The sequence below is a fragment of the Rhodothermus profundi genome, from assembly GCF_900142415.1.
GTDB lineage: Bacteria > Bacteroidota > Rhodothermia > Rhodothermales > Rhodothermaceae > Rhodothermus > Rhodothermus profundi.
In genome coordinates, this window is sequence record NZ_FRAU01000009.1 from 1 (window position 1) to 115,343 (window position 115,343).

Below are 115,343 nucleotides of genomic sequence, written 5' to 3' on the forward strand. Positions count from 1 at the left end.
GTTTTCTCCAATAGATATGTGCTTCGCATTACTCTGGTATTTATTCTCATTGCAGGAATCTATGGAATGCTTAATGGTTTATTGTATGAGGATAGAAGAGATATTATGCATATTCTAATCCGTCCATTATACACAGCAAGAATCGTTTCTTTCTTTATATCATTTGAATTATTAATTATAGCTGCACTTACAAAAAAGATTGATTTAGCTTTAAATTCAAACAAAGATGTTTTATTCTGGTCTACCATAACCACTTATTATTTTTGGAGTATTTTGTTTTTTATTATTCGAATCACACATATATTGTCTGCAGATTATACAATTATATCAATTACACTTTTTGCCATAATATTTATTATGTTTTTCTTGGCATTTTGTCTTGTTTATCGAATACAAAAACGGATGGAATCAGCACATTAAAAGAGCCTGAGGTGCAGTGCATGGGTAGAGGCGTTTGGGTCGGTGGTTCGGGCGTTATTGAACGAGGCGGGTTGTAGCGGGGGCATGGCGTGTTGGGGTATGCTGGGTGGAAGCGGTTGGCTTCGGCTGGCGCAGCAGAATGCGACGTGTGAGCTCAACAGCATGCCGCAGATTGGAGATTATCGGACCGAGGAAGGAGTGCTTGTGGCATTTGCAAAGGGTGTATTGGAGGGGTGTGGGATAGGAGGGTTATTCGGGGGTGTCGCCGGCTGTGTAGTAGGAGTACCTTACGGTGTGGTTGCATCCCTGATAATCTGGCTATTAGAAACAAAAAATGATTACAAAGTAGATCTCACCCGTTGGTGCCAACAGAATTATACAAATTGTCAGAATAATGAGTATTATTTAAGAGTTTGTGCCGAATTGATTGATGTGGAATGAAAGGTATGTGGCCCGAATGAATAGCATGATGTCCCAGATTAAGAGAAAACCTGCATTGCGGGTTATCTTTACGTGGATGGGAATGGTAATTTTTCTTCTCATCACCAGGTTTGTTTTTCATTATTATGATAGATCTGTTAGATTCTATGACATTATGTTTTCAGCTATCAATACTTCAACTTTTGTTGTTATAGGTGTGATGGCTTTGAAATCGTATCTGGAATTACTTGGAAAGCAGAAATCAAAGAATAAGCATGTTTATTTCTTTTTTGCGACCGTTTTATCATTAATAGCCTTTCTTAGGCTAATATTTAATGATCTGGACAACATATTGTCTGTTATAAACGATAAAACAGATTTTATCATTATTGCTTTTGGGATTGCAAGTATATTCATCATATCGTATGTATGGATCTATTATATGTGGAAAGTAGGATGTAAAAAAACAAAGCGCCATCATCCATTTTTTCCTGATATTGAAGCAGGTGATTCGTCACCGTCAGGATAGATCGAAAAAATGGCGCCTCATAATCTCAGAGGAGAAAGAGCCGAGACGGCCTGTCCTTTCTGAAGGCGGGGTTGCTCCTGATCCCACCGGTCGATGATCCGAAGGGGGGGCGGTGGCGCTCACCGGCTGGCCTTGTTCGGTGATCGGGTGGGCGGTGTCGGGGCGGCGGCCTGCGGGATTATGGGTACGGGTAACGCCGCTGGGCAGCATGCAACGTGTTGCGCAGGAGCAGCGCAATCGTCATCGGGCCTACGCCGCCGGGCACTGGCGTAATCCAGCTCGCTTTGTCTGCGACGGCCTCGAAGTCCACGTCGCCCACCAGGCGGTAGCCACGGGGATGCCCGGGATCGTCTACCCGGTTGATGCCCACGTCGATGACAACGGCCCCTTCGCGCACCATGTCGGCCGTAATATAGCGGGGGCGTCCGATGGCGGCGACCAGAATGTCGGCCGCCCGGGTGAGCGCGGCCAGGTTGCGTGTGCGGCTGTGGCAGACCGTAACGGTGGCATCGATCCCGCGATGCAAGAGCAGGGCGGCCAGCGGACGCCCTACAATGTTGGAGCGGCCCACCACGACAGCGTGTTTGCCGGTGGTTTCGATCCCGCTGCGCCGGAGCAGCTCCAGAATGCCGGCCGGTGTGGCGGGCACAAAACCGGGCTCCCCCAGCAGCAGGCGGCCGGCATTGACCGGGTGAAAGCCATCCACGTCCTTGTCGGGACGGATCGCGTTCAGCACGCGGCTGGGGTTAATGTGGTCGGGCAGGGGAAGCTGCACCAGAATGCCGTCCACGTTCTCGTCGGCGTTCAGGCGCGCGATTTCGGCCAGGAGGGCTGCTTCAGAGATCGACGGGTCGAAGTGGAGCGTATCGCTGGCAATGCCTACTTCAGCCGCCGCTCTGGTCTTGCCGCGTACGTAAGAGGCCGAGGCCGGATTGTCGCCCACCAGGATGACGGCCAGATAGGGCGGGCGATGGCCGGCCTGCACCCATGCCTCAACCGCTGCCTTTACTTCGGCGCGCACCTGGGCGGCAATTGCTCTGCCGTCGATAATCTGGGCCACGATACCTGCGGTTCGTTTCGCTGGATGAAATCCGGTCGCTATAAACTACGGAACAGGCCGGGTCATAAGCATGCGAAACCTTCAGGAAATGCAAAAAAGCGCCAGCAGACTTGACCTTGAAATAGATCGGTCGATAACTTTGACACAACAACAAAAGGTAACCCATTCACCTTTCGGCTCCTGCGTATCGCAACAGAGGCTACCACGTTGGTCATCTTGAAGCGGCATCCAACAGGATGCCAGAACGATGAAGGCGAGGGTGCAGACCTGGAGCAAGCGTATACGCAGGGGCGTGGCCTGTCTGCTGGCATGCGGGCTGGTGCTGGCGGTTGCAGCGCAGCCCGTCGAGATCCGTTCCCTGGATCGGGCGCCCCAGGGCGAAGTGCTGGAAGTGGTAGCGCACTGGTCGCAGCCGCTGGCTGCTGCGCTTGACTCGGCCGGCGTGCAGACGCTTTCGTGGCAGGCGGTCGTGGCAGCTACCGGCGGTGCCTGGGAGACGTCCGAAACGGTCTGGCTTCCGATACTGGCTGCCCCCCGCGTTGATCTCATCGCGGCCGACTACGAGGAAGTGCCGCTGCGTTTGGACGAGCAGGGCGCCTCGCTGGCGGCCTGGCTCAACCAGCCGCCTGTTGAAGTGGTGGGGGTGGGGATGGAACGACGCCGGCCGGCCGGTACGCTTAGCGCGCGGCTGCTGGTTTATGATGAAGCTCGACAGGTGCTCCGGCGCTATCGCCGTCTGCAGGTGCGCCTGCGCTACCCCGTAGCACAGGCTTCGGTGTTAGGCACCGGGTTGCAACCCGCCGACAACCCCCACCTGCAGGTGACGCAGAGCGTGCTGGCTGAAGGGTTAATCGTAAAATTCCCGGTTCGGGAAGAAGGCCTTTACCGCATCGACCGGGCCACGCTGGCCGAACTGCTGGCCCTGGTCGGGCGCTCAGTAGACGAGATCGATCCGCGTCGGTTGCAACTCTATGGCAACGGCGGACGGCCGCTGCCAGCCCTGAACAGCGCGCCCCGGCCGGTCGACCTGATCGAAAATCCGGTGTGGCGCGTCGGACTCGACGATGGCTCCTTTGATGAAGGCGATGCGCTGATCTTCTATGCGGCTGGCGTGCAAGGATGGCGCTACAATGCGCAACACGGGGAATGGGAGCACTACACCCATCCCTTTTCAAACGCAAACTACTACTTTCTGAAAATAGGGGCGCAGGCAGGGCGTCAGATCGCGACCCTTCCGTTCCCAGACGCTCCGGACGCCCGGCCGGTTACGCAGTTGACTGGACGCTACGTGGTTGATCCCGAAGATTTTCTCTGGAGCAAGGAAGGAATCGCAGAGGGCAAGGGAAGTGGTCTGACCTGGGTGAGCGTCCCGATTAGTCCGGCTGGCCGATTGCGCATTTTAGAAGGCGTGTTGCCGCCGGGGCTGACGGCCGGGACGGTTACCTACCGCGCTCGCGTCGCCATTCAGTCGAATCCTGCAGCGTATGTTCGTTTTATCTCACGTGGACAGGAACTTGCGCGCGTTTCTGCAGGCGTTACCTTTCCGGATCCAGAAAGTCCAGTCGCACGCGCTGCCGAGGTGACGTTCACGCAGGCACTGGCTACGGCTGCCCCGCTAGAGCTGGAAATGACCCTGACGAATCCCGGCGGCGATCCGCGGGCAGCCCTAGAGTGGCTGCGCGTCTTCTATCCCATGCGGCTGGTCGCTACCGAAGACTATCTGCGCTTTTTTACACCGCCGGGTCAGACCGGCACCTTTGCGTTCTTGCTGGAAGGCTTTAGCGAACCGCCCCAGGTGTGGGACGTGACCGATCCCGGCACCATTGTGCGGTTGGAGGTGCGACCGGCTCCCGGCGGTTACCGCGTCCAGGTCGTCTGCAACGATCCGGAACGTCCCCGCGAACTGGTGGCCTTCACACCGGCGGCCGTGCGCCCGCTGGATCCAGCAGGGGCCCGCCGCGTGCCCAACCAGAACCTGCACGGCATTGATTTCTACCCGGACCTGGCCATCATTACGGCCGACACGTTCCGCGTTTACGCCGAACAGCTGGCTGAGCACCGGCGCCGGCAGGGATTGCGGGTGGTCGTGGCGACCGTCGAGCAGATCTACAACGAATTTTCAGGTGGGGTGCCCGACATGCGGGCTGTGCGCGACTATCTGAAGTTTCTCTACGACCGCGCGCCCGACGAATCCTCGCTGCTTCGCTACGCACTGCTGTTTGGCGACGGACACTACAACTACCGCGAGCTCTGGCAAAAGCCGACGCTCAAAAACTGGGTGCCTCCTTACGAGACGGTCGACTCCTATCACCCGATTAACTCCTACACGAGTGATGATTACTTCGGGCTGCTCGATGACAACGAGGGGCTGTGGATCGACTACGGCGCAGGGGCCTACAGCACAGAACGACTGGACCTGGGCATCGGTCGCCTGCCCGTGCAGACGCCGGAAGAGGCGCAGCAGATCCTGACCAAAATCTTTCGGTATGAAAGTCCAGAAACCTACGGGCCCTGGCGGCTGCGCTACACCTTTGTCGCCGACGACGGCCCGACCGGGGTGGCCGCCCAGCAAAACGACCTGGATCTGCACGTGCAGAACATCGACGTAGTCGCTGAAGAAGTAAAGCAGTTCTTCCCGGCCATTGATGTGCAAAAGATTTACGCCGTGTCGTACCCACGTGTGTTTATGGGCATCTGGCGCATCCCGGACGCTCGGCGTGACATTCTGCGGGTGCTGGAAGAGGGCACGCTGGTGTTTAACTATAGCGGGCATGGCAGCAGTGATGTGCTGGCGCAGGAAGAGATCTTTACGAAAGAGGATGCGGCTGCGCTGTCCAACCGGGATCGCCTGGCCATTTTTATCACGGCCACCTGCACCTGGGGACGGTGGGACATGACCGAGACGCAGAGTGGAGGAGAAGTTTTGCTGCTCAATCCTAATGGGGGCGCTGTAGCGGTCTTCAGCGCCGTCCGTCTGGTCTACACCTCACCGGATACCAGCGTGCTGAACGTAGGACTGAACCGCATGCTCAACAGGTATCTGTTGCAGCCAGAACCCGATGGGCAAATGCCGCGCCTGGGGGATGCGTTGCGCCGCATGAAGAATACGCGGGCTGGATTGCAGAACAACAACCGGCGGTTTAACCTGTTGGGCGACCCGACGCTACGCATAGGCTTCCCGAGCCGCCGCCTGGTTGTCGAAAGTATCAACAATCAACCCCCTGATCCTGAGCAACCTGTGCCCATGCGGGCGCTGGAGCGCGTGACGGTACAGGGCTATGTGCAGGAGGCCACCGGGCAGCCGGACGCAAGCTTCGACGGAGTGGTGACGCTCACGGTCTTTGATGCCGAACGGCAAAAACCATTACCCTACTGGCGCTACATGCCCACGCCATACTATCTGGTACGCGAAGACCTCATCTGGCGTGGACAGGTTGACGTGCGTGGTGGGCGTTTTACTGCTACCTTTGTCGTTCCCAAAGATATCCTTTATAGCAACCGGCACGGTCGCATCTCTGCCTATGCCCACAACTTCGAAAGCCACGCGGCAGGCTTTACGGAAGGCTTTGTGGTCGGTGGCACAGCCGCCTCTATTCCGGACGACCGCGACGGCCCGGAGATCCGACTGTACTTGAATGATACGACGTTTGTCTCAGGAGGACTGGTCCCCCCGAATCCTCGCCTGATTGTGCACCTGTACGATGCGTCCGGTATCAACACGGTAGGGGCAGGACTGGGCCACGAACTGCTGCTGATCATCGACGGGGACGAAGCACGGGCGCAAAATCTGAGCAGCGCGTTTCGAAGTGAACCGAACTCCTATCAACGCGGACGGGTGGAGTGGACGCTGACAGATCTGGAGCCCGGACCGCATACGCTTACCGTACGCGCCTGGGATGTGCTGAATAATGTGAGCACTGCGTCGCTGGATTTTATCATCAGCGATGATGAGCAGCTCGAACTTCGAAACGTGTTCAACTACCCGAACCCCACGACGGGCCCCACCCGCTTCGTGTTCGAACATAACCAGCCGGCCGGTACGCCGGCCCGCGTGCAGGTGCGCATCTATACGCTGGCCGGACGACCCGTGCGCACGCTCGATGGTATAGAGACGCTCCCCACCGGCGTGCTGCCTGCCAACATGGTCATCATCCCCTGGGATGGACGGGATGAAGATGCCGATCCGCTGGCTACCGGTATTTACCTGTATCGCCTGCGCGTAGAAATTGAACGGCCAGACGGCTCGCGCCAGGTGGCCGAACATATGGACCGTCTGGCGATTATTCGCTGAACTGGTCCTGTTTTTGTTTAAACTATAGAACCTGACCGGAAAACAATGGGTTATTCCTCAAAACAGAAGAACGTTATGCGTACGATGCGACACACGCTGCGCACGTTTTGCGCACTGCTGGGGCTTGCACTGGGGCTGGGGCAAGGGCAACCCGCGCTTGCTCAGGTAGGAGGAGCGGCTGTCCTGTTTTTGCAGATAGAACCGGATAGCCGGGCGGCCGGCATGGGGAATGCCGGAGTAGCCGTAGCAGACAACGCCTACGCCTTGTTCTGGAATCCCGCAGGCCTTGCTTTCCAACCGGCAGCCGTTGAAGTGTCCCTGACGCATTCAAACTGGTTGCCGGAATTCAATGCAGGCCTGTACTATGAATACGTAGTCGGACGGTTCTCGGTGGGCAAGCTGGGAAATATGGGAGCCCATGTGACGCTGCTCAACATGGGAGAGCACGAATGGCGGGATGAAAACAACAATCCGCTCGGTACCTTCCGTTCGTATGACATCGCGGTGGGCGTCTCCTACGGCTATCCAATCAACGAGCGCCTGGCCCTGGGGGTAGGTATCCGGTACATCTACTCCAATCTGGCCTCGGGTATTGAAGTCGAAGGGCGCGAAACCAAAGCAGGAAAGTCCTTCGGCATGGATCTGGGTCTGCTGTACCGAACCGAACCATTCAGCCTGGGAGGACAGGCAAAAGGGCAGTTCTCGGTGGGCTTCAACCTGAACAACATGGGGCCCCAGATCCAGTACTCCGATGGCGCTCAGAAGGACCCCATTCCGACCAATCTGCGCTTCGGCTATGCTTTTACCATTGACCTGGATCCCTACAATCGGATCACGTTCGCCAACGACTTCACGAAGCTGCTCATTCGGGTGCGCAGCGACTCAACAGGATCCCGGGCCGATCCGTTTTACAAGGCAATCTTCACAGCCTGGCGGCCGATCAAAGTGCGCACCAATGCGCTCAACGAGGAAGATGCGCAGTACCGCACGCTGAATATCTTTGAGCAGCTTATGATCGGGATGGGGCTGGAATACTGGTATAACCAGCTCTTCGCGCTGCGGGGAGGATTCTTCTATGAGAACCCCTACAATGGGAACCGGCAGTTTCTGACGTTCGGGGCGGGGCTGCGCTACAATATCCTGGGTGTCGACTTCTCTTACGTATACGCCCTCAAGGAAAACCACCCGCTGGCCAATACCATGCGTTTTTCGCTGCTGCTGAGTTTTAAGAAGTAAGAGGGCTAGCAGTGGACCAATCAGGCGCTTGCCTTTCGGGCAAGCGCTTTTTTATTTACCTCATAGTTTTCATAGGCTTACCCGATGAAGACGATCCGATGCGCCTGCGCCTGATGACGGCGGCGCATGTGCTGGCGCCGCGCGTTTCAGTCAACTGGATCATCAATCAGCGGGCAGATCTGCTCTGGTTCATTGGAGGAGCCTTGGCCGGCTATTTGCTGTTTTTCATGCATGCCGGTCTCGGCTGGGACATGATCACGATCTGGTTTCTATGGGTTATTTTTCTTGACAGTCCGCACTTCTTTGGAACCATCAGCCGAACCTATCTGGACAAGCAGGAATTTCGCCAGCGCAAGAAGCTACTCACCTGGAGTCTGCTCTGGTTTGCCGCTGGTCCGTTCATGATCCTGGTTTCCTGGGGGTTGTACCATCTGGGCGTAGAGAACTATCAGCTTCCCTGGAAGGCCTTTCTGGTATTTTTTGGCCTGTGGGCCTACTGGCATGTGGTGCGGCAGCACTATGGGTTCATGCGACTCTACCATCGAAAAAACAATGACCTGGATCGCATAGACTATCGCATTGACAGTGCGCTGCTGTATGGAGGACTGTTGTTACCGTTTCTGGCTTTTGTGGTGCGTCATCCAGAAGCTCGGCGAGGGCTTGGGTTGCCCGAAGCCTTTCCGGATTACCCGCCGCTACCGCATGGTAGCCGGCTGGCGGCGCTGTTTGACCTGAACTACCTGCAGGCGGTTACCTGGGAGCAATGGGTGGTGGCGTTTACCGCAGCCGCTGTCGGCACACTGGCCGTTGTCTTTGGGATACGCCAGCTCGTCAGGATAATTCGCGGTGAGCCTATTAATTTGCCGAAGATCCTGTTTATGCTGGCCGTGGTACCTCTCCATGTGTACATATGCTATGCCCCGGCCGTTCTCACAGCGCCATTGCTGGCTTTTGGAGCGTTTGTGACTATCTTTCACGACATCCAGTATCATGCAATCGTCTGGTTTCACCATCGCAATCGGTATCACCGGCCCGGCGTAGATCCGCGTCAGTTTGGACTGGCGCCAAAAATTTCGCGCAGTCTGCTCACCTATTTTGGGTGCGCCATCTTTTTTGCAGCGATTTTTCGGCTGCTGGGTTGTACGCTTGACGTGCATCCGGGCTGCGCCCCGTTTGTAATTACCAGCGAAGTGCCTCTTTTTGGAGAACTGAACACCGATGCGTTGCTGAAAGGTTTTTTGATAGGTTTTCCGCTGCATCACTACTTTGTTGATCAGTACATATGGAAACCTAGTAAAAGCAAATCCCTGCGCAGGGATCTGAAGCTTGAAGCCTGAATTTGCGGGGCAGTGGGCCGGCTTCGGCGGCCAGGCTTTTTTACAGAACAATGGATGGAAGGGCTTGCAATCGTACGTGGCATTTTGGTTCTTTGGGCATCATCCGGGAAGTTAAAGTACCAGGTGCACAATGCCGTGGTATCGTAAGCTGCACTGGCAGATTCTGATTGGGTTGCTGCTGGGCCTGTTGTTTGGTCTGCTCGCGGCGGCGCAGGGCTGGAGTGGTTTTGTAACGCGCTGGATCGCTCCATTCGGAACGATTTTTATCAACCTGTTGAAGTTAATAGCCGTTCCGCTGGTGCTGGCCTCGCTGATTGTGGGGGTAACGTCACTGTTCGACCTGAAGCGCCTCTCCCGCATCGGGGGCAAGACCATTGCCATCTATATAGCTACGACTGCTGTGGCCATTACGATTGGCCTGGGGATTGTCAACGTGCTGCGTCCGGGGCATGCCGTGCCTCCTGAAATGCGGGCACGCCTTCAGCAAGCGTATGAAGCCGATGTGGAGGCGCGGACGGAGCTGGCCGAGCAGGCCCGCCAGCGAGGGCCGTTGCAGGTGTTGGTGGACATTGTGCCGGAAAACGTCTTTAGCGCCGCTTCCAACAACCGCAACATGTTGCAGGTTGTTTTTATTGCGCTGTTTGCGGGCATTGGGCTTTTGATGATTCCAACGGAAAAGGCGCAGCCGGTTATTGCCTTTTTCGATGGCATCAATGCCCTGGTTATCCGCCTGGTAGAGTTGATCATGCGCATTGCGCCCATTGGCGTTTTTGCACTGCTGGCTGACACCATCACGTCTATTGCGCGCGACAACCTGCAACAGGTTTTTGAGCTGCTGGCGGCGCTGGGCTACTACAGCCTGGCTGTTGTGCTGGGATTGCTAATTCAGATGCTCGGGACCTACCCGTTGCTGCTCAAGGTGCTGGCCGGCGTGCCGTTGAAAACGTTCTTTGCGGGTATAGTCCCGGCCCAGCTCGTAGCGTTTTCTACCTCCTCGAGTGGGGCAACGCTGCCGGTAACCATGGAGTGCGCGGAAAAGAATCTGGGGGTCTCGGAGGAAGTATCCTCGTTTGTGCTGCCGCTTGGCGCTACGATTAACATGGATGGGACGGCACTTTACCAGGCGGTAGCCGCTGTGTTTATTGCCCAGACGCTGGGCCTGGGGCTGGACCTGAGCGCGCAATTGACGATTCTGCTCACGGCCGTGTTGGCGTCGATCGGTACGGCTGCGGTCCCCAGCGCCGGGATTGTAATGCTGGTGATCATTCTGGAGTCGGTCGGGGTTCCCAGTGCAGGGATTGCGCTGATCCTGGGCGTAGATCGGGTCCTGGACATGTGCCGCACGGTAACGAATGTAACCGGTGATTTGACCGTAGCTACCGTAGTAGCCGCTACGGAAGGCCAGTTGGTGATGCCCGTAGCTGAAACGAGAAGCGCCTCCTGACCACCCAGGAAGGCGCTTCCCGGCATCGCGTGCCGTGCGGGGATGAAGTGGAGGATCAGTTGCGGGTTGTATACTGCCGGAACCGGACCCAGATGCGGCAGGCCATGTCGCTTTCGCCCAGCGGGCAGTTAAAGTGGCGGTAGGCAATCCAGCCCATCCGCTCCGAGACCACCCGAAGCCGCTTTGACAGTTCATTCAACTGGTTGGAAAGCTGCCGAAAAGCCTGGGCCATTCGTTCGTTGGGACGTTCCATAGAGCCCGCCTCCTGAACTATCCAGTCCTTAGTCAAATCCTTTCTGATAAAAAAGTGCAGGTATGTTCATGGAAAAACATGCGCTTCTGGCGCATTGATCTGCCCAGTCTCGGCGCATTTCAACGTCGCCGCAGCGGACGCACACTGATCTCTTTGAAGTAAACAACATCCTCTGGACCGTGATTTTGCAGGCCAATATAGCCTTTCAGGGGGCGCGGCCCGCGGTCTGGTTCATACCAGGCTTGTTTGGGCGGTACTGGATCGCCCTCCGTATAGTCGGTGACCAGCACACCGTTGACGTGCACCATCGTGCGGGGGCCATCCAGCGTAATTTCCATCACATTCCACTGCCCCGGACGCGCAGGACGGGCACGGGCTCTGGTAAGGGAATACAGTACACCGGTGCAGTGATACGCATCTCCGTGATCATCAATCTGCACCTCATAGCCGCGATTGACGGGCATCCAGGGCTCTGTAGGAGGCTCTGGGATCCGGATAAATACTCCTGAATTTTTACCACCAGGATTTCGATACACCACCCGAATGACAACGTTACCAAACGGCTGGCGCGTGTACCAGAGCAGCCCCATCCCCCCTTCGGTTTTGAGCAGGCCATTTTCGACGACGAAACGACCTTCACCGACGTGTTGCCAGCCGTCAAGATTTTTTCCATTAAACAAAGGAGTCCAGAGCGTGTCCTGGGCAAAAAGAGGCATTGAGGCCAGCAGCGACGGCAGCAGAAGATGGAGCAAACGCATGGAAGTATGCTGTTGTGGGTGGGTTACTGTAAGATAAAATAAAAAAGCCGGCTCGTAAGAGCCGGCTTTGGAGTGCGCCCGGCAGGATTCGAACCTGCGACACCCAGCTCCGGAGGCTGGTGCTCTATCCACTGAGCTACGGGCGCCTGAGATCAGGCCAAAATATAGGCGTGCGCTTCGGTCTTCGTCTATGCATTCATCGTGAAGAGCACTTCCTGCGCACGCGGCGAGGATACGCCTGGAGGGGGGACGGCGTTCCCGGCCCCGCTGGCTTTCCTGGCAAGACTGGCTGCCGTATCTTCGTGCCAGAGAACCGAACGGCAGAATCTATGACGCATCGCAGTGCCTGGCTAAATGGTCCCTTAGAGCGGGCCCAGTGGCCTCCCTTGCTGACGGCAATCCTGGGATTGTTGCTGGCGTTTGTGCTGTTTCAACTGGTCATCAGCCCGCTGGTGCTGGTGCTGGGAGTGCTGAGCCTTGGATATGAGCTGTCTGTGCTGATGGATCTGCCGCAGTTGATGCGCGGGCAGCCTGGATTGCTCATGCTGGCTAACACAGCCGGACAGGTACTGGGGCTGGCACTGCCGGCCTGGCTGCTGACCTTGTTGCATACCCGTGAGGCGCAGCGTTTCCTGCGGTTGCGGCCCATTCAGGCAGGCGATCTGGGATGGGCGTTGCTGGGCCTGGCCTTTTTGATGCCGGTGGTGCAATGGCTGGGACGCGTAAACGAGGCGCTGCCGCTGCCCGAGTCATGGCGGGCGCTGGACGCGATGCAGATGGAACTTATCGAAGCAGCGCTGCAGGGAGGACTTCCGGTCGTCGTCAACTTGCTTGTGCTGGCTGTAGTGCCTTCATTCTGCGAAGAAGTGTTGTTCCGGGGGTATGTGCAGCGGCAGGCCGAACGAGGATTGGGAGCCCTTGGCGGCGTGCTATTCTCTGGAATTGTCTTTGGCCTGTACCACCTGCGGCTTACCCAGGTGTTACCCTTATGCGTACTGGGCGTATACCTGGCCTATCTGGTCTGGCGTACCGGCAGTCTCTGGAGCGCCGTGGCCGTTCATCTCGCCAACAATGCATTTTCGGTGCTCCTGGCTGCGTATGCCGAGTATCATCCGAAGCTGTCCTGGCAGGATCTGGAGCACCTGACCGTGCCCTGGTATCTGGTCGGGCTGGGACTGATCGGCTTTAGCTGGGTATGCTACCGGCTTGAGCGGCGCGCTCGCTTTATGACATAACCTGAAGGGACCTTGCGATGGCTGATGCTTCTAAACACGAAGAATGGATTGTGGTCTTTCAAAGCAGCACGGACTATGAGGCCGACATGGTGCGCGACCGGCTGGACGCTGCCGGCATTCCAGCCATTGTCTTTACGCAGCGCGACCACGTTTTCAATCTAAACGTGGGAAATCTGGCGCAGGTCAGCGTGCGCGTGCCGGCTTCCTATGCGGAAGCAGCCCGTCAACTTCTGGCTGAAACGGTAGACGACGAGACCCTGCGACGGGCTGCTGAAGCCGCCCATCCTCATGCTCCACCTGCGCACGATCCGGAAACAGAAGCCCGTCTCGACTCAGGAGCGGATCATCTGGGACTGGACTTACCCGATGATGAAGCATCTCCGACGGATTGAACGGGCACGCCGCGCTGCCTCCAATCTGTGGCTCCGAATAGGGACGGCCCTGCTGGGCATTCCGTTGTTGGTAGGGGCACTGTGGCTGGGCGGCTGGGTGTTCACCGGGGTAGTTCTGATGCTGGCCGGTGCAGGCATTATGGAAAGCTATCGGCTACTACGTCTGGCAGGATTGCCGGCCTACCGGAGCGGAGGACTGGTGCTGGGACTGTTGCTGGTACTTATGCCAGTCTGGCCGCCCGCACTACCGCTGGCTATTGTCTGGGGCGTTGGCTTACTGGTGCGGGCGCCTTTCCGCCAGGTCCCGCTTTCAGAAGCGCCGGTGCGGCTGGCTGCCACGGCTTTTGGGGCGCTGTATCCGGCCGCCCTGCTAAGCAGCCTGCTTGCATTGCGTCTGCACCCGGGGCCTACAGACCAGCAGGCTTTCTGGATTACGCTGGGGCTGCTGGTAATGATCTGGGCAGCCGATACGCTGGCGTATGCTACGGGACGGCTGCTGGGAAAAAGGCCGCTAGCCCCGCGCATTTCACCGGCAAAAACCTGGGAGGGATTTGTGGGCGGACTGCTCGGCGCGTTAGGGGCAGCCATCATCCTACGGCTGAGCGCCCTCCATTTCCTTGCCTGGCCTCATGTGCTTGTGCTCGGCGTGCTCTGCGGGAGCATCGGGCCACCGGGCGATCTGGCTGAAAGCCTGCTCAAGCGAGCCGCCGGCGTCAAAGATTCTGGCAACTTGCTGCCCGGACATGGTGGCGTGCTCGACCGATTTGACGCCCTGATGGTGGTGGCCCCCCTGGCTTACTGCTACCTGCGCTGGGTGGCCGGTGTGTATGGCTGAGCAGTGGAACGGCTGGCCAGACGCCCTGTATAAACCCCGGAGGTAACAATCAGGCAGGTTATGGGCATCTTCCTTCCTGGACGTAGGGTGACGCCCCGGCGCTTTTCCTATGAGCCGCGCTATTACAATCCAGAGCGCGAAGAACGGCTGCGCCGACGCCTGCGCATCGAACGGCGGGCGCTGTCCAAGCGCCGCAATCCACTCAGCCTGGTTTATTTCATTATTCTGCTGCTGATGGCCCTCTACGTCTATAATGCCCTGGGCTGAACCTGCACCTGGAGACAGGCAAACCAATGACGCCGGAAACGGAAGCCACCGACAGCCTGATTCGGATCATGCCAGAATCCCTGGCGAACAAAATTGCCGCCGGGGAGGTGGTGCAACGTCCGGCCTCCGTGGTTAAGGAACTTGTTGAAAATGCGCTGGATGCCGGGGCTCGTCAGATCACTGTTATCCTCAAAGATGCGGGCAAAACGTTGGTGCAGGTGATCGACGATGGGTGTGGCATGAGTCCGGCTGACGCCCGGCTGTGCTTTCAGCGACATGCCACCAGTAAGATTCGAACCATTGAGGACCTTGAACGCATTCGCACGCTGGGCTTCCGGGGAGAAGCGTTGGCCTCTATTGCCGCCGTCGCTCGGGTCGAGCTGAAGACAAAACGCGCCCATGACGAAGCGGGCTACCGGGTCCAGATTGAAGGCGGCCGTCTGATAGCAGCCGAACCCTGCGCAACAGCCAATGGCACCTCCGTAGCTGTGCGCAACCTGTTTTACAACGTCCCCGCCCGCCGCAACTTCCTTAAAACGCCGGCGACAGAGTTCAAACACATTGTGGAAACGTTCCAGGTGCTGGCGCTCTCGCATCCCGAGGTGGGGTTCACGCTGATGCATGATGACGTAGAAATTTATCGGCTGGTACCGGAAACCGATCCGTCCCCTGCGGAACGTCTGCGCCGACGCATCGGCACGCTCTTTGGGCCAGAATATGCCTTGCAAACCATTCCCGTCGAAGAAACCACCAGCTATCTGTCGGTACGCGGCTTTCTCGGCCGGCCAGAACTGCATCGGAAAAGCCGCGGCGAACAGTTCTTCTTTGTCAATCGTCGCTATGTGCGTCATCGCTATCTGGAGCATGCCGTCACGAGTAGCTATGAGCAGTTGATTCCGGAAGGAACGCATCCGTTTTTTGTACTCTTCCTGGAGCTGGACCCCAGGCATGTCGACGTCAATGTGCATCCCACCAAAGCAGAGGTCAAGTTTGATGATGAGCGGGGCATTTACGGGGTGCTGCGCGCCATTGTGCGGCGGGCGCTAAGTATGGCCGACCTCATTCCCCAATTGACGGCAGCTCCTCCGGCATCGGTGCCGGCTACAACGGATGCTGCTACCGAGCGACCCAATCGGCGCGTTGACCTACCCGGGGCCACGCCGCTGCGCATTGCGCCGGGCGAGATAAGTCGCCGGCTTTATGCGGTCGAACCGGCGGAGGTTGAACCAGCGCCCCAGCCGACGGTACTGCCGTCAAGCGTGCGGCCGGAAACCGACGAGGAAGCACCCGAGCACGATACGCTGATCTGGCAGGTGCACGAGCGATACATCCTGACCCAGATCCGCTCGGGGCTGCTGCTAATCGACCAGAACGCCGCCCACGAACGCATTCTGTACGAACGGGCCCTTCGTAACCTGGAAAGTGGCTTTGGGCTATCCCAGCAATTGCTCTTTCCACAGACACTGGAATTTTCACCGGCCGATTTTGCACTCATTGAAGAGTTGTTGCCCGAGCTGCGCGCCCTGGGCTTTGATCTGGAGCTATTCAGCGGTCGCACGGTAGTGGTGCGTGGCGTGCCAGACGATATTCGACCTGGCGACGAACGCACCATGCTGGAAGACCTGCTGGCGCAATACAAGGCCAACTTGCCGCTACGCCTTTCCAGCCGAGAGAACCTGGCGCGTAGTATGGCCCGCCGCAACGCCATTCGTCCCGGCACGCGCCTGACGGAAAAGCAGATGCGGACGCTGATTGACCAGCTTTTCCTCTGTGAAACGCCCTACGTCTCGCCTACGGGTCGGCCTACGATGATACGCCTTACGCTTGAAGAGTTGGATCGGCGCTTTGGACGCGCTTGAATCAACGGATGCGTATGCTGCTTCCCGAGCGGGTGCGCCGTTTCATTCAGACCAGGGCTTTGCTGCAGCCAGGCCAGCGCGTGGTCGTGGGGGTAAGCGGCGGGGTGGACTCCATGGTTTTGCTTGAAGTGCTGCGGCGCCTGGGCTATCAACCGGTGGCTGCTCACGTTAACTACCGCCTGCGGGGTGCTGATTCCGAGGCAGATGAAGCGCTGGTGCGCCAGTTCTGCCGTCAGCATCGCCTGCCGCTCCGCGTAGCGCGCATTGATCTCAAGACGCACGCCCACGGACGATCTGTTCAGGCTGTGGCGCGCAGCGTACGCTATGCGTTCTTCAAGCGAATTGCCCAGAAGGAAGGCATCGATACTGTAGCGGTCGCCCATCATCGCGATGATCAAGCCGAAACGTTGCTGTTGAACCTGATGCGTGGCAGCGGATTGGAAGGCCTCCTGGCCATGCGACCCAAGCGTAAACTGGGCCCGCGCTGTGCCGTCTGGTTGGTGCGCCCTCTGCTGGAGCTGCCGCGTGCTGAAGTGGAAGCCTGGGCACAGGCTGAAGGCATTCCCTGGCGCGAGGATGTGAGTAACGCCAATCTGCAGTATCGACGAGCCTGGATTCGCCAGGAGCTACTACCCCTGCTGGCGCGCCGTTTAGGACCCGACGTTGCGGAGCGACTGGCCCATACGGCCGCGTTGTTGCAGGCGTACTACGACGCCACGTTTGCTCCGGACCTGCACCGGCGGTGGCAGGAGGTGGCGGACGTCTCTACCTGTACGCTTGGCCTGGACGCGCTGCGAGCTCAGCCTGTGGTCTGGCAGCATCGTTTGATCCTGGAGGCCCTGCAACGATGGCTACCGGGCGCGCCGCGACGCCGTAAAGTGGTGGTGCAGGTGATGCGACTGATGCAAGCGCAGCCAGGAAAACGGCTGGAATTACCGACAGGAACCATCTGGCGCGACCGGAACGCATTGCACTTTCGCTTGCGGCAAACCGCCCGCCATCCTGACAGAGGGCTTCTCGAACCAGATCGACCGCTCGTGCTCGCTGGCGGCACGCTCACGGCAACGCTCCTGGATACCGTACCCGAACGTCTGGACGAAGGGACGCCGCTTGTTGCTTATGCGGACGCTGCGCGTATCCGCTGGCCGCTGCAGGTGCGACGCTGGGAGCCCGGCGACCGCATGCAACCGCTCGGCATGACCGGCCACAAAAAAATCAGTGACCTGCTTACGGATCTGAAAGTACCTGTTAGCCAGCGAGACCAATGCTATGTAGTGTGCCAGGATGATGAAATTATCTGGCTGGTCGGCTACCGACTGGCTGAGCCTTTTCGCGTGCGCTCCACGACCCGTCGCGTAGTGAAACTCCACTGGCAACCTGAGGCGCCGCTGTCAAAAAAAGTCTGCAATGCTTAAATTGGGCACCATCCCCGCAGCGAGTCGTTGGAAAGCGCACTTGCAGCAGGAAGGCGAAAGTAGCGCTGCGGTACATGCCCACATGATAAACCGCTTTAACTCCGTTTAAAAATGGCCTGTGCGAATACGACCGTTGCCTTTAACGAGACACCGGAAGTCGTAGAGTGCCGGGGAGAACGCTTCCGACTTTTTCTGGATGCGGCGACGATTCAAAAACGCGTGGCCGAACTGGGACGCCAGATCAGTCGGGATTATGCAGATCGCCAACCCATCCTGATCGGGGTCCTGAACGGGGCGTTTATGTTTCTGGCCGATCTGATGCGCTATCTTACCATTGATTGTGAGGTGGACTTTTTAAAGCTTTCGTCATACGGAGCGGCGAAAGTGTCGAGTGGGCAGGTGTATGAGCTGAAGAAGATTGATGCGGATATTCAGGGACGGCATGTGCTGGTGGTGGAAGACATTGTCGATACAGGGCTTTCCATGCAGTTCATTCTGGAGCGGCTGCAAGCCTATGAGCCGGCCTCTGTGGCCACGGTCACGCTGCTGCACAAAGCGGAGGCGACCCAGGTCGACGTGCCTCTGGATTATGTAGGCTTCCAGATCCCAAACAAGTTTGTTATCGGCTATGGACTGGACTACGGCCAACTCGCCCGTAACCTGAACGCGATTTATATTTTAGAAGAGTAATTTTAGATATTTTCACCAACATAGCTGACGCCAACAACACGCTGGTGACGGTAGCCTTGTATTGAAGCAGGCGCTGACGGCTAAGCTCGTGCCAGAAGTGCGGTAGCTTCTCTTCTGCATCAATCGCACCTGGCGGGTATAAAGCATCCTTGTCGTGATAGAGCCTTCTGGTTCAGCGAAAACGTGCTAAAAATACCCGGCAGGTGCGTCGTCATGCTTGGAAGATTGCGAAGGTGGTGGCAGAGCTGGGGCTTCCGGCAGTCGGAGATAGAGGGAGAAGGCACGTCTTTGCAGGCTGAGCTGGAACAGCTGGCAGAAAAACTGGATCATCTCTGGTCGTTTCTGGCCCAACGCATGGGACAGTGGGAAGCGGAGCGGCGCCGAATTAAGGAGCTTGAGGCCCAGATAGCCTATCTGAGGCAGCGTTGTCAGGCTCTGGAGGAGCGGTTGTCCAAACGAGAAGCGCCTGTTTCAACTGGACAGCAGGCAGAACCGACCTCGCAGAAGTCTGAATCTTCGGAATCTGATCCGATCGCGTTTCAAGCTGCCACATTGCAGGATGAGGAAAGAAGGCGCCAGGAGGCAACAGAGGCAGGGGCAGTTGACGCAGCGCCCCTAACTGTTCCCTTGAAGCGCGAAGCTGAGCCGGAGGCGCAGGAGTCTGGGGCTTCTGCGGAGAATGCCGAAAGGCGGGCTGCTACCGGTCGGTCGCATAGACAACGGCGGTCACCAGAAAGACGGGGTGGGCGTCCTCGGAAGACGCTGGCCGAGAAAGTCCAGGCTAAGACGGCGCCTCGGGCGACAATTTCTGAGCGGCGCGGTGAGCGGATAGAGCTCATGTGCTGGCAGCGGGGGGGCGTGTGGGAATGCTGGCTCTTCTGGGACCAGCCATTTGCTGATAATGCCTTCGTGCAAATGCGGCAAGGGGATCAGTGGCTGGAAGGAAATGGGGATACTGGATGGCGCCTCGCATCGCTGACAGAGGTGGTCGAAATCGTGCAAGTGGATGCGAGTGGGCAAAGCCAGGCGCGGCCGATTTGGAAAGGACTCCCCGAGGATAGGGGGCTGCTGTTTCGGCTCGATCGACAGACGGGCCGGGGGCGGCGAGTAGCTCGCGTTTCACGCGGATGGTATCTGGCTATGGTGCCCGCGCACTGGGAATGTGCAGACGCGCCGCCCGTGGCTCCAGAGCCTACCGCATTTTCTGGATATCGAGCCCACTACTTTTACTTTGAGCGTCCAGAAGAGGCGCATATCCGCTTTCGTATCCATGGTCGGGAGCGAACGCTATGGCAACGTGTGGTGCTGGAACTACGAGGGGAACGCCTTCCAGACGCGGCTGTCCTGGAGGGAAGAGGGCCCCTCTTCCGCAGCCCTCCCGTAATATGGGCCGAGCCGCGGCTATGGCAGACAATCCGAACCATTGTAATCGTAGAAGAGGGAAAAGACAAGCAGCAGCGATGGCGCATGCAGTTTACTCCCAACTCCGAACCGGCGCAGCCCTTGCCGCAGGAACTGGCCGAACGCGGAGGGGGATGGTATGCCCTGCGGTTTTATGATGCCAACGAGCAGTTAATTGAAAGTCTGGACTTTCGTTTTCTAGAAGCACTGGAAGCGATTCAGATAGATCCAGAGACTGCCGTCCTGATTCCTACAGAGCAGGGGCATTCGACCGTTCGGTTGATTTTTCGGCATCAGCCAGCCTGTCGAATTGAACCGCAGCAAGCATTTCCCGAGGAACTCATCCAGCGGCTGCCAAACCAGACTCTCGTGCAGCTTCCCGCTGATAAGCCGCAGTGGGACCGTACCTATTGGCAGGCAAGCGTAGGCAGCGTAGCTGTTGAGCTGTGTGTGGACCTGCCCCGGATCTGGTGGGCGCTCGCCCGCGGATCTGAACAGAAAGGGGCGAAGCATTTGACCTGGCAGGCACAGCCTCTGCAGCTAACGCGTCAGGATTTTTCGGCCGTTTCGGATACGATCCTCTATCTGAAGTTGCCGGCTACAGTGCGCCAGGTTTGTTGCGGATTTCCAGAAGATCTTCGTCCTTTTCAACGGCCGGCTGGCGCTAAAGAGGTTAAGGTACCACTGCGAGAATTTTATGACATAGCACCACACTATCAAACAGGCACTATACCCTTTCTGATGCAGATTGATATGCTGACGCCTGTGGAAGTGGCCCGTCTGATCCTCTCTCGGCAGTGTGCCTTCTGCGAATTTACCACGGAGCAGGAGCAGGCGCTTCTGGCCCACCTTTTAGAAGAACATGGCACCCAACTATATCGAAAAGCTGAATGGCATGAGCTCCGCCAGAAAAAGTCAGAGTTACCCAGGGAGATATATCAATGTAAATACTGTGATGAATATGTTGAGGTGCGAGGAAATTATCCTACCAGTGAAATGCTCAGGCATCAGGAGCAGTACCACAAAGGAAAACAAGAGCGGTTCGAAGTGGTGAGTGATCCAGATGTGATTAGAGAGAAAATAACTAAATACAAGGATTTGCCTCGATTTTATGTCTGCAAGCTATGCGGGACGTTTCTGGATATCAGCAGGGACGAAGGGGTGCTTCGACAGCACATGAGGAGGTGTCACTGGGATGCCATAAGTCGATGGATTTAACATGATGGACGCGTTTGCTTTATCCCAGGAGATCGTAGCGCGTTATCAGCGCTACCTATGGACAACGTTTTCGTTTCGGGATGCCGCGCTGCAGGCCTCTTTTGAGCAGGCATTGAACAGGTGGCCATTGAGTCGCGGTCCGTTTGTCGAAGCTACGCCGCCTTTCCGACGGGGGCGAACGCCTCGGGAGCTTTTTTCGGCGCTACTGGATCCGCCGCCCGATGAAGGCTTTTTGCAGGCCCTCTATGGGGATCGCCCGCTTTATCAACATCAGGAGGAGGCTATCCAAAAGGTGTGGGAAGGGCAGAACGTGATCGTGGCCACCGGTACGGGCAGTGGAAAGACGGAGGCCTTTCTCTATCCGATTCTGCTTCACCTTTACCGAGAGTATCAACAGGGACAGTTAGGGCCAGGGGTGCGGGCACTGGTGCTGTATCCCATGAATGCGCTGGCCCATGACCAGCGAGAGCGTCTGGGTACGATTTGTCAACGCCTGGAGGCATTTGGATCACCCTTCCGCTTCACGTTCGGACAGTATATCGGAGAAACGCCTGAAAATGAAGGGGATGCGCATCGGAAGCTCAGGGAGCGGCTGCCTGGTGAGCTGATTTTTCGCCGAGAGATGCGTGAAACGCCCCCGCATATTCTGCTGACGAATTATTCCATGCTGGAGTATTTGTTGTTGCGGCCAGACGATAGTCCGCTCTTTGATGGAGGGCGGGCGCGCTGGTGGACGTTTCTGGTGCTGGACGAAGCGCATCAGTATCGGGGAACGCGGGGGACCGAGATGGCGCTGTTGCTGCGCCGCCTGAAACATCGTCTGCGCCAGGGAGGACGTCGGGGCGCTTTTCGCTGCGTGGCTACGAGTGCGACCCTGCTGCGGGGAGAAAAGGACCGGGAAGCGGTGGCGCGTTTTGCGACGGATCTTTTCGGGGAGCCGTTCTCTTCTGCAGGCGTGGTGCTAAGCGTGCGGGAGGCTATTCCAGAGCCTGAGAACGGATTGGCGTTAGAAGTCGCTGACTATGAGCGCCTGTTACAAGGAGTGTTGAATGCGGAGTGGTCAGAAGAGGACCGGGAGTGGCTGAATGCCCTGGGACGTCGGGCGGGGCGTCCTTGCCCGACCTGGTCGGCTGCAATGGAAAAATGGGCGCAATGGGTGGGCGGCATTCTGGAGCAGGATCGCCGAGCAGCTATGCTGCGGCGGCTGCTTGCGCAGCATGTCCAGGAAGCTCGAACGCTCGCCCGCGCCCTTTTCCCGGAGCTGGAGGCCGCTCCAGAGCAGGAAAAAGCGTTGCACACGTTGCTGCGCCTGTTAGTGCGGGCCCGTCATCCAGAAACCGGAGCGCCTCTCCTCACCGTGCGGTATCATCTTTTCCTGCGTGCTCTGGAAGGGGTTTTTCTGCGCTGGCAACAGGGATCCTGGGAAGTCACGTTGGAACGTGCCCAGGAGTCCGAAGCGGAACGTGTGTTTGAGGTGGCTTTGTGCCGGTCCTGTGGGCAGCACTATCTCGTAGGACAGGTCCGCGGATCCCGGTGGCAGGAAGCTGTGCGCGATCCTGGACGCGAGGATTTCGGCGTGCAGTATCTGCGTCCCCTGGCAGCAACCGATGAAGAGAATCAAAAAGGCCCAGAGAAGACGGGGCTGCTCTGTCTGCGCTGTGGCGCCATCAGCATGTCAGACCGGCATCAGCCGCCCTGCTCCCATGATGCTACACACTGGTTGCGGGTTGTTTTAGAAGAGGCGCCCGAAGATGCAACGCGGGCTGATCAACTGGCCCGGTGCTCCGTGTGTGGCTATACCGCCGGCGGCCGTGACCCAGTGGGCGAAGTGACGTATGGCGACGAAGGACCGCATGTAGTAATGGCTACCACGCTGCATCAGTGCCTGCCGGTCTCACGTCGGCGGGTGCTGGCGTTTGCTGACGGACGGCAGCAGGCCGCTTTTTTTGCCTGGTATTTGGAAAAGACCTATCAGGATATTCTGGAACGACAGCTTCTGCTCGAAGCGGCACGCCGCCAGGCGTTGGCCGCAACCTCTGAAGGGCTCTCGCTGAGCGACCTGGCGGCAGCATTGCTGCCCCTGCTACGAACCCATCGGATTCTACCGGAGTCGGCCAGTGCGCTGGATCGGCAGCGCCAGAGCTGGCGGATGATTTACCGAGAATTTCTGGCCGAGGGAGACCGAATTTCATTAGAAGGGGTGGGATTGATTCGGTGGCACCTCCGTTTTCCTGACTGGCTGGTGTTGCCCGAGGAGCTCCTCGAGGGACCCTGGAAGTTTTCCGCAGAAGAAATCTATCAACTGTTGCAGGTGTTGCTGGATACGCTGCGGAAAGAAGCCGCTGTCACATTGGTGGGCGATGCCTCCCTCATTACGCTGGACTGGCAGACGCTGGGGCTGCGCACTCGTCCGCTGTCGGTTCGCCTGGGTCCCCCGCGCGGTCGTTTGCAGATGCGAGACTGGGCAGGTCCTAAGGGGCGACGGGTCCAGCTTCTCCGACGGATTCTCCGGGCACGTGGCGTTGCGAAGGTCGATCTTGATCGCGCTGCCCGCCACATCTTAGAGCTAATCTGGCAAGCGCTGGATGACACCGACCGACAGGCCCGCTCCCAGGAAGATCGGCTTTTGCTACCAGCCCGGGGAGGCAAGCAGTTGAATCCGCGCTGGTGGCGTCTGCAGTTAGTAAATCCCGAGGATCAGGTATATCACTGTGAAAGCTGCGGGCGGCTCCATCCCTTTCCGGTCGTTGCGGGATGTTGTCCAGCACCCCGATGCCAGGGGCAGCTACGTCCAGTGTTGCAGCAGGCGTTGCCCGAGAACCATTATCGAAGACTCTACCAGGAGCCCTTTGTGGGACTGTTACGGGTAGAAGAACATACCGCCCAGTTGAGTTATGAGCAAGCCCGGGCGTATCAACAGGACTTCCGGAAGGGGCGCATTCATGTGCTGAGCTGCTCGACTACCTTTGAACTGGGCGTAGATCTGGGCGATCTGGACGTAGTCTTTTTACGCAATGTGCCCCCTGAACCGTTTAACTATGCGCAGCGGGTAGGTCGGGCGGGGCGTCGCCAGGAGCCCGGTTTTGCCCTGACCTATTGCCGGCGCACCTCACATGATTTGTATCACTTCCAGCAACCTGAACGCATGCTGGAAGGACATATTCGGCCTCCCGTGCTTTCGCTGACAAACGAGAAACTGCTGCTGCGCCACCTGATGGCGTGGGCCCTGGCCCGCTTCTTCCGCCGGTGTCCGGAACGCTTTGGGTCGGTAGAAGCGCTGGTGGGGGACTGGCAGCAGCCTACCTTGATGGCGCAACTGCAGATTTTCCTGGAGGATCAGGAACCCGAACTTCAGGAAGATTTTGCGCAAATGTTTCCGGAAGCCTGGCACGGGAACGCCCGGATGCTGCCAAAATGTTGGCGGCAGCAACTGCTGGATCCAGAAGGCCGGCTGGCGCTAGCGCTTGATGAGGTAGTGGCCGATTACCAGGCAGCCAGAGCGCTGCAGCGTCAGGCCGCAGAGCAAGAAGACTATGCGAGGGCCAGATGGGCAAAAAAACGGGCTGAAACCATTGCCAGCGAACCCGTGCTCTCCTTCTTGTCGCGCAAAGCGGTTATTCCTAAGTATGGGTTTCCGGTCGATGTGGTGGAATTAGATACGCACCAGACCGACCGGGCCGATGTGGTCCTGCAACGAGACCTTCAGATCGCTATCTCTGAGTTTGCGCCTACTGCTGAGGTGATCGCCAACAAGCGCCTCTGGAAGTCCTATGGATTGAAGCAGGTACCCGAGCGCGCCTGGCCGGTCTATCTGTATAAGCGATGCGACCGGCACAACACGTTTGTCCTGTGGCCCCAGGAACGCCAGGCCAGTGGAGGGGAACAGGTGCTTCCCTGCGGCTGTGAGCAGCCCGCTCGCTGTTTTGTGGTTCCCCGTTTTGGCTTTGTAACCAGACGTGGCGAACCAGAAACGCCGAAGAGACGACCCCAGCGTCTTTTTTCCAGTCGTCCCTACTTTGGAGGAGGCATCGGGACTTCTCCGGAACGCATTCCCTTACCGGAGGCCGAAAACCCCTTGATCTGGGTTACGCCAGCAACTCCGGGTCGCATGGTGGTGCTCTGCGAAGGTTATCGGCGTGGAGGGTTTTATCTCTGCGAGCAGTGTGGCATGGCTACCCGGGGATGGCAGGCGTCCCACCAGACTCCTTATGGGTCGTCCTGCTCGGGGACGTTAAAATGGGTGGCGCTAGGGCATGAATTCGTCACGGATGTGCTGCGCCTGGAGTTCGTCTTTCCCCCTGACGCTGCTATTGGGGGAAATAGTGAAGGAGCAGCGCAGGGATTTGCGTACTCCCTGGCGTATGCCCTGGTGGAAGCCGCTGCAGAACTATTGGAGGTGCCGGCGACCGACCTGAATACCGTAGTAGCCTACAAGAAGAAATCGCTGCAGATTCCCCCGATTTTGCTGTATGACGACGTGCCGGGTGGGGCCGGACTGGTCGCGCAACTTGGTAAAGAGCCCGCGATGTTGCGTAGCTGTCTGGAATTGGCCAAAGAACGGGTGCGGGGAACCTGTGGCTGTGGAGCGTTGACCAGTTGTTATGGATGTCTGCGCAGCTACCGCAACCAGTTTGTGCATGAACAGTTGCGTCGCGGACCTGTGCATGCCTATCTCCAGCAGCTGCTGAAACACTGGGCATAGACGAACGCTGCGGCCGGCCATGCATCGCGTTATTTCAGGGACATTTGTAACGCACCGGTTTAAATCGGGTGGAAACGATCCGGATCAGGCAAGGGTAAGGGCAAAAGAAAAACGGCTATAGGGGATGGTCGGGCGCAAAGGGGCACAGGCAGAGAAGAAGCCGGGCTTCTGGTGGCGTACGTACCATGTATTCCAGCGTGGGGCCCAGACGTCTGCCTGGCAGGTGCGGGCGCTGCTGAGTCGGATGCGGCTGGTACCAAAAGGCAAAGGAAGTGCCCGGCGCTGGTAAAGAGATGTGTTTGACCTGTGGCAACCGAAGAGGAAGGGCTTTTGCGTTTTACAAAACAGTGTGTGCAGGATAGAACCGCTTCGCTTATCAACGCTGCCGGTCTGGTAGCTAGCCGTGGGGTGAAAGCGGGGGCTTAATGGAGGGGCATGTTGCGGCGGCGCACTTCCTCAAGGACGCGACGTGCGATCGTGCGTGCCAGATCGGGTGCGTTGCCCCAGGCTCGGTTGTTGGCGATGACGTTTACGATAACTCCTTCCATAGCAGCTCGAAAGACAAGAGCTGTCACATCCAGCACCATCTCACGTGCCTGGCGGGTCTCGGCCAGTTCAGGTACCGGGCGGTCAAAAGGATAGGCCCGCGCGTATGCCTCGGCATAAGTCATTTCTAAAGGCGTAAGGAGGCGAACGACAGCATTGCGGTCGGCTGCGGTGAAGCGTTCGCCGCAGAGACGCCACTGGCGACGCAGCGAGGGAAGCCAGGTCCAGTGGCTGAAGACAAACCCCAGACCGCGGCGCGCCAGCCAGTCAAAGTAAACCGGGGTGAGCAAATGAGGTGAGCGCAACTCCAGGTGCGCCTGTACGTCGCTGTCCAGCCGGTCAAAAAAGGCGTCCAGGGCGGCAACGTTGGCTGCCGGATCCGGACTATCATCTACGCGCCGGTACTCCTGCTCAAAAATGACGCCCAAGAGACGCGCGCCCAGCACTTCGCGGGCGGGTTCCAGAAACTGTTGGCGGCAGGCCTCGGCATCCAGATAGTGCGGATTGGGCTCGTAGGTTACAGTGCCGCTGCGCGAGCGGCGCAGCGTAGCTGCAAAAAACTGCTGCGGTGCCTTCAGCAGAAATCGAGCATCTGGGGGGGCATGGAGCGCGTATTGCTGCAAAGTAAAGAGCGAGGCCGTCGGGCGGCCGTCTGCTTCGCGTAGGGGACGATAGAAGGTAAAGTCCAGCTCCAGCACGTCGAAGTGCGCAAAGTAGTCCCGCACAGAACTTACAGGAAGCATGCGCTCCTCGAACGTGCGGCCTTCGAGGCGGCGCGGTCTGGTTTTGATAGCACGTTGGTAATGTGCTGGATAGATCTGGCCAATCCAGCCCGCGTAGCGGTCGCTTGCGGTGCCCAGACGCAGATTAGGGTGCACGTGACGCAGCTCAAAGGCGTCAATGCGGGCGCGTTGCGCTTCGAAGGCGGTGGGCGTCATGATTCCTGAGCAGGTTCAGGCGTCGGGCGCAGCCGGCGGCGCCGTCGCAGGCTGCGCTGCATGTGGTGTCCGGTCAGGAACAGTCCGATGCCAATGAACACATAGTAACTGAGCAAACGCCAGAGCAACAACGTGGGCGCCACAAAATGGCGCGGCATCAGCGGCCCGATAAACAACACGTACAGCCCTTCTACGCCCCCGGATCCACCCGGCGTAGGCAGCACCACTGATCCTAACGTCATGGCCAGGGTGCGCAGGAAAACCAGGATGGCCTCGGCTTCGGGATAGACGCTCCATACCAGAAAAACAAGCAGGAGATGACGACTGATCCAGGCAGCCGCCGTAAGTAAGAAGCCCTTCAGGAAGAAACCCAGGGGTTGGGAGCGGATAAGCCGGGTGCGCGCTTGCAAACTGAGCAATTCCTGAATGACGCGCTCTCGAAACCGGCGCAGGCGTCGAAAGCGCAAAATGCGTCGGGCGAGCCGCTCCAGCAGTTCCGGGCGAAAGAAGGTTGTGTAGGCAAAAAACGCGACCCATCCCAGCGCAAGCCCCAGGTAAAGCAAAAAAGTTCCCCCGCCTACTGTACCCAGGGCAGACGGTAGAACCGGCAGGAAAGGAAGGGCTACTAAAATCAAGATGATGGTAAAGGCAAAGAAGAGCTGGTCCAGTAGAATGGCAAATAATAGGATGGCGGTGGCTTCCCCGATAGGCAGGCGCTGGTCGCGGGCAATGAACAGGGCAGCAAAAGGTCCGCCTCCGATGGCAGAAGGCGTAATGTTCGATGAAAAATCCCACACGAGCTGGCAGCGGACGCCTGCCCGGAGCGTCAGGTGGCGATGGGAGACATAGTGGAGGCGCCAGGCGCCAAAAAGCACCCGTAGGCCCAGCGTCCCAATGCCCAGCGTTAGCAACAGGGGATTGACTTCATGCAGCGCTTCAACGAAAGCGCGCCAGTCAAAGGTGAAGTAGGTGACCAGGGCAACGACTACGAGGCTTAAGGCTACCGAGCCCAGCAGGCGAGCCCGCCAGGGCGAGGGGGCCTGGCCATTCGGGGAAGGAACCTGTGGCGGGAGAGACATGCGATCAGGAGATCGTGGCGGGGGATTCGTGGTCGGACTCCAGGGCTTCAATGGCGGCGCGCAGCTTGCGGTACGTATCGCGGAGCGCTTCAGGGATTACCTTTGTTTCGGCCAGCGTAGGCATGAAGTTCGTATCCCCTTCCCAGCGCGGCACCACATGGAGATGCACGTGGTCCGGGATCCCGGCACCCGCCACCTTACCGATGTTCATGCCTACATTAAATCCGTCAGGTTTCAGGGCATATTTGAGCCACCGAATGCAACGAGCAAGCGTGTGCGCCATTTCACATTGCTCTTCCGGGGTGAGCGCTTCGTAATCGGCCACCTGGCGGTAGGGGACAATCATCAGGTGTCCGTTATTGTAAGGATATAAATTCATGATAACAAAAACATGCTGCCCGCGCCAGAGGATCAGATTCGCTTCGTCGCGATTCTCAGCGGCCAGGCGAACAAACAGCGAGGGCTCACCGGGTTGGCTGAGTGGCCGCTCGACCATGCGTTCAATGTGCTGGGAGCGCCAGGGACTCCATAATTGCTTCATGGGGCCATGCCGGTTGATTGGGCTTTCTTACGTGCTGATGCCAGAAAAAACCGGTTGTGCCTAAAACTAAACGGAAAGTTGCACGTTGCAAAGGGGCACTTGATGGAAATGTGGTATGTTTGACCTGCGACGCGCCGATCTGCACTTGCATACGAGCTGCTCGGACGGCCAGCTAACACCGAGCGAGCTGGTGCGACGGGCTCAGAGGGCAGGTCTCTACTGCATTGCGATTACCGATCACGATACGATCGAGGGACTGGCCGAAGCCCAGCAGACGGCTGCGCGTTGGGGTATGCAGATTGTGCCCGGGGTAGAGCTAAGCGTACAGGTAGCGGACGAAGAGGTGCATCTGCTGGGCTATTTTTTTGATCCAGCGCATCCGGTGCTCCAGGAGGCGCTGGCTGCGTATCGACGGGCTCGGGAACAGCGTCTGGCGACCATGATCGAGCGGCTGCACCGGTCGGGCGTGCCGCTTTCTATGGAACAGGTGCAGGCGGTTGTTGGTGAGGGAGTGCCCGGGCGTCCCCATGTGGCGCGCGCGCTGGTAGCTGCTGGCTATGCGGCCAGCTATGCAGAAGCATTTCAGCGGTATCTGCTGCCGCATGGCCCTGCCTACGTGCCGAAGCCTGCCTGGACGGCTGCCGAAGCAGTGGCGGTGTTGCACGAGGCAGGGGGCATTGCGGTGCTGGCCCATCCCGGAGAACACCTGCAGGACCGGACCTTTCGGGCGCTGCTGGCGGCCGGCCTGGATGGCATTGAGGTGGTGCATCCAGCGCATAGTTACTACCTCATGCAGCACTATCGCCAGGTGGCTCGCGATTTTGGCTTGATAGAGACAGGGGGCTCTGATTATCATGGGCATCGGGCTGAAGAGGAAGCGCTGCTTGGCGCGTACACGATTCCTTATCCACGCGTAGAACGGCTGCGTCAAATGCGAAGCGTTCGTTCGGGGTCGTCTCGAAAAAAGCTATGCCCACGTACATCGAAGGACACTACCGGGTAACGCAGGCGCGGCTGGCTATCGTGGTCAGCCGCTTCAATCAATTTGTTACGGAACGCCTGCTCGAAGGGGCGTTGGACACGTTACGCCGACAGGATATTGATCTGGATCAGGTTACGGTAGTGCGCTGTCCCGGAGCGTTTGAAATGCCGCTGGTGGCGCGCAAACTGGCTCGCTCGGGGCGTTACGATGCCGTCATCTGTCTGGGAGCCGTGATCCGGGGGGCCACCAGTCACTTTGAATACGTGGCTGGCGGGGTTGCTCAGGGCCTTGCCCGCACCATGCTGGATACCGAGGTGCCGGTCATTTTTGGCGTGCTGACCACCGATACCATTGAGCAGGCCATCGAGCGCGCAGGAACCAAGGCTGGTAATAAGGGAGCAGAGGCAGCGCTGACTGCACTGGAAATGATCGATCTGATGCGCAAGCTGGAGTAGGTCATGCAGGGACGATGGCTGTTGCTCTGGCTCGGGCTGGTTCATGGTGCGCTGGCACAACCGACCGGCCGGTGGCAGGCGCACACCTCTATGCGGCAGGTGACGGACCTGGCACTGGCCGCTTCGGCCATATGGGTAGCGACCGGAGGGGGCGTGTTTCGTTACCACCTGGCAGAAGGCAGCCTGCAACGCTTTACAGCGGTCGAAGGACTGCACCAGGTCGCCGTGCAGGCGTTAGCCTGGGATGCCCGGCGGCAAGTCCTCTGGATCGGCTATAGCGATGGCGTAATCGACCGCCTCGATCCAGCTACCGGTACTGTCCGCGCCTACTTTGACATTGCACGCGCCGAACGCTTTCCGGATCGACAGATCTATCGGCTACGTATGCACGGCGACTCGTTGCTGATCGCTACCGCTTTCGGCGTGGTCGTATTTGATCCGGTAGAAGGCGTCGTGCGAGACACCTATACGCAATTTGGCGCTTTTTCTGACATCGCCGTTTACGACCTGACAGTTGGTCCCGGGCCTGACGGAAAACCGACGCTCTGGTTGGCCACAGCACAGGGGGTGGCCCATGCTCCCCGCGCGCATCCCAACCTGAAGGATCCCGGAGCTTGGACGCTGGAACGACAGGGACTGGACGGCAAGCTGCCAGTGCGCTCAATCGCGTTGCATGGCCAGCGGCTGTACATTGGGCTTACGCAGGGACTCGCCCTGCGTAAGCAGGATGGCCGTTATGAACGCCTCTGGGAAGGCGCCGCCGTAACCGACCTGCAGCCTGTAGCCGATCTGTTGTTGGGCGCGGCCGGTCAGCAGGTGCTGCTGGTCGATGCAGCCGCGTCGGTTCGACTCCTGGGCAGCGAGGAAGTGCGTCGCCCCGTACGCCTGGCGGTTCAGGACGATGTGCTCTGGATCGGTGATGCGGAAGCCGGATTGCTTCGGAGCGCCCTGCCGGAAGCGGATGCGTCAGACCTGGAGCTTCAGGAGGTGATTCGCCCCGACGGGCCATACGTAAACGTTTTTGCCGATCTGGCCGTTGACCCTTCGGGTAATCTATGGGCGACGGATGCTGCCACAGGGGCGCAGGCCGGTTTTCATAAAATGAACGCAGCTGGACAGTGGACGGCCTATCTGCCCGATAGACTCGGTGGTCGCAAAGCGTTTCGTCCCGTGCACGCCGACCCGGGCGGACAGGTCTGGGTAGGTTCAGACGGCAACGGACTGGTGCAGATCGCGCCAGACGGCACCTTGCAGTTTTACGATGCCACCAACTCTACGCTGGAGCCTGCGGCGGGCACCCGCAATTTCATTATCGTACGAGGGTTGGGTTCGGATGCGGAAGGGCGGCTATGGGTCGCTAACCTGACGGCTCCTAACCCGCTGCACGTGCGCCTGCCAGACGGCACCTGGCAGCGCGCGCCCATTCCTTCCTGCATTAATTCGCTCAGCACAACTCTGGGACACCTGCTGGTAGACGACTATGGGCAGCTCTGGATTATCGCGGTGAGTCGCGGCAACCTGCGCGTTAATACCGGCCTGATCATTTACGACCCTGGCGATGATCCCACGCGGGCCGACGATGACGCCTGTCGCTACTTGAGCGAGCGAGGAGGTGGGGGCCAGGGACTGCCAGGCGTGGCTGTGCAAGCCCTGGCCGAAGATCGAGACGGGCGCATCTGGATTGGAACTGCGGAAGGACTGGCCTACGTACTCAATAACCCATTTGCAGCGTCCGATCCAAACACAGTGCCCGTCTGGCCACTGGCAGCCGAACGGCAACCCGGGGCAAACCCCTTCCTGCTTACCGGGCTTTCGGTGAACGATCTGGCTGTTGATCCTGCCAACCGTCTGTGGGTAGCAACCGATGATGGCGTATATGTGATCGAGCAGACAGGCGTTGACTTTCGCATTGCTGCGCATTTTAACGAGGAAAACAGTCCTCTGCTATCTGATGTAGTGCGTGCAATTGCGGTGGACGAGCGGAGCGGACGCGTCTTTCTGGCTACAGCTGCCGGACTGGTCAGTTACCAGGGCGATGCGATCAAACCGGCGGAACAGGCGCGGCCGCTATTTGTTTACCCGAACCCGGTGCGCGTTGGTGCGGAGGAGGACGCGATTGTGTTCATTGAAGGCCTGGTTGAAGCTACCGAATTGCGAATTGTGACGGTAGATGGCCGGCTGGTGACGCGTTTTCCCACGCGGGGCGGTCGTGTGCGCTGGGACGGAAGGGACCGCTATGGACGGCCTGTCCCCTCCGGTGTCTACCTGATCATCGCAGTCGGGCAGAACGGCGAAGGCGCTGCCTATGGGAAGGTGGCGATTCTTCGATGAAGACTCACCGTCTGTCCACCAAAAGTTTATGACAGAACAGGGCAGGATCCTTGAGAAAATAACGCCGTTCTGCTAAATTGCAGAATCTCACCACAAAGTGGTGACCGTAGCTCAGTTGGTTAGAGCGCCAGGTTGTGGCCCTGGAGGTCGGGGGTTCAAGTCCCCTCGGTCACCCTTTTATCACTGACCTGCCGCGTTCGTCTAGGGGTCTAGGACGCCGGTCTTTCAAGCCGGTAACACGGGTTCAAATCCCGTACGCGGCACAGAAAGCCCGCCTCTTCAGGTGGGCTTTTTTTTATGGCGGCGCGTAGCGGCAAGCGACGCAGCACATTACGCACCCGGACGGTAGAGGCGAGCTGCCGTGCGCACGACCAGCAACAGGGCGATGGGTTGCAGCGCAGGGTGCAACGCCTGCGGCCAGTAAAACCATCCCAGAGCCAGCAGCAACGTAAGCGAGCCGGTCCCAAGGAGGTAGAACCGCTCCCATCGGGCAGGTATTGGGTAGCGCCAGAGGCGAACTGCCACCACCAGATGAGGAGGCCAGGCCCAGAGCAGGTTCCAGTTCCAGTCCATTACCGTGTGGAGGGTAGCCACCCAGAGCAGTAGCAGTAGCAGACCGATCAGGCCAACGATGCCAAAAAGCACCGCGTCCAGGCGCGTTACCAGGCGGTGGGTGCGTTTCCAGGTAACTACGGTGACTACTGCGCCGGCAGCAAAGAGCAACCAGCCCATCAGGGTAGGCCAGGGCCAGGCAGGAGGGGGGAGCGGTCGGTGGCCAGCCGGCCAGAAAACAGTGTCAGTGCGGGCAACCAGTGGAACCCAGGCGGTGTCGTGATGCACCTGCGCCTGGTCAAAGGCGCGCTGCAGTTCCAGCGGAAGAAACATAGCCTCGCGGGCAGTGGGCTGCCGATCGATGGGCTGGCCAAGGAGTAGATAAAAGCCAAGTTGGAGCAGCGGTCGGTCTGCCACATAGGCATCAAGCAAGCGACGGAAAGTCGTGCTCGGGGCAGAGTACGTAAAGCGTAACGCAGCGCCCAGCGTGCCTTCCAGCACGTCCCGGATACGCGTTGAACAGTTGTCAAACAGAAAATGGTAGCGATAGGTGCGGTTTTCCGGACGGGCGTTCCACATCAGAAAAGCTACCAGCGTATCCCGCTGCGCAGGCGTCAGGTTCAACCACTGTTCCAGAATAGGACGGCCTTCTACGTCACGGTAAAACCGTACGGAGCGCGCATAGTCGCTTACCGACAGAAAGTAGTCAAGCTGACCATAAATGAATTTCGGAATGAACAAAGGATCGCTGAAGTCGAAAGTGCCGTAGTTGAAGAGCCAATCAATGCCCCGGGCCGGATCAACCACGCGTAAGGCACTGTGCCCAAAGGCGGCATAGAGGGCTCGTCCGGGCAGGATGGTGACCAGGGCCACGCGGGTGCTGTCGGAAAGCGACAACGGATAGGAAACGGCTGGCCTTGCACCCAGGACCAGCAGCAGCAACAGCAACGACCGGCGCATGGGTAGCGTACGTCGGGAGTCGGGTACGGCGGCTCCAACGACTGAGCCGATCAGGGGTTCATCTGATTCGAACAGTTTTTCAAAGGATTTTGATAACCCGGTTACTATTTTCCACGCGGTTCTTTACCTGGATAAAGCGCAAAACAGGTGGCACGTGCTTCCCGGGCCTGGCAGGTACTGATGCGGTTGCGGCAGGTTATCAAGCGGCCGCAGACCGAACTGCGCCATGAGAATCCCTACCAATTACTGGTAGCCGTGATGCTTTCGGCGCAGTGCACCGATGCGCGGGTGAACCAGGTAACACCGGCGTTGTTTGCAGCGTTTCCTACGGTGGAGGCGCTGGCCGCTGCCGAGCCAGAGGATGTGCTGCCGTATATTCGCTCCGTTTCATATCCAAACAGCAAAGCTCGCCATCTGGTGGCCGCAGCCCGCCGCATTCGCGACGAATTCGGGGGAGCTGTGCCTTCATCTCTCAAAGCGCTCGAGTCGCTTCCAGGCGTTGGGCCTAAAACGGCACGCGTTGTGGCTTCGGTCGCTTTTGGCGTGGCTGCGCTACCTGTCGATACGCACGTTTATCGGGTGGCGCATCGCATCGGATTGGTGCGGCGAGCTCGCACGCCCCGTGAGGTTGAGCGGCGGCTCAAACGCCAGCTTCCGTCTCACGTGTGGGGCGAAGCCCATCATTTGCTTATTCTACATGGACGCTACACCTGCACGGCCCGCCAGCCACGCTGCGCGCAATGCGTGCTCACCGACCTGTGCGACCACTACCGGCGATTGCAACGATTACCTGCGCCGCTTACAGGTCTGGATCCCCGACAGGGACGCTACTTCTGCAAACGATGCCGCCGATATTTCGATACGCCGGTGTACCGAACCGACCGTTTGGAAGTGGAACAGGTGAGCTGTCTGAACTGCGGCTCCCTGCAGGTATTTGATGCAAAGACCGGATGCTCCACAAGGCGTGTACCGGACTACCGCGTGCGCTAACGCAGACGATCAACCGATTAACCCATAATGGCCATGGATCCTCGAAAACGCCATCTGCTTGTTATTCTTGACGGGTATGGCCTGGCCGAAGACCCGTCCGTGAGTGCCATTGATCATGCCCGCAAACCGTTTCTGGATCACCTGTTTGCCACCTATCCGCATGCGACCCTGAAAGCCTCCGGACTGGCAGTAGGACTGCCGGAGGGACAAATGGGAAACTCTGAAGTGGGACATCTCAATCTGGGCGCCGGACGCGTTGTCTACCAGGAGATTACGCGCATCGACAAAGAAATTGAGGCCGGTACGTTTTTTACAAATAACGTGCTGGTGCAGGCTGCGCAGCACGCCCGTGCAAATGACAGTCGCTTACACCTGATGGGATGTTTCTCGGACGGAGGCGTGCATGCCAGCCTGAACCACCTGTTCGCCCTGCTGGAGCTAGCCCGGCGTGAAGGGCTGCGGCCGGAGCAGGTGTGCGTGCACGCGTTCACAGACGGTCGGGATACAGATCCAAAGTCTGGGATTCACTATGTGCAACAGTTTCAGGAAAAGGCGCGGGAAATCGGCGTTGGACGTATTGTCTCGATCGTAGGGCGCTACTATGCCATGGATCGGGACAAACGATGGGATCGAACAGAAAAGGCCTACCGGCTACTGGTCTATGGCGAAGGAGAAGTCTTTGGCGATCCCATCCAGGCCCTGGAGGCCAGCTATGCTGAAGGGATTACCGACGAGTTTGTCCGTCCGCGCCGCATTGACTATGGCGACGGGTATCCTACCCGCATTGCCGATGGTGATGCGGTAATTTTCTATAATTTCCGCGCCGACCGGGCCCGCCAGCTCACTCGAGCCTTTACGGAGGCAAACTTTGACGCCTTTCCGCGAGGTAACCGGCTGGATCTGCTGTTTGTTACCTTTACGCCCTATGATGAAACCTTTGATCTGCCGGTTGCCTTTGGTAAAGTTAACCTGCGCATGACGCTTGGCGAAGTGATCTCGGCTCTGGGAGGGCGGCAACTGCGCATAGCAGAAACGGAGAAGTACGCGCACGTGACGTATTTCTTTAGCGGGGGACGCGAGGAGCCTTTCGAAGGTGAAGACCGGATTCTGGTACCCTCTCCGAAGGTGCCTACCTACGATTTAAAGCCGGAGATGAGCGCTCCGGAGGTAGCCCGACGCTGCGCCGAAGCGATCGAGAAAAAGATATATAACCTGATCGTACTGAACTTTGCCAACCCCGACATGGTAGGGCACACCGGGGTGTTTGAGGCAGCCGTTCGCGCGATCGAGGCAGTTGACGCAGCTACCCGCGTCGTGGTCGAAGCTGCGCTGCAGCACGGCTATACAGTGACGATTCTGGCCGATCATGGCAATGCGGACCGCATGAAGAATCCTGATGGCTCGCCGCACACAGCCCACACGACCGCACTGGTCCCGCACCTGATCATTAAGCCTGGCTTCCATGGGCCCATCCAGGACGGTAAGCTGGGAGATGTAGCCCCCACGATCTTGCGTCTGCTGGGAGAAGACATACCGCCCGAGATGACCGGAGAAGTTCTTATCTGAATGCAGCGGGCGGAAGGCCGGTGGGGCTCCAGCGCAACACGTTCTTTTTGTGGAGTTGTCGTCAAATGTGTCCGGCACAGCCCGAAAGGGTTGCTTATAATTTAGACATGATCTAAGTTTGCATCCCGTGCATCGCGCTTAGCGTCATGAATCGGCGAACGTTCCTGCATCGGCTGGGTGGATGGATGATCGGAGGCTGGCTGGCTGGCTCGCCGTTTCGGTTGTTGGCCCGACCGGCTGAGTCCATGCCGCTGGTGCGTCTCTACCCTGTGATGGGGACGCTGGTGCGCTTTGAAGTTTATCACCCGGACCGGGCGGCGGCCCGGGACGCCGTCCGGCAGGCCAGTGCGTTGCTGTTTGAGGTGCACCGGCAGATGAGCGTGCAGGAACCCGCGTCGATGCTGAGCCGATGGAACGCGAGTCCTTCAGGAGCTGAGCTGGTGTTGCCTGCGCTGACGCGGCAGGCCGTTGCCGAAGCCCTCCGCTGGCGTGAGATTACGGCGGGGCGTTTTGATCCAACTGTTGGGGCGGCGGTAGCGGCGTGGCAGCAGGGACGCACGCCGCTCCCGCAGCCGGCGCGTCAGGTGGAAGTGGTAGGGGAGGGGCGGTTCCGCAAATGGGCCCCCGTGGCGCTTGACCTTGGAGGCAGTGCCAAAGGGTGGGCAGTGGACCAGGCGGTGGCTGTGCTGCAACAGGCAGGTTGTACGGCCGGTCTGGTCAATGCAGGAGGCGATCTGCGCGTGTTCGGCGCGCCGCCTGGAACGTCAGCCTGGCAGATTGGCATTCGCCATCCGCTGCGACCCGACGAAGTGCTGGTTACCGTAGCGTTGCGGGATGGGGCGTTGGCAACCAGCGGCGACTACGAGCCGGCTGGCTCCACGCTGGTAGATCCACGTGATCTGAGGCGGGTTCGGCTCGAGGGAAGCGTTACGGTCTGGGCTCCTACCTGTGGCGCGGCCGATGCGTTAGCTACAGCGCTGGCTGTTGATCCAGATCCACATTGGCTTCCCGATCCTGCCGGTGCGTTGGTGGCGCGGCGAAGCGCCGAAGGACTCCGCGTGCAGACCTATCGCTGGTCGTTCGCTTCATGCTGTAACCAAACGAAGAAATACCCATGATGCGTCGATACACGGGATGGCTGTTGCTGATGGCAGTTCTGGCCCTGCCAGCACGGGCTCAGGAAGCCGAAGAGCGAGCGCGCCTGGGGGGATATGGCGCAATCCGCTTTGAGGCTACCAATCTGGAGCGGCAGTACAACACGTTTACGTTCCGCCGGTTTGTGTTGACCACCGATGTCGCGATCACTTCGAATTTGCGATTTATTTCAGAGCTGGAGCTGGAGCGGTTCAGAAAGCTGGAGTTGGAGAAAGCGGTTGAAGGGGAGGGAGGCGTAACGGTGGAACAGGCGGTCGAAGGGACCGATCAGTCAGAGATTGCGATTGAGCAGGCGTGGCTGGAGTGGGCAATTGATCCGGCCTTTCGGCTGCGAGCTGGAGGACTGCTTGTCCCTGTAGGACGCTTCAACATTCACCATGATGATAACCAGTGGATGTTTCCGCGACGGTCCCTGGTTGATCGGGGGGCTCCGGTCCTTCCTTCCAAATCGGCCTGGAATGAGTTAGGGCTGGGCATTGCCGGAGACGTACCGCTTGGGCTGCAAGGACTGCTGAGCTATGAATTCTACGTCGTAAATGGCGTGCAGCTTGACGTAGAAGTTGAGCAGAAGACCATTAGCCGTCCGGAGGGGGGCAGCAATCACGTGGACCAGGAGCTTGAGTTGAAGTTTGAGCCTTTCACCGGGACGTTTGGCAACGATACCAAGCAGGCCAAGACGGTAACGGGACGCGTGGCGTTGAGCCCCTCACTGGGCGTAGAGTTGGCGCTTTCGGGCTACTATGGTCGCTATACGCCGCAGTATCTGCCAGCTGCGTACGTGGGAAGTGTAGGGATTGATTTTCTGCTAAGCCGAGGCGCGCTGGCACTGGAAGGGGAGTATGTCTACACGTCCATGGGGGATGTGGAAACGGTAGCGCGGGGCTTTGCGCAGCGCGTCTATAATCAGGAAGGTGTCTCGAATGGGTTAGCGGCAGCCGGCGTGCCCCTTGAAAGCGAAGTTAAGGTGGAGCTGGTGGGGCTAAGCCGCGTGCGCCAGGGATACTGGATTGAGATGCGCTACGCCTTCTTCCCGGAGTTTTTGCGGGCAACGTTCTTTGGGCAGGGAACCCAGCCGCTCTGGTATGCGGGCGTGCGCTGGGAACAGGTCTGGTTTCGTGATTTGCTGAAGGAGGCGGCATTTGAGGCGGGCTTGCTGGAAGCGTTCGAGACGTCGGATCGCTGGGTGAACCGTCTGACGTTTGGGCTCACGTACCGTCCTACCCCACTGGTAGGCTTCCAACTGGCCTATGAGCTGACCTGGACGAATAAGGGGCGGAGCCTGGGGGATGTGACCAACTATCTGATTGCCGACGGCAATGAGGATGTGGCGCAGGCGTTTATCTTTGGCGTTGTCTTTGGATTCTGAGCAGGGGAGGGGCTGGGCTCGCGCCCTGCGCTGGCCCGGCCCCTCCTGGCTGCGAGGCAAAACGATGCGTGGTATCGGCGTGTTGCTGATGCTGGGGATCGGGGTACCCGTCGGATGGGCCCAGGAGCAAGTTTTTCTGACGCCGGAGGAAGCGCTGGCCGAAGTGTTTCCTGAGGGACGTTACGTGCAGCGCGATACGCTTCGGTTTTCACCGGCAGCCTTGCAGCAGGCGCAGCACGCCTTGCGTCGCAGCGAGCCGCTTGATTCGGTGCTGGTCGTCATGCGCGTCTATGATGCGAGCGGTAAGTTGCTGGGGTATGCCGTGATCACTGAAGAAGTAGGCAAATATCGCCCTATCACCTTCATTGTAGGCGTACGCCCTGATTTCTCGGTCGAAAAAGTAGCTGTTATGGTTTACCGGGAATCCCATGGAGGGCAGGTTCGGCTGCCTCGCTTTCTCTATCAATACCGCGGTAAAACAATTCGGGACCCTATTCAGACCCATCGGGACATTGTCAATGTGAGTGGCGCCACCATTTCTGTTCATGCACTTAACCGAGGGGTCAAAAAGGTGTTGTATTTTGTGACCTCTTACTATCAGAAGCATCCACCGGCGTTGACCTACCATCCGAACTAATGCGATGACGTTTTCACTGCGTTCGCTGCGTGGGACGGCCCGATGGCTGGTTACGTGGTTTGTGATTGTGGTAGGGGTGGGATACATGACTGGTATTTTGTTCGTGCAGCATACAACGCACAATACGCCGACAGGCGTGGTGCATCAGTTTCGGGGTAATGAAGACGTCCCCTTAGAGGAGGTAGCAGAGATCAAATACCCCAAAAGCCCCTATGAAATGCTCAATATTCTGCATGCGCATATTACTTCCTTTGCGCTCATCTTTCTGGCTGTAGGCGGGCTGTTTCTGGGCACGTCGACTTCAGCGCGATGGAAGGCATTGCTGGTGTTGGAGCCGTTTGCGGCCACGCTGGTGCTGTTTGGTGGGATGGCAGCGGTGCGCTTCCTGCCAGAAGAATGGGCATGGCCGGCTGCCTGGATTATGCTGGTGGCGGGCATTTCCACCTTTGTCTGTCTGTATGCCATGATTGTTCGCATTCTGTGGGAGCTGTGGGGGCCCCATAGCCGGCGTGCTGTTGCATGAAACGAGGGGTTTTGTTTTTTTTAAACCTGCCTTCCTGCATTCAAGCCCCTTATCACCAAACCCCGAAGACACCATGCGGTATTGGGCGACCGTCTTGCTGGGGCTGCTTCTGCTCGTGGGGTGTGGGCAGCAGCAGCGCGAGCAGCCGGCGGCTACGGCCGAACCGCCGCTTCCGGAGGGACGCCTGGCCGTGGAGGAACCGGTTGTCTATGCCACGGCCGCTGGTGACAGTGCTGTCGTTTCGCTGCGCATCGCCAATGGTACGGCTGAGGGGGATACCCTGGTGGGCGCCGAGGCGCTGGCTGTAGCGCGCGAGGTCGTCATGCGCGAACTGGTGGGAGATACGGTGCAGACGGCCCGTGAGGTTACGGCTGTAGTGATCCCTGCGCGTTCGCGTGTGGCCATACAGTTGGTGTTGCGCGATCTGCAACAGGCCATTGAGCCGGGCCAGATGGTGCTGGTTGATTTGCGGTTGGCCCGCCAGGGGCGGCTGCGCGTTCGGGTACCCGTGCGTGAGGCGCCGATGGCAGCCGAATAAGGCCTACCTGAGGCTACTGTCCGGTGCTGGCCGGTGCGCGCCATACGTTGTTGCGCCGGTCGATATCAGGAAACCAGCGTTCGGGATCAATTTCGACCCGAGTGACGGCGGCGCCGGTCGGCACCGTCACGGTCACTCGACGTCGCCCTTCTAACCATACGTCCACCCCAATGGTATCCTGTACCTGCGACCCGTCGGCCAGCGTCAGCGTCAGATAGACCGGCATGGGGGCCAGCCCGTGGTCTTCTACGGTAATGCGCACGCCGCCCTCGGTGGGTTCGACGGCAGCGATGGCCTGATCGAGCGTCCACGTTTCCACATACCAGGCGTGCCAGAACCAGTCAAGGTCCTGGCCGCTGACGCGTTCAAAGGTGTTAAACAAGTCGTAGGGATAAGGATGTTTGAACGCCCACTCCCGGATAAATGTGCGATAGGCACGCCAGAATACGTCCTCGCCCAGCAGGCCGCGCAGGGCTTCAAGAAGAATGGCGGGTTTGCTATAGGAGGCAATGCCAAACGCAAAACTGGAATAATGGTAATCTGAGCGGCGCATGATTTCGCCTTCTGCGCCCATACGGGCCAGCATCAGGTAGCTTTCCTGTTCGATCAGACGAGGCTGCGTGCCCGGGAAAAAGTCGGTGCGTGCCTGGTTTTCTGCAAAGGTGGTGCTGCCTTCGTCCATCCAGCTATAACGTCGTTCGTTAACGCCGACGATCATCGGAATCCACATATGGGCCAGCTCGTGCGCTGTTACGTAGTAGAGGGCGCTGTCGCCTGCCGCATTGTAGTCGCCGATGAGCGTCATCATCGGGAATTCCATGCCTCCTCCGATAATGCCGCCGCCTTCAACGGCCGTCATATGGGGCCAGGGGTACGGGAAGCCGGTTAGTTGCGAAAGGTAGCGAATGGCATGTTGCTGGTAGCGCGTAACGTGAGCCCAGCGGGGAGCGGTAGGGCGCCAGAACGTGTTGATGTGCGCATAATCGATCTGACCGTCGCCATCGCGGTCACCCACCGGCGTGCGGGCGCCTTCCCAGAAGGCCTGGCGCACCAGACTGAAGGCCACGTCACGTACATTGGTAGCCTGGAAGCGCCACTGCAAACGGCCGTTCGTACCGGGTTGTGTGACCGGATCCGTGTCGGGTTCCGCAATGCGCACGGGGGTGTCGCTCTGGTAGGCCTGATGCATGCGGGCCAGCACGTTGGGGGCCAGCACCTCTTCGGGATTTTCGAGCGTACCGGTAGCCATCACGAGCCAGCCGGCGGGGGCGTCAATGGTGATGCGATAGTCTCCGTAGCCAAAGTAGAACTCAGCGCGGCTCAGAAAGGGGTCGGTGAACCAGCCGATGACGTCGTCATAAACCGCCATGTGCGGGTACCAGTAGGCCAGAAAGTATAGATTGTCATCATAGCCCATGCGGCCACCGGCGCCGCGTTTGGGGATCGTGAAGGACCAGCGGAAGTCCAGTTGGACGGAGTCGCCGGGGGCAAGGGCGCGGGGCAGAAAGATGACCAGCCGGGTGCCATTGACGGCATAGCGGGGGGCGCCTTCGGGCGCGTCGGCTGGCCAGAAGGCCTCCTGTCCATCGACGGCCACGTAGTGGAGCGTTACGCCGCCTGTTACTTCGGCAGGTTCATTGCGCACCACACCCTCGGCGTGAACGTTCAGGGGCAGTTCCAGGAAAAGCTGGTGGAGCGTGTCGGGCGAGCGATTAAGGTAAAGGATCCGCCCTTCGCCGTCGAGGCGACGCGCGGCCGTGTCGATACGGGCAGTTAGATCGTATCGGGCCTGCTGCTGCCAGTAGTTAGGTCCGGGCCGACCGTCAGGCGTGCGCGTGCCGCGTTGAATGGCAAGGGCAAACGACGGAGGAAGCGTGAGGGGCGCAGGCAATGGACGTTCCGGACGCAAAAGCGTGGGAGCTTGCGCCGAAGAAGCAGGCTCAATCGGACGCGAAGTGGTGCAACTGGCAAGCAGCAGCGCACTAAGCAGCACCGAGAAAGCGCGACGCATGGTAATGGTAGGCTGATTCAACAGATGCCTCCAATATAGGAAGGGCCCAGACATTGTTGCCACATGCTGCGGCGGGGATGTTAACGATTTGATAATCTCTGAACGTGCATGATTTACCATTCGTTGACATGGGATTTGTTAGATTACCAGCCGAAGCAGAGCCGATGATTCATCAACCATGCGGAAGACATGATAGGTAGCAGAATCCTGCTTGTGAGTGTGCTGCTCGGGGGCGTGCTGGTTGGCTGTGGCCGCGGACCGCAGCAGTCAGGGCAGCTCACCGGATCCGTGCATATTGACGGCTCCAGCACCGTCTATCCGTTAACCGAAGCGGTAGCGGAAGAGTTCATGAAGCAGTATCCTGGAGTGCGCGTGACCGTGGGCATTAGTGGGACCGGTGGCGGGTTTTCCAAGTTCTTGCGGAAAGAAACGGACATTAACGATGCGTCGCGTCCGATCCGTCCTGTAGAGGATTCGCTGGCGCGGCAAAATGGCGTGGCATACATCGAGTTGCCGGTGGCCTATGACGGAATTGCCGTGGTTGTACATCCTGAGAATGACTGGGTTGAATGCCTGACGGTGGAAGAGCTGCGCCGCATCTGGGAGCCGAACAGTACCATTACCCGCTGGCGTCAGGTGCGCGCCTCATTTCCGGATCGGCCGTTGAGCCTGTATGGCGCGGGAACGGATAGTGGCACCTACGACTACTTTACGGCGGCTATTGTGGGAGAGGAGCATGCCAGTCGCTCGGACTTTACCGCCAGTGAGGACGACAATGTGCTTGTGCAGGGCGTCAGCGGTGATCCCAATGCGCTGGGATTCATCCCGCTGGCTTACTATGAAGAGAACACGGATAAGCTCAAAGCCGTAGCGATCGACGACGGCAATCCGGATAATGGGGAGGGCTGCATTCTGCCAAGCCCTGAGACCGTCAACAACGGTACCTACCAGCCGCTTTCGCGTCCCATTTTCATCTACGTGCGTGCGGACCGAGCTGATGATCCGGCTGTAGAGGCGTTTGTCACGTTTTATCTAAAGCAGGCGGCAGCGCTGGCGCCAGAGGTGGGCTATGTGCCGCTGTCGGCCGAGGCGTATGAGCTGGCGTTAGCGCGCTTTCAAAATCGGATAACGGGCAGTATCTTTGGGGGCGAAGGATCGCAGGTGGGCGTAATGGTTGAAGATCTGCTGCGGCTCGAACGGTCGTCTACAGAAAGTACGGCGGAGTAATCGGTATCCATGGCTTCAACGTCCAACGAATGGATCCGGCGTCAGGGATTCCCAGACCTGGCGCCGGATGCCAATCTATCACGCGGACCCAAGGAACGGCTGATTCAGGCATTCCTTGGGTTCTGTGCTTTCGTGACGGTGTTGACCACCCTGGGCATTGCTGCCATCTTAATTGGCGAGTCTATCGCCTTTTTCCAGCAGGTATCGCTGGCAGAGTTTTTTGGAGATACGAAATGGACGCCGCAGTTTGCGGAGAAGCACTTTGGCATCTGGCCGCTACTGGCTGGTACGCTGATGATCACGGTCATTGCGGCGCTGGTAGCGATTCCTATTGGACTAGCTGCGGCCATTTACATTTCTCAGTATGCACCCGACCGCGTGCGTCGCTGGCTAAAACCATCGCTGGAATTGCTGGCCGGGGTGCCAACCGTTGTCTATGGCTATTTTGCGCTGACGTTTGTTACGCCCCTTTTGCAACAGGTACTTCCCCAGATGCAGGTGTACAATGCGCTCAGCGCCGGCATTGTCGTGGGCATCATGATCATTCCGATGGTAGCGTCTCTGAGCGAAGATGCGCTTCGGGCCGTGCCTCGTTCGCTGGCAGAAGGAGCCTATGCGTTAGGGGCCACCAAGTATGAAGTGGTGTTGCGGGTGGTGGTGCCGGCAGCGCTCAGTGGGATTATGGCCAGTTTCATTCTGGCGCTGAGCCGAGCGATTGGGGAGACCATGATTGTGACCCTGGCAGCCGGTGCTACGCCTCGTCTGACGCTTAACCCGCTGGAGTCAATCCAGACCATGACGGCCTATATTGTCCAAGTCAGCCTGGGCGATACCCCCCAGGGAACGGTCATCTATCAGAGCCTGTTTGCCGTGGGGCTGGTGCTGTTTGTACTGACGCTGGGGATGAACTTGCTGGCTCACCGTATCATTCTGCGTTTTAAAGAGAGCTACTGAGGCGTATGACCGAAGTGCAACAGGCGGTGGCTACCCGGTTCGATCTGCGCCTGGAGCGGCGCCGGCGGTTTGGGCAGCTCCTGGCGGTCGTGCTGTTTTTTGCCACCTTATTTGGGCTGCTGGTGCTAACGGCGCTGCTGGTAGATGTGGTGCGCAAGGGAGCTCCGTGGCTGGACTGGCAATTTCTCACCTCGTATCCATCTCGGCGTCCAGAAGCGGCAGGCATCAAGTCGGCCATTGTCGGCTCGTTCTGGCTGATGCTGCTGACAGCGCTGTTTTCGGTGCCCATCGGAGTAGGAGCGGCCGTCTATCTGGAAGAATATGCCCCGCGTGGCTGGTTGTTGCGGCTTATCCAACTGAACATTGCCAACCTGGCCGGTATTCCTTCCGTGATTTACGGGATTCTGGGACTGGGACTCTTTGTACGCTTTTTTGCGCTGGGGCGCAGCCTGCTCGCCGGGGCGTTGACCATGAGCCTGCTGGTCCTTCCGATAATCGTTATCAGTACCCAGGAAGCGCTGCGGGCCGTACCCCAGGGTATTCGGGAAAGTGCCTATGCCCTGGGAGCAACGCGTTGGCAGGTGGTCTCCAGCCATCTGCTACCCATTGCCGCACCGGGCATTCTGACCGGCATTATCCTGGCACTGAGCCGTGCCGTTGGAGAAACGGCGCCACTGGTTATGATTGGGGCGCTGACTTTTGTGGCCTTTCTTCCGAGCCATGTGCTGGATCCTTTTACCGTCTTGCCCATTCAGATCTTCAACTGGACGGCCCGCCCGCAAGAAACCTTCCGGGGACTGGCTGCCGCTGCGATTATCGTGCTCATGGTCTTCCTGTTTTTGATGAACCTGAGTGCTATCCTGCTGCGCAACTACTACGAACGTCATCGTCCGCACTGAACCTATGGCCGATCACGTTTCGTCTGCTGAAAAAGCGCCTGCGACTGCATTTGCCGGGCTGCACCGCGACAGCGCGTCGCAGCACGTGCAACCCAAGATGGAAGTGCGCAATCTGTACTTCTGGTATGGGGATAAACTGGCGCTAAAAGATATTTCCCTCCAGATTCTCCCCAATGAGGTAACGGCTTTTATCGGGCCCTCCGGCTGTGGTAAAAGTACGCTGCTGCGCTGCCTCAACCGCATGAATGAGCTGATTCCGAACACACGCATGGAGGGAACCGTGTTGCTGGACGGCCGCGATATCTACCGGGAGATGGACCCGGTCGTGGTGCGCCGCCGCGTAGGGATGGTCTTTCAGAAACCTAATCCGTTTCCCAAGTCCATCTACCAGAACGTCGCCTGGGGCGCTCGCATAAATGGCTACCGCGGTAACATGGATGAGCTGGTTGAACGATGCTTGCGAATGGCTGCCCTCTGGGATGAGGTGAAAGACCGACTCCATGAAAACGCCTACGGGTTGAGTGGGGGGCAGCAGCAGCGCCTCTGCATTGCCCGCGCGCTGGCTGTTGAGCCTGAAGTGCTGCTCATGGATGAACCTGCCAGCGCCCTTGACCCGATCGCAACCGCCAAACTGGAAGAGACAATTCTGGAACTCAAAAAATCTTATACGATCATCATCGTTACGCACAATATGCACCAGGCTTCGCGCATCAGTGATACCACCGCCTTCTTTTACATGGGCGAATTAATTGAAATGAACCGCACAGACGAACTTTTTACGCGGCCCCGCGAAAAACGTACGGAAGATTATATTACAGGACGGTTTGGCTAGGTATTCGGCGAAGATGACGGTACATCGACACATAGACGACGAACTGCTCGTGCTGCAACGCATGCTGTTCGAAATGGCCGATCTGGTCGACGAACAGCTCTCAAGCGCTATTGATGCGCTCCTCCGGCGCGATCTGGCATTGGCCGAGCGCGTGCGGGCGCGGGATGACGAAGTGGACGCCTATGAGCTCAAAATCGATCGGCAGTGCGAACGGATCCTGGCGTTGCATCATCCCGTAGCGGCTGAGCTGCGCATGATCATCACGGCGGTTAAGGTCAACACCGACCTGGAGCGCATCGGGGATCACTGTAAAAACTTAGCCAAGCATACCCCCCACGTTGTACAGGCCCCTGAAGCGCTGGCCCAGACGCGCATTGAAGAAATGGCCGATGCCTCCCGGGCTATGCTGCGCCAGGTGCAGGAGGCGTTCCTGAAACGCGACCGCCTGCTGGCGCGTCAGGTGCTGGCACAGGACCTCCAGATCGACCGATTGCATCGAGAAAACTTCGAACAACTGGTGCGTTTTGGGCAGCAGCATCCCGAACACCTCGAAGCGGTAGCTCATCTGATCACCGCAAGCAAGGCGCTGGAGCGTATTTCGGACCACGCTAAGAATATTGCGGAAAGCGTGGTCTTTCTGATTGAGGGGGTGGACATTCGGCATCGCAAGCTTCGAGAACCGCAGGCGCAGGAGGGTGAGCAACACCGCTAAACCATAAAAAACCCCGCCCTTTCAAGGCGGGGTTTTCTTTAGTCGCTGACAGGTTGCTTACGAGATCTTGATACGTACTGGCTTGCTTTCCTCCGTCTTGGGCGCTTCGATGATCAGGACGCCGTTTTCAAAGTGGGCCTTGATCTTGTCCGGGTTCACGTTCTGGCCCAGATTGAACGACCGGAAGAAGCGGCCATACCACCGCTCCATCCGATGATACTGGGCGTCCTTGTGTTCCTGCTGCGGCCGCTCGCCACTTACCTGCAGCGTGCCGTTTTCAAAAGTGATCGTGACCTGATCCCGGCTTACGCCGGGCAGGTCCATGTAGATGAGATAGGCATCGTCAGTCTCCAACAGGTCCACCGTGGGCGTCCAGACCGCCGACTCGACTTCAGGCCGCAGCCAGCTCCCGAAGAAATTCTCAAACAGCCGGTCCACTTCCCGCTGCAGCTCAGACAGCAGCGATGTCGGCGACGTATAGCGCATCACCTCGGCCATGGCTCCTCCTCCGGTTTGGTTTGAGGGGTTACGCAATACGCCAACCGACTTCGTTGGTCCGACATCCTGTCGGAACCAACCGGCCACTTTACTGAATCAACAAACGGCATGCCTGGAAGCATGCCGTCTGCCGGATCGGACACCGTGTCAGCGTGAACCTGTCAAGCTGACTAGCGACCTTTGCGTAGCGGATTGTCGGCCTTCGGAGCAAAGTACGCAGCCAGCGCCTCCGCTCGGTCCCAGTACTTCAGGGCAGCGTGCAGGACCGGATCGATCTGGTTAAACAGGCGAATAGATGCTTCCCGACCAAATAGTTGCCAGGCCAGGTAGGCTTTCAGCAACGTGCTCAGCGTCTCCCGCTGCGCTTCAGCCTGCGCTATGGTGAACCGGCGCGTGGCCGTTGAATCGGAGCCGAACAGATTCTGCGCCTGCGCATAGTCCAGGAAAGCCTGCCACATGACATCGTCCACCGTAAACGACGCCAGAAAGGCTTCCTGCCGGTTGGTCCACTGCTGTCGCAGTTCAAACTCGTGTTTGCTGAACCAGTCGCGCACGAAGTTGAACGCTAGCTGGCGGCGCGACACTTCGAGTAAGATTGAGTTGGTATCCGGAGGCACAATCACATCGGGGAGAATGCCGCCGCCTCCAAAAACCGTCCGTCCGTGAACGGTTTTGAATTTGAGCGAGTCGGGAATTTCATTGATATAGTCTTCAGGGTGAAAGACTGTGGTTTCGTAATTGGCAAACTTCTGGCGATAGTAGTCTTCCAGATCTCCGCCGTGGTAAGGTGTTTGAATGAGTCGTCCAGAGGGGGTATAGTAGCGGGCCACCGTAAGCTGAATGACGCTGCCGTCTGAGAGAGGAAATTGATTTTGCACCAGTCCTTTTCCAAACGTGCGCAGGCCGACAATCAGGGCCCGGTCGTTGTCCTGGAGGGCCCCTGCTACAATTTCGCTGGCGGAAGCCGAGTTGCGATTGACCAGAACGATCACAGGCTGGTATTCAAAGCGACCGCCTGAAGTAGAACGGCGTGTGATCTGGGCCTGGGCGATTCGTCCGCGCGTGTACACGATAGTGTAGCCTTCGGGAAGTAGCTCATCAACCAGCTCGACCGCGGTTTCCATGATGCCGCCTGGATTGTCGCGCAGGTCCAGCACCAGCCGTTGCATGCCCTGGCGTTTGAGCTGCTCCAGGTGTTCCAGGAATTCGTCATAGGTGGTCATAGCAAAACGGCTGATGCGAATATAGCCGGTCTTTTCATCCAGCATATAGGCGGCATCCACCGTGTAAAGCGGGATGCGGGCACGTGTAATGACAAATTCAAGGGGTTCTCGGACGCCCAGCCGGCGAATGGTTACCTTGACCTGCGTGCCTTCAGGACCTTTCAGGCGCTTCTGAATTTCGCGCGAAGAGAGGCCAACCGCATTGGAATCTTCAATGGCAATAATACGATCGCCCGGCATTAACCCAGCTGCTTCACTGGGACCGCCGCTGATGGTCGCCACCACGCGGGCCGTGTCGTCCACCACTTCGAACCAGATGCCCACCCCGCCAAAGGAGCCCTGATAGCTCTCACGCAACTCTTTCATTTCCTCGGCCGTGATGTACACCGAGTGCGGATCCAGTTCCGTCAGCATTGCGCGAATGGCTTCTTCAGCCAACGGCTCCGGCTTGACCGGATCGACATACCGCTGGGTGATGGTCAGAAAGGCTTCCTCCAACTTACGCAGGCTGGCCAGCGTATCGGTAGTCGACACAGCCTGCTGCAGATTCCATCCCAAGACAATACCCAGGGCCAACAGCAAAACGGCCGGGAGCGTGTAGCGCAGCGATTTTTTCATCGTAGCATAAAAGCTTGACAATCCGTAGCTCTTAAAGATACAGCAACCACCAGCAAAACGCACGCCGCTTTATCTTAATGGTGCAGGCAGTGGTTTGTTGCGGAACAGTTGCGTTTGGCTGAAACCCGAACTTTCGTGTGGGCGTAGGCCGGCCGAACGTTTGACCAACCCTGAAGCGATCTTCATGCGCAGCAAAGGACTGCTCACGCTGGTTGTGATCGTGCTGCTGCTCGGCATGGCAGGGTGCGCCGGTTGCAGCACGTATAACCGCATGGTCGAAGCAGATGAAATGGTAGCTCGGGCGTGGGCCGACCTGCAGGCGCAATATCAGCGCCGAGCCGATCTAATTCCCAATCTGGTACGTACGGTGCAGGCCTCGGCCACCTTTGAGCGGGAGACGCTGGAAGCTGTTACCAGTGCGCGCGCTCGCGCTACGGCCATTACGCTGAGCATTGAAGATCTGAGTGATCCGGAAAAGGTGCGGCAGTTTCAGGAGGCGCAGGCGCAGCTTTCAAGTGCGCTGGCCCGGTTGCTGGCCGTTGCGGAAAACTATCCGCAATTGCAGACAACAGAAGCCTTTCGAGACCTGCTCGTGCAGCTTGAAGGCACAGAAAATCGTATCGCCGTGGCGCGGCGCGACTACAACGAAGCAGTGCGTCGTTACAATACGCTGGTGCGGCGTTTTCCGACCGTGCTGGTGGCCCGCCTGACGGGGTTTATCCCCAAACAGCCGTTTGAAGCAGCCGAAAGCGCCCAGGAGGCACCCCAGGTAGAATTTAACCTTTGAATGCATGCAGCGAGCAAACGGGTGGCTGGGATGGCTGCTGGGACTGCTACTTGGGTGGGGAGCCTTTGCCCAGCAAATTGAAGTCATTTCACCCACCGGCCAGTGGGTAACGGATCTGGCCGATCTGCTAACCCCGGCCGAAGAGCAAATGCTGAGCCGGAAGCTGGCTACCTACGCGGATACAACCTCAACGCAAATCGTTATTGTAACGCTGCCTACGCTCAATGGCGTTCCGGCCGCCGACTATGCGGTGGCCCTGGGACGTCGCTGGGGAGTTGGACAAGCCGAATATGACAATGGGGTCGTTATTCTGGTAGCCCGTGAAGAACGCGAAGTGTTCATCGCGACGGGATATGGGCTCGAAGGAGCGATTCCGGATGCGCTGGCCGGAAGAATTGTGCGGGATATTATCATTCCCCGCTTCCGGCAGGGAGACTTTTACGGAGGGCTTTCGGCGGCGGTTGATGCCATCATCGCTGCCGCGCAGGGCGAGTTCCAGCCGCCTGAACGCTCAGGCAATGAACGTAGTCTGTGGGACATAGGGGTTACTTTATTTGTATTGCTGGTGCTGCTGTTGTTTATCATGTCGGCGTCGCGAGGAATGGAGGGACCACCGCGAGGACGCAAGCGGCACCGGCATCCGTACCGCGTCTATCAACGCACCTCCGACTTTCCACCGATCATTATCTGGGGAGGGAGCATGGGCAGTGGCGGTGGCTGGAGCAGCGGGGGCGGATGGGGAGGAGGTGACTGGGGCGGCTTCTCTGGAGGCGGCGGTAGCTTTGGAGGAGGCGGCGCAGGAGGTCATTGGTAAGGCATGGCAAGAACAATGGACCGACTGGAACAGTTGCTCCAGTTCTATCAGGAAGATCCTACCGATGCCTTCACGCGTTTTGCGCTGGCCCAGGAGTACTGGAAGCGAGGCGACACGGCGCAAGCGCTGCGCTTCTTCGAGGAACTGGTGCGCGACCATCCCGACTATGTGGGGACCTATTACCACCTGGCAAAACTCTACCGAACGCTAGGGCGCCTGGAAGAGGCGCGGCGCACCTACCAGCAGGGGATTGAGGTAGCTCGTCGGGTAGGCGACGCGAAAAGTCTGGCCGAATTGCAGGATGCGCTGATGGCACTAGAGCTGGGAGAGGAGTAGGCAGCGCTGTTGCGTCGTTTTTACAGGAGGATTCCTTGCTTTTGCGTAGAACCACCCCATCGTCCTGTCGTATATCTCCGCAACGTAATCTATCGAGGTGTTCAACCATCCCTGAAGGAGCTATGTCGAGCGCGCTGCGTACAGCGGCTTTAATGGCCCTGCTAATGGTGCTTTTTGTGCTCATTGGTGAGGCAATCGGTGGCGAGCAGGGCATGATCATCGCCTTCTTTTTTGCCGTGGCGATGAACTTCTTTAGCTACTGGTTCAGCGACAAAATTGTGCTGATGATGTACGGCGCCCGGGAAGTTACCCGGGAAGATGCACCTGAACTTTACGACATGGTGGATCGTCTGCGGCAGCGGGCAGGGCTGCCCATGCCGCGCGTGTATGTCATTCCGTCAGAGCAGCCGAATGCCTTTGCCACCGGCCGCAACCCGAAGCACAGCGCCGTGGCGGTTACGCAGGGCATTATGCGGCTGCTCAATCGGGAAGAGCTGGAAGGCGTTATTGCGCATGAGCTGGCCCACATCAAACACCGAGACATTCTGATTTCGTCAATCGCCGCTACGCTGGCCGCGGCCATTACGATGCTGGCGCGTTTTGCCTTCTTCTTTGGACCGGCCGGTGATCGGGATCGGGGAAATGCGCTGGCCGGATTGCTTATGCTCATTCTGGCGCCGCTGGCTGCCATGCTTATTCAAATGGCGATTTCACGAGCTCGTGAGTTTGCGGCAGACCGAGGAGGCGCGCTTATTTGTGGGCGGCCACGGGCGCTGGCTCGGGCGCTGGAGAAGCTGGAAGCCGGGGTGGCCCATATTCCCATGGATGCCAATCCGGCGACTGCCCATATGTTTATTGTGCATCCGTTTAGCGGAGGCGGCGGCATTGCCCGGCTGTTTTCAACCCATCCACCTACCGAAGAGCGCATTCGGCGGCTGCTTGAGCTAGAACAGGAACTGGCGGGGGCTCGCGCCTAATGGAACCTTCTGCAACGGCCGGCCATTTGTCTGCCGGCCGTTGTGGTTTAAAAACTAAACATTTGGCGGCTATGGCACTGACCTACTCGCAAGAAATAGCCCTCGGTACCGAAGCCATTCCGTTTGAACTGCCGGTGGTTAATCCAGAAGCAGATGGACGCGACAAGCCTACGCGGAGCCTTGAAGATTTTGCCGGAGCGCAGGCGCTCGTTATCCTGTTCACATGCAATCACTGCCCCTATGCCCAGCATATCGAAGAGGCGCTGATCCAGGTGGCGCGTGCGTATCAGCCCAGAGGTGTGCAGTTCGTTGCTATCAATGCCAACGATCCAGCTCAGTACCCCGAGGATGCGCCGGAAGAAATGGCACGGCGCGCCCGAGAAAAGGGATATCCATTTCCTTATCTGTTTGATGAAACGCAGGAAGTCGCCAAAGCATACGGAGCACGCTGCACGCCTGATCTGTACGTGTTCGACGCCAACCGACGGCTGGTTTACCACGGTCGCTTCGATGATACGCGGCCTGGCCAGGGACGTCCGGCTACCGGCGCGGATCTAAAGCGAGTCCTGGACGAGCTGCTGGAACATGGAAAGGTAACCGGGCCCCAGTATCCGTCGATGGGGTGTAATATCAAGTGGAAGCCGGGCAACGAGCCCCACTGAGTTGGCGGTATGGATGGGCTCGTCTTGCTGCCGCCGATTGTGGCCATTGCACTGGCGCTGTGGACGCGTCAGGTTTACCTGTCGCTGCTTGTAGGCCTCTGGCTGGGCACCACCTTGCTGGAAGGGGGGCATCCGCTGCTGGGCTTGCGACGACTCGGTGATGAACTGGTAGCTGTATTTGCTGATGCCGGTAATACGCGGGTCGTTCTGTTCTGTCTGTTGGTGGGAGGCTTGATCGCGCTGGTGCAAGCCTCTGGAGGAGTGCAGGGATTCATTGCGTGGGCTCAGCGGCGAGGATGGGGAACGTCGCGGCGCGGCGCCGAACTGCTGGCCTGGCTGGTAGGCTTGGTCATCTTTGTAGAGTCCAGCATCACATCCTTAGTGGTCGGAGCAGTGGGGCGGCCGTTTTTCGACCGGTTGCGCTTGCCGCGGGAAAAGCTCGCCTTCTATTGCGATGCAACGAGCGCACCGGTCTGCATGATGATTCCACTCAACGGATGGGGCGCGTATGTCCTGGGGCTGCTGGCAGCGCAGGGCCTTACGGACGGAGCTGTGCGGCTGCTGGCCGAAGGGCTGCTTTACAATGTGTTTAGTTGGCTTGCGATTCTCTTTGCACTGCTGATTGCCTGGACTGGCTGGGGGTTTGGGCCGATGCGGGCAGCCGAGCAACGGGCCGCGACCACCGGCCAACTGTTACGCCCCAATGCGCAACCGTTGGTGGCTGAGGAGGTAGCCGGCATCCAACCCGTTGAAGGAGCTCCTTGCAAGGCCGCTGATTTTCTGGTACCGCTTGGCGTCATGGTAGGGATGATCTTCGTAGGGCTCTGGATTACGGGGGAGGGTAACCTGATGGCTGGTAGCGGCTCGACAGCCGTTTTCTGGGCGGTTGCCTCTGCGGTGGGCGTAGCGATGGCGCTCTACGCATTACCTCGGCCGCTTCGGGGGGGACGCCCGCTCCTCTCGCTGGCGCGTTCGACAGCGCTGGTCCTGCGCGGGATGTCGGGATTGGTGGGCGTTACGGTGCTGGTCGTGCTGGCCTTTGCGCTGGGACAGGTATCCCGAGCGCTGGAGATGGGGCCCTACCTTGTGGGCCTGATTGATCCGGCGTGGCCTGTCTGGTGGCTGCCGGCCCTGGTATTTCTGGTGAGCTGTTTTATTTCGTTCACGCTGGGATCCTCCTGGACCACCTTTGCCATCTTGATTCCGGTTGCCATGCCGCTGGCTGAGGGGTTAGGCCTACCACTGCCGCTTATGCTGGGAGCGGTACTTTCTGGAGGTATTTTTGGCGATTATGCTTCGCCTCTGTCCGATACCACCATCATTTCGTCCATGGCGGCTGCATGCGATCACATTGATCATGTAAATACACAACTCCCCTATGCGCTGCTCCTGGCCGGGGTATCGCTAGTGATCTATGTAGGGCTGGGATTGGCTCTTTGAGGGGATCCCGGCTACCAGCTGCTCGTTGGGAGCAGAAAACACCGGCCTCATGTTTGATTCCGCCCCCTTCCGGTCCTTTCGTTTTGTGCTGCTGGGCGCAATTTTTCTAGCGCTACTCTTTGGACTGGTTGCGCTGATGGCTGAATGGGTCCTCACGGGACAGCCTCGCCTGACAGCCGATGTGGTGCGCCTGAGCGGCCTTGCCTTTGTCGGGTTCCTGCTGGTGGCTGCGCTGTTGCGACACCGTAATGAATAGCAGGCAAGCCGCTGCATAACACCGGGACTTTCTCGGCATCCAATCTGTTGCCTCAGGTAGATGCCGGTTTCGCTGCATCCGCTAACGGCTACAGGAGGGCGCGTCTACCCGACAGCAGAAATGCGCAAACCCCTTGTTGAGTCGGGGCGTTGGGGCCAATCCACAAGCTTATCGCTACCCGCCTCCTTAAAATGCAGGAGCGTAAAGGAGGGTGAAGGTAGCGGTTGTGGTCGCATTGTGTTATACTTCCTGCTGAAAAAGTAAGCCCTTTCATCAACGTATCTGAGTTTATGCGCACCATTATTTGGCTCTGGATCGGTATGCTGATGGTGGTCGGGTGTAACGTGCCGGCAGGGCAAGAAGCACCCCCGGTGCCCCCCGGAGTAGGACAGCCCGCATGGATCGCTGACGCCGTACTCTACGAGATCTATGTACCGGATTTTTCGCCAGAAGGTACCTTTCAGGGCGTGATCAAACGGCTGGACTCCCTGCAGGCGCTGGGGGTCAATACGCTGTGGCTCATGCCCATTCATCCGGTTGGAAAGAAGCGGGCCAAGACAGATATTGGTCCGCTGGGGTCGCCCTACGCCGTGCGGGACTACTACGCGGTCAATCCAGATTACGGCACGGAAGAGGATTTCCGGGCGCTGGTTGATTCGGTGCACGCTCGCGGAATGCACCTCATCATTGATCTGGTAGCGAACCACACAGCCTGGGATCATCCCTGGGTAACAGCGCATCCTGAGTGGTACACGCCGGGGCCTATTGACGGCTTTACCTATCCAGTGCTCAACGGCGATACGACCGACTGGACCGACGTGGTGGAGCTTAACTATGACAACCCCGAACTCCGGCAGGCAATGATTGATGTGATGCAGTACTGGGTACAGGAGTTCGACATTGATGGCTACCGGTGTGATGTGGCGCACGGAGTACCGTTGGATTTCTGGAGGGCAGCCATTGATTCCGTAGAAAAGATCAAGCCTGTATTGATGCTGGCCGAAGCGGCTGAGCCCGAAATGCATCTGGCAGGATTTGACCTGACGTATGCCTGGCCCTTCTACCATCAACTCAAGGAAGTCTGGCGCGGTGCTCCTTTGCACCGACTGGTACAGCAGGTGGATTCAACGTTGAAATTGTTGCCACCGGGAGCGCGTCGGCTGCGGTTTACCACCAACCATGATGAAACCATGTGGGACGCGCCCCCGCCCGTGCTCTTTGGCGGAGAGGCAGGCTCCAGGGCAGCCTTTGTGCTGGCCACATCCATGCCGGGCGTCCCGTTACTCTATAACGGACAGGAGCTGGGCGTGCGAGAACGGATTTCGTTCTTTGCGCGCACGCCTTACAACTGGGAAGCTCCTGAAAGTCCGGCGCTTTACACATTCTACCGGCGCTATCTGAATTTCTACCGCCAGAGTGAGGCGTTGCGTTATGGCGAGCTGACCGTGCTCAATCCGACAGCCGATGATGTGCTGCTGTACCTGCGCACTACGGAAACGGACACGTTGTTACTGATCGTTAACGTTCGCAACCGATGGGAAACGGTCGGGTTGCCAGAAGGTATACGCGGGCGTCGCTGGGTAGAAGTTTTTACCGCCGACACGCTGGCAACGGACACGCTGCGGCTTGGTCCGTACCACTACCGAATCTATCAGCCATGGCGGCCATGAGCGCTCTGGATGCACAGGCGCGACTTGAGGCGCGGGTTACCGGGCGGGTGCAGGGCGTGGGCTTTCGGCAGTTTGTTCGCTGGCATGCCCGGCAGTTGGGGCTAACTGGCTGGGTACGTAATGAGCCAGACGGTTCGGTTTACCTGGTGGCCGAGGGGCCCCGCGAACGTCTGGAGCAACTGCTCCGTGCCGTGCAACAGGGTCCTCCGGCCGCACGGGTTGACGACGTGCAGGCACACTGGCTGCCCGCGCAGGGAGCCTTTGAGACGTTTGAAATTCGTTGGGGGTAAAAAATGTACGGGCGGGTTGTTTTTAGAAAGCAGGCATGCTACCTTGTACCCAGGCAAGAGAACCCCTTGAACCAAGACCTGAAGCGCTCATGGACGACAAACGCGTCACTCGTCGCGACTTTCTGCTGCGCGTTGGAGCTCTTGGGCTGGCCGGGCTAGGCGCCAGTTCATTGCTGAGCGCCTGTGGAGGAGGGCAGCAGCAACAACAGACAGCTCCGCAACCAGAGGCTGCTTCAGTCGATACGGCTGCTGCCGCCAGTGCAGACTTCTCCTGCACGGATGTGTCGGGTTTGACTGCGGAAGAAATTCAAATGCGCGAAAGCCTGCAATACACCGACCATTCGCCCTACCCCGACAAAACCTGCAGCAACTGCCAGCTGTTTATTCCGGCCGAGAGTCCTAACCAGTGCGGGGCCTGCCAGCTCATCAAAGGTCCCATCCATCCAGATGGGTACTGCACGTCGTGGGTGCAGAAGGTTAGCTAACATTGCAATATGCTGCCACAAAAAAGCCCCACCGCGCGATGGGGCTTTTTTTTTTTTTGATAGGGCCATGGCAGCAAGCGGCCTACTTTCCGTTCGTTGTGGGAGTAGGGGCTGGCTCCTCTACGGGGCGATAAATTTGTTCCACGTACTCGCGCACCATACGTACGGCGTTGAACTGGGCAGGGATTGTGCGCAGCGCCTGTCGCATGCGAGCTAGCCATCGGATGGGCAGCCCTTCGCCATTGCGGTCGTAAAAAGCCGGCAGCACTTCGTATTCCAGCACCCGGTAGAGCGCTTCCCGGTCTTCCACATCCTGCGTCACGGGATCTTCGTAATAGCCAGTTGCCTCGCGGCCAAAGGCCCAGCCGTTTTGGCCGTTATAGCCTTCCGGCCACCAGCCATCCAACACCGAAAGGTTCAGCCCGCCGTGCACGGCCGTTTTCTGACCGCTGGTGCCGCTGGCCTCCAGTGGGCGACGTGGATTGTTCAGCCAGACATCGCACCCCGAGACGAGCATCCGCGCGATGTGCATGTCGTAGTCTTCCAGGAAGACGACTTTACCGCGAAAGGCTGGATGCTGGGTGATCTCGTAGATCTGCTGAATGAAACGTTTCCCGCCATCGTCGGCCGGGTGCGCCTTGCCCGCGTAGATCATCTGGATGGGCCGATCTTCCCGAGAGAAGAGCTGGATTGCTCGTTCCATATCCTCAAAGAGGAGAGGAGCCCGCTTGTAGGTCGCAAAGCGCCGCGCGAATCCGATGGTCAATACGTCAGGGTGCAGATGGGCCTCCTGGGGAAGCGACTGCTGTTTGACATATTCATTGACGAACTCAATCAACCGGCGGCGTAGCATGCAGCGGTACTGCCAGAGTTCGGCATCGGAAATCTCATCTACCTTTTTCCAGATTTCTACGTTGAAGCGACCTTCAAGCCAGTCGCCCAGGTGCTGCTCCAGAAAAGGGCGGGCATGGGCAACGATCCAGGTAGGCAGGTGCACGCCATTGGTAATGTGGCCAATAGGCACCTCGTTAACGGGGCGCTCCGGGTACAGGTGGTGCCACTGCCGGCGTGCTACCAGGCCATTGATGGCTGAAACTCCGTTGGCCTTACGCGACAGCTTGAGCCCCAGCACGGTCATATTGAAGGATTCTGTGCTGTCGCTGGGATTGACGCGGCCATAGGCCAGCAGGTCCGTTTCCGAGAGGCCAAGCTGGTGGCGAAACGTCTCCATTTGCTCCAGAAAGAGCGCCGGATCAAAGCGGTCGTGCCCGGCCATGACCGGCGTATGGGTGGTGAAGACGCAGCGCTGACGCACCCAGGCTTCGGCTGCTTCGCGTTCGTCGCCTGCAGCCAGTCGTTCCCGAAGCAATTCGAGCGCGACCAGTGCACAGTGGCCTTCGTTCAGGTGGTACACCTCAAAGTCCTGTGCCAGCGCTCGAAGCAAGCGGACGCCGCCGATTCCCAGGATAATTTCCTGTTGCAGACGAATGCGGCGGTCGCCCTGGTAGAGCCGACGCGTCAGGACGCGCAGCGGCTCAGGATTAGCGGCAAACGAGGCGTCGAGCAGATACAGCGGCACGCGGCCTACGTCCAGCTTCCAGGCGCGCAGGTACAGGGGGCGTTGTCCGAGGTGAACGGTGATCACCAGGGGGTATCCGTCTGGGCCATGCACCAGCGACATGGGATGGTCCAGCGGATCCATGGCAGGGTAGTCGGCCAGTTGCCAGCCACTGGGGTCAAAGCGCTGGCGGAAATATCCTTCCCGCAGGAAGAGCCCTACCGCTGCCATAGGCAGTCCGAGATCAGAGGCCGCTTTGATATGGTCGCCAGCCAGTACGCCCAGGCCTCCCGCGTAAAAAGGCAGGCTTTCGTGCAGGCCGTATTCCATGCAGAAGTACACCGTGCGAGGAGCGTTCGGAATCCGCGCCGGACGGTTCAGATAGGCCTGAAAGGCTTCGTAGACGCGGTCAACCTCTTGCTGAAAAGGCCGGTCGTTCAGCACGGCCGGATCGGCGGCGCGAAGGGCTGCCAGGGGATTGTGGCGCGACGCCCGAAAAGCTTCGGGATTTAATTGCGCAAATAATTGGAGCGCTTCGGGATGCCAGCTCCACCACAGGTTGGCCGCCAGAGTCTCTAATTTATCACGGGTTGTCATGGGCAATAGATGGTTTAGATTGTTTTCGGCGAACGAAGCCCAAAGATAAGAAGGTAAGCGTTTACATCAATCCCTGTTTTAACCGACGGTCGCATTTTTTCGGTGGACGGTAAAAGGAGTGGGCTCAGGCGTCATCGCGGGGACCCAGCAGTTGTTGCGTGATGGCCAGCCGCATCCGTCGGGGAGTAAGCTGGCTGAGATGGGCAACCACTGCATTGGCTGCGCCGCTAACGTGCACGATTTCGCCTCGCAGTAGGGCCCGCAGACCTGCTGCCGCTACCTTCTCGGGGGATTCCATCAGGCGCCGAAGGCCTTCAACCGGCATACCGGCACGTTCCTGAAAGGCGGTGGTTGTGGGACCCGGACACAGGCAGGTTACCGTAATCCCGTGGGGGCTGTACTCTGCGTGGAGCGCTTCAGAGAAGGCAATGACAAAGCTTTTGGTAGCCGCATAAACGGTCAGGTAGGGGATGCCCTGAAATCCGGCCGTTGAAGCTACGTTCAGGATGCCTGCATCGCCGCGTTCCAGCATATGAGGAAGGCAGAGGTGGGTGAGCGCTACCAGGTTCTCAATGTTGAGCCGGAGCATTTCTAGCGTATCAGCCAGACTGATCTGATCGAAGCGGCCATATTTGCCGAAGCCTGCATTGTTGATGAGTACGTCCACCCGGTGGCCGTCCTCGGTGATGCGTTGGAACAATCTTTCGGCTGCGCCAGGTTGAGCTAGATCGCATGGATAAGGCTGCGCCTGGACTCCCTGACGGTTCAAGGTCGCCGCCATGGTCTGCAGTTTTGCTTCCGAGCGAGCTACCAGCAGCAGTTTAACGGTTGGATCAAGCAGTTGGTAGACCATGGCCTCTCCGATGCCGCTTGAGGCCCCGGTGATCAGGATGGTTTTATGTTTGAAAGTTTTCATGGCACCTGGCTGGAAGCAAATCACGTAACGGACCGTTCATGAAAGCGGTATGATCATGGCCAACGGACAGGAGGTGCGTCAGACCATCACGCAGGCTGAGCTATTGCAACAGGCTATCCAACGACTGGAGGCAGCCGGAGTGCCCGACGCGCGTCGGAACGCTGAATGGATACTTTGTGAGGTGCTCGGGTGTTCTCGAGCGCAGCTTTACGCGTACCCGGAGCGACCGGTCGATGCAGCCCGGCAGGCGCATGTTGCTGCGTTACTGACGCGGCGCCTGCGGCGTGAGCCGCTGCAATATGTGCTGGGATATGTGGAATTCTTAGGGCTTCGACTGGAGGTAGGACCCGGGGTGTTGGTGCCGCGTCCGGAGACAGAGTGGCTGACCGAGCAAGTGCTGCAGGAAATGCCTGCTGCTCCGGCACAACGCGTGCTGGACGTGGGGACAGGCAGTGGCTGCATTGCGCTGGCTATCAAACATCACCGACCGGATGCGGAGGTGTGGGCCTGCGACATCAGTCTGGACGCGCTAACGATTGCGCAGCGCAATGCCAGACGACTGAGGCTGAACGTGCACTGGGTGGTAGCTGATGTGCTGGCAACGTCGTTTCCGGAGAGCGTTCCTGGTTCGTTTGACCTGATAGTGTCCAATCCACCTTACCTGGCGTGGCACGAAGCGGATGAACTCCCCCCTGAAGTGCGAGATTACGAGCCTCCAATCGCCCTGTATGCGGGCGAGGACCCGCTCCGTTTCTACCGTGCGCTGGCCCGGCATGGCCACGTTCTGTTAAAGCAGGGCGGACGATTGGCCTGTGAGGTGCACGCGCATTACGGAAGCGACGTGGTCCGGCTCTTTGAACGGTCGGGGTATGAGAAGGTGCGGCTGGAGCATGATCTGGCCGGTAACCCTCGGCTGGTATGGGCCTGGAAGCTTTCATAGGGGGGCTGAGGCGTTTCATGGAAGAAAGACAACCTTCCCACGACGCCAATGGAAGCTTTGAATTTTCCAGCCTATTCGTTTCGATTGCAGCGGCGAGGCGGCCAGGTATATTTGCTGGATCCGTTGCGACGGCGCTGGGTGCGGTTGACGCCGGAAGAATGGGTGCGGCAGCATCTGGCGCAGTATCTGGTGCAGGCGCTGGGCTGCCCGCCTTCCCTGGTGGCCCTGGAGGTATCGTTTGCAGACCAGGGAATGGCGCGGCGGGCTGATTTGCTGGTGTATGACCGGCAAGGGCGTCCGTTATTGCTAGCCGAATGCAAGGCACCGTCAGTGTCGATCACGCAGGAGGTGGTGGAACAAGCCGGTCGCTACAACCGCGTAGTCCGCGCACCCTATCTGCTTGTTACAAATGGGCAGGTGCACTATGCCTGGCGTATTGATTCTGCGCGCCATACCATGACTCCCCTGACCCATCTTCCTTCGTTTGCGGAGATGATACGCAGGATGTAGCCAGCCAGCTGATGCGCCTTCTGAAGTCTTCTAGAGGTAGGGGACAAAAGGAGCGGCCCTGAACGTTGATGCCGCTCCTGCTCTGGTCTTGTTCTGTTGGGAAGTGCGGGGGGCCTCCCCGGGGGAATGCCGGCAAATGGTGGGAGGAAGGAGCTGTTCGGTAGGCAGGGATTGCAGGAGCGCTGGCGAATCAGGAAGGGGAGCGGAGCGTGCGAAGCAGTTCGTCAAGCTCAGCTTCGGTCTGCACGAGCACGCGGCGGGCTTTGGAGCCTTCAAACGGGCCTACAATGCCGGCGGCTTCGAGCTGGTCCACAATCCGCGCGGCCCGCGTGTAACCAATAGAGAGCTTGCGCTGGAGCAGCGAGACCGATCCCTGCTGGCTGCGGACGATTATGCGGGCCGCTTCCTCAAAGAGTTCATCGTAGCTGTCGCCACTTCCGTTGCCGCCCACTTCATCGCTTTGCTCGTCTTCGAGACCGGGCAGCAAATAGGGACCGGGGCCTGGCTGCTCGGCAATAAAGCGTGTGACGCGTTCTACCTCGTCAATTGAGACAAAGGGACCCTGCAGCCGTACCAGGTGGCTACCCATCATGAAGAGCATGTCGCCATTTCCTACCAGGCCTTCGGCTCCGTTCTGGTCGATAATGGTGCGGGAGTCCACCTTGGTGGCTACTTGATAGGCAATGCGGGCAGGAAAGTTCGCTTTAATCAGCCCTGTGATGACGTCGACCGAAGGACGCTGCGTGGCTAGTACCAGATGAATGCCGACGGCACGAGCCATCTGAGCCAGGCGAGCGATAGGACCTTCGATGTCTTTGCCCGCTGTCATCATGAGATCGGCCAGTTCGTCGATGATCACAACGATGTAAGGCAGGTGACGATGTCCTTCTTCCGGAGAAAGGGCACCTTCCTGGAGGCGACGGTTGTAATCTTTTATGCTTCGCACGCCAGCCTTAGCGAGCAGGTCGTAGCGTTGCTCCATTTCGCGCTCGCAGCTTTTCAGGACGGCCAGCGCCTGCGCACAGTCAGTGATGATCGGGTCTTCAGCGTTTTCTGGAAGTGCCAGAAAGTGATCGACCACGGTCGCGTATTGCTGCAGTTCAATTTTCTTAGGGTCGATCATCACGAATTTGAGGTTGGCCGGGTGGCAGGCGTAGAGCAGCCCGGTGATGAGGGCATTCAGACCTACCGATTTGCCCGAGCCTGTTGAACCCGCTATGAGCAGGTGAGGCAAGCGGGTCAGGTCCTGCAGAAACACTTCTCCTTCGATCGTCTTGCCCAGGGCAATGGGCAGTTCCATCTGCGCATCCCGGAAGCGGGCCGTGCCAATTACGTCACGAATGCGGACCAGCTCGCGGTGTCGGTTGGGAATTTCCACGCCAATGGCCGACTTGCCCGGGATAGGAGCAATCATGCGGATGCCAGGAGCGGCAAGGGCCATGGCAAGGTCGTCTTCCAGCGCCGTGATTTTGCTGATCTTGACGCCGGGTGCAGGGGTTAACTCGTAAAGCGTGACGGTCGGTCCGACGATCGCATTGATTGAAGTGATTTCGATATTATAGGTGGCCAGCTTGTCCAGCAGGATGCGTTTGTTTTCTTCCAGTTCCTCGTAATCGATGCGGCGTTCGTGCGTTTCGGCTTCGTCGAGCAGATCAATGGGCGGTGGGGTGTACGGGGGGAGTGTAGCAGTAGCGGGAAGTGCTGCAGGGCGTTCGATGTGGTCGGCGCGTTCTTCCTTGATGCCCTGGCGGACGACCAGTTCAGGTTGGCGAGGAGCTGGAGGAGCGGAGGGCGGTGCGTCATGCATCAAGTTGCGCAGCAGTTCATGCCGCGGCACAGCTTCTTCTGAGGGAGTACTGTCTGTGATGGCTGGTGTGGGACGAGGTTCAGGAGTGGGGGGAGCAGGTGAGGAGGAAGCCCGGGATGGTGGAGTGTTTGGGCGGTGCGGACGTTGGGAGCTTCCTGCGCGTTCGCGACGGCGTTCGGTCTGGCGTTGCCGCCAGCTTTTCCATCGACGGCGCACACTTTCTTGCAGGCTAGCCAGCAGGCGTTCTAGCCGGTCGAACGAGCGCTGAAGGTCATGGTCAATGAGCAGCAACGTGGTGGAGACCAGACCGAGTAGTAGCAGCCCCAGCGCTCCGACGGAGCCGAAGACCTGCGTCATCCAGCCGGCCAGGGCCAGTCCCAGATCACCGGACCAGGTATGGAGATCGGTGTTGAAAACCACGCCAATCCACCCGAAACTGGCGGCCAGTAAGGGCACCAGGAGCAACAGAAGGCTCGTAAACAAAGGTAGGGCGCGCGGGCGTCGGCCGCGAAAAATGGTATAACCCCAGGCGACCAATAGACCTGTGAGCAGCACCGAAGCATAGCCAAACAGCCGCGCCACCAACAGGTAAGCCAGCGCCGCTCCTACCAGTCCCAGCGCATTTTCTGCGCGATTGTTGCCTGGATCCAGCGCAGCTTGAAGCGAGAAATGCCGGGCGAGCGCATTGTCAGAAGGCTGATAGGTTACAAGCGCCAGGGTGAGAAGCACCCCGAGCACCATGAGCGTCAGCCCCAGAATTTCGCGCCGACGAGCCGGTGAAATAGCTGGAGCCGCTTCGGTCGTCGTTTTACGTGCGCTGCGCCGACGCCTGGACGTTTTAGTGGCCATGCCTTAAAGATACAACTCCCTACCGCGCCACGCCAGCATCTGTACGCCGGTATCAGCTCGCGGATTCGGAGGGCTTTTGTTGTTTGTGTACTACGAGGCGATTTTCTCGGTAATAGGGTAGCACCGAACAGACGTCCAGTTGCAGGCAGTACTCCACGTCCGCGCCGTAGCCTTTTGCACTGAGCCAGCGGGCATGGTTGCTATGGCGCAGCGCGTGTGCCAGCCGATCTCGGTCGTGCAGATACTGGGTCAGTGCGATGTGGGCGGCGTCACTAACGTGTTCAGGTTCCTGGCCTTCCCAGAGGCGATAGAGGATCAGGCCGGCGCAGAGCGTATCGTCTAGCGCAACCCGGTTATTGCGGCCCGCGCAGATAATCGTAACATCCAGTTTCGCTTTTCGGATAAATTGGACAACCTGGTCTGCGTTCAGAAAGCTGCCAATTACCAGGTGCTGTGCGCTGCGGGCGTTCCAGATGGTACGTGTGCCATTTGTTGTGTTCAGAATGATTGTTTTGCCCTGGACTACGTCCGGCGTGTATTCCAACGGTGAATTGCCCAGGTGATAGCCGTCGATGCGATCGCCGTCGCGTTCGCCTCCCAGCAGATAGGTACTGGGGTCTAGGTTCATGGCGATCTTGCCCGCCTGGTCCATATCGGCTACGGGAATGACGGCGCGCGCGCCATTTGCCAGGGCTGTGATAATGGTCGAAGAAGCCCGCAGCACGTCGATCACCACGACGGTGCGCCCTTCGACATCTTCTTCGCCGACCTGATGACCGGTCAGAAAAACCTCTACGTTCATCGCAATCGGGGTTTCCTGCGCTGCGCTCGGTCTTTTCGGGCTTCGGTCTGAATGGCGTGAGACGTAAAAGTTACGACAGCGCACCGGAGTCGTCGGCCTACAGGGTTGTTATTTTTTGTGAAGCTTGACGAACGGTGGTTTATGCACGTGGGCTGGTAGAATCTGGCGTCTGATCTGTACGCCAAGCGGTTGTCCCGGCTCGGTGTAGGCGGGTTGGTTGGGAACGTATCCCAGGGCAATACCCTGTTGCAAAACAGGAGAGAGACTGCCGCTGGTTACCTGGCCGATAGGGGTTTCGGTAGCATCAACGATGGGGTAACCTGCGCGGGGAATCCCCCGTGCCTCCAGAACAAGCCCGATCAAGCGCCGTGCTGGTCCGGCTTCCTTAATGCGCAGCAATGCTTCGCGGCCAATAAAATGTCCCTTATCGAATTTAACGACCCAGCTTAATCCGGCCTCCAGCGGATTGGTGGATTCATCCAGTTCGTTCCCATAAAGGCAGTAGCCGGCTTCCAGCCGGAGCGTGTCGCGGGCGCCCAGGCCGGCTGGCTTCAGGCCATGCGCCTGGCCTACTTCGAGCAGGGCATCCCAGACGTTAGCGGCTTCGTCGGCGTAGCAGTAGATTTCCAGGCCTGGCTCACCGGTGTAGCCTGTGTGTGAGAGGACGGCCCAGCGACATCCCAGAAAGGTGCCGGGTTCCATGACCCGAAAATGGTAGTAGCGGGGGTTGTCCGGGGACAGATCGGGCACAAAGTGCCGGGCAATCGTAAAGGCGGCCGGTCCCTGCAGTGCCAACAGGGCGATTTCGTCTGAGCGATTTTCTAGCTGGGCTCCCATGGAGTTGTGCTCCTGCATCCAGGCAAAGTCTTTTTCAATGTTGGCTGCGTTAACGACCAGCAGGTACGTCTCCGCGTCGAAGCGGTAGACCAGCAGATCGTCCACAACGCCGCCCTCAGGTGTGCACATGACAGTGTAAAGCGCCCGGCCGTCGTAGAGCCGGCTGGCATCGTTTGTGATAAGCTGTTGCACGAATTCAAAGGCGCGGGGGCCTCGGACGAAAATCTCTCCCATGTGGGACACGTCAAACAGGCCGGCTGCCTGGCGGACGGCCAGGTGTTCGTCAATGATACTGGTGTACTGCACCGGCATTTCGAAGCCGCCAAAGCGCATCATGCGAGCACCCAGGGCCATATGCCGGTCGTAGAGAGGCGTGCGTTTTTGCATGGTTTCAGCCATAATTGCATCGATGGTTGGTTTTTTGACGGCTTATCTTTCATTGTCAGGACGGAAGGCTTCAATGCCAGCTTGCCGGAGCACCTGGCAGGCCTGATCGGCATCGGCTTCGGTGGCAAAGCCCAGGCGGAATGTACCGCCCATGCCTTCGCGGATTTTTAGCAGTTCGATATCCTGAATATTGAGTCCGGCTTCATAGAGGGCGCGCGTGATTCGGTAGAGTGCGCCGGGGCGATCCTCGATGCGGACAAACAGATCAGCCAGGGGATGTAGAAAGCCTTTGGTATCACGAGGGATGCGGGCGCGCGTCTGACGGGCCTGTTCAAAGGCCTGTTGGAGTGCCTGCTCATCTTCTTCGATGAGGCGGTTGCGCAGGCGCTGCAGGTTGGCAGCAAAATGGCCGAGCGTGTCGAGTAGGGGGCCTTCGTTGGCAAAGAGCACGTCGCGCCACAGGTCAAAGGGAGAGGAAGCGATGCGGGTCATGTCCCGAAAGCCGCCGGCTGCCAGTTGCAGGAACGTGTCGTCGCCCTTGCTCCGTTCTGCGGCGGTGTTGACAAGCAGGACGGCCAGCAGTTGAGGAAGGTGGCTAACGGTAGCTGCAATGGCGTCATGGCGCTCGGCGTCGAGCAGGAGCACGCGAGCGCCCAGGAGACGGATCAACTCCAGCAGGTCGCCGTGCGCTTGCTGCAGGGTTTCAGCCGAGAGGGTGGGTGGGGGGCACAGCACGTAGGTAGCATTCTCGAACAGAAACGGATCGGCATGAGCCAGACCGCGTCGTTCCGAGCCTGCCATTGGATGGCCCCCGATGAACGTGACGGTGTCTGGCAACGTAGCCCGGGCATGCGCCATAATAGGACGCTTGACGCCGCAGACGTCGGTTACGCGGGTGCCTGGCTTAAGGTGGGGCCCAATTTCTTCCAGCAAATACAGAATGCCACGTACGGGTGCTGCTAGTACGACCAGGTCAGCTTCTGCGACTGCGTCGGCTATGTCTTCTGCGGTCGCATCCACCACGCCAAGATCGCGCGCCTGGGCCAACACCTCGCGTCGGTCAAAAGCAGTCAGATGCAGCTCAGGGCGCGCTCGCTTCCAGGCCATTGCCAGGGACCCGCCGATCAGACCCAGGCCGCAGATGGTGATCCGCTCGATCATTGCTCAGAAGAACATCAGTTTCATGCAAAAGACAGAACCGCCAGACTTTAAAAATTCACTGGTTTCCAGTTCAATAGGTTCGAAACCTGCTGCGCGGAGCCGCGCAATAGTTTCGGTGCAACCTCGCTGGATCAATACATGACGGCCATCCGGGCAGTGGGCGTTGCAGGCCAAGAGTTCACGAGCTTCGCGCTCAGGCACTTCGATTAGATGGGGGATCAGGCGATGCAGCAGGGCGCGGCCTTCGTCGTCGAAAGCGGCCGGCACGTAGAGTGCGGTGCCTGCGTCCAGCAGGCTCAGACAAGTGTCCAGGTGGTAAAAGTCTGGATCGGTTAGATGGAGCGTAATCACGCGGACGCCCAGCGTTTGCGCCAGCCATTCGTAGACGGCCGGATCGGTTCGAAAGCCGTATCCTCCCCAGAGGAGGGCGTGGCCGGGGTGCCAGAGCGCATCTCCCATGCCCTCAAAGCTCCCTGGCACGTCCTCTGGAATAGAGCGTAGCGTATAGCCCTGGGCTTCAAAGAAGCGGGCAAGGTAAGGTACCTCAGCGCGGCGCTGGGGGGCGTGCATCCGGCTCAGCACGACGCCGCGCTGGCCGTTTTCTTGCAGAAAGGGAAGGGTCTGGTTGGCGCAAAACACCATGTCAGGTAAGCCAGGCGCCCCTTCCAGCACGTGCACGTCAAAGCCAAGCTTCTGGTAGGTGTCGCGCAAGGCTTCCCATTGCTGACGGGCGAGGGTGCGGTCTATTTGCCCGACGTGTCCTTCCATGTGCGGGTTGATCACATAGACCACGTCGAAGTGATCAGGGGTTACCATGAGCACGCGCCGGGGCAGGGGCATGGGCGGTGTCGTTTCAATTGTGAAGTCGAGCTGGTCGGCTTTCAGATAGCGCATGACACTTTGCCTTTCTGATGGTTGGCGAAGTAGCTGGGCTAAAAGTTACAGCCTGAATCCAGCCTGCAGATAATTCAGGGAAGACTGTTTGCGGCATCCGCCAGCGTACACGTATCCCCTGGAAGGGCTTCCGTACGAAAAGCCCGACCTCTGGAATCGGGCTTTCCTGAAACGCTTCAGGAAAGTTATGGCTTGTCGGTTAGCGCTGCCAGGCCCGGCAACGTTTTGCCTTCCAGGAATTCTAACATGGCACCGCCACCTGTCGAGACATGGCTGACGCGGTCTGCGTAGCCAGCCTGCGTGATGGCGGCCACCGAGTCGCCGCCGCCTACCACGGTCAGGGCGCCTCGGTCGGTAGCCTCCGCCAGCGCCTCAGCGATAGCAAAGGTGCCCTGGGCAAAGTTGGACATTTCAAAGACCCCCATGGGGCCATTCCAGACTACTGTGCGCGCCTGTAGGATTTCTTCGCGGTAGCGCGCGATCGTCTTGGGACCAATGTCTAAGCCCATGAGGCCTTCGGGAATGTCTCTTTCGACAACCTGCCTGGGGGCGTCGTTGGAAAATTCAGGGGCCACCACGTGATCGACGGGGAGCATCATTTTACCGGCTGCTGTTTCGTAGAGCGTTCGGGCCTCTTCCAGGCGATCTTCCTCTACGCGCGAGGCGCCTACCCCGTGGCCCAGAGCTTTGAGGAAGGTATAACTCATGGCGCCTCCAATGAGCAGCCGATCAACACGGGGTAGCAGGTTTTTAATCACCCCGATCTTATCAGAGACCTTGGCACCCCCCAGAATTGCCACGAAGGGGTGCTCAGGATGGTCCAGCAGGCGACTCAGATATTCCACTTCGCGCTTCATCAGATAGCCCATAGCCGCCTGCCTGACATAGTGCGCAACGCCCTCGGTGGAAGCGTGAGCGCGATGGGCCGACCCAAAGGCATCGTTGATGTATACATCGGCCAGTTCGGCCAATTGACGGGCCAGTTCCGGATCGTTTTTCGTCTCACCGGGATGGAAGCGTGTGTTTTCGAGCAGAAGTACGCCGCCCTCTGGCATGCTGTGAATGGCCTGGCGAACGGCCTCTCCCACAATATTGCTCACGAAGCGGACGCGCACGCCCAGCAGCTCTTCGAGGCGGCGGGCTACCGGCGCCAGGCTGTATTTAGGGTCGGGTTTGCCCTTGGGGCGACCCAGGTGGCTCATCAAGATCGCCTTGCCGCCTGCCTGCAGGATAGCTCGAATGGTAGGCAGGGTTTCCCGAATGCGCGTGTCGTCGGCAACGACCAGGTTGCCCTGTTCGTTTTCTTTGAGCGGCACGTTGAAATCGACGCGTACCAGCACGCGTTTGCCTTTCAGGTCGAGGTCGTCAATGGTCAGCTTGCGAAGCGTTGGCATGGCAGGCATAGGGTTTGATCGGCAAATGCATGAAAAAGGGAGAACGGCAGGTAGGCCTGCCCGTTCTCCCTGCGTCTGTCTGTGCGCAACGCGTTCATCCGGCGGGCTCGGCGACTGCCATGAGCTTGCCCACAAGGTCTACGGTCCGGCAGGCATACCCCCATTCGTTATCGTACCAGCCTACCACCTTGACCATTGTCCCGTTCACCATGGTTGAGAGGCTATCGAAGATGCAGGAATGGGGGTTGTGAATGATGTCCGACGAGACGATCGGATCTTCGACGTACTGCAGAATGCCCTTGAGTTCATTTTCGGCTGCTTTGCGGAAGGCTTCGTTGACCTCCTCCACGGTGACTTCTCGCGCCAGCTCGGCTGTAAAGTCCGTGATAGAACCGTCCGGTACGGGCACGCGCAGGGCGAATCCATCCAGCTTGCCCTGCAGGTGAGGGAGCACCAGACCAACGGCTTTGGCGGCCCCGGTTGTGGTCGGGATGATGGACAACGCAGCGGCACGGGCACGCCGCAGGTCGCTGTGCGGCGCATCCTGAAGCCGTTGGTCGGCGGTGTAGGCGTGCACGGTTACCATGAAGCCGCGCCGCACGCCGAAGGCGTCGTCCAGCACCTTGACCATGGGAGCCAGGCAGTTCGTCGTGCAGCTTGCGTTCGAGACCACCTGCTCTTTTCCGGTCAGGATGTGATCATTGACACCAATAACAATCGTCGCATCCACTTCACCCTTCGCGGGCGCAGAAATGATCACCTTTTTGGCGCCAGCTTCCAGATGCTGCGCAGCCTTTTCGCGGGAGCGGAAAATTCCGGTCGATTCGATGACCACGTCGCAGTCCAGCTCGCCCCAGGGTAGATTTTTGGGATCACGCTCGCTGAAGACGCGAAAGCGTTCGCCGTTGACGACCAGTTCATCGCCTTCTACGCGCACTTCGCCTGGAAACGGGCCGTGCACCGAGTCATATTTGAACAGATGAGCCAGGGTAGCTGCGTCGGTAATGTCGTTGACACCGACTACGTCGATCTGGTCGGTCAAATTACGCTCCAGGATCGAACGCAGGACGAGCCGGCCGATGCGCCCAAAACCGTTAATGCCCAGTTTGATCGCCATGGTTCGCTCTCCGTTTTTTACAGGTTCGGAGGATGCCTCCTCTAAGAATACGCGAAAGGTGGCCTTCTAGCGAGAAGGCCCTACGGAATTTAACGAAAATCTGAGCAAAACACGTGTTATCTGATAGGGAAACGTTCTGGCAGGCCAGCGTTGAACCAACGTCCGTTGTTTCTATAGGGAAAGGCGACTATTTTACCACCTTCATTCTACAATCAAGCATAAGGAGTCGAAATGGCCGTTGCTTCGCGAACGGATGCGTCAAAGCGCAAAGCGCTGCGGGAAGATACGGTTGTCACGCTTTATGCCCGCTGGCTGGATTTTTACTACCGTCGTCGCAGGGAAATCTATGTGGGGGGGGCAGTCATTGTGGTGATCATTTTGGGCTTGATTGGCTATTCTTATTACCAGCAACAGCAAGAGCAGCAGGCGCAGCAACTGCTGGGCGAGGTGCTTCCGCTTTACGAGCAGGGGAAGTATCGGGAGGCGCTGGACGGGGCAGACGGCCGTTCCGGATTGCTGGAGCTGGCCCGCGCCTATGGCCATACAAATGCCGGTAATCTAGCTCGTTTCTACGCAGCCGATGCGCTGTATCGGCTGGGCGAATATGAGCAGGCGCTGGAACTATGGGCGGCTTTTGACAGCGATGATCCCATGCTAGCGGCCGCTGCGCTGGCCGGGCAGGCGGCGGTCTATGAAAACAAAGGAGAACATGAACGCGCTGCCGAGCTGTATCGACGAGCGGCGGATCGCTACGACAACCCGGTCCTGACGCCGCACTACTTGCTGCGTGCAGGACGCAACTACGAAATCGTTGGCAATCTGGAGGCTGCCCGGCGCATGTACGAGACGCTGCGGGAGCGCTATCCAGAGGCCCTGCAGGCCACGGAGGCCGAAATCGCGCTGGCGCGCATTGCAGCGCGTGCTTCGCAGGCATCCTGAGCCGACCGATCCTTATCCATGGCGGCAACTATTCTGGTCGTCGACGACGAGCGCAGCATCCGGCGCACGCTTCGTGAAATTCTGGAATATGAAGGATATACCGTCGATGAGGCGGTTGATGGAGACGAAGCGCTGGAAAAGCTGCGTGCGGGACGTTATGACCTGGTGCTGCTCGACATTAAAATGCCGCGGCGTGATGGCATGGAAGTGCTGCGCACGTTGGCGGCCGAGCAGCCGGAGGTACCGGTGGTTATGATCTCCGGTCACGGTACGATTGAAACGGCCGTGGAGGCCACGCGCCTGGGCGCCTTTGACTTTATTGAGAAACCACCGGACCTGAATCGGCTGTTGCTGACGGTCCGCAACGCGCTGGAGCGCGGTCAACTCCAGACTGAAAACCGACGGATCCGCCAGGTACTGAGCGAGCGGTGGGAAGGAGAGCTAACGCCCATCCTGGGTGAAAGTCCGGCCATTCGACAGGTGCTGGAGACAATTCAGCGGGTGGCTCCCACAGAGGCCCGGGTGCTCATCACCGGAGAGCCCGGCACCGGTAAAGAACTGGTGGCCCGCTGGATCCATCACCTCTCTCGGCGTAAGGATGGCCCCATGGTGGAAGTAAACTGTGCGGCTATCCCCAGCGAATTAATTGAAAGTGAACTGTTCGGGCACGAGAAGGGGGCGTTTACCGGGGCTACGCGGCTGCGCATTGGTAAGTTCGAGCAAGCGCATGGCGGCACGCTGTTCCTGGACGAAATCGGCGACATGAGCCTGGCCGCCCAGGCAAAAGTGTTGCGGGCCCTTCAAGAAAACCGGATTCAACGCGTAGGCGGGGAGCGTTCCATTCCCGTGGATGTACGGGTGGTGGCTGCTACGAACAAAGACCTCTGGAAGCTGGTGGAAGAAGGGAAGTTCCGCGAAGATCTCTACCATCGGCTCAGTGTTATTCTGATTCAGGTCCCCCCGCTTCGAGAGCGACGCAGCGACATTCCCATCATTGCCCAGTATGCGCTGGAGCGTCTGGCCCGGCGAAACGGTATGCCTCCCAAAGCGTTCGAGCCGGCAGCTCTGGAACAGCTCAAGCGATATGAATGGCGCGGGAACGTGCGGGAGCTATACAATGTCGTCGAACGACTGCTCATCTTAAGTGATGGCCCGACCATTACGGCGCGCGATGTGCAGCGCTATGTGCATCCGGCCGAGGTGTCTGGGTCGGGCTCGCTTCAGGAATTAATCGAGCGCTATCCGACATTTGCGGCGTTTCGGGATGCGGCTGAAAAGCTCTTCCTGGAGCACAAGCTTCAAGAATTCGGCTGGAACATCAGTAAGACGGCCGAAGCCATTGGCATTCAACGTTCGCATCTGTACAACAAGCTGGCCAAGTACGGCATCCGCCGGGAAGCCTGAGGACGCGCATGCCCCTGCTGGAAGTCATCGACCTGTGGAAAAGCTATCCAACCGGCTCAGGTGGGCGGTTGCAGGTATTGCAAGGACTGCACCTGACGGTTGAAGCAGGGGAGGTGGTGGCTATCGTAGGTGAAAGCGGCACGGGTAAGAGCACGCTATTGCATCTGCTGGGCGCGCTGGATCGACCAGATCGGGGGGAGGTGCGCTACGATGGCCGAAATATCTTTACGTTGGATGACGAAGCGCTGGCTGATTTCCGCAACCGGACCATTGGATTCGTCTTTCAATTTCACCACTTGCTTCCAGAATTTACAGCTCTGGAGAATGTGGCCATGCCTGCCCTTATCCAGGGCCAGACGCTCCGCGAAGCGCGTCCGCGCGCGTTGGCCTTGCTGAAACTGCTGGGCCTGGCTGATCGGGCAGAGCATCGACCTTCGATGCTCTCGGGCGGTGAGCAGCAGCGCGTGGCCGTGGCGCGGGCGCTCATGAACCGACCAGCCGTTGTGCTGGCCGATGAACCTACCGGCAATCTGGACGTGCGCACAGCCGAAACGCTCCATCACGAGATCCTGCGCCTGAGCCGCGAAGTGGGGCAAACCTTTGTTATTGCTACGCACAATTTGACATTGGCCGCCCAGGCCGATCGAGTGCTCCGACTCGAGCAGGGACGCCTCGTGCCTGAGTCCATTCCTTCCTGAACGTCTTTGTCTGCCTGGCGTAAAAGCGGACCGGAAGATCAACCGCTGCAATGGCTCCTGCGTTATGACCGAACCCGTAGTGCTGGATCCGGTAATTGGCTATATCGACATTCCGATCGATCCGTCGCTCGACCTGATCGCAGAAATTAACCGTCTCCGAAAGGAGAAAAACGCGATCATTCTGGCGCATTATTATCAGGAGCCAATTATTCAGGACCTGGCCGACTATATCGGCGACTCGCTGGGGCTGTCCCGCAAAGCTGCCGAAACCGATGCCGACCTGATCGTCTTTGCCGGCGTTCACTTCATGGCCGAAACGGCCAAGATTCTCAATCCGGATAAGAAAGTGGTCATTCCCGACTTGAATGCCGGTTGCTCGCTGGCCGATAGCTGTCCGGCCGACGCTTTCGCAGCATTCAAGGCGCAGTATCCAGACCACCTGGTTATTTCCTACATCAACTGCTCGGCTGCTGTTAAGGCGCTCAGCGACATTATCTGCACCTCGTCCAATGCGGAGCACATTGTCCGCCAGATTCCTCCGGAGCAGCCCATTCTGTTCGCGCCGGATCGCAACCTGGGACGCTACCTGATCCGCAAAACCGGACGCGACATGGTGCTCTGGGATGGAATCTGCATTGTGCACGAAACCTTCAGTGAAAAGAAGATCTTGCAGCTCAAGGCCCGCTACCCGGATGCGCTGGTGCTGGCCCATCCAGAATGCGAAGAGGCCGTGCTGCAGCATGCGGACTTTATCGGCTCAACCTCGGCCATTCGTCGTTTTGCCCGGGAAAGTCCGCATACCACGTTTATTGTGGCCACAGAGGAGGGGATTCTGCACCAGATGCGCAAAGATTGTCCGGAAAAAACGTTTATTCCGGCACCGCCGGATAACGGTTGCAACTGTAGCCAGTGCCCCCACATGCGACTGCACACGCTGGAGAAACTGTATCTGGCGCTGCGCTACGAGCAACCTGAAATTACCATGGACGAAGAGCTCCGGCAGCGGGCGCTGCGACCCATCCTGCGCATGCTGGAAATGAGCCGCGACATTCGATAGCTACAGCGTCCATCGGAAACCTGTCATCGGTTCAAAGCGGCGTTGCACCAGATACCGGCGCGTGCCGTCAGCGGCAGGACGCAGGCGCTCAAACGTATAGCGTGCATGCACCAGCAGCCACAGCGCGCGGCCAAGCCGATAGCGCACCTCAAACAGCAGCCAGCTCTGGTCGCTCATTTTCTGAAACAACGAAAAAAAGTCGTCGAGTCCCGTGCGACTGATACCCGTCTGAAATTGCAGCTCGCGGGTGCGCAAAAAAAGCCGTAGGTGAAAGGTGCTGAGGCGCTGCGTGCCGTAGTGGCGCCGGAAGTAGTACCAGAATTCAAAGCGACGGGGGAAAAGCAGATGGATTTCCGTGAAAAATGCATTGCCGCCCCGGGCTTCGTTAAGAGCAACGCCCGCGTAGCGTGTGGCCTCCGGGTAAGCATCGGCATCCAGAATCCGCGTCTGCAGGTTATGGACAGGATAAAAAGGCCCCACAAAACCAGGTAGAAAGGCTTCGCCATCGTAATCAAGGCCCAGGCGGAGCTGGAATGCCATCAGATCGATAAAGTTGGGACTCTGGAAGGAGACGCCCAGGCGCAGACCACTTCCATAGTGACGATAGTGGGCCAGGCTAACAAAGGGCATCAGGGCAAACGTGCGGGCGCGCAGTGTATTAAAGCTCAGATCCACATTGAAGGCTTCCAGGCGGGCATGGCGGCGAAAAGCAGGATCGCGCACGTAGCTAAAGCCCAGCGTGAAGGACTGGGTGCGCACGTCACGTGCCCAGAAGAAAGGGCGCAGACCGATGCGTCCGCCAGCCACCTGAGCGGACAGCAGGTCGGCCACAAACCATTCCAGATCGATGATGGAGTCAGACCATCCCAGTTCCAGCCCGATCGTGCGGTCATCCCAGGCGGTCGTCGTGTTGAAAAAATCCACCACGTGCCCGGTGCCCAGTCGCGTGCGCGTCAGGGGGCCCACCCGCAGGTGGACGGGGCGGTGACGGGGGGGATTGTAGCGTAGAAAGTCAATGAGGCGCAGGGCGTCGTAAGGGCTATCGAAATCGGCTCGGTAGGTGCCGTACAGTCCGGTTCGTAGCGTGGCGTCGAGCCGCCCCGTCAGCGAACGGGTAACGAAGGTAAAAATCCAGCGTGTGCCCAGCCGCCAGTGGGCACCAATGAGGGAAGCCCCTCCCCAGCTTTCCACCTGGTGTTCTCGGCGCCACCAGACGCGTTGCACCTGTTCGGCCGGATCGTCGGCCGACCCAAAACGGAACGGCTGCCAGAGCGTCTGGGCCGGCGTTACGTCGGTACGTAGCAGAAGCAGCCAGACAGTGACGATTGCGCAGCGACGGGGCACCATAGAAAGCCTACAGGTCTACCAGACGCAAAAATACAACATCCTCACAAGGAATCCCTGTTCAACCTGTTCGAAATGGAAACTCGCTCCCCCGCCCGTTCATTACGTTTCTGCCGGGCGGGGAAAGACAGTCCAGACCATTATGCTAATCGAACGGTTACCACTTTTCCCACTGGAAGTCGTCTTATATCCTGGCGAGCAGCTTCCTTTGCACATTTTTGAGCCCCGCTACCGCATGTTAATGGCGCGTTGCCTGGAAGAAAATCGGCAGTTCGGCATTGTGTTGGCCGAAGCTGGAAAGCTGGCGCAGGTGGGATCGCTGGCTCGTATTACCCAGGTGCTGGCGCGCTATGCCGATGGTCGCATGGATATTCTGGTAACCGGCGAAGAACGGTTTCGGATCGTTCAGCTCTACTCGGATCAGCCTTATCTGACAGCCGATGTTGAGCAGATCGTCGAACCCTGGCAGACACCAGAGCGCGCCCTGCGCGAGCGCCTGATCACGCAGCACATGCGTCTGTTAGAGCTGGTGGGGCGCACCGTGCGCCCTTCGATCTATCAGAATGTGCGGTATCTGTCCTACAGAATTGCTCCAAATGCCGGGCTGACGGTGCAACAGCAGCAGGAAGTGCTGGAGCTACTGACAGAAAACGAACGCGTGGCGTATCTTGTGGCGCATCTGGAACGGTTGCTGCCGCAGGTCGAGCAGATGGAGGCCGTGCGGCGGCGCGTGCAGTCTAATGGCCATTTTCCGGAAGATCGTTCATCGAAGCCCTCGAAGTAACGGAGTTACTATCATGCCACGCATTGGATCGTACACGCTCTACACGGTGGAAACAGGACGTTTTCGGCTGGACGGTGGCGCTATGTTCGGAATTGTGCCCAAGCCACTGTGGGAACGCTATGCCCCCGCCGACGAACGTAATCGCATTCTGCTAAACATGCGTTGCCTGCTGCTCGAAGGCAACAATCGCCTGATTCTGATTGACAATGGCATTGGTGATAAACTTGATGAAAAATTTCGCGACATCTACGCCGTTGATCACGACTATGCCGAACTGCATCGTTCGTTGCAGCGCCTGGGCTTTTCAGCAGCAGATATAACCGACGTGATCCTGACGCATTTGCACTTTGACCACTGCGGCGGCAGCACGCGACGCGTAGGAGATCGGCTGGAGGTAACCTTTCCCAACGCTACCTTCTACGTGCAACGACGTCACTGGGAATGGGCCCGCCATCCTAATTTACGCGAACGGGCATCGTTTTTGCCCGAAAATCTAGAGCCGCTGGAGGCTTCCGGACAGCTCCGGCTGTTAGAGGGACCGGGTGAAGTGCTTCCGGGCATAACCGTGGAAGTGGTGAACGGACATACCGAGGCGCAGCAAATTGTGCGCATTGATGGGCCTGAGGGAACGCTCGTCTTTGTCGCCGATCTGATTCCAACGCATGTGCATCTGCGACCCGTCTGGAACATGGGCTACGACATCCGGCCCCTGGTAACGCTTGAGGAAAAACTGGCTTTTTTAGAACGCGCGGAAGCGAACGGGTGGCATCTGTTTTTTGAGCATGATCCGGAAGTGGTGGTGGTCAGCCTCCATCGAACAGAACGCGAAATTGCTGCTGTGCATCCGCGTCCCTTAGCAGAACTCTTCTGAGCCATGGCGTCCTCCCGAGCTTCTGGTGTGGTACTGCTGGTTGCCCAGCCCTCTGCATCCGCTTCGGTCGCTAAGGTGCTGGCCGATGCCGGTTGGGACGTGCTGCGGTGTACCCCTGAAGAGCTACCTCAGCACATAGCGCAAGAGCAGGTGCGCGGAGTGATTGTGCAGGTAGGCCCAGAGGCTGAAGCGGACTGTCTTCAGGTGCTGTTGACAGCGCAGTCAGCAGCGGCACGGCCTGTGCTGCTGTTGACCGAATCTTCTGTCCTGCGGATGGTTGCGGCAATGGCGCAGGCAGGATGGCTGGCCGCAGCCGCGCCGGATCAGACCGAGGAGCTGCAGGCCTGGGTTCAGCGACTGGCTGCGGCCGGTGGCGCGTCAGCGTCGGTGCCGCTGCGCCACGTGCGCCGGGAGCTTTCTCGACTTAATCATGATCTGAAAAATCCGCTGGCCATTATTTCAGGCAATGCCCAGTTCCTGCATGAATTGATTCGGATGCGGGGTGGCGATACAGAGCTGGAGGGACCGGTACGCGACATTGAGGAGGCCTGCCAGCAGATTCAAGGATTGTTGCAGCGACTGGTAGCATTGCGCGATACGCTGCCAGACTGAATCCAGATCAGAAAAAAACGCGCGTCGCCAGGCAGCAGTTGTCCTTCGATGCGGTCTCCTCCGCGTGCCCGCAGCATAACAGGTAAGCCGAGCTGCTTCCCTTTGCTACAGCTTCTCTCAAAGAGCGCAGGAATCCGTGCCAATCGCTGGCGCCCACAGCGTCTTGGCGCGTGCAATGGCATTGCGGGCGAGCGTCAGGTGGGGCTTGGGACGTTTTTCACAAACTGTAATCGGTTTCACCGTGGAACCCCCTATGGGAGGGTCCGTAGAACGGCCCCAACAAGGATGTTCTTACCAGCTCATCCAGAAGGGTGGAGGGACCAGGCCCTGTGAAGCCCTGGCAACCGCCCCGTTGATCGTCGGGAGACGATGCGGGGAAAGGTGCCAATTCCTGCCTCGCACGACCGCGAGGGGAGATGAGCTGTTCAAGGCGGGTTCATCCGTGCCGTGAACAGTGTAGCCTCTTCCGCGGGTCGGCGTGCGGGAGAGGTTTTTTAGTGGCCGTCCGGCACGCCAGCCTATGGCCATGGGCCTGTGGCCCGTCCAGCCTTCCGGGTGAGGTGGGGTTCGGCAGCAGTTTCACCAACCAGCAGTCCACAGGCCCATGAAGCAGCCGTCTACGCTTCGCTTTGAGACCCTGCAGGTCCACGGAGGGCACGAACCTGATCCTACCACTGGCGCGCGTGCTGTGCCCATCTATGCTTCGACGTCGTTTGTTTTCCGGGATGCCGATCATGCCGCGCGGCTCTTTGCCCTGCAGGAGTTTGGCAACATCTACTCCCGCATTATGAATCCCACCAACGAAGTGTTTGAGCGCAGGGTAGCTGCCTTGGAAGGGGGCGTGGCCGCGCTGGCAACCTCCAGTGGACAGGCAGCGCAGTTTCTGGCGCTGACGACGCTGGCTGAGGCAGGCGATAACATTGTTTCCACCAGCTACCTCTACGGAGGCACCTACAACCAGTTCAAGGTTTCTTTTCCACGCATCGGAATCCAGGTGCGGTTCGCCGACGGGGACGATCCGGAAGCCATTGAACGCCTGATCGACGAACGCACCAAAGCGCTTTACATGGAGACCATTGGCAATCCGCGTTTTAACATTCCAGACTTTGAACGACTGGCGGAGATTGCCCACCGTCACGGAGTCCCGCTGGTGGTCGACAATACGTTTGGCGCCTGCGGCTACCTGTGCCGACCCATTGAGTACGGCGCTGACATTGTGGTGCATTCGGCGACAAAGTGGATCGGAGGACATGGCAATACGATCGGGGGCGTCATTGTGGATGCGGGAACCTTCCCCTGGGATAACGGCCGCTTCCCGAGTTTCACCGAGCCTTCTCCCGGCTATCACGGGCTAAACTTCTGGGAAACGTTCGGACCGCAGGGGGTGCTGGGCGTCAACATGGCTTTCATTATTCGGGCCCGCGTCGAAGGGCTGCGAGACTTTGGCCCCTGCCAGCATCCCTTCGGAGCTTTTCTGCTACTGCAGGGACTGGAGACGCTTTCGCTGCGCGTGCAGCGCAGCTGCGACAATGCTCTGGAACTCGCCCGATGGCTGCGCGAACAGCCGCAGGTGGCCTGGGTGAGCTATCCGGGGTTGGAGGATCATCCCTATCACCAGCGGGCCAAAAAGTACCTGCGCAATGGCTTCGGTGCCGTACTGGCTTTTGGACTCAAAGGAGGCTACGAGGCTGGCCGGGCATTTGTCAGCAACGTCCAGTTGGCCAGTCTGCTGGCAAATGTGGGGGATGTCAGAACCCTCGTTATCCATCCAGCCTCTACCACACATCAGCAACTGGCGCCCGAAGAGCAACGGGCTGCGGGCGTGACGCCTGACATGGTGCGGGTATCGGTAGGCATCGAACATATCGACGATATCAAAGAAGACTTTGCGCAGGCCCTGGCGCGCATCTCGGAAACGACGGCAACCTGAAACCGCATCCCACAGGGAATTGCCCATGACGCAGACGTTTGTGTTACCCGAATTCACGCTGGAAAGTGGTGTGGTGCTGCGTCAGGTGCAGGTAGCCTACCGGACCTGGGGGCGCCTGAATGCGGAGGGTACGAACGCCCTGGTGGTATGCCATGCGCTGACCGGAAGCGCCGATGTAGATCAGTGGTGGGGGGATCTCCTGGGGCCTGGCCGTGCCTTTGATACGGATCGTTTCTTTGTGGTGTGTGCCAACGTGCTGGGCTCTCCCTATGGGACTACCTCGCCACTGACGATCAACCCGGATACCGGTCGGCCGTATGGGCCAGCGTTTCCGCAGGTAACGATCCGTGATACGGTAAACCTGCACCGAAAACTGCTGGAGCACCTGGGGGTGCGGCAGGTAGCGGTTGCCGTGGGAGGCTCCATGGGGGGCATGCAGGTGCTGGAGTGGGCCTTTCAGGATGATTTCGTGCGGGCAATTATTCCAATTGCTGTGGGCGGACGCCACTCGGCCTGGTGTATTGGTTGGAGCGAAGCCCAACGACAGGCCATCTATGCCGATCCCCGCTGGCAGGGGGGATGCTATGACCCCAACAATCCGCCCGCGCACGGACTGGCCATCGCCCGCATGATCGCCATGATTTCGTATCGCTCCTACCAATCCTTCGAGGCCCGTTTTGGACGCCGTCGCATGCTTCGAGGTGAACAGGAGCTTTTTGCCGTCGAAAGTTACCTGCACTACCAGGGCGAAAAGCTGGTGCGCCGGTTCGATGCAAACTGCTATGTGCGGCTGACGCAGCAAATGGATTCTCACGACGTGTCGCGGGGACGGGGACCCTATCCAGAAGTGCTGGCCGCCGTGCGCCAGCCTGCCCTGGTGGTCGGGATCGACTCGGACGTACTCTACCCGCTAACTGAGCAGGAAGAACTGGTGGCGCACCTGCCGAACGCATCGCTTTACGTGTTGCACTCGCCGCACGGACACGATGCGTTCCTGATCGAAACACAAACCCTTAACAAGGTCCTACGCGAATGGATTGCCCAGAACGTTTCCGTGCCGGCAACACCCAGTCCCTGGCCTTCCAACGAGACCGCCGCCTGAAGGTACTTAAATTTGGCGGAACGTCGGTTGGATCGGCTGCCCTGATTGCGAGGGTAGCTGATCTGATCACCCGGGCTACCGCTACGCATCAAATTGTGGTGGTAGTGTCGGCGGCGGCTGGCGTTACCAATGAGCTCGTAAACGCCTGGGACGCCTTGCAGCAAGGCGCCTTAGATGTCCCGGCATTGCTGGCGCGCATGCGTCAGCGCCATCGCACACTGGCCCACGTGCTGGGCCATCACGCGGCACTGCGGCGCGGTTACCTGGCTACCCTTGAAGAAACGCTGTCGCAGTTGGCGCGCGTGCTAAGGATGGCGCAGTCCCAAAATGCGAAGCCGGCCTGGCGGGACGAAGTGCTGGCTACGGGAGAGCGTTTGATGGCACCGTTGCTGGCTGCCACGCTGAAAGCGCGGGGCGTAGCCGCCTTTGCACAGGACGCAACCACGCTGATCTGCACCGACGCGCGGCACGGCGAAGCCAATGTGAACCTGGAGGCCACGCGCGAACGTGTGCAACAATGGTTTGCCCGGCTCGGAAAGCAGACGGTTCCGGTTGTTACCGGCTTTATTGGTGCTACCCCTGAGGGGCAAACAACGACACTGGGACGCGGTGGCAGCGACTATTCGGCTGCGCTGCTAGCTGCCATGCTCGGGGCTGAGGTGCTGGAGCGCTGGACCGATGTGGACGGTCTCTATACAGCAGACCCGCGCAAAAATCCGGAAGCCCGCCGGTACCAGACCCTGGTGCTTGAAGAAGCCTGGGCCTGGAACCATGCTGGTAAGCTTGGAATGCACCGCAAAGCGCTTGATCCACTGGTAGCCGCCGGTATTCCAGTGCACGTGCGCTCAACACTGGCGCCCGAGCAGCCAGGTACCTGGCTGCTTCCAGCCGATACGCCGCAGACTCTGGTCGGTTGAAAATCCTCTAATCACCCATAAACCCATAATGCATCTATGGATCAGCCCAAACTTCGCGTAGGCATTCTAGGTGCTACAGGCGCTGTTGGCCAGAAGTTTGTCGAATTGCTGGCCGATCATCCCTGGTTTGAAATCAGCGTACTGGCAGCCTCCGACCGTTCGGCTGGCAAGCCCTACCGAGAGGCAGCCCACTGGATTGGCACCCGCCCCATTCCTCCGCAGGTGGCCGACCAGGAAGTGGTGCCAATCTCAACGGAGCTGGACTGCGATTTTGTGTTTTCGGGGCTCAGTGCCAGTGTGGCCGGTGAGATTGAGCACCAGTTGGCGGAGGCTGGCTATCCGGTCATTTCAAACGCCCGTAATCACCGCATGCGGGAAGATGTACCGCTTCTGATTCCAGAAATCAATCCGGATCACACGGCCCTCATCGAACGCCAGCCCTGGCGTGCAAGGGGGGGGTTCATTGTGACCAATCCGAATTGCTCTACGGTCGGACTGGTGTGCGCGCTCTATCCATTGGTCAAAACGTTCGGGGTGACGCAGGTGCACGTTACCACCTTGCAGGCGCTATCCGGCGCTGGATATCCAGGCGTTCCGTCGCTGGACGCTACGGCTAACGTAATCCCCTTCATCGGGGGCGAAGAAGAAAAGATGGCGACCGAGCCCCGCAAGATTCTAGGAAAGCTGGTGGACGGCCGCGTCGAACCTGCTGCTATTCAGATCAGTGCGCAGTGCAACCGGGTGCCGGTTCTGGAAGGACATCTGGAATGCATCTCGGTCAAGCTGGCGCGTGCCGCCTCGGTTGAGGAAGTGCGCGCAGCGCTGCAGACGTTCCGGAGCCCGATTGCTGATTTACAGCTCCCAACAGCGCCGGATCCGTTGCTGCAGGTATTCGATGAGCCGCATTTTCCGCAACCGCGTCGCCACGCCGAGCTCGGCCGAGGCATGACCGTCTCTATTGGACGCATTCGGCCCTGCGAAGTATTTGACGTGAAGTTCGTGGCGCTGGTGCACAACACGATCCGCGGTGCTGCAGGGGGAGCTGTGCTCAACGCCGAGCTGCTGGTGCGTCAGGGATACCTGAAACCACGCCGCTCGCTTATCGTTGCCGAGGCCTGAACCGGGCCTCGTGCCGATGAATATGGAAAGTGTAGCCATACGGCCAGCACGATGGGAGGACGCCGATGCGCTGGAAGCGCTCTGGTGGCGGCTGCTGGAAGAACAGGCAACCCTGGATCCCACGTTTGCTCCTGCCGACGATGCGCGCCGTCGCTGGCGCAACGATTTTATGCTGTGGGTGCGCGACCGAATGTACCGCCTGCTGGTGGCAGACCGGTCTGGCAAGCTGATCGGCTTCATCTCGGCCCACCAGTGGAGCCCTCCGCCCATTTACCGCCAGGAGCTGGAGGTTTACATTGATGAGCTGTACGTACTGCCGGATTACCGGCGGCAGGGAATCGGCGCACAGCTCGTAGCCGCCGTCCGAGCCTGGGCACGAGAAGTGGGAGCGGTGCGGCTGCGCTTGGGGGTGCTGGCTGCTAATCATGGCGGGTTGGCCTTCTGGGAACGCCAGCATGCCCGACCTTTTTCCATCACGCTGACCATCCCTTTGAGGGATTTTCAAAACCCGAAATCGGAAACCTGAGCCCCCCTTTCGGCGATAAAAAGCATCGCCAGCGGGTTGACAGACGATACCAAGATGTTGTATCATACAGCCCGCTGGCAATGAGCGGAAGTAGCTCAGTTGGTAGAGCGTCTGCTTGCCATGCAGAAGGTCGCGGGTTCGAGTCCCGTCTTCCGCTCTACCCGCCTGCTTAAAAAGCAGGCGGGTTTTTTTGTTACAGGCGATGCATGCTCCCAGGGCTGCTCTTAAAAACAGTTGCTTTGATGGAGTATCCGCCTGGGGGAACGCTTCTGGGAAAGGGAACCGAGTGAGGAGGTTTGCAGTCGGCGTGCTGCTTCAGGAGTGCGGCATCTCTGCAGGAAGCAAGTATCAGGGGAGGAGCTTCTCTGAGAGGGGAGCGTCTCTCTGAAGCCAGCCAAAGAAGCTGTTGGCAGGGGAGTGTACCTTACGCTGGGGGCGACGAGAAGGCTCATGACCGGAAGGAGCAGGGGAGCCTGTCGCCTGAAGGAAGGCCAGAGACTCCAAGGCCTCGCGGGTCTCCCATTTTGGAGAAAAGGAACCCGCGAGGCCTTCGCAGATAGCCAGGCCTCCTACTCAAAGGTTCAGGAAGGAAGCCTAGAGATTTTCGGTGGCTGGAATGGGAAACTGGCGCCAGACGTCGTCGCCCGGCCGATCAAGAGGCAGTTCGTCCAGACGGTTGTAGCGGCGCAGGTCGATCCAGCGGTGACCTTCGCCATAGAGTTCATAACGGCGCTGGCGGAGCAGTTCGTCAAGGAGGGCTTCCTGAGTTACAGGGCCGGTGTAGTCGGGAAGTCCGGCTGTATTTCGGATGTGGTTCAGCAGCGTGACAGCACTGTTGAGGTTGCCCAGTTGAATGTGAGCTTCGGCCGCCAGCAGGATCAGCTCCGCGTTGCGGATGATAGGAATGGGAGCGCTGGCGCTGGGATACACATAGAAGCCATAGGTGGAGGTCAGCCCATCGAGCGAAGCAGGCTCATTCCGCTGAACGACTTTGCTCAGGCGCTGGTCGCCCGGTTCTGCATCGGCGGCGAAAGAAGGATGAGCCACCAGGGCATCACCTGCGGGCGCGTTGGGATCGAAAAAGAGCGGATTGACCAGGTCGCCTGAGGCCGTTGAGAAGCTGTGATAGACACCGGTGCGGAGATCACCGGAGGGGTTGTAAAAGGATTCGGCCAGAAGCGTCAGGACCTGGTCGAACTGCTCTCGGTAAGCTGCTACGCGAGCAGCCAGCGCCCGGTTAAACTGGCGAAACGTGGCGGGTGTGTTGAAGCCAGCAAAGCCGGAAGAGAGCGGAAAGGGAAAAGCATCGCCGCCGGCCGACAGGTCCTGAGCCGCTTCGTCCAGCAGACGAGCAATAAAGGCGAGAGCTTCGCTGCGGGAAACAATTGGTCCGGGTTCGGGTCCCGCGACGTCCACTCGGATGCCGTTATCGTAGGTGAGATTCAAATTCAGCAGGAGCTGGTAGGCGATAAATGTCTTGGCAAACCCGGCGGTAGCTTTTTTCTCAGCTTCGTTCAGATCGGCTGCCCGAGGAAGGGCCTCCAGCAGAATGTACGCGTTGCGCACGACCCGGTAGCGCGCGCCCCAGGGACGGGTGATGTAAAACGTGTTATTGTCAAGCACGGCGGTGCCTTTGCCCAGCAGGTCGCCCGTGAAGCGAGGGTCTGCGGAAGAGAACCGCCAGTACTCGCGGCCGATCATACCGACATCAATCAGATAGATGCCCAGCTCAAATCGGCTGGCCGACTCGATGCCGATGGCCAGGTTAGCCAGTTTGGCTCGGGTAGGATTTTGCAGGAGATCCTCCAGGCTGGGGCCATTGGGATCTGGCCGGTCCTCAATGCTCAACAGATCGCAGCTCCCGGTGAACAGGAGCAGCATCAGGATAAGGATATAGCGCATTGATTGTCTCATGGTTATCAGGCGTTAAAGTTCAAAGCCCAGGTAGAACAGGAAGGTACGGTAGGCAGGGTAGGGAGTAACCTCGACGCCATCGGCGACGGGCTGGGTGCCGAAGTTGTTTACTTCCGGATCGTAGCTCTTATAGGGCGTGATTGTGATGGGATTGCGCGCCGACAGGCCGATGCGCAGCCGTCGTACAGTGCGGCTGAGCGTTGGCCAGATGCGCTTGAGCGGGACCTCGTAGTAGAGGCCAATCTCTCGAATGCGGAAATAAGAAGCATTCTGCACAAACGGTCGGGCCGAGACGCCCAGCAGGTTGATGCGTTCGATCCCATTGGGAATGCCGTCGCCATCGTCATCCTGGTCGAAGTCGGCTGTGGTTCCAAACAGGTCGAACAGCAACATAGTCAGGTTCAGGTTATCCCCTCCGTATTTCCAGTGGGCCAGCACCGACAGGGTCAGGCGTCGGCCAATGGTCCATTCGTTTGAAAGGGAAAGCTGAAATTTGGGGGCCACGTCGCCCAGTTTGAAGACGCCATCGGGGCGTCCATCGCCGTCAATATCGTCGATGCCGACAATCTGGGTAGGACTCTGGCCTTCTTCGATGCGGATTTCACCCAGCGTGGCGCCAAAGCCGCCGCCCAGGGCGCGGAAGGGTGGAACCGGTAGTCGGGTAACGGTAGCACGGTTGGTCCAGAAGCGGATCTGACTGATCCAACGCAGATCCGGACGGTCGAAGGGTACCAGCGACAGGCCCAGCTCCAGCCCGACATTTTCCAGTTCGCCTCCATTAAACGTTTCCAGGCCGAAACCCGTGGACGGTTCCACTTCGCGTTGCAGGAGCAGGTCGGTGATCACCTTGCGATACAGCGTAAATTCCAGGGCAGCGCGGCCGTTAAGCAGGCTCAGGTCGAAGCCTCCTTCCAGCTCGGTCTGGCGTTCGGGTTTGACCTGGTCGAAGCCTCTCCGTCGGCTGATGATTGAACCTGCCTGCCCGCCGATGACGGTGGGATCAAACGAAGTGTATTTGATGCCAAAGCCTGCGATGTTGCCGGTCTGACCCCAGGCCAGGCGCAGCTTCAACTGGTCGATGGCGGTCCAGCGCCAGAAGCCAAACTGGTGCAGGTTGAGTGCAATGGAAGCCTTGGGATAGAGAAAGAAGCGGCTGACGTTACCGTTGATAGAGCTTTTGTCGCCGCGCAGTCCGACCGTCAGGATGAGGCGATCGGCCCAGTTGGCTTCTTCCTGGAAGAAGAAGCTGCGATCCCGCTGAAACTGGCGGGTTTGTTCGCGATCAATGGTAGAAGCCTGATCCAGGTTCTGTTGCCCGGGTACGAGACCGTCGGCCACAAACAGGAGCTGGTTCTGATCGAAATTGGCTCCCGTCAGGCCGCCCTGCGAGGTCAGGGTCAGGTCCAGGGCCGGTGTCCAGGTATGCACGAAAAGAGCCCGCCAGTTGGTATTGAACGTGTTGGCCTCGCGCAGAATGAGCGTGCCCGGCCCCCGGCCGTCCACATTGAGGCGCTCAAATTGGAGCTCAACCGGAAAGCGTGCATCATTTTCCAGGTTGTAATAGTCCACGCCTCCTTCCAGAATGAGTTGCAGGGCCTGTCGGGACTGCTGGAGCAGGTTGACCCGGAGCCGTCCTGAACCGATGAAACGGTTGACAGTCTCTTCGTTTTTCATCAGGGCGGCAGTCTGCAGGGGATTGGCCGAGTTGAAGGGATGATCCGGATAAAGTCCGTTCTCGTCCGGCAGCAGATAGACAAAGTTAGGGGTTGCGGCCAGCGAGATGCCAAAGGTAGTGCCCGAGTTATCGTTGCCGGTCAGGCCGCGACGCGTTGCAGCGCGGATATAGTTCGTAGTGGTTTCGAGCTGAATGCGGTCGGTCAGACGGTGATTCAGGTTCAGGCGCAGGCTGTATTTGTCATAGCCTGTGCGTTTAACGATCCCTTCCTCGTTGTGCACGAGTCCGGAAGCATAGAACTGGGTGCGCTCGCTTCCACCGCTGATGGAGAGGCTGGTGCGGTAGAGCAGCCCGCGGTTGCCATAAAGGAGGTCTTCGTAGTCGTAGAAGCCTCGGCCATTCAGGGCTGCCTGAAATTCTTCCAGGCCTCTGGGACCAAAAAAGGCCAGTGCAGTTTCTGCGGTGAACGTGCGGGTGCCCAGGCGTTTGGCGATCTCATTGAACCCGACTTCCTGGCGGACGCGCACGACGGTCTGCCCAGGACGGCCGCGTTTGGTGCGAATAATGACGACACCGTTGGATGCCCGGGCACCGTACAGGGCAGCGGCAGAAGCACCCTTAAGGATTTCGATGGACTCGATGTCCTCGGGGTTCAGGTCGGCAATTCGGTTGACCGGATTGTCCTGAGCTACGCCACTACCGCCGCCGGTGGCATTGGTGACCGCATCGACACCGCTCTGAATCTGGGAGTTGTCAACCAGGACGCCGTCGATTACGAAGAGGGGTTGCGCATTGCCGTTGATCGTGGAGATGCCGCGTAGCTTAATGGATAAGCCCCCACCGGGAGCTCCGCTGTAGGCGCTGATGTAAGCCCCCGTCACTTTACCGCTGAGGGCCGCGTCCAGCGTGGGTTGCGCCGTTACCTCAGCCAGCTCGGCTGCATTAACTGTGGCCACCGCATGCGCGAGGTTGCTGCGCCGCACCGAAGTGGCCAGTCCCGTTACGACCACTTCCTCCAGTCCCAGCACGTCCTCTTCCAGGCGGATATGCAAGGTCGTTACCTCGGGACCAACCTCGACTTCCCGGGTGCGATAGCCGACAAAAGAAAAAACGAGAACGTGAGGGCCGGGAGGGAGCGTAATGGAAAAACGCCCATCCACGTCTGTGGTGGTGCCCTGCATGGTGCCTTTCAGCACAATGCTGACGCCGGGAAGGGGCGTGTCCGATTGGGCATCAACCACGGTTCCTTCGACGACCCGTTGTCCCCAGGCAGGAAGGGCCAGGAATACTCCAGCTAAAAAGCAGACCAGTAGCGGAATGCGCATGACACTCAACCGTTGAATCAAATTTGTGCATTATGACTCCTTAAATAGGGGATCACTGGCAAAAAAGCAACTTTCTTTGAGACCACTCGACCGCGGAAGAGAACGGTTCAGTAAAGGTCTGGGATGACTGGGATAAGGAATAAATACAATTTTTTCTTAAAATGTCCACTTACCCATCCGGGTGGCGCTGCTGAGGAGCGCGCTATGTGCGTGGTGTGGGGACCAGCGCCAGAATGCGCAGGGGAGCGCCGCTGCCGCGCTGAATTTTCATGGGGAGTGCGATCAGTAAGGTGCCGCGGGGAGGCAGGCGGTCCAGGTGAGCGACGTTTTCAAAAGCGGGGACGTTCGCGGCAAATAGAAGCTGATGCGTCTCAAAGCGGGTTGACTGGCCATAGTCGATACTGGGGGTATCGATGCCGATGGCCTTGGGGCGGCGATTTTCGAGTAGCCAGCGGGCAGCGTCTGGATGCAGTCCTGGGAAGTGGAGTTGCGGGACAGCTTCCGGTCCGCGGGCATCGGTGCCCATGTAGCGGGTTCGGTCGGGCCAGAACTGGCCGTAGCCTGTGCGCAGCAGTACGATAGCTCCTTCGGGGATGGGGCCATGCGTGGCTTCCCAGGCTTCCAGGTCGGCTACCTGGATCTGGTAGTCACGGTTGGCCAGGGCTTTTTCGGATACGTCGATGACGACGGCCGGGCCCATGAGCCGCGTGAGGGGAATTTCATCTACGCTCCATTTCCCTTCCGCAAAATGCACGGGCGCGTCGATGTGGGTGCCGCCGTGTTCGGCGGTGCAGAAGGTGTTTGCTTCGTAGTAATAGCCTGCTTCGGTGTAGCCGCGGTGGTCAATGCGCAGTTGAAAGCCTTCGGCTGTGGGCCAGTAAATTGTTGAGTCATTATAGGCATAGCTTAGATCAAGCACTTCATAGCCCGCAGGAGGCCACGTGGTCAGCTCCAGAGCCGGGGCTTCGGGACGGCAGCCTGCAGCAAGTAGCATCAAGCTCAATAGACCCAGCGGACGCATGGCATGCGAAGCAGGTTGGTCTGGCTTAGCCTCAACGCAAAAATATACAAAACAAAAAAGCCCCGGTGGGTATCCACCGGGGCCGTAAAGTCCGCGTATCGGTCAGATATTGATGGGCTCGCCAATGGCGGCGCGGGCGGCTTCCATGATAGCTTCGGAGAGCGTAGGGTGTGGATGGATTGATTCAATGATTTCGTGGAAGGTGGTCTCCAGCGTTCGGGCTGTGACGGCCTCGGCAATCAGTTCGGTGGCGTCGTGGCCAATGATATGGCACCCGAGAAATTCGCCGTACTTTGCGTCGAAGATCACCTTGACGAATCCTTCTGTGTGTCCGAGGGCTGTGGCTTTGCCCGAAGCAGTAAAGGGAAATTTACCTACTTTAATGTCGTAGCCTGCCTCCCGCGCTTTTTCTTCGGTGTAGCCTACCGAAGCGATCTGCGGCTGGCAGTAAGTGCACCCCGGGATGTTGTTGTAGTTCAGGGGTTGCACTTCTTTTCCGGCGATTTTCTCTACGCACAGGATGCCTTCGTGGCTGGCTTTATGAGCGAGCCAGGGAGGACCAGCTACGTCCCCAATGGCATAGATGCCTTCGACGTTTGTGCGATAGAACTCGTCCACGACGATCTGGCCAGGCTTCGTTTCAACCCCGAGTTCCTCCAGCCCCAGGTCTTCAATATTGCCCACCACGCCAACGGCCGAGAGCACCTGGTCGGTCTGGATAACTTCCTCGCCTTTTTTGGTTTTTACCTTTACCTTCAGCGTCTTGCCTTTTGTGTCCACCGATTCTACCTGGGCACCGGTCATGACCTTGATGCCCATTTTCCGGTAAGCCCGCTCCAGTTCTCTGGAGATATCGGCATCTTCAATGGGCACAATGCGATCCATCAGTTCGATCAGCGTAACTTCGGTGCCCATGTGGTGATAGAAATATGCAAATTCAACGCCGATGGCGCCAGCTCCGACAATGACCAGGCGTTTAGGCTGCTGCTTCTGGAGCAGGGCTTCCTTGTACGTAATAATCTTCTTGCCATCAACCGGGAGCGCCGGAATCTGGCGAGCGCGGGCACCGGTTGCCAGAATGATATGCGTGGCTTCAACGGTACGCGGCTCTCCAATTTTTTCGCCGTCCATGTTGACGGACGGCTGCACATCGATCTTGCCTTTACCGATCAGACGGGCGTGGCCAAAGATGACATCAATCTTGTTCTTTTTCATCAGAAAGGCCACGCCTCGGTTCATCTTATCCGCAACAGCCCGGCTGCGTTCAATCACCTTGGCAAAATCGGGCACAATTTCGCCCTTGAGTTTGAGCCCATAGGCGTCCAGGTGACGGGCTTCGGCTGCCATTTCCGCACTTTTTAGCAGCGCCTTGGTGGGAATGCAGCCAATGTTCAGACAGACCCCGCCCAGTTTGTTCTTTTCAATAATCGCCGTTTTAAAGCCAAGCTGTGCGGCTCGAATCGCGGTTTCATAACCGCCTGGCCCCGAACCGATCACAACGACGTCATAGCGGGCGTTCTTAGCCATATTTGATCTGCGCAGAATTTTTTGCTGGATGGAAGACCCTGAGCTCCCCAAAAATAACCGATGCCTCAGGTAAATGCCCAGATTCTCCGGCAAGCTTATGTGAAATTGCCGAAAGGCATTTAGCGAGGACGCAGCCAGGGCATGGGGTTGAGCACTTCACCGCCCCGAAACAGGGAAAAGAATACGCCAGCGCGTTTGGGTTCGGCTTCGGTACCGGCCCGACCGATGATCTGACCGGCCCGGACTTCCTGGCCGATGGATACGTACACCAGCGAAAGATTGCTGTAGAAGGTCTGGTATTCGCCGTGCTGGATGAGGATATAGGTGCCGTATTCTGGCATTGCGTCGATGGCAATGACGCGGCCATCGAAGACGGCCCGAACTTCTGCCTGTGGGGCCGTGGCGATTAGAATGCCGGGATTAGGGGTGCGCGTGCCGTAAACGGGATTGACTACTTCGCCAAAAGGCTCAACAATGGCACCTTCCGCTGGCCAGGGAAGCCGTCCGCGGTTTTGTTCAAACGATCCGGTCAGTTCGGCAAAAGCTACGGCAGCAGCGGGATCCGAGGCCTCCCGGGCCCGCTGCCGCTCGCGTTCGGCAGCCAGCAGGGCCTGGATGCGCGATTCCAGTTCTCGGGCGGCTCGGCGTTTTTGCGCTAACGATTGTTCCAGGGAGACGCGCTGCGCGCGGAGTGCTTTGATGACGCGGCGCCGCTCGCGCTCCAGGCGAGCAAGGCGCCGTCGTTCGGTTTCGGCCTCTTGAAGAAGCTGCTCAGTTTCCTGACGTGCTGCCAGCAACTCCTGACGGCGGGCTTCCAGGGCAGCGGTTGCCTGCTGGATCGCCTTGAGCTTGGCCTCGCGCTGGCGCGCAAAGCGGCTCAAATACCGGGCGCGGATGAGCATTTGATTGATGGATTGTGCCGAAAGCAGCAGGGCCAGGTCGTGCATGCGGCCGTACTTGTAGGCATGCAGGGCGCGGCGACGATACTGGGCTTTCAGGTGGTCAATTTCCTGGCTGAGTGCTTGAGCGGCCTGTTGCAGGGAGTCGATTCGGCGGGCTAGCTCCTGCAGGCGTTGCCGATAACTCCGAATTAGCTCGCGACGGATAGCGATCTGGCGTTCGATGCGCTCGAGAGTCTGGAGCGTCGCTTGCTCCGCCTCCGCCGTTTCGGCTAACCGCGCTTCTTCCTGGCGAATTTGCTCGCGGAGCCGCTGCAACCGGCGCTCAATCTCGGTGCGGTCCTGCGTGTGCTGGGCAAGGACCGGCAAGGCAGGCAGCATCACCAACAGCCATAGCAGCAGGCGCCTCATGGTTGCTCCAGCATGGCTTGAAAGGGAAGGCGACGCAGGCGCGCGTCCGGATTCCAGACAAACTGTAGGTTCGGTGGATTCAACTGTAGCGTGCGGTAGTAGAGCCGAACCGTCATGCCAAGGTCGGGGCGTTCAAAATGAATCCGGCGAGGCAGGAAGATCGAGCCAAACCGGCTGAACGCCTCAAAACGATATACTTCAACAAGTATGCCGGTAGGGGTGTAACGTTCGTAGCGAACGACACGCCATCGGGTTGGATCTACTATATACCGCTGTTGCCGGCTAGGATCTTGTAAGTAGTAGTAGCCAGAGTCGGCGGTTACGTGCCAGAAACCAGAAGAGGGATAGAGGATACCCAGCAGACTCAGGAACGGATCGCGTCCGGCAGGCAGGGGCAGGTGGCGGACAGCCTGTTCGGTGCGGGTCCCTGCGTAGAGCCGGTGGTGGACCCGATCGTGCAGCAGCACGCTGTCGGGCGTAATCAGCAGACGGGCTGCCTCGATGCCCCAGCCCGGACTCAGCCGAATCAGCAGTGAGTCGTTCCGGCGCGCTACAATCGTGATAGAGAGGTTATCGGTGCCTGCTGGCGTGCGCACCTGCAGACGGGCCCGACCGGTAAACGCGTGGATGGTGTCGGCCGGCAGGCGAAGCTGGTAGCAAATTTGCTCTGCTGAATGATAGGGAAACTGATCGGGTAGCGCCGGACGCTCGGTCAGGCGAGGACCACGGGCACATCCGCTCAAAAACAGCACAGCGCTGACCAATAAGAAAACCAGGCGCATTGAGGCATCAATAGATGGTGAGCAAGTGCTGGAGGTAAGGGTTACTGGGGTCTCTGCGGAGCGCTTCCTGCCAGATACGTCGGGCTTCATCCAGGTGGCCCAATTGGGCCAACGCCTCGCCCAGGTACGCATAGGTAAGGGGGCCAGCGTAGCCTGTCTGCAGGACCCGGCGGAGCACAGCGCGGGCTCGCTCGGGTTGTGCTGTTTGCAGATACAGCCAGCCAAGTGTTTCGAGCATCCAGGGCTCAGGTTGAGCGGGAAGGGCCGCCTGGCCTTTCTGGAGCACTGCGTCGGTGCGACCATCTGCTAGCCAATCTACGACGGCACAGTGGAGGCGCACGGAGACGGAGCGACGCGCCTGCCGCCGCGCTTGCCGGCAGGCTTCCCGGGCTGCTTCAAAATGCTGTAAGCGGGCCGACAGATGGCCTTTCAGGGCCCAGAGTTCCGCAGCTACTTCCGGAGGATGCTCAGGCCATTCTGGTAGCAATTGCAGGAACTGTTCTGCGTAGGAGAGGGCGGTATCGGGTCTTCCAAGGGCCAGATAGGCATAGGCGGCCAGCCGCAGGAGCGGAAGCTGGTCTGGAAAAAGGAACAGGCCTTCTTCCGCCACCCGGGCGCTGCGACGGGGCAGGCCCGCCAGCAGCCAGGTCCGGGCAGCGGTAATCCAGGTTGGAAGGTGGCCGGGATCGTACGCCAGGCTTCGCGTGAGCAGCTCAGCAGACCAATCCGGACGTTGAGCCTGATACAGCTGGGCCAGCAGACGCAGCGCTTCGACATGCGTCGAGTCGCGGCGCAGCACTTCCTGAAGTAATGCGCGGGCTTCTTGAAGGGCCTCTGGAGTTAAGGGTTGCTGCTGGATCCGTTGTCGGGCACGGGCCAGAAGGGCGGTAGGGGTCGATGAATGCATTGTAAGGTGGGCCAGCAGGCGGGTTGCCAGGGTATCCCGAGGAGCAAGTTGGAGCGCGCGTTCCAGAGCCCAGCGCGCTTTACTGAGTTGCTTGTAATGCAGGTAAAGACGTCCCAGGGTGCGCCATAGATGCGCATTAGCCGCATCAAAAGACAGCAGGGTTTCCAGCGTGTGTAGGGCAGCCAGTGAATCGCCAGTGGCTAGCTGGAGGGGCCAGAGTGTTCGGTACAGGCTAGTGTCTGTGCGGTTGCGTTCTTGCAGCGCTTCATACAGACGGCGTGCTGTTAGCAGGTCGCCGCGCTGGTAGGCCCATTGTGCCTGGTAGCGCAGCACGCGGGGATCCTCGGGGTGGTGTTGCTGCACAAACCGGACGGCCTGTTGCAACGCCGAGGTTGCACCGGCAGCTTCCAGCACTTCAAGCCATTCGTGGCAGTAACTGACCTCTCGGGGGGCTGCTCGGCAGGCCTTTTCCGCGTAGAAACGTGCGGCGCTTAGATCGTGTTGCTGTCGGTAAGCCTGGGCCAGGAGGCTCATCAGGGCAGGTGCTTCAGGTACCAGCGAGAGTGCTTCTTCGAGCAGCGGAATTGCTTCGTCGGGCTGGTCCATTTCCAGATAGGTCAGGCTCCGCACCAGCAATTGTTGCGCCCGCAGCGAGTCGGGAAGCATGTATTGAGCGAAAGCCGGGAGAGAGACCAGCAGAAACAGTCCGGTCACGCGCAATGGCAGCCAGGGAGTCATGTGAGCCTAGCTGGAGAAGCCCGAATCGAGTGTTTTGCGCTCACCAAACGAAAGCGCTGCCGTGGATGTTTCAGCAAAAAAGCCCGGCCTGAAAGCCGGGCGTTGTGGTCGCTCTGTCTGTTGCTTGCGTCAGGAGCCAGGCAATAGAGGATTCTGCACCACCAGTCCGCGCGATTCAGCCAGTACCCGGTTCATATCAATGCGGATGGTAACCTCATTGGAGAGCAGATTGCCCTGTTCGTCGTAGAGGATCAGCGGGTCGTACAGATCCATTTCGTTAGCGGGCGGAATGTAGTCGGGCACAAAGACCCGGGTGCCGAAGTCGCCATCGTTAATATTGGGATTGGTGTTGATTTCGCGGAGCATGATCGGAAGGCGAATGCCCAGGTCATGCATGCGACGGGCTTCTAAGAACAGGATTTCCTGGCGCATCAGGTAAAGCAGCCGAACCAGCGCCGTTCCCGTAGCGCCATCAATGTCTGCATCGGTAACAGAGGTGGCAGAGACTAAAGGAACGGTAACCAGACCGGGGCGGTCTTTGACGAGCCCGGCTCGGAAGGGGGCTCCAGGCTCGTCGGCAATCAGGATCGACGAGCTGCGCGGCCGAGGATTCAGGTCGTTGTCCAGCCGGGGATCGTCGTCTTGAAACTGGGCAACCGGTCGGGAGGCGGCCAGCGCACGCGCTGCCTTCATGAAGCTGCGGGCTGCGTCTTCGTTGCCATTGGCCAGGGCGACCTCGGCCCGAATTAAAAGCATTTCTTCGGCTTTTGCGACCGGAATTGGGCTTTCTCGGTCGATATATTTAGGATCCAGAAAATCCAACCGGGGCAGCGGTTGCATTTCTTGCAGGGCGCGGGCTACCAGATAAGCCCAGGGGGCATTGTCAATAGAACTCGCATCAAAGCCCTGAGCAAAGAGGAAAGCAGGGTCGGCACTGAGCACCTGCTGCGCATATTGATCGGCGAGCTCGGCATGACCGAGGGCTCGGTGCGCGCGGGCCAGGGCTGCGCGCGCTGCCAGGTCCAGCGATACGCCGTCGGGCAGTTCAGCGTTGGTGTCAAGCGCATTTTCCAGATCACTGATCGCGCGTTCCAGGAGCTGGGCCGCTGCTACGGGCGTGCCATCTTGCTCTACCGGGGCGGCGACGAAGTTTTCGCCCAGCATGAGATAAGCCATGCCCCGGTAGTAGCGGGCTTCGGCCAATTGTTCAGGGGTAGCCCGGCTGTCTGCAGGCGCCACTTCGTTAAGCAGAAAGTCAGCCAGAGCGCGCAGCTCCTGCAAGTTCCAGTAGGGACCAGTAAAGCGGCTGGTCCGGTCCAGATCTACGGGCTTAATATCACGGGGAAAGTCATAGACCGTGCCGCCCAGTCCCGTGCCGTTGATTGAGAAGTTGTCGGTAACGAACTCTGTGATAACCACCACGGCACCCAGCGCCCGGGCAAACTGGGCACGCAGTCCAGGAAGCAGGGCTGCAACCGGTTCTGGCGCCTGTTGGAAGTCTTCCAGGGTCGTGCGCGGGTTTTCCACGCGGGTGGGATCAAGGAAATCACACCCGGCGCCATAAAGACCCAGGAGCAACAGGCAGGTTGCCAGAGCAATCAGACGAATATTGCGTCGCATAGCCTTAACGGAATGGTTTTCCATCGCGTTAGAGGGTTACCTGGACAGCAAAGCGGAACTGGCGTGGCGGCGATAAGGTGATGCTCTGCACGCCTCCCAGTTGGAGGTCTCCGGGGGCGGCCCAGCCCGCCAGTTCCGGGTCAACCAGGTCTTGTTTGGCGAACGTGTAGACGTTGCGGACGCTGAAGGTCACGCTAGCGCGTTGCACGGGCAGGTTTTGCAGCAGGGTGCGCGGTATGCTGTAGCGTAACGAGAGCTCACGAATCTTGAGATAATCGCCGTTTTTGAGCAGGGCAATAAATGCTTCCCGGTAGCGGAATTTGCCAATCTCATTACCGTTGAGGTCATAGCGCGTGGGAAAGACCGTGCGTTCAATGCCATTGAACGAAGCCCAGGCGCTTCCATAGTCGGCCACGAGGCTTCCAGTAGCCCAGTCGGCCAGTGCATAGAACTGCAGCCGGTTGTCAAACAGCGACAGGGTGGTCGAGATGGATCCTGTTTTGGTAGGATAAGGCGTCTTCCCAATAAACTGGAACTCCGAATCGTCCGGCAAGCCGTCTCCGTTGGTGTCGATAGGCACCGTTACGTACCACTCTCCGACCGGATGGCCCTCTTCAACGCGCTGCCAGGGTTCAAAGATGGCAAAAGGTGGAGCTCCCCCCATGTCGACCATCCGGTTTCGGAAGCCATGGTAGCTAAGTCCAATCGACCATTGCAGGTCCCGGCGGTTGAACACGTACACTTCGGCAGCCAGTTCGATGCCCGTGTTTTCGATAACGCCCACGTTGCGTAGCTGGGTACCTTTGCCGGTTACAGGTTGCTCGGGCACGTAAAGCAGGGCATCGCTCGTGCGCGCTCTGTAAAATGTCACGTTCAAGCTGAGTCGATTCTGAAGCAGCAGCGCATCAAACCCTGCTTCCAGCGTTGCGGTGCGTTCGGGCTTTAGTTCAGGGTTGCCCGGATTGTCGAAGCGGGGAGCGCTTTCGCCTCGGAAGGGAGTAGCCTGGAAGGTGACGTCCCGTGCAAAGGGGGAGGGGAACTTTCCTGTCTCTCCATAAGCGGCCCGCAGCTTCAAAACCGAGATGTAGCGGGCCAGGGTACCTCGCCAGAAGGGTTCATCATGAATGTTGTAGGAAATCCCGATTTTGGGATAAGCTTGTAGACCTACGTCCTTACCGAAAGCGCTGTTGCCATCCAGTCGCAGGCCGGCCTCCAGAAACAGCCGGTCAAAGAAGCTAAGCTGTTCCTGGAAGAAGATGCCGCCGTTGAAGATCTGGGTGCGGGTCTCTTCGGCTGTAACCGTGGCCGCTTCGTCCAGATCTTCGGTGCCAGGCAGGGCGAAGGTTGTTCCCGTGGCAGTGATGATGCTTTCATCCTCGCGAAAGCCCTGCACGCCAAACGTAAACGTTGAGGAGACAGGGCCAAGCTGGGGATAGTTGATCGTCCCCACATATTCCAACGTTACGACGGAGAAATCGCGGTTGTAGCGGCTTAGTTCGCCGCGGTCTCCCGACACCGGTTCAAACTCAATGGGCAAAAACACGCGCTGTTCGTTGGCGCGCATGTCGATACCCACGGTTAGCCTGGTGCTAAACAGAGGGGATGGCGTAAACCGAATCGTCGAGCCGGCAGTGAACCGGTGAACCCCTTCGTTAACGTCGGGCAACAGGAAGATGCGCAGCGCCTCTTCAAAGGTTTCGGCGCCGCTAAAGAACAGGGCGTCGCCTACTTCGAAAGTAGTCAGCGGGTCGAAAATGGACTGGCCGTTGAAAAGCCGCTGGAACTGAGAGCGTACATACGAGCCCGAAAACGAAACCTCCAGCTCGGGGCGAACCCTGGCCTGCAGGTTGGCCCGCAGCGCGTACAGGGTGTTTTCGTTTTTGGGCTGCACGCCGGTATCATGTTGCAGGCGTCCACTTACATTGTACGTAAATGTTGGCGAGCCACCCGAAAAGCCTACGTAGTAGTTCTGATAGAACCCGTTTTTCAGAAAGTGGTCGCGAATAAAGCTGGTTTTGCCATAGTTCGGGTCGTTAGGATCTTCGCGCGTTTGGGGAAACGAAAAGCCGGTATCTTTGAGAAAACGGGTCTCCGGTTGGTCGAAGCCCAGCTCGGTGCGAATCGTAACCGTGGAGCGACCGGCCTGTCCGCGCTTCGTAAAGATCTGGATAACGCCGGAGGCAGCGTCCGATCCATAGAGCGTGCTTGCGGCTCCTCCTCGTGTGATTTCAATGCGTTCAATGTCGCTGGTAATTAGCTCAGCCAGTGCCGAGGTCAGTTCGCCTCCCAGGCTGAAGCTGGTGCCCAGCTCGGTGTCAACGCGAATGCCATCGATGTAGATGACGGGAGTCTGGCTACCAATGACGCTTGTGATGCCTCGGAAATCAATCAGGGCAGCCTGGCCCGGCTGGGCACTCTGCAACCGAATTGTGGCACCGGCCACGCGTCCCTGCAGCAATTGATCGACCGAGAGCACCGGCGCTTCCTCAATATCGCGCGTTGTCAATACCGCTACATCAGTCGCGAGCTTGCGGCGCGCCACGCTGGTTCCCTGACCCGTTACCACTACCTCGTCCAGTTGCAACAGATCTTCTTCCAGCGTAATGTCCTGCGTAACGGTAGCTCCCGGTTGCAACGTGACCACAAGCCGGCCCTCACGATATCCTATGAAGCGTGCAACCACCTCATAGGTGCCGGCCGGCAGATCTTCAATGCGATAGCGGCCTTCCACATCTGTAGCCGCTCCGCGCATCAGAGAAGGAATGACCACATTGGCGCCCGGCAGCGGCTCACCTGTCCGTGCGTCCAACACGCGGCCCTGCAAGGTAGCAGGCTGTGCCTGAGCGGTTGTTGTCCAGAGCAGGCAACCGAAAAGGAACAGTAAACCGTTTCGCATGGCTGCGATATACTGTGCATTGTTCTTTAATATATCACCCATACTAATGACCGCGTTGCTATAATGCAAGAAGAAATTGGAGGAGCATCAACGAATACGGCGCCGCATGATTGAGGCGTTGCTGCGAGATCTGGAGGCCCTGGCGCGGATGCTGGAATCGGATCTCATTGAACAGGGCATCTGTCGGCTGGGAGCTGAACAGGAGTTGTTTCTGGTAGATGCCTGTGGCAATCCGGTACCGGTAGCCGAACAGGTACTGGCGCAGAATCGCGATCCTCACCTGGTACCTGAGCTGACGCGCTTCAACTTAGAGCTCAACCTGGATCCTGTCCAGCTTGAAGGCAATGGGCTTCGTCTATTAGAACGACAGCTTGTGCAACGACTGGCTCATGCGCGGGCGCTGGCTCGCGAACTGGGCCATGACATTGCGCTGTGTGGGATTCTGCCTACCATCCATCTGTCGGATCTCGCGCTGGAAAATATGACGCCTCGGCCGCGCTACATGCAACTGAATGAGGTGATCACACAGTTACGAGGAGGGCCTATTCAACTGCAGATCACAGGCATTGACGAGCTGTTTGTGCAGTTGGACTCCATAATGGTGGAGGGCTGCAATGCCAGTTTCCAGGTGCACCTGCAGGTTGACCCCGACGCTTTCGCACCGTTCTATAATGCGGCTCAGGTAGCTGCGGCGCCGGTTCTGGCAGCGGGAGCTAACGCGCCGGTGCTTTTTGGTAAGCGTCTCTGGCATGAGACCCGCATTGCTGTTTTTCGACAGGCTATTGATACGCGCAGAGGGCATCTGTATCTCCGAGAGATGAGTCCCCGGGTGCATTTTGGCACAGACTGGGTGCGGGCGTCGGTTCTGGAAATCTATCGGGAGGATCTGGCACGCTTCCGGGTGCTGCTAATGCCAGAGACTCCTCTGGAAGATGCGCTTGCTGTGCTGGAACAGGGAAGTATTCCCCAGCTGCAGGCATTGCAACTTTTTAACGGAACCGTTTATCGCTGGAACCGGGCCTGTTATGGGGTTACAGGGGGGCGTCCACATCTTCGCATTGAAAACCGGGTGCTTCCTGCCGGTCCGACCCCTGCCGATGAGGTCGCCAATGCCGCTTTCTGGGCGGGACTGGTCCTGGAGCTGGCGCATCGGGAGCCAGACCTGCACCGGCAGCTTGATTTTGACGAAGCGCGCGGCAACTTCATTGCGGCGGCGCGTCTGGGGCTGGGCGCGCATCTTACCTGGCTGGATGGCGCGCGCTGGCCGGCTGCTCGCTTGATTCTGGAAGAGCTGTTACCAATGGCCCGGGCAGGGCTGCGGCGCGCCAGGATTGATCCGGCGGATATCACCCACTATCTGGACATTATTCAGGAACGCGTGAGGCGCTATCAGACCGGCGCCGAATGGCAACTGCGTTCGCTGGCCGCTCTGAAAGGGCAGGGGAGTCGCGCGGAGCGCCTGGAAGCGCTGGTATTAACCATGCAAGCTTATCAGCAGGAAAACCGTCCGGTGCATACCTGGGAGCTGGCGCGGCTGGCAGCTGTGCGTCGGCGTGAAGCCCAGGGAAACCGACGGGTAGAGCATGTTATGACAACTGATTTGTTTACTGTTCACGAGGATGAGCCCCTGGTGTTTGTGGCTGCTTTGATGGACTGGAAACAGTTGTCTTTTGTGCCAGTCGAAGACGCGCAGCACCGCCCTGTCGGCTTGCTGAGCCGAGAGGCGGTACTGCAGGCCCTGGCGGAGGAGGCCGACGCGCCGCTACGGGTACGGCACGTCATGCAGACCGATCCTCCACTTCTAACGCCGGAAACTTCAGTAGAAGAAGCGCGGCGTCTGTTAAGCGCAGGAGCGCACCAGGCATTGCTGGTGGTTCACAAGGGACAGTTAGTGGGGGTGGTAACCAGAAAGGATCTGGCAGGAGCGTGACTAGTCTTCCTCCTCCTCATCTTCTTCTTCAAAGTTTTCCTCATCAAATTCGTCTTCTGCTTCGTCCTCTTCGTCAAGTACTTCTTCAACTTCCTCTAATGCGGCAGCGTCTGCGCTGTCGGCCAGACCACCCAGAATGGTTTCCATGGTATCCGGCTCAGGCGGCTCAGACGTGCGAGGACGAGGGGGAGGTTGCTCGGCCTTGACTTCAGGGGCCAGTTCATAGATCAGGCCCAGGTGGTGTTTGCCTGTCTGCACGACCAGACCCTGCTTGATCATCGCCTGCGCTATGTCATACGGACACATCTCGTACCCTTTGCCGCGCAGGTAAAAGTTCGCGTTGCGCCGTTCCGTGCCAACGATGAGTACGTAACCCCGAGCTAGCTTATTTTTCGCGTGATTGATCCACTTATCTTTGGAAACTGTGGGACCGATGCGTCGCTCGGGTTCCGGCTGATAGCCGCTGACCAGTTCCATACGCACCTGCTATGGAAGGTCCTTCCGAATGAGCAGCAGCATCAACCGCCACAAAAAATCCCTGTTCCAGCCTGAGCAGCTTGCACCGTATATTTTTCGGAAGAAAAGCGCCAACCTAAAGAGCGGACATGATGCAGCCTCTGGGATTGCAACTCGGTGAATTCGGCCAGACCCTGATAGCTGGTGCACCGCTGGTAGCCTGGCTGAAGGCGATTGGCATCTGGGCCGTGCTGTCCGTGATTTTCATTGTGGTGCAGCGGGTACTGGCCCGAAGACTGGAAGCGTTGGCCAAGCGCACGCGCACAAACATTGACAATGTTATTGCAAACGCCCTGCGCCGGACACGTGCCTATTTCCTGGTAGGGCTGGCCTTTTACGCCTCGGTAGCGCTTGTCCAGTTACCGCAGCCGGTCGTGCGGTGGGGTGGCCGGATTGCGTTTGTGCTTTTGCTCCTGCAGGTCATTCGCTGGGGTAATGGGCTGATCACCTTCTATGTGGAGCGCTATCGCAAGCAAAAGCTTGAGGAAGATCCGGCCGCTGTCATGTCGATGCAGGCGCTGGGCTTCATTGGGCGCCTGGTGCTCTGGACGCTTGTGCTGCTGGTCGCGTTGGATAATTTCGGAGTGGACATCACCGCGCTGGTGGCCAGCGTCGGGATTGCCGGCGTGGCCATTGGTCTGGCCGTGCAGAATATTCTGGGGGATCTGTTCGCGTCGCTTTCCATTGTGCTCGACAAGCCTTTTGTGGTGGGCGATTTTATTATTGTCGATAACTACATGGGAACAGTTGAGCACATTGGCCTCAAGTCCACGCGCATTCGTAGCCTTACCGGCGAGCAACTGGTCTTTTCCAACAGCGATCTGCTCAACAGCCGCATCCGCAACTACAAGCGCATGCGGGAGCGGCGCATTGTGTTTACGGTAGGGGTCGTTTATCAGACACCTAAGGAAAAGCTGGAGAAGATTCCTGAGATCATTCGCGAAGTCGTGGAAGCGCAGGAGCGCGTGCGCTTCGACCGCGCGCACTTTAAAGAATTTGGCCCTTCATCGCTCAACTTTGAGGTCGTCTACTGGGTGCTGGATCCGGATTATACACTTTACATGAACATTCAGCAGGCCATTAATCTGGCCATTTTTGAGCGTTTTGCCCAGGAAGGCATCGAGTTCGCCTACCCGACGCAGACGCTCTACGTCTATCCAATGAAGCCCGTGGAGGCTTCGGCATCGCCCGACGCCGACCGGCAGGCGCAGGCCTGAAGTTTAGCGGGTGCCTTCCGGAAGCGGCAGCGGTTTACGCGGGATGCGCTCGTCGCGCTCGGCTGCGTGGTAGGCAAAAGCCGCAACGATGGTGGCCGCCTGTTTCAGGTCGTCTGCGATGACATGGTCGAAGACGTCCATATTGGAGTGATGCGTGCGCGTGCCATAGGCCAGATGGTCCTGGATGAACTGGAAGCCCGGCAGCCCCACAGCATCGAACGACAGATGATCGGTGCCGCCGGTGTTGCGCAGCGAGATCGTCGCAGCCCCCAGGTCGTGAAAAGGCGCCAGCCAGGCGCGGAAAATCGGGGCGACCGCTTCATTTCCCTGGAGATAAATGCCCCGAATTTTGCCCCCGCCGTTGTCGAGGTTAAAGTAGACGGAGAACTTTTCGTGGGCCGGCTTAAGGCGGGCAGGGGGCTGGCCCCAGCCTTGTAGTTCTGCAAAGTGCTGGTTGACATACGCGCGGGAACCTAACAGGCCTTGCTCTTCGCCGGTCCAGAGCGCCAGCCGGATCGTGCGGCGGGGGCCCCGGCCCAGTTGGTCATAGACCCGCTTTAGAATGCGCATGGCTTCCATCATGACCGCCGAGCCTGCCGCGTTATCGGTAGCACCGGTGCCGGCGTGCCACGAATCGAAGTGGGCGCCCAGCATGACGAGCTCGTCGCCAATCCGGGGGTCGGTGCCAGGCAGCTCAGCAATCAGGTTGTATTCATAGGGGTCGTTTTCATGATAGGACACGTCGAGGTCTATTGTCATTTCTACCCGAAAGCCCCGTTCGAGCAGTCGGTAAATCCGGTTATAATGCTCGACCGCTACGGTGAACTGGGGAATCACCTGTACGCCAGGTTTCCAGGGGCCGGGGCGTTCGAACCAGGGCGTTCCTGGAGGAGCAGGCACGCGAGCGGCCGAGACGAAGACGGTACCATAATCCCCGCGGAAGTTGCGATCCAGAATGGCCAGGGGCTGCTCCTCATAAAGAAACTGGAGGCGTTGCTGGGCCAGCTCCAGTCGCCGCAGGGCGGCGGCGCTGTAACGCCGGCCCCCGCCTTCCGGATGGGCAGCGTTCGCCAGCGCCAGCAGGTCGTCCGCGTCGCGGCGCCGCGCCAGCGGCTCAAAGGGTTCGTTGAGTTCCCGGGGCGGCTCCAGGAGCACGATTTTGCCGCGCAGCTTACCCCGGTACGCGGCAAAGGCACTGGTGTCTTCGACGTCAAATCGAACCACTTCGGCAGTTACCGGACCCTCAATGTCTGGCGACCAGGCCTTTGGATAGGCAAGTACTGGAAACGACACAGGCGCCGTTACTTCCATGCGAAAATGATGCAGCGTCCACCCGCGGCCAAAAGGTCCCCACGGTTCCTGGCGAACATGCTGCACGCCCCAGGCCTGAAGCTGACGGGCCGCCCAGGCCATTGCGCTGTCAAGCTGGGGGGAGCCGGTCAGTCGAGGGCCATACACATCGGTAAGCCAGAAAAGCGTCTCCATCACCTGGCTGCGCTGCAGGCCTTCTTCCCGAATCAAGCGGATCGCCAGCGTGTCAACTGGCTCTTGAGCATGGAGTAGCGGGCTCCACAACAGGAGAGCCAGCAAGAACGTCAGCTTACGTTTCCGGGCGGTGACGATAGCGGACCACATAGGCTTTCTCCATCGTGATTAATCCTTCCTGTACAGCTTCGTCCAGGAAAGGTAAGAGTTTTTGAATATTTTCCTCCGTATCGACAATCTCCACTACCACGGGAAGATCCTCGGAAAGCCGAAGCAGCTTGGCGGTGTGCACGCGGCTGGAGGCACCAAAACCCATAATGCCCCGCAAGACGGTAGCACCGGCCAGGTTCAGCTCGCGAGCTTTCAGCACAATCTGTTCGTACAGCGGCCTTCCCTGGTAGCGGTCGGTTTCGCCTATAAAGATACGCAACAAGACGCCTTCGGCAGGAAGCTTGGTCATAGGAGACCTCCCAGGTGTAGTAGCAGCCGGGCGGTTAGAAATCCTAACGCGACGCAGAGCAGCCCGGCCAGGCTGCTTCCGAGCAAGTTCATCAGGCCCAGCAGGAGCTCACCGTCACGCAGCAGTTGGAAGCTTTCCAGGCCGTACGTGGAAAACGTGGTGAATGCACCGAAAAACCCTATAAAGATCAATGGAGAAATCGCGGGAGGGAGTGCAACGCTTTCAGAAAGCGCCCATAGCAGGCCCAGTCCGTAGCATCCTGTCAGATTGACAACCAGGGTGCCCCAGGGAAAGGTAGGACCCAGCCAGGTATAAACAAAACCTGAAAGCGCGTAGCGCGCGAGTGCGCCCAGGGCGCCTCCCAGGGTGATCCACAGAAGTTTCATACGGATTGCTTGCTGATACGACCATGCTTCCCGGCTTCCCACTGTCGAAAGCGATCGAGGTCTGAGCGGATGGCACGGGCAACCGCTGCAATGACCGCCGCGTCGTCAACCAGTCCCAGTCCCACCAGCATGTCGGGCAGCAGATCGGCGGGATTGACAAAGTAGGCGAGGGCTGCCACGCCGTAGAGGAGGGAATGCCAGGGAACGAGGCGGTACTCACGACGCGCCCAGGCCTGCACCATGCGCACGAGCGTGTATAGCTCGCGGCGCACCGAAGCCAGCGCGGTTTCGTCTCGGAACAACTGACGGTAAGCATGCAGGGTCAGCCTCATGAGCCGACTTCTGCGCACGAGCGAGCGTCGGGCTGCGCGCAGCGCCAGCGCAAAGGCGCGCGAGCGAAGTGGTGCCGGGCGTCGAAGCTGAAGAGATACCGCCATCACGTCCAGAGCGTGCCGGAGCATGGCAAAAAATAAAACGATCTCGTAGTTTCTGCTGATACCGAAACGCACCGAAGATATAGCAAAACGATGAGAAAACCCAACGTCTTTCGGGATACCATGCGCAGGGGCCTCCTGCTGGGCCTTGTATGGCTGGTTCTGACGGCGCAGGCGCAGGAGCGCCCACCGGTTCCGCCAACACCCGCTGAGGTTCGTTTGCGGTCGTTTCAGGAGCGGATGGCCCGTCTGGAGCGCTCGCTCGTGCGCAACGTGCCATTCCGGAGCATTGGCCCCACGATCATGAGCGGCCGGGTGGTGGACATAGACGTTAACCCGGACAACCCGACCGAATTCTATGTGGCCTATGCCTCGGGAGGGCTCTGGAAGACGGAAAACAATGGAATTTCCTTTCGGCCGCTCTTCGAGCGCGAGGCAACCATGACGATGGGGGACATTGCGGTGGACTGGCAGCGCGGGATTATCTGGGTGGGGACCGGCGAAAGCAACTCCAGCCGTTCTTCGTACGCTGGCACCGGCGTGTATCGCTCGACAGACGGTGGGCGCACCTGGGAACATCTGGGACTGGCCGAAACGCACCACATTGGTCGTATCGTACTGCATCCCGATGATCCCAACACGGTCTGGGTAGCTGCCGTGGGGCACCTGTACTCCCCTAACCCGGAACGAGGGGTCTACAAAACAACCGATGGGGGACGCACCTGGCGCCGCGTGCTCTACGTGGATGAAAATACAGGGGCTATCGACCTGGTGATCGACCCGACTAATCCGGACGTGCTCTATGCAGCGATGTGGCACCGAGAGCGGCGCGCCTGGAACTTTGTCGAGGCCGGTCCCGGCTCCGGCATCTACAAATCGACGGACGGTGGCGAGACCTGGCAACGCCTCAACGTAGAAGGCAGCGGATTCCCAACTGGCGAAGGTGTTGGGCGCATCGGACTGGCCCTTTATCCGGAGAATCCGCAGATCCTCTATGCGTTGCTCGATAATCAGTACCATCGCCCCGAAGAAAAAAAGGAAAAGCGCGCGCTGACCAAAGAGGACTTCCTGGAAATGCGCCGGGAAGATTTTCTGGCGCTGTCAGACGACTCGCTGGAAGCGTTTCTTCGGGAGCATAACTTCCCGCGCATCTATACAGCCCAGAAGGTTAAAGCTATGGTGCGGCGCGGAGAGATTGAGCCGCGCGCGCTTTACGATTACCTGACCGACGCGAACCGAGAGCTGTTCGAAACACCAGTCATTGGTGCCGAAGTTTATCGCTCAGACGACGGAGGACGTACCTGGCGCCGCACGCACGAGGCGTACCTGGACAACGTGTACTTCTCCTACGGCTACTACTTTGGCCAAATTCGGGTCGACCCCAGTGATCCAGATCATGTCTATATCTTGGGCGTGCCCATTCTGGTCTCTGAAGACGGCGGACGCACCTGGCGCTCCATCAACGAGGAGAACGTGCACGTGGATCACCATGCCCTCTGGATCAATCCCATGCGACCCGGACATCTGGTCAATGGCAACGACGGCGGCGTGAACCTGACCTATGATAATGGAAAGACGTGGTTTAAGGCCAACACGCCACCGGTAGGGCAGTTCTACTCGGTAGCGGTTGACAGCGCTTTTCCTTATAACGTTTATGGGGGGTTGCAGGACAACGGCGTCTGGGTAGGGCCCAGCACCTACACGTTCAGTTATGAATGGTATGCCGAGGGACGTTATCCGTACGAGCGCTTGCTGGGCGGCGACGGCATGCAGGTGCAGGTTGATCCGCGCACGAATGATATCGTCTACACGGGCTTCCAGTTCGGTAATTACTTCCGAATTGAGCGCAAAACAGGACGGCGCATTTCGATCAAGCCCCGTCACAAACTGGGCGAAACGCCGCTGCGGTTCAACTGGGAAACACCTATCTTTCTCTCGCGCCACCACCCCGACATTCTATATCTGGGCTCAAACAAGCTGCATCGATCCCTGAACCGAGGGGACGACTGGGAAACCATCTCAGGCGATCTGACGCGCGGCGGTCGCAAAGGGGACGTCCCCTACGGCACGCTCACCACCATTGCAGAGTCGGAGCTCCGGTTTGGGCTCATCTATGTGGGTAGTGATGACGGCCTAGTACACGTAACCCGGGATGGCGGCGTTACCTGGACCCGCATCTCGGACGATCTCCCTCAGCATCTCTGGGTGAGCCACGTGGAGCCCTCGCAGCATGTGGAAAGCCGGGTCTATGTGGCGCTCAACGGGTATCGATGGGACGATTTCACCCCGTATCTCTATCGCTCAGAAGATTACGGCCAGACCTGGACGCGCATTGGAACGGACCTGCCCTACGAGCCGATTAACGTCGTGCGCGAAGACCCTTACAATCCAGACATCCTCTACGTAGGCACCGATGGGGGGCTCTACGTCTCACTCGACCGGGGACGTTCGTTCATGCCCTTTTACGAAGGATTGCCCCATGCGCCGGTGCATGATCTGGTCATTCATAAACGGGCTCGTGATCTGGTAGTGGCCACGCATGGTCGCTCGCTTTATGTTGCGGATCTGGAGGAGATACAGCAACTTACGCCGGAGCTTTTGCGCCAGCCGCTCCACGTGTTTGCCATCGATACGCTGCGGCACAATCCAACCTGGGGGCGTCGGCGGGCGGTCTGGATGGAACCAGATACGCCTGTGGTTCGGATCCCGTACTATAGTCGAGAAGCGGGTCTGGTAACCATTCGGATCCTGACAGAGGATACCCTGCTTCTGGCTACTCGGGTAGACACGGCTGAGGTCGGTCTTAACTATCCCGTCTATGACCTGACCATTGACACGGCACAGGTGGCAGCCTTCAATGCCCGACGCGATGCGAAAGCGCAGGTAAAGGCAGCCGACAATGGGCGCTACTACCTCCCACCGGGCACCTACACGGTAGAGCTGGTACGGAGTGGGGCTGTTGCGCGCGGAACGCTGGTAGTTCGGGCTGGGGATCGCTCCCGGTTTTCGTCTCGTTTTGAACCTTACCGGGAATAAAGGCAGTTGCGGCTGGCTCGGAAGGGCGCTCCAGTGTTCTGGAGCGCCCTTTTTTGCTGGAGATACCGTTGCGTGGTGAGCCGCGGGGGGTGTTCGGTTATCTGGGACACCTTTTGCGCGAAAAGAAAAGCGCTCCGCCTTGCATCCTGTTTATAAGGAGCACATCTTCTCTGTCAAGCGGGCGTTTCATCCTGAATGATCAAACCTCCGGGTAGGAACGGAAAACGTTCGGACCTTATCTCCGGAGAAAAGGCGCGCAGCGTTTAGGCTGCTGGCGTGATTTGCCGGCGCGAGGCTACCGCTTCGGGCGAAGTCGTAGCCGGGCCTTTTCGATAACCGGCAAATCCTCCTGCCACCGCAACAGATAAAACGTGTCCCTGTCCGGTTCTTTCCACAGGATGTCGTACGGAGGCGACTGAAGCTCGGCATAACCCAGATACTGGCCCCGCCCATCCCAGATCTCCAGAAAACCAATCGGCGGATCATGCTGCTGGTCTATACTGAAATGCCCCCACCCGCCATTGGCCAGCGCAAAGACGCCCAGGCTGCGACGATGAATGCGCAGGGCAAGGCGCCCATACGGACCGCTGAAAAAGGACACGTTGTTTTTTTCCGAAGGCGGCAGGTCCCAGGGAGCTGTGCCGTCTGGCAGTTTGGTGTAGGCCGATTTGCCGGGGTGGAGGCCGGTAAGCTGCGTTGCCTGCCACTGGTCACGGTGGCGTTCCAGGCGGAAGAGTACGCCTTCATAGAGCCAGGGCGCGGCCATGAGGACGCCCTCACGATAGGCCACCCGAATGGCGCTCCGAAATGTTTGCATGGCGTAGAGGGGATCCTCGGGCGACCAGAAAAGCGAAGCGCGGGCCAGGCAGGAAGCCTGGCTAAGCCGAAACGCGCTATTGGTGAGAAAAAGAATGCAATCGTCTTTTCGGGTTCGATGACGCCCCACAAGCAGGAGGGAATCCGCCGAAAGCGGCAGCACCTGCCGTATCATCAGGGGCGGACGAGGCCGAGTGTGGAACGTTGTGCGGGCCGCATCTGCATAGATTGTGATGCGGCCGTTGATGGGATCGTTTACGTACAGCCGATTGTTTGCATCGACAAAAAACAGGCTGATCGATTCGAATTCCCCAGGTCCCTGTCCTTTGCGCCCGATGTATTTGACGAAGCGTCCGTTTGCATCAAAGACCCGCAGACGCGTGTCGCCATAGTCGTGGATGTACACATACCCCTGCCGGTCCGTAATCAGATGCTCTGGGAAGCGAAAGAAGTGGGGCTTCGTTTCTTGGGTTCCTACTGTCCATTCCGTGGAGAACGAGGCGGTCCAGGTCTGCGCCAGACAATAGGATGGTGGCAAAGCAACAAAGAGTATTGCCATAGAAATGGCTTTGGGCAACATGGTAAACTTATTCAGGTTGTGAATAGGGGGCAATCGCCCCATGTGTCTAGATCAACATAGCAGTACGGTCTTCCATCAAAGACAAACTGATAGCTTGAAACTCCACCGGCATCGAACAGCTCCGCAGCAATTAGGTGTGTAGGAGATTATGGTTGTCCATCAAAAGGTAATCGATAACGAACCACCTCTTGGAGGCCATCGGGGTCATTCCTGATGCCCCAGGCCTGTCCCTGCTGCACCACTTCCAGATTAACGGAGCCTTCCAGAACAATCTGGCGTTGGTCTTTTTTGGAAACGACCAAATACACGGCCTGGTCTGTGACTTCTGGTCCCTGTTGCAGCCGGAGCCACACGCGTCGCTGGTCGTCCAGCAGCAGATCGTCGGTATAGGGCCAGTAATTGCGCTGGGGGCGAGGATAGCAAGAGATTTGTACCTCGGGGGAGCCAGCCGCCGCATCCGGTCCACGGCCTGCTGCCACTGCGCCTGCGTAAACGGGAGGCGTTGCGTGATCCAAAAGAGAAGGTGGATCCAACGCTGGCGTATTCCTCGGTTTCCCAGGCACATAGAATAGAAGGTCTGAAAAACTGACGCTGGGGACAAAAAATGGCTCAGTAAGCCCAGCACGACTATGGGCAGGATTGCGGGCCAAGAGATTCCCTGCTTCGTAGCACCTCTCCTCTGAGCTTGGCAGTTCGCACCCGATGGGCCTCGGGCCGGCCACCGAAGGGGCGGGCCAGACGACCGGCCGCGCACCCGGAAGTAACACACATTGTCAAGCACCTGAGCGATTTATGTCAAATATGGAGTGGCGGAGGGAACAATCGCTGTCTGAAAAAAGGGTTCATTGTGACGGGAGACGATAGCGTACCACGGAGGTCAAACCATCCGAATCAACCTGAATGCCCCATGCGTAACCGTGATGGATCGTTTTTAATTCGACGGCTCCCTCAAAGACAACAAATCCAAGTTTTTCAGTCCAGTAAATCGTTCGATGAGGCGTCTGCTTCCCGGATTCAATCCGCACCCAGATACGTCCCTGAGCATCCATGAGTAACGCATTCACATATGGCCAGTGTGTGCGTTTCGGTTGCTTTTGGAGCTTAAGTGGATATCCCGGAGGAATTACGTCCGGATGAATCAGTGGCCAAAGCAATGACGCGACCGAAATGTTCAGGCGGAAGAATAAGGTCCGGGGACAGGTACAGCGTGTCCTGTCCCCGGACCGCACCTCCCAATCCTAACCACAGGCAGAGTGTCAGAATCCCTCTCTTCCAGGGCCTCCTCGCTGTTGCGAATCTCGCTACCATAGGCTTTGCGGTTCAGGAAGCACGGTCTGCCTGGCGCTGCTGCCGGCGGGTATGCACCAGATAGAAAAAGGCCAGCGTAAAGAAGGCCAGGACAAAGCCCAGATGTTCAGTTGCCTGGGCCAGGAAGGCTGCCAGCACCATCAGGCCGATGACGGCCCAGTAGAGGCTGTAGGCCACCCAGTCCGGCAACTGTTGATAGACCCGGCGAAAGGGGAGAAAGAGTAAAAAGATGCTCAGGATCAGCAGGATCGGTAACCAATCTTGAGGCTTCATGGGACCGTCTCCTTTTGTTAAAGGTTCAGCTTTGATCTGAAAATGCTTGGAATGTGCGATACCTCTTCAGATATCGTACGCCTGCTCCCAGAGCAATAGTGGCAAGAAATAGAGAAAAATATTTATTCTGTTCCTCCATGAAGGCAACAGCCAGAAAGAACAGCGCCAGTCCGCCCATGATGAGCAAAGCAAGGAGCGGCGGCATCCTTTTCCATGTAAATGTCAATGGGTAGAGCAAAAGAATCAGCAGCAAAGGCAAGATTGTTGTAATCATGGTTACAAGCTACCGTTGTCAATATTGACAGACAGAACCATCCCTTCCTTCACAGAAGGAGCATAATGTCAGATACGCACAAGGCCAATATATAACTGGACCTGCCGTGGTACAAACCAGTAACGCTACTGGATGTTCGACCCAGCCACAGCAGTGAGTTCAGGATTCTGTTGCCCGCAAAGTGATGGGCTGCCTACGCCTCCGGCCTTTAAGCCACAGGCAGGGAAAGAGCGGATTCCCTGCTACCACGCGCAGCGGATCGTCGGGAAAAACACTGAGACCACGCCATGCAGCTTGCCGCCTGGTTCGGTGGGATCGACAGATGAGGGCGTTGATGCTGCTGCTATTGCAGGAGGGCAGCGTTGGAGGGTCGGGAGGTGGCCGTCTCAGCGTAGGCAAGCGGCTCGAACAGAAGGCGGGGCATGAGTTGGTCCCGCACGTGAAAAAACGCATCGCGCAGGGAGTCGGGTACCGGTTTGCCGGGCGGTAGCTTTTCGCGCAGGGGATCTACCTGGCGACCGTTTTTCCAGAAGCGGTAGCACACGTGCGGGCCGGTGGCCAGGCCGGTGCTGCCCACGTAGCCGATCACCTGTCCCTGGCGCACGCGCACGCCCCGCCGAATGCCTTTCGCAATGCGCGAGAAGTGCAGGTAGCCGGTTGTGTAGGTTGCATTGTGCCGGATCTTGACGTAGTAACCGTTGGCGCGCGTGTAGCCGGCGGCCACCACGACGCCGTCGCCGGTAGCATAGACCGGCGTGCCGGGCGGGGCAGCATAGTCGGTACCCAGATGGGGTTTGTAGCGCTTCTGGATCGGATGAAACCGGCGCAGACTGTAGCGTGAGGTGATTCGGCTATAGCGCAACGGAGCTTTCAGGAAGGCCTTGCGCAGGTTGTAGCCGTTTTCGTCGTAGTAATCCACACCGCCAGCGTGTTCAAACCGAAACGCATAGAAATCTTCACCCCGGTGCTGAAAGCGGGCGGCCAGGACGCGGGTGATGCCTACCGGCTCACCGTCGATGCGCGTCTCCTCGTAGAGCGCCACGAAGCGGTCGCCCTGCTGAATGCGGTAAAAGTCGATCTGCCAGGCAAAAATTTCAGCAAGCCGGAGGGCCAGTTCCGGATCGGCATGGGCTTCCTGCAGGGTTTCGTACAGGGAGCGCGTGATCGTTCCGGCTACGCGTCGAACGACGTGCTCGGCAGCGCGTCGGCCCACATAGACCTGCAGGGGCTTCCGCAGATCAAAAACAACAAAGCGTATGGGATCGGGCTGGTAGACGAATACCCGGGCGCCGCTGGTGTCGCGATACACATGCAGGGGGCGTCCGGCCTGTAGCCGTCGCACGTTGAACACGTCGCGGGCGGCCCGGGCTAGCGCCAGCACGCGAGCGTAGGGTACGTCGTAGCGCGTCAGGATGTCGGCGAACGTCTCGCCGCGTCGGATGCGATGGGTCTCGCGCTTGAACCGCCCTTCCTCGATGCCAAAGGCATCATAATAGATAACAGGAACCGAAGATGTGGAGGAAGGCGCTTCTGCAGGCATAGAAGATGAGCGCGGAAGGGTATGGCGGGCATACCAGAAAGCCGGCAGCGCCAGCGCGAAGAGCAGTGCACCTTTGAGCAGCCACGAACGAAGCAATGCCCGCATGATGGTCTATCTGGCCTTTGCCAATCAGGAACGCAATATACAAACCGGTCTGCAGCGGAGGCAGCCCTGAAGTTTTTTTCATCGGAGGCGTTCTGCCAGCCCGCAAAAATATGTCCAGAGCGTAAGCGCAGCGAGCCGGATGGTCTGCCGGTCGCGATCCAGGCGAGGGTTGCACTCGACCAGATCCATGGATTGGACGGCCGGGCAGCGGCCGGCTTCGTAGGCCGCCTGCAACCAGCGCTCCGGAGACAGGCCATCGGTGGCCGGTGCGCTGACGCCTGGCGCGAAAGCCTGGTCAACCAGGTCGAGGTCGAAGCTGACCATGAGGGGGGTGCGCTCCGGGGAGTAAAGGTCAGCAATGCGGTCCTCTGTCAGAGCGTCGCGCCAGAAGTAGTGGGCCTGATGCTGATGCAGAAAGCGCAGATGGTCCGGGGCGGTGCTGTGCGGCAGCAACCCGGCAACGGTGTAGCTCTGGCAGCAGCCGGAGGGATGGGTAAGCGCCTGGCGAAACGGGGAACCCGAGTGGGCTTTGCCGTCGCGCAGCGGACGCACATCAGCGTGGGCATCCCAGTTCAGGATGTGGA

The 115,343-nt window shown here is 58.6% G+C and carries 99 protein-coding genes, 4 tRNA genes and 1 riboswitch (1 of these 104 running past the window's edge); of the genes, 62 read left to right on the plus strand and 41 right to left on the minus strand.

Going from position 1 to position 115,343, the window contains the following annotated elements; genetic code table 11:
* From BUA15_RS13790 to BUA15_RS11560, 3 genes are all read left to right on the plus strand, one after another.
* Positions 1-420, plus strand: a 420-nt coding sequence (locus BUA15_RS13790; protein ID WP_218587560.1) for a hypothetical protein, incomplete at its 5' end; no start/stop codon positions are given.
* A 162-nt stretch (positions 421-582) separates the two neighbouring features.
* Positions 583-861, plus strand: coding sequence for a hypothetical protein (locus BUA15_RS13795; protein ID WP_143149612.1), 279 nt, complete (start codon positions 583-585; stop codon positions 859-861).
* Positions 862-886: 25 nt separating this feature from the next.
* On the plus strand, positions 887-1,369 hold the full coding sequence (locus BUA15_RS11560; RefSeq protein WP_143149613.1) for a hypothetical protein: 483 nt from the start codon (positions 887-889) through the stop codon (positions 1,367-1,369).
* Positions 1,370-1,547: 178 nt separating this feature from the next.
* Here BUA15_RS11560 and folD read toward each other — a convergent pair whose 3' ends face one another.
* Entirely contained in the window at positions 1,548-2,429 is an 882-nt protein-coding gene (folD, locus tag BUA15_RS11565; RefSeq protein WP_084660591.1) for a bifunctional methylenetetrahydrofolate dehydrogenase/methenyltetrahydrofolate cyclohydrolase FolD, read from the minus strand.
* 292 nt (positions 2,430-2,721) lie between these two features.
* Here folD and porU point away from each other — a divergent pair, with 292 nt between their 5' ends.
* From porU to BUA15_RS11585, 4 genes are all read left to right on the plus strand, one after another.
* A complete protein-coding gene (porU, locus tag BUA15_RS11570; protein ID WP_245772030.1) occupies positions 2,722-6,720 on the plus strand; it encodes a type IX secretion system sortase PorU in 3,999 nt (1,332 codons plus the stop codon).
* A gap of 75 nt (positions 6,721-6,795) precedes the next feature.
* Positions 6,796-7,956, plus strand: a complete 1,161-nt coding sequence (porV, locus tag BUA15_RS11575) for a type IX secretion system outer membrane channel protein PorV (protein WP_178139419.1) — start codon at positions 6,796-6,798, stop codon at positions 7,954-7,956.
* 98 nt (positions 7,957-8,054) lie between these two features.
* Positions 8,055-9,293, plus strand: coding sequence for a hypothetical protein (locus BUA15_RS11580; RefSeq protein WP_072716156.1), 1,239 nt, complete (start codon positions 8,055-8,057; stop codon positions 9,291-9,293).
* A 130-nt stretch (positions 9,294-9,423) separates the two neighbouring features.
* Positions 9,424-10,737 carry a dicarboxylate/amino acid:cation symporter gene (locus BUA15_RS11585; RefSeq protein WP_072716157.1) on the plus strand — a complete coding sequence of 438 codons (1,314 nt, stop codon included), beginning with the start codon at positions 9,424-9,426 and terminating at the stop codon, positions 10,735-10,737.
* Positions 10,738-10,792: 55 nt separating this feature from the next.
* On the opposite strand, the gene BUA15_RS11590 is transcribed toward BUA15_RS11585, so the two are convergent.
* From BUA15_RS11590 to BUA15_RS11600, 3 genes are all read right to left on the minus strand, one after another.
* Positions 10,793-10,990: a hypothetical protein gene (locus tag BUA15_RS11590; RefSeq protein WP_072716158.1), complete on the minus strand. Its 198-nt coding sequence runs from the start codon at positions 10,988-10,990 to the stop codon at positions 10,793-10,795.
* A 119-nt stretch (positions 10,991-11,109) separates the two neighbouring features.
* Positions 11,110-11,748 (minus strand): 3-keto-disaccharide hydrolase, encoded by a 639-nt coding sequence (locus tag BUA15_RS11595; protein ID WP_072716159.1) that lies wholly within the window; start codon positions 11,746-11,748, stop codon positions 11,110-11,112.
* Positions 11,749-11,821: 73 nt separating this feature from the next.
* Positions 11,822-11,894 (minus strand) — tRNA-Arg (locus tag BUA15_RS11600).
* A gap of 183 nt (positions 11,895-12,077) precedes the next feature.
* On the opposite strand from BUA15_RS11600, the gene BUA15_RS11605 reads away from it, so the two are divergent.
* The 10 genes from BUA15_RS11605 (at position 12,078) to BUA15_RS13765 (ending at position 26,051) form a co-directional block, all read left to right on the plus strand.
* A complete protein-coding gene (locus tag BUA15_RS11605; RefSeq protein ID WP_072716160.1) occupies positions 12,078-12,983 on the plus strand; it encodes a type II CAAX endopeptidase family protein in 906 nt (301 codons plus the stop codon).
* Between the two features lie 17 nt (positions 12,984-13,000).
* The gene (locus tag BUA15_RS11610) at positions 13,001-13,375 is read left to right on the plus strand and encodes a putative signal transducing protein (RefSeq protein WP_072716161.1); all 375 of its coding nucleotides are present in this window, start codon (positions 13,001-13,003) and stop codon (positions 13,373-13,375) included.
* Positions 13,350-14,210, plus strand: coding sequence for a phosphatidate cytidylyltransferase (locus BUA15_RS11615; protein ID WP_245772031.1), 861 nt, complete (start codon positions 13,350-13,352; stop codon positions 14,208-14,210). Before BUA15_RS11610 ends, BUA15_RS11615 begins: the two co-directional genes overlap by 26 nt.
* A gap of 60 nt (positions 14,211-14,270) precedes the next feature.
* Positions 14,271-14,477: a hypothetical protein gene (locus BUA15_RS11620; protein WP_072716163.1), complete on the plus strand. Its 207-nt coding sequence runs from the start codon at positions 14,271-14,273 to the stop codon at positions 14,475-14,477.
* Positions 14,478-14,503: 26 nt separating this feature from the next.
* The gene (gene mutL, locus BUA15_RS11625) at positions 14,504-16,336 is read left to right on the plus strand and encodes a DNA mismatch repair endonuclease MutL (protein WP_072716164.1); all 1,833 of its coding nucleotides are present in this window, start codon (positions 14,504-14,506) and stop codon (positions 16,334-16,336) included.
* Positions 16,337-16,344: 8 nt separating this feature from the next.
* Positions 16,345-17,751 carry a tRNA lysidine(34) synthetase TilS gene (gene tilS / locus BUA15_RS11630; protein ID WP_072716165.1) on the plus strand — a complete coding sequence of 469 codons (1,407 nt, stop codon included), beginning with the start codon at positions 16,345-16,347 and terminating at the stop codon, positions 17,749-17,751.
* 111 nt (positions 17,752-17,862) lie between these two features.
* On the plus strand, positions 17,863-18,441 hold the full coding sequence (hpt, locus tag BUA15_RS11635) for a hypoxanthine phosphoribosyltransferase (protein WP_072716166.1): 579 nt from the start codon (positions 17,863-17,865) through the stop codon (positions 18,439-18,441).
* Between the two features lie 213 nt (positions 18,442-18,654).
* A complete protein-coding gene (locus BUA15_RS11640) occupies positions 18,655-21,060 on the plus strand; it encodes a coiled-coil domain-containing protein (protein ID WP_072716167.1) in 2,406 nt (801 codons plus the stop codon).
* Position 21,061: 1 nt separating this feature from the next.
* Entirely contained in the window at positions 21,062-25,762 is a 4,701-nt protein-coding gene (locus BUA15_RS11645) for a DEAD/DEAH box helicase (protein WP_072716168.1), read from the plus strand.
* A 124-nt stretch (positions 25,763-25,886) separates the two neighbouring features.
* Positions 25,887-26,051 (plus strand): hypothetical protein, encoded by a 165-nt coding sequence (locus BUA15_RS13765; RefSeq protein WP_178139420.1) that lies wholly within the window; start codon positions 25,887-25,889, stop codon positions 26,049-26,051.
* A 133-nt stretch (positions 26,052-26,184) separates the two neighbouring features.
* Here the strand turns inward: BUA15_RS13765 and BUA15_RS11650 are convergent, their stop codons facing one another.
* Genes BUA15_RS11650 through BUA15_RS11660 form a run of 3 tightly spaced genes read right to left on the minus strand, consistent with a single transcriptional unit; the run spans position 26,185 to position 28,866 of the window.
* Positions 26,185-27,246, minus strand: a complete 1,062-nt coding sequence (locus BUA15_RS11650) for a DUF72 domain-containing protein (protein ID WP_072716169.1) — start codon at positions 27,244-27,246, stop codon at positions 26,185-26,187.
* On the minus strand, positions 27,243-28,325 hold the full coding sequence (locus tag BUA15_RS11655) for a lysylphosphatidylglycerol synthase transmembrane domain-containing protein (protein WP_072716170.1): 1,083 nt from the start codon (positions 28,323-28,325) through the stop codon (positions 27,243-27,245). The genes BUA15_RS11650 and BUA15_RS11655 overlap by 4 nt, the downstream gene beginning before the upstream one ends.
* 4 nt (positions 28,326-28,329) lie before the next feature.
* Positions 28,330-28,866, minus strand: coding sequence for an HIT family protein (locus BUA15_RS11660; protein WP_072716171.1), 537 nt, complete (start codon positions 28,864-28,866; stop codon positions 28,330-28,332).
* Positions 28,867-28,981: 115 nt separating this feature from the next.
* Between BUA15_RS11660 and BUA15_RS11665 the strand changes: the two genes are divergently transcribed.
* The 5 genes from BUA15_RS11665 to BUA15_RS11685 all read left to right on the plus strand — a co-directional run bounded on the left by BUA15_RS11665 (position 28,982) and on the right by BUA15_RS11685 (position 32,897).
* Positions 28,982-29,869 (plus strand): PHP domain-containing protein, encoded by an 888-nt coding sequence (locus tag BUA15_RS11665; protein WP_072716172.1) that lies wholly within the window; start codon positions 28,982-28,984, stop codon positions 29,867-29,869.
* A complete protein-coding gene (gene ribH, locus BUA15_RS11670) occupies positions 29,836-30,303 on the plus strand; it encodes a 6,7-dimethyl-8-ribityllumazine synthase (RefSeq protein ID WP_072716173.1) in 468 nt (155 codons plus the stop codon). The genes BUA15_RS11665 and ribH overlap by 34 nt, the downstream gene beginning before the upstream one ends.
* 3 nt (positions 30,304-30,306) lie before the next feature.
* Positions 30,307-32,634, plus strand: a complete 2,328-nt coding sequence (porZ, locus tag BUA15_RS11675; protein WP_072716174.1) for a type IX secretion system anionic LPS delivery protein PorZ — start codon at positions 30,307-30,309, stop codon at positions 32,632-32,634.
* 100 nt (positions 32,635-32,734) lie between these two features.
* Positions 32,735-32,808 (plus strand) — tRNA-His (locus tag BUA15_RS11680).
* 16 nt (positions 32,809-32,824) lie between these two features.
* Positions 32,825-32,897: transfer RNA gene (locus BUA15_RS11685), tRNA-Glu, on the plus strand.
* 67 nt (positions 32,898-32,964) lie between these two features.
* On the opposite strand, the gene BUA15_RS11690 is transcribed toward BUA15_RS11685, so the two are convergent.
* Positions 32,965-34,146, minus strand: coding sequence for an Lnb N-terminal periplasmic domain-containing protein (locus tag BUA15_RS11690; protein WP_072716175.1), 1,182 nt, complete (start codon positions 34,144-34,146; stop codon positions 32,965-32,967).
* A gap of 147 nt (positions 34,147-34,293) precedes the next feature.
* On the opposite strand from BUA15_RS11690, the gene nth reads away from it, so the two are divergent.
* The 7 genes from nth (at position 34,294) to BUA15_RS11725 (ending at position 40,921) form a co-directional block, all read left to right on the plus strand.
* On the plus strand, positions 34,294-35,136 hold the full coding sequence (gene nth, locus BUA15_RS11695; RefSeq protein WP_072716176.1) for an endonuclease III: 843 nt from the start codon (positions 34,294-34,296) through the stop codon (positions 35,134-35,136).
* Between the two features lie 33 nt (positions 35,137-35,169).
* A complete protein-coding gene (gpmI, locus tag BUA15_RS11700; protein ID WP_072716256.1) occupies positions 35,170-36,702 on the plus strand; it encodes a 2,3-bisphosphoglycerate-independent phosphoglycerate mutase in 1,533 nt (510 codons plus the stop codon).
* Between the two features lie 146 nt (positions 36,703-36,848).
* Positions 36,849-37,820: an FAD:protein FMN transferase gene (locus BUA15_RS11705; protein WP_072716177.1), complete on the plus strand. Its 972-nt coding sequence runs from the start codon at positions 36,849-36,851 to the stop codon at positions 37,818-37,820.
* Positions 37,817-39,223 carry a hypothetical protein gene (locus BUA15_RS11710; RefSeq protein ID WP_072716178.1) on the plus strand — a complete coding sequence of 469 codons (1,407 nt, stop codon included), beginning with the start codon at positions 37,817-37,819 and terminating at the stop codon, positions 39,221-39,223. The genes BUA15_RS11705 and BUA15_RS11710 overlap by 4 nt, the downstream gene beginning before the upstream one ends.
* A gap of 64 nt (positions 39,224-39,287) precedes the next feature.
* Positions 39,288-39,860, plus strand: coding sequence for an FMN-binding protein (locus BUA15_RS11715; protein ID WP_072716179.1), 573 nt, complete (start codon positions 39,288-39,290; stop codon positions 39,858-39,860).
* A gap of 4 nt (positions 39,861-39,864) precedes the next feature.
* Positions 39,865-40,383 (plus strand): hypothetical protein, encoded by a 519-nt coding sequence (locus BUA15_RS11720; protein ID WP_072716180.1) that lies wholly within the window; start codon positions 39,865-39,867, stop codon positions 40,381-40,383.
* Positions 40,384-40,456: 73 nt separating this feature from the next.
* The gene (locus BUA15_RS11725) at positions 40,457-40,921 is read left to right on the plus strand and encodes a copper chaperone PCu(A)C domain-containing protein (protein WP_072716181.1); all 465 of its coding nucleotides are present in this window, start codon (positions 40,457-40,459) and stop codon (positions 40,919-40,921) included.
* A gap of 13 nt (positions 40,922-40,934) precedes the next feature.
* Here BUA15_RS11725 and BUA15_RS11730 read toward each other — a convergent pair whose 3' ends face one another.
* Entirely contained in the window at positions 40,935-42,932 is a 1,998-nt protein-coding gene (locus tag BUA15_RS11730; RefSeq protein WP_072716182.1) for a M1 family metallopeptidase, read from the minus strand.
* Positions 42,933-43,121: 189 nt separating this feature from the next.
* Between BUA15_RS11730 and BUA15_RS11735 the strand changes: the two genes are divergently transcribed.
* The 5 genes from BUA15_RS11735 to phoU are packed head-to-tail and all read left to right on the plus strand — an operon-like array spanning position 43,122 to position 47,556.
* Entirely contained in the window at positions 43,122-44,159 is a 1,038-nt protein-coding gene (locus BUA15_RS11735) for a PstS family phosphate ABC transporter substrate-binding protein (protein WP_072716183.1), read from the plus strand.
* 9 nt (positions 44,160-44,168) lie between these two features.
* Positions 44,169-45,113 carry a phosphate ABC transporter permease subunit PstC gene (gene pstC, locus BUA15_RS11740; protein ID WP_072716184.1) on the plus strand — a complete coding sequence of 315 codons (945 nt, stop codon included), beginning with the start codon at positions 44,169-44,171 and terminating at the stop codon, positions 45,111-45,113.
* A 5-nt stretch (positions 45,114-45,118) separates the two neighbouring features.
* The gene (gene pstA / locus BUA15_RS11745; protein ID WP_072716185.1) at positions 45,119-46,012 is read left to right on the plus strand and encodes a phosphate ABC transporter permease PstA; all 894 of its coding nucleotides are present in this window, start codon (positions 45,119-45,121) and stop codon (positions 46,010-46,012) included.
* A gap of 4 nt (positions 46,013-46,016) precedes the next feature.
* Entirely contained in the window at positions 46,017-46,844 is an 828-nt protein-coding gene (gene pstB, locus BUA15_RS11750; protein ID WP_084660593.1) for a phosphate ABC transporter ATP-binding protein PstB, read from the plus strand.
* 13 nt (positions 46,845-46,857) lie between these two features.
* Positions 46,858-47,556 (plus strand): phosphate signaling complex protein PhoU, encoded by a 699-nt coding sequence (gene phoU, locus BUA15_RS11755; RefSeq protein ID WP_072716186.1) that lies wholly within the window; start codon positions 46,858-46,860, stop codon positions 47,554-47,556.
* 57 nt (positions 47,557-47,613) lie between these two features.
* Here phoU and BUA15_RS11760 read toward each other — a convergent pair whose 3' ends face one another.
* Both BUA15_RS11760 and BUA15_RS11765 read right to left on the minus strand, forming a co-directional pair.
* The gene (locus tag BUA15_RS11760) at positions 47,614-48,054 is read right to left on the minus strand and encodes an Hsp20/alpha crystallin family protein (protein WP_072716187.1); all 441 of its coding nucleotides are present in this window, start codon (positions 48,052-48,054) and stop codon (positions 47,614-47,616) included.
* Positions 48,055-48,224: 170 nt separating this feature from the next.
* Positions 48,225-49,895, minus strand: a complete 1,671-nt coding sequence (locus BUA15_RS11765; protein ID WP_072716188.1) for a S41 family peptidase — start codon at positions 49,893-49,895, stop codon at positions 48,225-48,227.
* 184 nt (positions 49,896-50,079) lie between these two features.
* Here BUA15_RS11765 and BUA15_RS11770 point away from each other — a divergent pair, with 184 nt between their 5' ends.
* The 10 genes from BUA15_RS11770 to BUA15_RS11815 all read left to right on the plus strand — a co-directional run bounded on the left by BUA15_RS11770 (position 50,080) and on the right by BUA15_RS11815 (position 57,612).
* Positions 50,080-50,682: a LemA family protein gene (locus BUA15_RS11770; protein WP_072716189.1), complete on the plus strand. Its 603-nt coding sequence runs from the start codon at positions 50,080-50,082 to the stop codon at positions 50,680-50,682.
* A gap of 4 nt (positions 50,683-50,686) precedes the next feature.
* Complete coding sequence (locus BUA15_RS11775; RefSeq protein WP_072716190.1) at positions 50,687-51,496, plus strand: TPM domain-containing protein; 810 nt, start codon at positions 50,687-50,689, stop codon at positions 51,494-51,496.
* Positions 51,497-51,499: 3 nt separating this feature from the next.
* Positions 51,500-51,832 (plus strand): tetratricopeptide repeat protein, encoded by a 333-nt coding sequence (locus BUA15_RS11780; protein WP_245772032.1) that lies wholly within the window; start codon positions 51,500-51,502, stop codon positions 51,830-51,832.
* 122 nt (positions 51,833-51,954) lie between these two features.
* Entirely contained in the window at positions 51,955-52,809 is an 855-nt protein-coding gene (gene htpX / locus BUA15_RS11785; protein WP_072716192.1) for a zinc metalloprotease HtpX, read from the plus strand.
* A gap of 71 nt (positions 52,810-52,880) precedes the next feature.
* Positions 52,881-53,471, plus strand: a complete 591-nt coding sequence (locus BUA15_RS11790; protein WP_072716193.1) for a thioredoxin family protein — start codon at positions 52,881-52,883, stop codon at positions 53,469-53,471.
* A gap of 9 nt (positions 53,472-53,480) precedes the next feature.
* Positions 53,481-54,911: a Na+/H+ antiporter NhaC family protein gene (locus BUA15_RS11795; protein ID WP_072716194.1), complete on the plus strand. Its 1,431-nt coding sequence runs from the start codon at positions 53,481-53,483 to the stop codon at positions 54,909-54,911.
* A 49-nt stretch (positions 54,912-54,960) separates the two neighbouring features.
* Positions 54,961-55,167: a hypothetical protein gene (locus BUA15_RS11800; protein WP_072716195.1), complete on the plus strand. Its 207-nt coding sequence runs from the start codon at positions 54,961-54,963 to the stop codon at positions 55,165-55,167.
* Positions 55,168-55,457: 290 nt separating this feature from the next.
* Complete coding sequence (locus BUA15_RS11805; protein WP_072716196.1) at positions 55,458-56,837, plus strand: alpha-amylase family glycosyl hydrolase; 1,380 nt, start codon at positions 55,458-55,460, stop codon at positions 56,835-56,837.
* Complete coding sequence (locus tag BUA15_RS11810) at positions 56,834-57,127, plus strand: acylphosphatase (RefSeq protein WP_072716258.1); 294 nt, start codon at positions 56,834-56,836, stop codon at positions 57,125-57,127. Before BUA15_RS11805 ends, BUA15_RS11810 begins: the two co-directional genes overlap by 4 nt.
* 89 nt (positions 57,128-57,216) lie before the next feature.
* On the plus strand, positions 57,217-57,612 hold the full coding sequence (locus BUA15_RS11815) for a high-potential iron-sulfur protein (protein WP_072716197.1): 396 nt from the start codon (positions 57,217-57,219) through the stop codon (positions 57,610-57,612).
* A gap of 82 nt (positions 57,613-57,694) precedes the next feature.
* Here the strand turns inward: BUA15_RS11815 and glgP are convergent, their stop codons facing one another.
* Together glgP and BUA15_RS11825 are read right to left on the minus strand one after the other, a co-directional pair.
* Positions 57,695-59,767 (minus strand): alpha-glucan family phosphorylase, encoded by a 2,073-nt coding sequence (glgP, locus tag BUA15_RS11820; protein WP_072716198.1) that lies wholly within the window; start codon positions 59,765-59,767, stop codon positions 57,695-57,697.
* A gap of 124 nt (positions 59,768-59,891) precedes the next feature.
* Positions 59,892-60,683, minus strand: coding sequence for an SDR family NAD(P)-dependent oxidoreductase (locus BUA15_RS11825; protein WP_072716199.1), 792 nt, complete (start codon positions 60,681-60,683; stop codon positions 59,892-59,894).
* 55 nt (positions 60,684-60,738) lie between these two features.
* Here BUA15_RS11825 and prmC point away from each other — a divergent pair, with 55 nt between their 5' ends.
* Positions 60,739-61,623: a peptide chain release factor N(5)-glutamine methyltransferase gene (prmC, locus tag BUA15_RS11830; protein ID WP_245772033.1), complete on the plus strand. Its 885-nt coding sequence runs from the start codon at positions 60,739-60,741 to the stop codon at positions 61,621-61,623.
* A gap of 48 nt (positions 61,624-61,671) precedes the next feature.
* Positions 61,672-62,133, plus strand: a complete 462-nt coding sequence (locus tag BUA15_RS11835; protein WP_072716201.1) for a type I restriction enzyme HsdR N-terminal domain-containing protein — start codon at positions 61,672-61,674, stop codon at positions 62,131-62,133.
* A 190-nt stretch (positions 62,134-62,323) separates the two neighbouring features.
* Here BUA15_RS11835 and BUA15_RS11840 read toward each other — a convergent pair whose 3' ends face one another.
* From BUA15_RS11840 to gap, 7 genes are all read right to left on the minus strand, one after another.
* Positions 62,324-64,789 carry an FtsK/SpoIIIE family DNA translocase gene (locus BUA15_RS11840; protein WP_072716202.1) on the minus strand — a complete coding sequence of 822 codons (2,466 nt, stop codon included), beginning with the start codon at positions 64,787-64,789 and terminating at the stop codon, positions 62,324-62,326.
* 52 nt (positions 64,790-64,841) lie between these two features.
* The gene (locus tag BUA15_RS11845) at positions 64,842-65,591 is read right to left on the minus strand and encodes a 2-phosphosulfolactate phosphatase (protein WP_072716203.1); all 750 of its coding nucleotides are present in this window, start codon (positions 65,589-65,591) and stop codon (positions 64,842-64,844) included.
* Positions 65,592-65,699: 108 nt separating this feature from the next.
* Positions 65,700-66,827, minus strand: coding sequence for a glycine cleavage system aminomethyltransferase GcvT (gcvT, locus tag BUA15_RS11850; protein WP_072716204.1), 1,128 nt, complete (start codon positions 66,825-66,827; stop codon positions 65,700-65,702).
* Positions 66,828-66,857: 30 nt separating this feature from the next.
* The gene (locus BUA15_RS11855) at positions 66,858-67,976 is read right to left on the minus strand and encodes a prephenate dehydrogenase (RefSeq protein WP_072716205.1); all 1,119 of its coding nucleotides are present in this window, start codon (positions 67,974-67,976) and stop codon (positions 66,858-66,860) included.
* Between the two features lie 3 nt (positions 67,977-67,979).
* The gene (locus tag BUA15_RS11860; protein WP_072716206.1) at positions 67,980-68,870 is read right to left on the minus strand and encodes a dimethylarginine dimethylaminohydrolase family protein; all 891 of its coding nucleotides are present in this window, start codon (positions 68,868-68,870) and stop codon (positions 67,980-67,982) included.
* A gap of 185 nt (positions 68,871-69,055) precedes the next feature.
* Positions 69,056-70,264, minus strand: a complete 1,209-nt coding sequence (locus BUA15_RS11865; protein WP_072716259.1) for a phosphoglycerate kinase — start codon at positions 70,262-70,264, stop codon at positions 69,056-69,058.
* A gap of 94 nt (positions 70,265-70,358) precedes the next feature.
* A complete protein-coding gene (gene gap / locus BUA15_RS11870) occupies positions 70,359-71,381 on the minus strand; it encodes a type I glyceraldehyde-3-phosphate dehydrogenase (protein WP_072716207.1) in 1,023 nt (340 codons plus the stop codon).
* Positions 71,382-71,612: 231 nt separating this feature from the next.
* Between gap and BUA15_RS11875 the strand changes: the two genes are divergently transcribed.
* The 4 genes from BUA15_RS11875 (at position 71,613) to nadA (ending at position 75,479) form a co-directional block, all read left to right on the plus strand.
* Complete coding sequence (locus BUA15_RS11875; protein ID WP_072716208.1) at positions 71,613-72,320, plus strand: tetratricopeptide repeat protein; 708 nt, start codon at positions 71,613-71,615, stop codon at positions 72,318-72,320.
* Between the two features lie 18 nt (positions 72,321-72,338).
* Positions 72,339-73,724: a sigma-54-dependent transcriptional regulator gene (locus tag BUA15_RS11880; RefSeq protein WP_072716209.1), complete on the plus strand. Its 1,386-nt coding sequence runs from the start codon at positions 72,339-72,341 to the stop codon at positions 73,722-73,724.
* A gap of 8 nt (positions 73,725-73,732) precedes the next feature.
* Complete coding sequence (locus tag BUA15_RS11885) at positions 73,733-74,422, plus strand: ABC transporter ATP-binding protein (RefSeq protein ID WP_072716210.1); 690 nt, start codon at positions 73,733-73,735, stop codon at positions 74,420-74,422.
* Positions 74,423-74,486: 64 nt separating this feature from the next.
* Entirely contained in the window at positions 74,487-75,479 is a 993-nt protein-coding gene (nadA, locus tag BUA15_RS11890) for a quinolinate synthase NadA (RefSeq protein ID WP_072716211.1), read from the plus strand.
* On the opposite strand, the gene BUA15_RS11895 is transcribed toward nadA, so the two are convergent.
* Entirely contained in the window at positions 75,480-76,826 is a 1,347-nt protein-coding gene (locus BUA15_RS11895) for a hypothetical protein (protein ID WP_072716212.1), read from the minus strand. It lies immediately after the preceding gene.
* A gap of 139 nt (positions 76,827-76,965) precedes the next feature.
* On the opposite strand from BUA15_RS11895, the gene BUA15_RS11900 reads away from it, so the two are divergent.
* The 9 genes from BUA15_RS11900 to BUA15_RS11940 all read left to right on the plus strand — a co-directional run bounded on the left by BUA15_RS11900 (position 76,966) and on the right by BUA15_RS11940 (position 84,841).
* Positions 76,966-77,607 (plus strand): LON peptidase substrate-binding domain-containing protein, encoded by a 642-nt coding sequence (locus tag BUA15_RS11900; RefSeq protein ID WP_072716213.1) that lies wholly within the window; start codon positions 76,966-76,968, stop codon positions 77,605-77,607.
* A gap of 13 nt (positions 77,608-77,620) precedes the next feature.
* Positions 77,621-78,478, plus strand: a complete 858-nt coding sequence (locus BUA15_RS11905; protein WP_072716214.1) for an MBL fold metallo-hydrolase — start codon at positions 77,621-77,623, stop codon at positions 78,476-78,478.
* Positions 78,479-78,481: 3 nt separating this feature from the next.
* Positions 78,482-79,090: a histidine kinase dimerization/phospho-acceptor domain-containing protein gene (locus BUA15_RS13550; RefSeq protein WP_084660594.1), complete on the plus strand. Its 609-nt coding sequence runs from the start codon at positions 78,482-78,484 to the stop codon at positions 79,088-79,090.
* 296 nt (positions 79,091-79,386) lie between these two features.
* Positions 79,387-79,513: riboswitch (SAM riboswitch) on the plus strand.
* 181 nt (positions 79,514-79,694) lie between these two features.
* Complete coding sequence (locus BUA15_RS11915; protein WP_072716215.1) at positions 79,695-81,020, plus strand: O-acetylhomoserine aminocarboxypropyltransferase/cysteine synthase family protein; 1,326 nt, start codon at positions 79,695-79,697, stop codon at positions 81,018-81,020.
* Between the two features lie 25 nt (positions 81,021-81,045).
* Positions 81,046-82,122, plus strand: a complete 1,077-nt coding sequence (metX, locus tag BUA15_RS11920) for a homoserine O-acetyltransferase MetX (RefSeq protein ID WP_072716216.1) — start codon at positions 81,046-81,048, stop codon at positions 82,120-82,122.
* Positions 82,053-83,039: an aspartate kinase gene (locus BUA15_RS11925; protein ID WP_072716217.1), complete on the plus strand. Its 987-nt coding sequence runs from the start codon at positions 82,053-82,055 to the stop codon at positions 83,037-83,039. The genes metX and BUA15_RS11925 overlap by 70 nt, the downstream gene beginning before the upstream one ends.
* Before the next feature lie 36 nt (positions 83,040-83,075).
* The gene (asd, locus tag BUA15_RS11930; protein WP_072716218.1) at positions 83,076-84,158 is read left to right on the plus strand and encodes an aspartate-semialdehyde dehydrogenase; all 1,083 of its coding nucleotides are present in this window, start codon (positions 83,076-83,078) and stop codon (positions 84,156-84,158) included.
* Between the two features lie 16 nt (positions 84,159-84,174).
* Positions 84,175-84,684 (plus strand): GNAT family N-acetyltransferase, encoded by a 510-nt coding sequence (locus BUA15_RS11935; RefSeq protein WP_245772034.1) that lies wholly within the window; start codon positions 84,175-84,177, stop codon positions 84,682-84,684.
* Positions 84,685-84,768: 84 nt separating this feature from the next.
* Positions 84,769-84,841: transfer RNA gene (locus BUA15_RS11940), tRNA-Gly, on the plus strand.
* A gap of 437 nt (positions 84,842-85,278) precedes the next feature.
* Here BUA15_RS11940 and BUA15_RS11945 read toward each other — a convergent pair.
* From BUA15_RS11945 to BUA15_RS11985, 9 genes are all read right to left on the minus strand, one after another.
* On the minus strand, positions 85,279-86,598 hold the full coding sequence (locus BUA15_RS11945; protein ID WP_072716219.1) for a RagB/SusD family nutrient uptake outer membrane protein: 1,320 nt from the start codon (positions 86,596-86,598) through the stop codon (positions 85,279-85,281).
* A gap of 12 nt (positions 86,599-86,610) precedes the next feature.
* Positions 86,611-89,598: a SusC/RagA family TonB-linked outer membrane protein gene (locus BUA15_RS11950; RefSeq protein WP_072716220.1), complete on the minus strand. Its 2,988-nt coding sequence runs from the start codon at positions 89,596-89,598 to the stop codon at positions 86,611-86,613.
* Between the two features lie 202 nt (positions 89,599-89,800).
* Positions 89,801-90,619, minus strand: a complete 819-nt coding sequence (locus BUA15_RS11955; RefSeq protein ID WP_072716221.1) for a cyclase family protein — start codon at positions 90,617-90,619, stop codon at positions 89,801-89,803.
* A gap of 102 nt (positions 90,620-90,721) precedes the next feature.
* Positions 90,722-92,146 carry a dihydrolipoyl dehydrogenase gene (lpdA, locus tag BUA15_RS11960; RefSeq protein WP_072716222.1) on the minus strand — a complete coding sequence of 475 codons (1,425 nt, stop codon included), beginning with the start codon at positions 92,144-92,146 and terminating at the stop codon, positions 90,722-90,724.
* 119 nt (positions 92,147-92,265) lie between these two features.
* Positions 92,266-93,456 (minus strand): murein hydrolase activator EnvC family protein, encoded by a 1,191-nt coding sequence (locus BUA15_RS11965; protein ID WP_072716223.1) that lies wholly within the window; start codon positions 93,454-93,456, stop codon positions 92,266-92,268.
* Positions 93,453-94,238 carry a DUF4292 domain-containing protein gene (locus tag BUA15_RS11970; RefSeq protein WP_072716224.1) on the minus strand — a complete coding sequence of 262 codons (786 nt, stop codon included), beginning with the start codon at positions 94,236-94,238 and terminating at the stop codon, positions 93,453-93,455. The genes BUA15_RS11965 and BUA15_RS11970 overlap by 4 nt, the downstream gene beginning before the upstream one ends.
* 7 nt (positions 94,239-94,245) lie before the next feature.
* Entirely contained in the window at positions 94,246-95,883 is a 1,638-nt protein-coding gene (locus BUA15_RS11975) for a tetratricopeptide repeat protein (RefSeq protein WP_245772035.1), read from the minus strand.
* Between the two features lie 129 nt (positions 95,884-96,012).
* A complete protein-coding gene (locus BUA15_RS11980; protein WP_072716225.1) occupies positions 96,013-97,503 on the minus strand; it encodes a RagB/SusD family nutrient uptake outer membrane protein in 1,491 nt (496 codons plus the stop codon).
* Positions 97,504-97,531: 28 nt separating this feature from the next.
* Positions 97,532-100,399 carry a SusC/RagA family TonB-linked outer membrane protein gene (locus BUA15_RS11985; RefSeq protein WP_072716226.1) on the minus strand — a complete coding sequence of 956 codons (2,868 nt, stop codon included), beginning with the start codon at positions 100,397-100,399 and terminating at the stop codon, positions 97,532-97,534.
* 106 nt (positions 100,400-100,505) lie between these two features.
* Here BUA15_RS11985 and BUA15_RS11990 point away from each other — a divergent pair, with 106 nt between their 5' ends.
* Positions 100,506-102,329, plus strand: coding sequence for a glutamate-cysteine ligase family protein (locus BUA15_RS11990; RefSeq protein ID WP_072716227.1), 1,824 nt, complete (start codon positions 100,506-100,508; stop codon positions 102,327-102,329).
* Here BUA15_RS11990 and BUA15_RS11995 read toward each other — a convergent pair whose 3' ends face one another.
* Complete coding sequence (locus BUA15_RS11995) at positions 102,330-102,806, minus strand: hypothetical protein (RefSeq protein WP_072716228.1); 477 nt, start codon at positions 102,804-102,806, stop codon at positions 102,330-102,332.
* A 128-nt stretch (positions 102,807-102,934) separates the two neighbouring features.
* Between BUA15_RS11995 and BUA15_RS12000 the strand changes: the two genes are divergently transcribed.
* Positions 102,935-104,062, plus strand: coding sequence for a mechanosensitive ion channel family protein (locus BUA15_RS12000; protein ID WP_072716229.1), 1,128 nt, complete (start codon positions 102,935-102,937; stop codon positions 104,060-104,062).
* A 3-nt stretch (positions 104,063-104,065) separates the two neighbouring features.
* On the opposite strand, the gene BUA15_RS12005 is transcribed toward BUA15_RS12000, so the two are convergent.
* Genes BUA15_RS12005 through BUA15_RS12020 form a run of 4 tightly spaced genes read right to left on the minus strand, consistent with a single transcriptional unit; the run spans position 104,066 to position 106,854 of the window.
* Complete coding sequence (locus BUA15_RS12005) at positions 104,066-105,697, minus strand: M28 family peptidase (RefSeq protein WP_072716230.1); 1,632 nt, start codon at positions 105,695-105,697, stop codon at positions 104,066-104,068.
* Complete coding sequence (locus BUA15_RS12010; RefSeq protein ID WP_072716231.1) at positions 105,663-106,007, minus strand: DUF190 domain-containing protein; 345 nt, start codon at positions 106,005-106,007, stop codon at positions 105,663-105,665. Before BUA15_RS12010 ends, BUA15_RS12005 begins: the two co-directional genes overlap by 35 nt.
* Entirely contained in the window at positions 106,004-106,393 is a 390-nt protein-coding gene (crcB, locus tag BUA15_RS12015; protein WP_072716232.1) for a fluoride efflux transporter CrcB, read from the minus strand. The genes BUA15_RS12010 and crcB overlap by 4 nt, the downstream gene beginning before the upstream one ends.
* Complete coding sequence (locus BUA15_RS12020) at positions 106,390-106,854, minus strand: YkvA family protein (protein WP_072716233.1); 465 nt, start codon at positions 106,852-106,854, stop codon at positions 106,390-106,392. Before BUA15_RS12020 ends, crcB begins: the two co-directional genes overlap by 4 nt.
* Positions 106,855-106,950: 96 nt before the next feature.
* Between BUA15_RS12020 and BUA15_RS12025 the strand changes: the two genes are divergently transcribed.
* Complete coding sequence (locus tag BUA15_RS12025) at positions 106,951-109,863, plus strand: carboxypeptidase-like regulatory domain-containing protein (RefSeq protein WP_072716234.1); 2,913 nt, start codon at positions 106,951-106,953, stop codon at positions 109,861-109,863.
* A gap of 295 nt (positions 109,864-110,158) precedes the next feature.
* Here BUA15_RS12025 and BUA15_RS12030 read toward each other — a convergent pair whose 3' ends face one another.
* From BUA15_RS12030 to BUA15_RS12060, 6 genes are all read right to left on the minus strand, one after another.
* Positions 110,159-111,238, minus strand: a complete 1,080-nt coding sequence (locus tag BUA15_RS12030; RefSeq protein WP_178139421.1) for a 6-bladed beta-propeller — start codon at positions 111,236-111,238, stop codon at positions 110,159-110,161.
* A gap of 167 nt (positions 111,239-111,405) precedes the next feature.
* Complete coding sequence (locus tag BUA15_RS12035) at positions 111,406-111,774, minus strand: hypothetical protein (protein WP_072716236.1); 369 nt, start codon at positions 111,772-111,774, stop codon at positions 111,406-111,408.
* Between the two features lie 805 nt (positions 111,775-112,579).
* Entirely contained in the window at positions 112,580-112,840 is a 261-nt protein-coding gene (locus BUA15_RS12045) for a hypothetical protein (RefSeq protein ID WP_072716238.1), read from the minus strand.
* A 25-nt stretch (positions 112,841-112,865) separates the two neighbouring features.
* Entirely contained in the window at positions 112,866-113,114 is a 249-nt protein-coding gene (locus BUA15_RS12050; protein ID WP_072716239.1) for a hypothetical protein, read from the minus strand.
* A gap of 343 nt (positions 113,115-113,457) precedes the next feature.
* Entirely contained in the window at positions 113,458-114,759 is a 1,302-nt protein-coding gene (locus BUA15_RS12055; protein ID WP_072716240.1) for a peptidoglycan DD-metalloendopeptidase family protein, read from the minus strand.
* Positions 114,760-114,837: 78 nt separating this feature from the next.
* Positions 114,838-115,343, minus strand: the 3' portion of a protein-coding gene (locus tag BUA15_RS12060; protein WP_072716241.1) for a formimidoylglutamase. The gene runs 445 nt beyond the window's last position; only the last 506 of its 951 coding nucleotides appear in the window; its start codon lies off the right edge, out of view; it ends in the stop codon at positions 114,838-114,840.

Coding starts and splice junctions, on each gene's coding strand:
- BUA15_RS13795 (WP_143149612.1), top strand. CDS start 583: ATGCCGCAGATTGGAGATTATCGGACCGAGGAAGGAGTGCTTGTGGCA.
- BUA15_RS11560 (WP_143149613.1), top strand. CDS start 887: ATGATGTCCCAGATTAAGAGAAAACCTGCATTGCGGGTTATCTTTACG.
- porV (WP_178139419.1), top strand. CDS start 6,796: ATGCGTACGATGCGACACACGCTGCGCACGTTTTGCGCACTGCTGGGG.
- BUA15_RS11580 (WP_072716156.1), top strand. CDS start 8,055: ATGCGCCTGCGCCTGATGACGGCGGCGCATGTGCTGGCGCCGCGCGTT.
- BUA15_RS11585 (WP_072716157.1), top strand. CDS start 9,424: ATGCCGTGGTATCGTAAGCTGCACTGGCAGATTCTGATTGGGTTGCTG.
- BUA15_RS11590 (WP_072716158.1), bottom strand. CDS start 10,990: ATGGAACGTCCCAACGAACGAATGGCCCAGGCTTTTCGGCAGCTTTCC.
- BUA15_RS11595 (WP_072716159.1), bottom strand. CDS start 11,748: ATGCGTTTGCTCCATCTTCTGCTGCCGTCGCTGCTGGCCTCAATGCCT.
- BUA15_RS11605 (WP_072716160.1), top strand. CDS start 12,078: ATGACGCATCGCAGTGCCTGGCTAAATGGTCCCTTAGAGCGGGCCCAG.
- BUA15_RS11610 (WP_072716161.1), top strand. CDS start 13,001: ATGGCTGATGCTTCTAAACACGAAGAATGGATTGTGGTCTTTCAAAGC.
- BUA15_RS11615 (WP_245772031.1), top strand. CDS start 13,350: ATGATGAAGCATCTCCGACGGATTGAACGGGCACGCCGCGCTGCCTCC.
- BUA15_RS11620 (WP_072716163.1), top strand. CDS start 14,271: ATGGGCATCTTCCTTCCTGGACGTAGGGTGACGCCCCGGCGCTTTTCC.
- mutL (WP_072716164.1), top strand. CDS start 14,504: ATGACGCCGGAAACGGAAGCCACCGACAGCCTGATTCGGATCATGCCA.
- tilS (WP_072716165.1), top strand. CDS start 16,345: ATGCGTATGCTGCTTCCCGAGCGGGTGCGCCGTTTCATTCAGACCAGG.
- hpt (WP_072716166.1), top strand. CDS start 17,863: ATGGCCTGTGCGAATACGACCGTTGCCTTTAACGAGACACCGGAAGTC.
- BUA15_RS11640 (WP_072716167.1), top strand. CDS start 18,655: ATGCTTGGAAGATTGCGAAGGTGGTGGCAGAGCTGGGGCTTCCGGCAG.
- BUA15_RS11645 (WP_072716168.1), top strand. CDS start 21,062: ATGATGGACGCGTTTGCTTTATCCCAGGAGATCGTAGCGCGTTATCAG.
- BUA15_RS13765 (WP_178139420.1), top strand. CDS start 25,887: ATGGTCGGGCGCAAAGGGGCACAGGCAGAGAAGAAGCCGGGCTTCTGG.
- BUA15_RS11650 (WP_072716169.1), bottom strand. CDS start 27,246: ATGACGCCCACCGCCTTCGAAGCGCAACGCGCCCGCATTGACGCCTTT.
- BUA15_RS11655 (WP_072716170.1), bottom strand. CDS start 28,325: ATGTCTCTCCCGCCACAGGTTCCTTCCCCGAATGGCCAGGCCCCCTCG.
- BUA15_RS11660 (WP_072716171.1), bottom strand. CDS start 28,866: ATGAAGCAATTATGGAGTCCCTGGCGCTCCCAGCACATTGAACGCATG.
- BUA15_RS11665 (WP_072716172.1), top strand. CDS start 28,982: ATGTTTGACCTGCGACGCGCCGATCTGCACTTGCATACGAGCTGCTCG.
- ribH (WP_072716173.1), top strand. CDS start 29,836: ATGCCCACGTACATCGAAGGACACTACCGGGTAACGCAGGCGCGGCTG.
- porZ (WP_072716174.1), top strand. CDS start 30,307: ATGCAGGGACGATGGCTGTTGCTCTGGCTCGGGCTGGTTCATGGTGCG.
- BUA15_RS11690 (WP_072716175.1), bottom strand. CDS start 34,146: ATGCGCCGGTCGTTGCTGTTGCTGCTGCTGGTCCTGGGTGCAAGGCCA.
- gpmI (WP_072716256.1), top strand. CDS start 35,170: ATGGATCCTCGAAAACGCCATCTGCTTGTTATTCTTGACGGGTATGGC.
- BUA15_RS11705 (WP_072716177.1), top strand. CDS start 36,849: ATGAATCGGCGAACGTTCCTGCATCGGCTGGGTGGATGGATGATCGGA.
- BUA15_RS11710 (WP_072716178.1), top strand. CDS start 37,817: ATGATGCGTCGATACACGGGATGGCTGTTGCTGATGGCAGTTCTGGCC.
- BUA15_RS11715 (WP_072716179.1), top strand. CDS start 39,288: ATGCGTGGTATCGGCGTGTTGCTGATGCTGGGGATCGGGGTACCCGTC.
- BUA15_RS11720 (WP_072716180.1), top strand. CDS start 39,865: ATGACGTTTTCACTGCGTTCGCTGCGTGGGACGGCCCGATGGCTGGTT.
- BUA15_RS11725 (WP_072716181.1), top strand. CDS start 40,457: ATGCGGTATTGGGCGACCGTCTTGCTGGGGCTGCTTCTGCTCGTGGGG.
- BUA15_RS11730 (WP_072716182.1), bottom strand. CDS start 42,932: ATGCGTCGCGCTTTCTCGGTGCTGCTTAGTGCGCTGCTGCTTGCCAGT.
- BUA15_RS11735 (WP_072716183.1), top strand. CDS start 43,122: ATGATAGGTAGCAGAATCCTGCTTGTGAGTGTGCTGCTCGGGGGCGTG.
- pstC (WP_072716184.1), top strand. CDS start 44,169: ATGGCTTCAACGTCCAACGAATGGATCCGGCGTCAGGGATTCCCAGAC.
- pstA (WP_072716185.1), top strand. CDS start 45,119: ATGACCGAAGTGCAACAGGCGGTGGCTACCCGGTTCGATCTGCGCCTG.
- pstB (WP_084660593.1), top strand. CDS start 46,017: ATGGCCGATCACGTTTCGTCTGCTGAAAAAGCGCCTGCGACTGCATTT.
- phoU (WP_072716186.1), top strand. CDS start 46,858: ATGACGGTACATCGACACATAGACGACGAACTGCTCGTGCTGCAACGC.
- BUA15_RS11760 (WP_072716187.1), bottom strand. CDS start 48,054: ATGGCCGAGGTGATGCGCTATACGTCGCCGACATCGCTGCTGTCTGAG.
- BUA15_RS11765 (WP_072716188.1), bottom strand. CDS start 49,895: ATGAAAAAATCGCTGCGCTACACGCTCCCGGCCGTTTTGCTGTTGGCC.
- BUA15_RS11770 (WP_072716189.1), top strand. CDS start 50,080: ATGCGCAGCAAAGGACTGCTCACGCTGGTTGTGATCGTGCTGCTGCTC.
- BUA15_RS11775 (WP_072716190.1), top strand. CDS start 50,687: ATGCAGCGAGCAAACGGGTGGCTGGGATGGCTGCTGGGACTGCTACTT.
- BUA15_RS11780 (WP_245772032.1), top strand. CDS start 51,500: ATGGCAAGAACAATGGACCGACTGGAACAGTTGCTCCAGTTCTATCAG.
- htpX (WP_072716192.1), top strand. CDS start 51,955: ATGTCGAGCGCGCTGCGTACAGCGGCTTTAATGGCCCTGCTAATGGTG.
- BUA15_RS11790 (WP_072716193.1), top strand. CDS start 52,881: ATGGCACTGACCTACTCGCAAGAAATAGCCCTCGGTACCGAAGCCATT.
- BUA15_RS11795 (WP_072716194.1), top strand. CDS start 53,481: ATGGATGGGCTCGTCTTGCTGCCGCCGATTGTGGCCATTGCACTGGCG.
- BUA15_RS11800 (WP_072716195.1), top strand. CDS start 54,961: ATGTTTGATTCCGCCCCCTTCCGGTCCTTTCGTTTTGTGCTGCTGGGC.
- BUA15_RS11805 (WP_072716196.1), top strand. CDS start 55,458: ATGCGCACCATTATTTGGCTCTGGATCGGTATGCTGATGGTGGTCGGG.
- BUA15_RS11810 (WP_072716258.1), top strand. CDS start 56,834: ATGAGCGCTCTGGATGCACAGGCGCGACTTGAGGCGCGGGTTACCGGG.
- BUA15_RS11815 (WP_072716197.1), top strand. CDS start 57,217: ATGGACGACAAACGCGTCACTCGTCGCGACTTTCTGCTGCGCGTTGGA.
- glgP (WP_072716198.1), bottom strand. CDS start 59,767: ATGACAACCCGTGATAAATTAGAGACTCTGGCGGCCAACCTGTGGTGG.
- BUA15_RS11825 (WP_072716199.1), bottom strand. CDS start 60,683: ATGAAAACTTTCAAACATAAAACCATCCTGATCACCGGGGCCTCAAGC.
- prmC (WP_245772033.1), top strand. CDS start 60,739: ATGGCCAACGGACAGGAGGTGCGTCAGACCATCACGCAGGCTGAGCTA.
- BUA15_RS11835 (WP_072716201.1), top strand. CDS start 61,672: ATGGAAGCTTTGAATTTTCCAGCCTATTCGTTTCGATTGCAGCGGCGA.
- BUA15_RS11840 (WP_072716202.1), bottom strand. CDS start 64,789: ATGGCCACTAAAACGTCCAGGCGTCGGCGCAGCGCACGTAAAACGACG.
- BUA15_RS11845 (WP_072716203.1), bottom strand. CDS start 65,591: ATGAACGTAGAGGTTTTTCTGACCGGTCATCAGGTCGGCGAAGAAGAT.
- gcvT (WP_072716204.1), bottom strand. CDS start 66,827: ATGGCTGAAACCATGCAAAAACGCACGCCTCTCTACGACCGGCATATG.
- BUA15_RS11855 (WP_072716205.1), bottom strand. CDS start 67,976: ATGATCGAGCGGATCACCATCTGCGGCCTGGGTCTGATCGGCGGGTCC.
- BUA15_RS11860 (WP_072716206.1), bottom strand. CDS start 68,870: ATGCGCTATCTGAAAGCCGACCAGCTCGACTTCACAATTGAAACGACA.
- BUA15_RS11865 (WP_072716259.1), bottom strand. CDS start 70,264: ATGCCAACGCTTCGCAAGCTGACCATTGACGACCTCGACCTGAAAGGC.
- gap (WP_072716207.1), bottom strand. CDS start 71,381: ATGGCGATCAAACTGGGCATTAACGGTTTTGGGCGCATCGGCCGGCTC.
- BUA15_RS11875 (WP_072716208.1), top strand. CDS start 71,613: ATGGCCGTTGCTTCGCGAACGGATGCGTCAAAGCGCAAAGCGCTGCGG.
- BUA15_RS11880 (WP_072716209.1), top strand. CDS start 72,339: ATGGCGGCAACTATTCTGGTCGTCGACGACGAGCGCAGCATCCGGCGC.
- BUA15_RS11885 (WP_072716210.1), top strand. CDS start 73,733: ATGCCCCTGCTGGAAGTCATCGACCTGTGGAAAAGCTATCCAACCGGC.
- nadA (WP_072716211.1), top strand. CDS start 74,487: ATGACCGAACCCGTAGTGCTGGATCCGGTAATTGGCTATATCGACATT.
- BUA15_RS11895 (WP_072716212.1), bottom strand. CDS start 76,826: ATGGTGCCCCGTCGCTGCGCAATCGTCACTGTCTGGCTGCTTCTGCTA.
- BUA15_RS11900 (WP_072716213.1), top strand. CDS start 76,966: ATGCTAATCGAACGGTTACCACTTTTCCCACTGGAAGTCGTCTTATAT.
- BUA15_RS11905 (WP_072716214.1), top strand. CDS start 77,621: ATGCCACGCATTGGATCGTACACGCTCTACACGGTGGAAACAGGACGT.
- BUA15_RS13550 (WP_084660594.1), top strand. CDS start 78,482: ATGGCGTCCTCCCGAGCTTCTGGTGTGGTACTGCTGGTTGCCCAGCCC.
- BUA15_RS11915 (WP_072716215.1), top strand. CDS start 79,695: ATGAAGCAGCCGTCTACGCTTCGCTTTGAGACCCTGCAGGTCCACGGA.
- metX (WP_072716216.1), top strand. CDS start 81,046: ATGACGCAGACGTTTGTGTTACCCGAATTCACGCTGGAAAGTGGTGTG.
- BUA15_RS11925 (WP_072716217.1), top strand. CDS start 82,053: ATGGATTGCCCAGAACGTTTCCGTGCCGGCAACACCCAGTCCCTGGCC.
- asd (WP_072716218.1), top strand. CDS start 83,076: ATGGATCAGCCCAAACTTCGCGTAGGCATTCTAGGTGCTACAGGCGCT.
- BUA15_RS11935 (WP_245772034.1), top strand. CDS start 84,175: ATGAATATGGAAAGTGTAGCCATACGGCCAGCACGATGGGAGGACGCC.
- BUA15_RS11945 (WP_072716219.1), bottom strand. CDS start 86,598: ATGAGACAATCAATGCGCTATATCCTTATCCTGATGCTGCTCCTGTTC.
- BUA15_RS11950 (WP_072716220.1), bottom strand. CDS start 89,598: ATGCGCATTCCGCTACTGGTCTGCTTTTTAGCTGGAGTATTCCTGGCC.
- BUA15_RS11955 (WP_072716221.1), bottom strand. CDS start 90,619: ATGCGTCCGCTGGGTCTATTGAGCTTGATGCTACTTGCTGCAGGCTGC.
- lpdA (WP_072716222.1), bottom strand. CDS start 92,146: ATGGCTAAGAACGCCCGCTATGACGTCGTTGTGATCGGTTCGGGGCCA.
- BUA15_RS11965 (WP_072716223.1), bottom strand. CDS start 93,456: ATGAGGCGCCTGCTGCTATGGCTGTTGGTGATGCTGCCTGCCTTGCCG.
- BUA15_RS11970 (WP_072716224.1), bottom strand. CDS start 94,238: ATGCGCCTGGTTTTCTTATTGGTCAGCGCTGTGCTGTTTTTGAGCGGA.
- BUA15_RS11975 (WP_245772035.1), bottom strand. CDS start 95,883: ATGACTCCCTGGCTGCCATTGCGCGTGACCGGACTGTTTCTGCTGGTC.
- BUA15_RS11980 (WP_072716225.1), bottom strand. CDS start 97,503: ATGCGACGCAATATTCGTCTGATTGCTCTGGCAACCTGCCTGTTGCTC.
- BUA15_RS11985 (WP_072716226.1), bottom strand. CDS start 100,399: ATGCGAAACGGTTTACTGTTCCTTTTCGGTTGCCTGCTCTGGACAACA.
- BUA15_RS11990 (WP_072716227.1), top strand. CDS start 100,506: ATGATTGAGGCGTTGCTGCGAGATCTGGAGGCCCTGGCGCGGATGCTG.
- BUA15_RS11995 (WP_072716228.1), bottom strand. CDS start 102,806: ATGGAACTGGTCAGCGGCTATCAGCCGGAACCCGAGCGACGCATCGGT.
- BUA15_RS12000 (WP_072716229.1), top strand. CDS start 102,935: ATGATGCAGCCTCTGGGATTGCAACTCGGTGAATTCGGCCAGACCCTG.
- BUA15_RS12005 (WP_072716230.1), bottom strand. CDS start 105,697: ATGTGGTCCGCTATCGTCACCGCCCGGAAACGTAAGCTGACGTTCTTG.
- BUA15_RS12010 (WP_072716231.1), bottom strand. CDS start 106,007: ATGACCAAGCTTCCTGCCGAAGGCGTCTTGTTGCGTATCTTTATAGGC.
- crcB (WP_072716232.1), bottom strand. CDS start 106,393: ATGAAACTTCTGTGGATCACCCTGGGAGGCGCCCTGGGCGCACTCGCG.
- BUA15_RS12020 (WP_072716233.1), bottom strand. CDS start 106,854: ATGCTCCGGCACGCTCTGGACGTGATGGCGGTATCTCTTCAGCTTCGA.
- BUA15_RS12025 (WP_072716234.1), top strand. CDS start 106,951: ATGCGCAGGGGCCTCCTGCTGGGCCTTGTATGGCTGGTTCTGACGGCG.
- BUA15_RS12030 (WP_178139421.1), bottom strand. CDS start 111,238: ATGGCAATACTCTTTGTTGCTTTGCCACCATCCTATTGTCTGGCGCAG.
- BUA15_RS12045 (WP_072716238.1), bottom strand. CDS start 112,840: ATGAAGCCTCAAGATTGGTTACCGATCCTGCTGATCCTGAGCATCTTT.
- BUA15_RS12050 (WP_072716239.1), bottom strand. CDS start 113,114: ATGATTACAACAATCTTGCCTTTGCTGCTGATTCTTTTGCTCTACCCA.
- BUA15_RS12055 (WP_072716240.1), bottom strand. CDS start 114,759: ATGCGGGCATTGCTTCGTTCGTGGCTGCTCAAAGGTGCACTGCTCTTC.